116 protein-coding genes and 1 other RNA gene (2 of these 117 cut by a window edge) are annotated in these 115,343 nt (G+C 30.6%); 57 read left to right on the top strand and 60 right to left on the bottom strand.

What is annotated here, in order from left to right; all coding sequences use genetic code 11:
- The 4 genes from ACKTTC_RS20345 to ACKTTC_RS20330 form a co-directional block, all read left to right on the top strand.
- Positions 1–1,619: the end of an alpha-2-macroglobulin family protein gene (locus ACKTTC_RS20345; protein WP_408041710.1), read on the top strand. The gene continues 4,483 nt to the left of window position 1, outside the view; the window shows 1,619 of its 6,102 coding nt (coding positions 4,484–6,102); the start codon falls outside the window, past its left edge; its stop codon occupies positions 1,617–1,619.
- A 232-nt stretch (positions 1,620–1,851) separates the two neighbouring features.
- Entirely contained in the window at positions 1,852–2,628 is a 777-nt protein-coding gene (locus ACKTTC_RS20340) for a toll/interleukin-1 receptor domain-containing protein (RefSeq protein WP_408041709.1), read from the top strand.
- A gap of 886 nt (positions 2,629–3,514) precedes the next feature.
- Positions 3,515–4,120 carry a DUF6985 domain-containing protein gene (locus ACKTTC_RS20335; RefSeq protein ID WP_408041708.1) on the top strand — a complete coding sequence of 202 codons (606 nt, stop codon included), beginning with the start codon at positions 3,515–3,517 and terminating at the stop codon, positions 4,118–4,120.
- Positions 4,121–4,143: 23 nt separating this feature from the next.
- Positions 4,144–5,091 (top strand): MBL fold metallo-hydrolase, encoded by a 948-nt coding sequence (locus ACKTTC_RS20330; RefSeq protein WP_408041707.1) that lies wholly within the window; start codon positions 4,144–4,146, stop codon positions 5,089–5,091.
- Positions 5,092–5,097: 6 nt separating this feature from the next.
- Here the strand turns inward: ACKTTC_RS20330 and ACKTTC_RS20325 are convergent, their stop codons facing one another.
- Positions 5,098–5,229, bottom strand: coding sequence for a hypothetical protein (locus ACKTTC_RS20325; protein WP_408041706.1), 132 nt, complete (start codon positions 5,227–5,229; stop codon positions 5,098–5,100).
- A 253-nt stretch (positions 5,230–5,482) separates the two neighbouring features.
- A complete protein-coding gene (locus tag ACKTTC_RS20320; protein ID WP_408041705.1) occupies positions 5,483–6,331 on the bottom strand; it encodes a DoxX-like family protein in 849 nt (282 codons plus the stop codon).
- A gap of 171 nt (positions 6,332–6,502) precedes the next feature.
- Here ACKTTC_RS20320 and ACKTTC_RS20315 point away from each other — a divergent pair, with 171 nt between their 5' ends.
- Positions 6,503–8,797 carry a fibronectin type III domain-containing protein gene (locus tag ACKTTC_RS20315; protein WP_408041704.1) on the top strand — a complete coding sequence of 765 codons (2,295 nt, stop codon included), beginning with the start codon at positions 6,503–6,505 and terminating at the stop codon, positions 8,795–8,797.
- A gap of 81 nt (positions 8,798–8,878) precedes the next feature.
- Here the strand turns inward: ACKTTC_RS20315 and ACKTTC_RS20310 are convergent, their stop codons facing one another.
- The gene (locus ACKTTC_RS20310) at positions 8,879–9,574 is read right to left on the bottom strand and encodes a Crp/Fnr family transcriptional regulator (protein ID WP_408041703.1); all 696 of its coding nucleotides are present in this window, start codon (positions 9,572–9,574) and stop codon (positions 8,879–8,881) included.
- A 132-nt stretch (positions 9,575–9,706) separates the two neighbouring features.
- Between ACKTTC_RS20310 and ACKTTC_RS20305 the strand changes: the two genes are divergently transcribed.
- The 11 genes from ACKTTC_RS20305 to ACKTTC_RS20255 all read left to right on the top strand — a co-directional run bounded on the left by ACKTTC_RS20305 (position 9,707) and on the right by ACKTTC_RS20255 (position 20,993).
- Positions 9,707–12,076 carry a heavy metal translocating P-type ATPase gene (locus tag ACKTTC_RS20305; protein ID WP_408041702.1) on the top strand — a complete coding sequence of 790 codons (2,370 nt, stop codon included), beginning with the start codon at positions 9,707–9,709 and terminating at the stop codon, positions 12,074–12,076.
- 5 nt (positions 12,077–12,081) lie between these two features.
- Positions 12,082–12,747, top strand: a complete 666-nt coding sequence (gene deoC / locus ACKTTC_RS20300; protein WP_408041701.1) for a deoxyribose-phosphate aldolase — start codon at positions 12,082–12,084, stop codon at positions 12,745–12,747.
- A 2-nt stretch (positions 12,748–12,749) separates the two neighbouring features.
- A complete protein-coding gene (gene deoD, locus ACKTTC_RS20295) occupies positions 12,750–13,448 on the top strand; it encodes a purine-nucleoside phosphorylase (protein WP_408041700.1) in 699 nt (232 codons plus the stop codon).
- Between the two features lie 20 nt (positions 13,449–13,468).
- The gene (gene hemN / locus ACKTTC_RS20290; RefSeq protein WP_408041699.1) at positions 13,469–14,830 is read left to right on the top strand and encodes an oxygen-independent coproporphyrinogen III oxidase; all 1,362 of its coding nucleotides are present in this window, start codon (positions 13,469–13,471) and stop codon (positions 14,828–14,830) included.
- 81 nt (positions 14,831–14,911) lie between these two features.
- Positions 14,912–15,079, top strand: coding sequence for a cbb3-type cytochrome oxidase assembly protein CcoS (gene ccoS, locus ACKTTC_RS20285; RefSeq protein ID WP_408041698.1), 168 nt, complete (start codon positions 14,912–14,914; stop codon positions 15,077–15,079).
- Between the two features lie 18 nt (positions 15,080–15,097).
- The gene (gene ccoN, locus ACKTTC_RS20280) at positions 15,098–17,296 is read left to right on the top strand and encodes a cytochrome-c oxidase, cbb3-type subunit I (RefSeq protein ID WP_408041697.1); all 2,199 of its coding nucleotides are present in this window, start codon (positions 15,098–15,100) and stop codon (positions 17,294–17,296) included.
- 4 nt (positions 17,297–17,300) lie between these two features.
- Entirely contained in the window at positions 17,301–17,468 is a 168-nt protein-coding gene (locus ACKTTC_RS20275; RefSeq protein WP_408041696.1) for a CcoQ/FixQ family Cbb3-type cytochrome c oxidase assembly chaperone, read from the top strand.
- Positions 17,469–17,478: 10 nt separating this feature from the next.
- The gene (locus ACKTTC_RS20270) at positions 17,479–18,342 is read left to right on the top strand and encodes a cbb3-type cytochrome c oxidase N-terminal domain-containing protein (protein WP_408041695.1); all 864 of its coding nucleotides are present in this window, start codon (positions 17,479–17,481) and stop codon (positions 18,340–18,342) included.
- A 69-nt stretch (positions 18,343–18,411) separates the two neighbouring features.
- Positions 18,412–19,833 carry a cytochrome c oxidase accessory protein CcoG gene (gene ccoG / locus ACKTTC_RS20265; protein WP_408041694.1) on the top strand — a complete coding sequence of 474 codons (1,422 nt, stop codon included), beginning with the start codon at positions 18,412–18,414 and terminating at the stop codon, positions 19,831–19,833.
- Positions 19,834–19,845: 12 nt separating this feature from the next.
- Positions 19,846–20,292, top strand: coding sequence for a FixH family protein (locus ACKTTC_RS20260; RefSeq protein WP_408041693.1), 447 nt, complete (start codon positions 19,846–19,848; stop codon positions 20,290–20,292).
- Complete coding sequence (locus ACKTTC_RS20255) at positions 20,292–20,993, top strand: sulfite exporter TauE/SafE family protein (protein WP_408041692.1); 702 nt, start codon at positions 20,292–20,294, stop codon at positions 20,991–20,993. The genes ACKTTC_RS20260 and ACKTTC_RS20255 overlap by 1 nt, the downstream gene beginning before the upstream one ends.
- 268 nt (positions 20,994–21,261) lie before the next feature.
- Here the strand turns inward: ACKTTC_RS20255 and ACKTTC_RS20250 are convergent, their stop codons facing one another.
- Positions 21,262–21,387, bottom strand: coding sequence for a hypothetical protein (locus tag ACKTTC_RS20250; RefSeq protein ID WP_408041691.1), 126 nt, complete (start codon positions 21,385–21,387; stop codon positions 21,262–21,264).
- 121 nt (positions 21,388–21,508) lie between these two features.
- Here ACKTTC_RS20250 and ACKTTC_RS20245 point away from each other — a divergent pair, with 121 nt between their 5' ends.
- On the top strand, positions 21,509–22,342 hold the full coding sequence (locus ACKTTC_RS20245; RefSeq protein WP_408041690.1) for a universal stress protein: 834 nt from the start codon (positions 21,509–21,511) through the stop codon (positions 22,340–22,342).
- A 525-nt stretch (positions 22,343–22,867) separates the two neighbouring features.
- Here ACKTTC_RS20245 and ACKTTC_RS20240 read toward each other — a convergent pair.
- The 7 genes from ACKTTC_RS20240 to ACKTTC_RS20210 form a co-directional block, all read right to left on the bottom strand.
- On the bottom strand, positions 22,868–23,290 hold the full coding sequence (locus ACKTTC_RS20240; protein ID WP_408041689.1) for a CBS domain-containing protein: 423 nt from the start codon (positions 23,288–23,290) through the stop codon (positions 22,868–22,870).
- Positions 23,291–23,705: 415 nt separating this feature from the next.
- The gene (locus tag ACKTTC_RS20235) at positions 23,706–24,581 is read right to left on the bottom strand and encodes a DUF5777 family beta-barrel protein (RefSeq protein WP_408041688.1); all 876 of its coding nucleotides are present in this window, start codon (positions 24,579–24,581) and stop codon (positions 23,706–23,708) included.
- Positions 24,563–24,949: a hypothetical protein gene (locus ACKTTC_RS20230; protein ID WP_408041687.1), complete on the bottom strand. Its 387-nt coding sequence runs from the start codon at positions 24,947–24,949 to the stop codon at positions 24,563–24,565. The genes ACKTTC_RS20235 and ACKTTC_RS20230 overlap by 19 nt, the downstream gene beginning before the upstream one ends.
- Entirely contained in the window at positions 24,927–25,469 is a 543-nt protein-coding gene (locus ACKTTC_RS20225; RefSeq protein ID WP_408041686.1) for a YceI family protein, read from the bottom strand. Before ACKTTC_RS20225 ends, ACKTTC_RS20230 begins: the two co-directional genes overlap by 23 nt.
- 32 nt (positions 25,470–25,501) lie before the next feature.
- A complete protein-coding gene (locus ACKTTC_RS20220) occupies positions 25,502–25,843 on the bottom strand; it encodes a hypothetical protein (RefSeq protein ID WP_408041685.1) in 342 nt (113 codons plus the stop codon).
- A gap of 4 nt (positions 25,844–25,847) precedes the next feature.
- On the bottom strand, positions 25,848–27,002 hold the full coding sequence (locus tag ACKTTC_RS20215; protein WP_408041684.1) for a hypothetical protein: 1,155 nt from the start codon (positions 27,000–27,002) through the stop codon (positions 25,848–25,850).
- 5 nt (positions 27,003–27,007) lie between these two features.
- On the bottom strand, positions 27,008–27,388 hold the full coding sequence (locus tag ACKTTC_RS20210; RefSeq protein WP_408041683.1) for a hypothetical protein: 381 nt from the start codon (positions 27,386–27,388) through the stop codon (positions 27,008–27,010).
- A 156-nt stretch (positions 27,389–27,544) separates the two neighbouring features.
- Between ACKTTC_RS20210 and ACKTTC_RS20205 the strand changes: the two genes are divergently transcribed.
- From ACKTTC_RS20205 to ACKTTC_RS20190, 4 genes are all read left to right on the top strand, one after another.
- Complete coding sequence (locus ACKTTC_RS20205) at positions 27,545–27,835, top strand: DUF6787 family protein (RefSeq protein WP_408041682.1); 291 nt, start codon at positions 27,545–27,547, stop codon at positions 27,833–27,835.
- 22 nt (positions 27,836–27,857) lie between these two features.
- Positions 27,858–28,124: a hypothetical protein gene (locus tag ACKTTC_RS20200; protein ID WP_408041681.1), complete on the top strand. Its 267-nt coding sequence runs from the start codon at positions 27,858–27,860 to the stop codon at positions 28,122–28,124.
- Complete coding sequence (locus tag ACKTTC_RS20195; protein ID WP_408041680.1) at positions 28,117–28,356, top strand: hypothetical protein; 240 nt, start codon at positions 28,117–28,119, stop codon at positions 28,354–28,356. Before ACKTTC_RS20200 ends, ACKTTC_RS20195 begins: the two co-directional genes overlap by 8 nt.
- A 64-nt stretch (positions 28,357–28,420) precedes the next feature.
- Positions 28,421–28,816: a hypothetical protein gene (locus tag ACKTTC_RS20190; protein ID WP_408041679.1), complete on the top strand. Its 396-nt coding sequence runs from the start codon at positions 28,421–28,423 to the stop codon at positions 28,814–28,816.
- 338 nt (positions 28,817–29,154) lie between these two features.
- On the opposite strand, the gene ACKTTC_RS20185 is transcribed toward ACKTTC_RS20190, so the two are convergent.
- Positions 29,155–30,159, bottom strand: coding sequence for an NAD-dependent epimerase/dehydratase family protein (locus ACKTTC_RS20185; protein ID WP_408041678.1), 1,005 nt, complete (start codon positions 30,157–30,159; stop codon positions 29,155–29,157).
- Positions 30,160–30,232: 73 nt separating this feature from the next.
- Between ACKTTC_RS20185 and ACKTTC_RS20180 the strand changes: the two genes are divergently transcribed.
- The 11 genes from ACKTTC_RS20180 (at position 30,233) to ACKTTC_RS20130 (ending at position 37,497) form a co-directional block, all read left to right on the top strand.
- Positions 30,233–30,664, top strand: coding sequence for a winged helix-turn-helix transcriptional regulator (locus ACKTTC_RS20180; protein ID WP_408041677.1), 432 nt, complete (start codon positions 30,233–30,235; stop codon positions 30,662–30,664).
- A gap of 12 nt (positions 30,665–30,676) precedes the next feature.
- Positions 30,677–31,168, top strand: a complete 492-nt coding sequence (locus ACKTTC_RS20175) for a nuclear transport factor 2 family protein (RefSeq protein WP_408041676.1) — start codon at positions 30,677–30,679, stop codon at positions 31,166–31,168.
- A 201-nt stretch (positions 31,169–31,369) separates the two neighbouring features.
- Positions 31,370–31,810, top strand: coding sequence for an SRPBCC family protein (locus ACKTTC_RS20170; RefSeq protein WP_408041675.1), 441 nt, complete (start codon positions 31,370–31,372; stop codon positions 31,808–31,810).
- 23 nt (positions 31,811–31,833) lie between these two features.
- The gene (locus tag ACKTTC_RS20165) at positions 31,834–32,382 is read left to right on the top strand and encodes a GNAT family N-acetyltransferase (protein WP_408041674.1); all 549 of its coding nucleotides are present in this window, start codon (positions 31,834–31,836) and stop codon (positions 32,380–32,382) included.
- A gap of 50 nt (positions 32,383–32,432) precedes the next feature.
- A complete protein-coding gene (locus ACKTTC_RS20160; protein ID WP_408041673.1) occupies positions 32,433–33,008 on the top strand; it encodes a Crp/Fnr family transcriptional regulator in 576 nt (191 codons plus the stop codon).
- Positions 33,009–33,062: 54 nt separating this feature from the next.
- Positions 33,063–34,100, top strand: a complete 1,038-nt coding sequence (locus tag ACKTTC_RS20155; RefSeq protein ID WP_408041672.1) for an AAA family ATPase — start codon at positions 33,063–33,065, stop codon at positions 34,098–34,100.
- Positions 34,101–34,104: 4 nt separating this feature from the next.
- A complete protein-coding gene (locus tag ACKTTC_RS20150) occupies positions 34,105–34,824 on the top strand; it encodes a YggS family pyridoxal phosphate-dependent enzyme (RefSeq protein WP_408041671.1) in 720 nt (239 codons plus the stop codon).
- Between the two features lie 42 nt (positions 34,825–34,866).
- Positions 34,867–35,577: a hypothetical protein gene (locus tag ACKTTC_RS20145; RefSeq protein WP_408041670.1), complete on the top strand. Its 711-nt coding sequence runs from the start codon at positions 34,867–34,869 to the stop codon at positions 35,575–35,577.
- Positions 35,578–35,612: 35 nt separating this feature from the next.
- A complete protein-coding gene (locus ACKTTC_RS20140) occupies positions 35,613–36,341 on the top strand; it encodes a DNA alkylation repair protein (RefSeq protein WP_408041669.1) in 729 nt (242 codons plus the stop codon).
- Positions 36,342–36,386: 45 nt separating this feature from the next.
- A complete protein-coding gene (locus tag ACKTTC_RS20135; RefSeq protein WP_408041668.1) occupies positions 36,387–36,755 on the top strand; it encodes a rhodanese-like domain-containing protein in 369 nt (122 codons plus the stop codon).
- Between the two features lie 160 nt (positions 36,756–36,915).
- Positions 36,916–37,497 (top strand): hypothetical protein, encoded by a 582-nt coding sequence (locus ACKTTC_RS20130; protein ID WP_408041667.1) that lies wholly within the window; start codon positions 36,916–36,918, stop codon positions 37,495–37,497.
- 209 nt (positions 37,498–37,706) lie between these two features.
- Here the strand turns inward: ACKTTC_RS20130 and ACKTTC_RS20125 are convergent, their stop codons facing one another.
- The 5 genes from ACKTTC_RS20125 to ACKTTC_RS20105 form a co-directional block, all read right to left on the bottom strand.
- Positions 37,707–39,254 (bottom strand): TlpA family protein disulfide reductase, encoded by a 1,548-nt coding sequence (locus ACKTTC_RS20125; RefSeq protein ID WP_408041666.1) that lies wholly within the window; start codon positions 39,252–39,254, stop codon positions 37,707–37,709.
- 202 nt (positions 39,255–39,456) lie between these two features.
- Positions 39,457–40,482: a redoxin family protein gene (locus ACKTTC_RS20120; RefSeq protein ID WP_408041665.1), complete on the bottom strand. Its 1,026-nt coding sequence runs from the start codon at positions 40,480–40,482 to the stop codon at positions 39,457–39,459.
- A gap of 209 nt (positions 40,483–40,691) precedes the next feature.
- Entirely contained in the window at positions 40,692–41,111 is a 420-nt protein-coding gene (locus ACKTTC_RS20115) for a hypothetical protein (protein ID WP_408041664.1), read from the bottom strand.
- A 19-nt stretch (positions 41,112–41,130) separates the two neighbouring features.
- The gene (locus ACKTTC_RS20110; protein WP_408041663.1) at positions 41,131–42,207 is read right to left on the bottom strand and encodes a DUF418 domain-containing protein; all 1,077 of its coding nucleotides are present in this window, start codon (positions 42,205–42,207) and stop codon (positions 41,131–41,133) included.
- Positions 42,208–42,579: 372 nt separating this feature from the next.
- Positions 42,580–43,368 (bottom strand): hypothetical protein, encoded by a 789-nt coding sequence (locus ACKTTC_RS20105; RefSeq protein ID WP_408041662.1) that lies wholly within the window; start codon positions 43,366–43,368, stop codon positions 42,580–42,582.
- 303 nt (positions 43,369–43,671) lie between these two features.
- Between ACKTTC_RS20105 and ACKTTC_RS20100 the strand changes: the two genes are divergently transcribed.
- Entirely contained in the window at positions 43,672–45,033 is a 1,362-nt protein-coding gene (locus tag ACKTTC_RS20100; RefSeq protein ID WP_408041661.1) for a sensor histidine kinase, read from the top strand.
- 47 nt (positions 45,034–45,080) lie between these two features.
- Here ACKTTC_RS20100 and ssrA read toward each other — a convergent pair.
- Positions 45,081–45,478: a transfer-messenger RNA gene (gene ssrA, locus ACKTTC_RS20095) on the bottom strand.
- A 634-nt stretch (positions 45,479–46,112) separates the two neighbouring features.
- On the opposite strand from ssrA, the gene ACKTTC_RS20090 reads away from it, so the two are divergent.
- Genes ACKTTC_RS20090 through ACKTTC_RS20075 form a run of 4 tightly spaced genes read left to right on the top strand, consistent with a single transcriptional unit; the run spans position 46,113 to position 48,821 of the window.
- Positions 46,113–47,324 (top strand): NAD(P)-dependent oxidoreductase, encoded by a 1,212-nt coding sequence (locus ACKTTC_RS20090; RefSeq protein WP_408041660.1) that lies wholly within the window; start codon positions 46,113–46,115, stop codon positions 47,322–47,324.
- A 34-nt stretch (positions 47,325–47,358) separates the two neighbouring features.
- Entirely contained in the window at positions 47,359–47,922 is a 564-nt protein-coding gene (locus ACKTTC_RS20085; protein ID WP_408041659.1) for a hypothetical protein, read from the top strand.
- Between the two features lie 39 nt (positions 47,923–47,961).
- Entirely contained in the window at positions 47,962–48,603 is a 642-nt protein-coding gene (locus ACKTTC_RS20080; protein ID WP_408041658.1) for a DUF2459 domain-containing protein, read from the top strand.
- Positions 48,603–48,821: a DUF3820 family protein gene (locus ACKTTC_RS20075; protein ID WP_408041657.1), complete on the top strand. Its 219-nt coding sequence runs from the start codon at positions 48,603–48,605 to the stop codon at positions 48,819–48,821. The genes ACKTTC_RS20080 and ACKTTC_RS20075 overlap by 1 nt, the downstream gene beginning before the upstream one ends.
- A gap of 64 nt (positions 48,822–48,885) precedes the next feature.
- Here the strand turns inward: ACKTTC_RS20075 and ACKTTC_RS20070 are convergent, their stop codons facing one another.
- The 5 genes from ACKTTC_RS20070 to ACKTTC_RS20050 all read right to left on the bottom strand — a co-directional run bounded on the left by ACKTTC_RS20070 (position 48,886) and on the right by ACKTTC_RS20050 (position 53,232).
- Positions 48,886–49,791 carry a transporter gene (locus ACKTTC_RS20070; RefSeq protein WP_408041656.1) on the bottom strand — a complete coding sequence of 302 codons (906 nt, stop codon included), beginning with the start codon at positions 49,789–49,791 and terminating at the stop codon, positions 48,886–48,888.
- A gap of 181 nt (positions 49,792–49,972) precedes the next feature.
- On the bottom strand, positions 49,973–50,623 hold the full coding sequence (locus tag ACKTTC_RS20065; RefSeq protein WP_408041655.1) for a DUF1361 domain-containing protein: 651 nt from the start codon (positions 50,621–50,623) through the stop codon (positions 49,973–49,975).
- Between the two features lie 144 nt (positions 50,624–50,767).
- Positions 50,768–52,180, bottom strand: a complete 1,413-nt coding sequence (gene creD / locus ACKTTC_RS20060) for a cell envelope integrity protein CreD (protein ID WP_408041654.1) — start codon at positions 52,178–52,180, stop codon at positions 50,768–50,770.
- A 137-nt stretch (positions 52,181–52,317) separates the two neighbouring features.
- Positions 52,318–52,614, bottom strand: coding sequence for a winged helix-turn-helix domain-containing protein (locus ACKTTC_RS20055; protein WP_408041653.1), 297 nt, complete (start codon positions 52,612–52,614; stop codon positions 52,318–52,320).
- 9 nt (positions 52,615–52,623) lie between these two features.
- Positions 52,624–53,232, bottom strand: coding sequence for a hypothetical protein (locus ACKTTC_RS20050; RefSeq protein WP_408041652.1), 609 nt, complete (start codon positions 53,230–53,232; stop codon positions 52,624–52,626).
- Between the two features lie 156 nt (positions 53,233–53,388).
- Here ACKTTC_RS20050 and ACKTTC_RS20045 point away from each other — a divergent pair, with 156 nt between their 5' ends.
- Together ACKTTC_RS20045 and ACKTTC_RS20040 are read left to right on the top strand one after the other, a co-directional pair.
- On the top strand, positions 53,389–54,234 hold the full coding sequence (locus ACKTTC_RS20045) for a TolB-like translocation protein (RefSeq protein WP_408041651.1): 846 nt from the start codon (positions 53,389–53,391) through the stop codon (positions 54,232–54,234).
- Between the two features lie 10 nt (positions 54,235–54,244).
- Positions 54,245–54,607, top strand: coding sequence for a DUF1801 domain-containing protein (locus tag ACKTTC_RS20040; RefSeq protein ID WP_408041650.1), 363 nt, complete (start codon positions 54,245–54,247; stop codon positions 54,605–54,607).
- Positions 54,608–54,615: 8 nt separating this feature from the next.
- Here the strand turns inward: ACKTTC_RS20040 and ACKTTC_RS20035 are convergent, their stop codons facing one another.
- The 3 genes from ACKTTC_RS20035 to ACKTTC_RS20025 all read right to left on the bottom strand — a co-directional run bounded on the left by ACKTTC_RS20035 (position 54,616) and on the right by ACKTTC_RS20025 (position 57,340).
- Positions 54,616–55,566 carry a transglutaminase domain-containing protein gene (locus ACKTTC_RS20035; protein ID WP_408041649.1) on the bottom strand — a complete coding sequence of 317 codons (951 nt, stop codon included), beginning with the start codon at positions 55,564–55,566 and terminating at the stop codon, positions 54,616–54,618.
- Positions 55,567–55,600: 34 nt separating this feature from the next.
- Positions 55,601–56,551, bottom strand: coding sequence for a transglutaminase domain-containing protein (locus tag ACKTTC_RS20030; protein WP_408041648.1), 951 nt, complete (start codon positions 56,549–56,551; stop codon positions 55,601–55,603).
- Positions 56,552–56,752: 201 nt separating this feature from the next.
- On the bottom strand, positions 56,753–57,340 hold the full coding sequence (locus ACKTTC_RS20025; RefSeq protein WP_408041647.1) for a hypothetical protein: 588 nt from the start codon (positions 57,338–57,340) through the stop codon (positions 56,753–56,755).
- Between the two features lie 112 nt (positions 57,341–57,452).
- Between ACKTTC_RS20025 and ACKTTC_RS20020 the strand changes: the two genes are divergently transcribed.
- A complete protein-coding gene (locus ACKTTC_RS20020; RefSeq protein WP_408041646.1) occupies positions 57,453–58,331 on the top strand; it encodes a DUF4846 domain-containing protein in 879 nt (292 codons plus the stop codon).
- 4 nt (positions 58,332–58,335) lie between these two features.
- On the opposite strand, the gene ACKTTC_RS20015 is transcribed toward ACKTTC_RS20020, so the two are convergent.
- Both ACKTTC_RS20015 and kdsA read right to left on the bottom strand, forming a co-directional pair.
- Positions 58,336–58,905 (bottom strand): hypothetical protein, encoded by a 570-nt coding sequence (locus tag ACKTTC_RS20015; protein ID WP_408041645.1) that lies wholly within the window; start codon positions 58,903–58,905, stop codon positions 58,336–58,338.
- On the bottom strand, positions 58,906–59,724 hold the full coding sequence (gene kdsA / locus ACKTTC_RS20010) for a 3-deoxy-8-phosphooctulonate synthase (RefSeq protein ID WP_408041644.1): 819 nt from the start codon (positions 59,722–59,724) through the stop codon (positions 58,906–58,908). It lies immediately after the preceding gene.
- A 65-nt stretch (positions 59,725–59,789) separates the two neighbouring features.
- On the opposite strand from kdsA, the gene ACKTTC_RS20005 reads away from it, so the two are divergent.
- The 3 genes from ACKTTC_RS20005 (at position 59,790) to ACKTTC_RS19995 (ending at position 63,124) form a co-directional block, all read left to right on the top strand.
- Complete coding sequence (locus ACKTTC_RS20005) at positions 59,790–60,767, top strand: M20/M25/M40 family metallo-hydrolase (RefSeq protein WP_408041643.1); 978 nt, start codon at positions 59,790–59,792, stop codon at positions 60,765–60,767.
- 255 nt (positions 60,768–61,022) lie between these two features.
- A complete protein-coding gene (locus ACKTTC_RS20000; RefSeq protein ID WP_408041642.1) occupies positions 61,023–62,510 on the top strand; it encodes a S8 family peptidase in 1,488 nt (495 codons plus the stop codon).
- A 221-nt stretch (positions 62,511–62,731) separates the two neighbouring features.
- Positions 62,732–63,124: a hypothetical protein gene (locus ACKTTC_RS19995; protein ID WP_408041641.1), complete on the top strand. Its 393-nt coding sequence runs from the start codon at positions 62,732–62,734 to the stop codon at positions 63,122–63,124.
- 61 nt (positions 63,125–63,185) lie between these two features.
- On the opposite strand, the gene ACKTTC_RS19990 is transcribed toward ACKTTC_RS19995, so the two are convergent.
- The 11 genes from ACKTTC_RS19990 to ACKTTC_RS19940 form a co-directional block, all read right to left on the bottom strand.
- On the bottom strand, positions 63,186–64,019 hold the full coding sequence (locus tag ACKTTC_RS19990) for a M57 family metalloprotease (protein ID WP_408041640.1): 834 nt from the start codon (positions 64,017–64,019) through the stop codon (positions 63,186–63,188).
- Positions 64,020–64,551: 532 nt separating this feature from the next.
- On the bottom strand, positions 64,552–65,382 hold the full coding sequence (locus ACKTTC_RS19985; RefSeq protein WP_408041639.1) for a M57 family metalloprotease: 831 nt from the start codon (positions 65,380–65,382) through the stop codon (positions 64,552–64,554).
- A gap of 1,094 nt (positions 65,383–66,476) precedes the next feature.
- Positions 66,477–66,749: a hypothetical protein gene (locus tag ACKTTC_RS19980; protein ID WP_408041638.1), complete on the bottom strand. Its 273-nt coding sequence runs from the start codon at positions 66,747–66,749 to the stop codon at positions 66,477–66,479.
- Positions 66,750–66,755: 6 nt separating this feature from the next.
- Positions 66,756–67,031: an ATP-dependent Clp protease adaptor ClpS gene (locus tag ACKTTC_RS19975; protein WP_408041637.1), complete on the bottom strand. Its 276-nt coding sequence runs from the start codon at positions 67,029–67,031 to the stop codon at positions 66,756–66,758.
- 6 nt (positions 67,032–67,037) lie between these two features.
- Entirely contained in the window at positions 67,038–67,871 is an 834-nt protein-coding gene (gene prmA, locus ACKTTC_RS19970; RefSeq protein WP_408041636.1) for a 50S ribosomal protein L11 methyltransferase, read from the bottom strand.
- The gene (gene tpiA / locus ACKTTC_RS19965) at positions 67,872–68,630 is read right to left on the bottom strand and encodes a triose-phosphate isomerase (protein WP_408041635.1); all 759 of its coding nucleotides are present in this window, start codon (positions 68,628–68,630) and stop codon (positions 67,872–67,874) included. It abuts the gene before it with no gap.
- A 3-nt stretch (positions 68,631–68,633) separates the two neighbouring features.
- On the bottom strand, positions 68,634–69,152 hold the full coding sequence (locus ACKTTC_RS19960; protein ID WP_408041634.1) for a TlpA family protein disulfide reductase: 519 nt from the start codon (positions 69,150–69,152) through the stop codon (positions 68,634–68,636).
- Positions 69,153–69,168: 16 nt separating this feature from the next.
- Positions 69,169–69,654, bottom strand: a complete 486-nt coding sequence (locus tag ACKTTC_RS19955; RefSeq protein ID WP_408041633.1) for a TlpA family protein disulfide reductase — start codon at positions 69,652–69,654, stop codon at positions 69,169–69,171.
- A 34-nt stretch (positions 69,655–69,688) separates the two neighbouring features.
- Positions 69,689–70,174: a TlpA family protein disulfide reductase gene (locus ACKTTC_RS19950; RefSeq protein ID WP_408041632.1), complete on the bottom strand. Its 486-nt coding sequence runs from the start codon at positions 70,172–70,174 to the stop codon at positions 69,689–69,691.
- The gene (locus ACKTTC_RS19945; protein ID WP_408041631.1) at positions 70,175–70,651 is read right to left on the bottom strand and encodes a TlpA family protein disulfide reductase; all 477 of its coding nucleotides are present in this window, start codon (positions 70,649–70,651) and stop codon (positions 70,175–70,177) included. It lies immediately after the preceding gene.
- Positions 70,648–71,727, bottom strand: coding sequence for an ABC transporter permease (locus ACKTTC_RS19940; RefSeq protein ID WP_408041630.1), 1,080 nt, complete (start codon positions 71,725–71,727; stop codon positions 70,648–70,650). The genes ACKTTC_RS19945 and ACKTTC_RS19940 overlap by 4 nt, the downstream gene beginning before the upstream one ends.
- Before the next feature lie 61 nt (positions 71,728–71,788).
- On the opposite strand from ACKTTC_RS19940, the gene ACKTTC_RS19935 reads away from it, so the two are divergent.
- Positions 71,789–72,388, top strand: a complete 600-nt coding sequence (locus ACKTTC_RS19935; protein ID WP_408041629.1) for a hypothetical protein — start codon at positions 71,789–71,791, stop codon at positions 72,386–72,388.
- 1 nt (position 72,389) lies between these two features.
- Complete coding sequence (gene pyrF, locus ACKTTC_RS19930) at positions 72,390–73,202, top strand: orotidine-5'-phosphate decarboxylase (RefSeq protein ID WP_408041628.1); 813 nt, start codon at positions 72,390–72,392, stop codon at positions 73,200–73,202.
- A 232-nt stretch (positions 73,203–73,434) separates the two neighbouring features.
- Here pyrF and ACKTTC_RS19925 read toward each other — a convergent pair whose 3' ends face one another.
- Both ACKTTC_RS19925 and ACKTTC_RS19920 read right to left on the bottom strand, forming a co-directional pair.
- Positions 73,435–74,928 (bottom strand): RagB/SusD family nutrient uptake outer membrane protein, encoded by a 1,494-nt coding sequence (locus tag ACKTTC_RS19925; protein WP_408041627.1) that lies wholly within the window; start codon positions 74,926–74,928, stop codon positions 73,435–73,437.
- 10 nt (positions 74,929–74,938) lie between these two features.
- Complete coding sequence (locus ACKTTC_RS19920) at positions 74,939–78,148, bottom strand: SusC/RagA family TonB-linked outer membrane protein (protein WP_408041626.1); 3,210 nt, start codon at positions 78,146–78,148, stop codon at positions 74,939–74,941.
- Between the two features lie 248 nt (positions 78,149–78,396).
- Here ACKTTC_RS19920 and ACKTTC_RS19915 point away from each other — a divergent pair, with 248 nt between their 5' ends.
- From ACKTTC_RS19915 to ACKTTC_RS19905, 3 genes are all read left to right on the top strand, one after another.
- The gene (locus tag ACKTTC_RS19915) at positions 78,397–79,164 is read left to right on the top strand and encodes a LytR/AlgR family response regulator transcription factor (RefSeq protein WP_408041625.1); all 768 of its coding nucleotides are present in this window, start codon (positions 78,397–78,399) and stop codon (positions 79,162–79,164) included.
- A gap of 528 nt (positions 79,165–79,692) precedes the next feature.
- Positions 79,693–80,460, top strand: coding sequence for a LytR/AlgR family response regulator transcription factor (locus tag ACKTTC_RS19910; protein ID WP_408041624.1), 768 nt, complete (start codon positions 79,693–79,695; stop codon positions 80,458–80,460).
- A gap of 53 nt (positions 80,461–80,513) precedes the next feature.
- On the top strand, positions 80,514–81,308 hold the full coding sequence (locus ACKTTC_RS19905) for an ABC transporter substrate-binding protein (RefSeq protein ID WP_408041623.1): 795 nt from the start codon (positions 80,514–80,516) through the stop codon (positions 81,306–81,308).
- Here the strand turns inward: ACKTTC_RS19905 and ACKTTC_RS19900 are convergent.
- The 10 genes from ACKTTC_RS19900 to hutH form a co-directional block, all read right to left on the bottom strand.
- The gene (locus ACKTTC_RS19900) at positions 81,288–81,473 is read right to left on the bottom strand and encodes a Lacal_2735 family protein (RefSeq protein ID WP_408041622.1); all 186 of its coding nucleotides are present in this window, start codon (positions 81,471–81,473) and stop codon (positions 81,288–81,290) included. The genes ACKTTC_RS19905 and ACKTTC_RS19900 overlap by 21 nt on opposite strands.
- Positions 81,474–81,636: 163 nt before the next feature.
- Entirely contained in the window at positions 81,637–83,301 is a 1,665-nt protein-coding gene (locus tag ACKTTC_RS19895; protein WP_408041621.1) for a RagB/SusD family nutrient uptake outer membrane protein, read from the bottom strand.
- An 11-nt stretch (positions 83,302–83,312) separates the two neighbouring features.
- Positions 83,313–86,435: a SusC/RagA family TonB-linked outer membrane protein gene (locus tag ACKTTC_RS19890; protein WP_408041620.1), complete on the bottom strand. Its 3,123-nt coding sequence runs from the start codon at positions 86,433–86,435 to the stop codon at positions 83,313–83,315.
- 747 nt (positions 86,436–87,182) lie between these two features.
- Positions 87,183–87,890: a DUF4197 domain-containing protein gene (locus ACKTTC_RS19885; protein ID WP_408041619.1), complete on the bottom strand. Its 708-nt coding sequence runs from the start codon at positions 87,888–87,890 to the stop codon at positions 87,183–87,185.
- Positions 87,891–88,001: 111 nt separating this feature from the next.
- Positions 88,002–88,172 carry a DUF5522 domain-containing protein gene (locus ACKTTC_RS19880; protein WP_408041725.1) on the bottom strand — a complete coding sequence of 57 codons (171 nt, stop codon included), beginning with the start codon at positions 88,170–88,172 and terminating at the stop codon, positions 88,002–88,004.
- A gap of 111 nt (positions 88,173–88,283) precedes the next feature.
- The gene (locus tag ACKTTC_RS19875; RefSeq protein ID WP_408041618.1) at positions 88,284–91,940 is read right to left on the bottom strand and encodes a M1 family aminopeptidase; all 3,657 of its coding nucleotides are present in this window, start codon (positions 91,938–91,940) and stop codon (positions 88,284–88,286) included.
- Between the two features lie 32 nt (positions 91,941–91,972).
- Entirely contained in the window at positions 91,973–92,860 is an 888-nt protein-coding gene (locus ACKTTC_RS19870) for an ABC transporter ATP-binding protein (protein WP_408041617.1), read from the bottom strand.
- 162 nt (positions 92,861–93,022) lie between these two features.
- Entirely contained in the window at positions 93,023–93,574 is a 552-nt protein-coding gene (locus ACKTTC_RS19865) for a DUF4136 domain-containing protein (protein WP_408041616.1), read from the bottom strand.
- 13 nt (positions 93,575–93,587) lie between these two features.
- Complete coding sequence (locus ACKTTC_RS19860; RefSeq protein WP_408041724.1) at positions 93,588–95,582, bottom strand: urocanate hydratase; 1,995 nt, start codon at positions 95,580–95,582, stop codon at positions 93,588–93,590.
- An 11-nt stretch (positions 95,583–95,593) separates the two neighbouring features.
- On the bottom strand, positions 95,594–97,084 hold the full coding sequence (gene hutH / locus ACKTTC_RS19855; protein WP_408041615.1) for a histidine ammonia-lyase: 1,491 nt from the start codon (positions 97,082–97,084) through the stop codon (positions 95,594–95,596).
- Positions 97,085–97,161: 77 nt separating this feature from the next.
- On the opposite strand from hutH, the gene ACKTTC_RS19850 reads away from it, so the two are divergent.
- The 3 genes from ACKTTC_RS19850 (at position 97,162) to ACKTTC_RS19840 (ending at position 99,505) form a co-directional block, all read left to right on the top strand.
- The gene (locus tag ACKTTC_RS19850; protein WP_408041614.1) at positions 97,162–98,040 is read left to right on the top strand and encodes a LysR family transcriptional regulator; all 879 of its coding nucleotides are present in this window, start codon (positions 97,162–97,164) and stop codon (positions 98,038–98,040) included.
- Between the two features lie 35 nt (positions 98,041–98,075).
- Positions 98,076–98,546 carry an SRPBCC family protein gene (locus ACKTTC_RS19845; RefSeq protein ID WP_408041613.1) on the top strand — a complete coding sequence of 157 codons (471 nt, stop codon included), beginning with the start codon at positions 98,076–98,078 and terminating at the stop codon, positions 98,544–98,546.
- Between the two features lie 74 nt (positions 98,547–98,620).
- Positions 98,621–99,505: a DUF2911 domain-containing protein gene (locus ACKTTC_RS19840; protein ID WP_408041612.1), complete on the top strand. Its 885-nt coding sequence runs from the start codon at positions 98,621–98,623 to the stop codon at positions 99,503–99,505.
- 428 nt (positions 99,506–99,933) lie between these two features.
- Here the strand turns inward: ACKTTC_RS19840 and ACKTTC_RS19835 are convergent, their stop codons facing one another.
- From ACKTTC_RS19835 to ACKTTC_RS19815, 5 genes are all read right to left on the bottom strand, one after another.
- On the bottom strand, positions 99,934–100,548 hold the full coding sequence (locus ACKTTC_RS19835; protein WP_408041611.1) for a DUF6134 family protein: 615 nt from the start codon (positions 100,546–100,548) through the stop codon (positions 99,934–99,936).
- Between the two features lie 2 nt (positions 100,549–100,550).
- Complete coding sequence (locus tag ACKTTC_RS19830; RefSeq protein WP_408041610.1) at positions 100,551–103,058, bottom strand: DUF5686 and carboxypeptidase-like regulatory domain-containing protein; 2,508 nt, start codon at positions 103,056–103,058, stop codon at positions 100,551–100,553.
- Between the two features lie 12 nt (positions 103,059–103,070).
- Positions 103,071–103,919, bottom strand: coding sequence for a sterol desaturase family protein (locus tag ACKTTC_RS19825; RefSeq protein ID WP_408041609.1), 849 nt, complete (start codon positions 103,917–103,919; stop codon positions 103,071–103,073).
- A gap of 116 nt (positions 103,920–104,035) precedes the next feature.
- Entirely contained in the window at positions 104,036–104,416 is a 381-nt protein-coding gene (locus ACKTTC_RS19820; RefSeq protein ID WP_408041608.1) for a hypothetical protein, read from the bottom strand.
- A 114-nt stretch (positions 104,417–104,530) separates the two neighbouring features.
- A complete protein-coding gene (locus tag ACKTTC_RS19815) occupies positions 104,531–105,634 on the bottom strand; it encodes a helix-turn-helix domain-containing protein (protein WP_408041607.1) in 1,104 nt (367 codons plus the stop codon).
- A 232-nt stretch (positions 105,635–105,866) separates the two neighbouring features.
- Here ACKTTC_RS19815 and ACKTTC_RS19810 point away from each other — a divergent pair, with 232 nt between their 5' ends.
- The 6 genes from ACKTTC_RS19810 (at position 105,867) to ACKTTC_RS19785 (ending at position 113,149) form a co-directional block, all read left to right on the top strand.
- Positions 105,867–109,307, top strand: a complete 3,441-nt coding sequence (locus tag ACKTTC_RS19810; RefSeq protein WP_408041606.1) for a methylmalonyl-CoA mutase family protein — start codon at positions 105,867–105,869, stop codon at positions 109,305–109,307.
- Positions 109,308–109,566: 259 nt separating this feature from the next.
- Positions 109,567–110,622, top strand: a complete 1,056-nt coding sequence (locus tag ACKTTC_RS19805; RefSeq protein ID WP_408041605.1) for a hypothetical protein — start codon at positions 109,567–109,569, stop codon at positions 110,620–110,622.
- 195 nt (positions 110,623–110,817) lie between these two features.
- Positions 110,818–111,018, top strand: coding sequence for a hypothetical protein (locus ACKTTC_RS19800; protein ID WP_408041604.1), 201 nt, complete (start codon positions 110,818–110,820; stop codon positions 111,016–111,018).
- Between the two features lie 173 nt (positions 111,019–111,191).
- A complete protein-coding gene (locus ACKTTC_RS19795) occupies positions 111,192–111,815 on the top strand; it encodes a TonB-dependent receptor (RefSeq protein ID WP_408041603.1) in 624 nt (207 codons plus the stop codon).
- A gap of 77 nt (positions 111,816–111,892) precedes the next feature.
- On the top strand, positions 111,893–112,378 hold the full coding sequence (locus tag ACKTTC_RS19790) for a nuclear transport factor 2 family protein (protein ID WP_408041602.1): 486 nt from the start codon (positions 111,893–111,895) through the stop codon (positions 112,376–112,378).
- 90 nt (positions 112,379–112,468) lie between these two features.
- Positions 112,469–113,149, top strand: coding sequence for a DUF547 domain-containing protein (locus ACKTTC_RS19785; RefSeq protein ID WP_408041601.1), 681 nt, complete (start codon positions 112,469–112,471; stop codon positions 113,147–113,149).
- On the opposite strand, the gene ACKTTC_RS19780 is transcribed toward ACKTTC_RS19785, so the two are convergent.
- The 4 genes in view from ACKTTC_RS19780 to ACKTTC_RS19765 are tightly spaced (at most 32 nt apart) and all read right to left on the bottom strand, a layout consistent with a single transcriptional unit that may run on beyond the window.
- Entirely contained in the window at positions 113,142–113,849 is a 708-nt protein-coding gene (locus tag ACKTTC_RS19780; RefSeq protein WP_408041600.1) for a YqjF family protein, read from the bottom strand. The genes ACKTTC_RS19785 and ACKTTC_RS19780 overlap by 8 nt on opposite strands.
- Before the next feature lie 6 nt (positions 113,850–113,855).
- On the bottom strand, positions 113,856–114,329 hold the full coding sequence (locus ACKTTC_RS19775) for an SRPBCC family protein (protein WP_408041599.1): 474 nt from the start codon (positions 114,327–114,329) through the stop codon (positions 113,856–113,858).
- Between the two features lie 3 nt (positions 114,330–114,332).
- On the bottom strand, positions 114,333–115,226 hold the full coding sequence (locus tag ACKTTC_RS19770) for a TIGR01777 family oxidoreductase (protein ID WP_408041598.1): 894 nt from the start codon (positions 115,224–115,226) through the stop codon (positions 114,333–114,335).
- Between the two features lie 32 nt (positions 115,227–115,258).
- Positions 115,259–115,343 carry the end of a thiol-disulfide oxidoreductase DCC family protein gene (locus ACKTTC_RS19765; protein ID WP_408041597.1) on the bottom strand. The gene runs 737 nt beyond the window's last position, so the window shows 85 of its 822 coding nt (coding positions 738–822); its start codon lies beyond the right edge, outside the window; it ends in the stop codon at positions 115,259–115,261.

Here is a 115,343-nt window from a genome sequence, read left to right as displayed (position 1 = left end):
ATATTGCGAACTCTAATCCAAGAATTCAAGAAGTATTTAATCAATGGAAAACGAGTAAAGCTTTATTAAGTAACTTAGAAAAAAACCAGGAACTAAAATCTTTAATCATTCAAGAAACACCTTGGTTACGATATGCACAGTCTGAAACTGAACAAAAGAAACGTATTGCTTTGTTATTCGATTTAAACACCATGAATAATGAGCTACAGCGATCGTTTACAAAGCTACAAGACATGCAAATGGACAATGGTGGTTTCCCTTGGTTTAAAGGTGCATATCGTCCTAGTAATAACATTACAAATTATATTGCAACTGGTTTTGGACACTTACAAAAACTAGGAATTCAAAAATTAGATCCTAAAATGCAGCAAATGCTTCGTAAAGCAGTTGTCTTTTTAGATGGAGAAATTGCAAATAGCTATCAAAAATTATTAGATGAAGCAGATAAGCTAAAACAGCAAAAAGGAGCAAAAGCTGCCAACGATTTCTTAGCAAAACAACACCTAGGTTATTTCCAGCTAGAGTATTTATACATGCGTAGTTTTTATGATAACATTCCTGTTTCTGCCAAAACCCAAAAGGCTATTAACTATTATAAAGAACAATCTGTTACCTATTGGACTAAATTTAATGTATTAGGGAAAGGTTATATTGCGCTTACACAATTTAGAAATGGAAATAGTACTGTTGCAAACAAAATCCTAAATTCTCTACAAGAAAGTAGTATTAACTCAGAAGAGTTAGGAATGTATTGGAAAGCGAATAAAGCTGGATGGTATTGGCATCAAGCCCCAATAGAAACACAAGCTTTATTAATTGAAGCTTTTGCTGAAATTAAAAATGATACAAAGATTGTAGACGATTTAAAAATTTGGTTACTAAAAAACAAGCAAGTAAGTCAATGGAAAACAACCAAAGCTACTTCAGAAGCAGTATATGCATTACTATTACAAGGAAGCGAATGGTTAGCTTCTAACGAATTAGTTACTGTTACCATTGGAGGGGAAACATTAGATCCTTTACAAATAACGGAAGCCAAACTAGAAGCAGGAACGGGTTATTTTAAAACATCTTGGAAAGGAGAAGAAATCAATCCTAAAAAAGCAAAAGTAACCTTAACAAAAAAAGATAAAGGTATAGCATGGGGAGGTTTATACTGGCAGTATTTTGAAGATTTAGATAAAATTACTTCGGCAAAAACACCACTACAACTTTCTAAAAAACTATTTAAAAAAGTGAATTCAGATACTGGAAAACAATTAATTCCTGTTACTGATACTACTTTAGAAGTTGGTGATTTGGTAACTGTTCGTATCGAATTGCGTGCAGATAGAACTATGGAATTTATTCATATGAAAGATATGCGCGCCGCTGCTTTTGAACCTATTGATGTGCTTTCATCATACAAATGGCAAGACGGATTAGGATACTACCAAAGTACTAAAGATGCTGCGACTAACTTTTTCTTTAGTCGTTTACCAAAAGGAATCTATGTTTTTGAATACGATGTTCGTGTAAATAACAAAGGAGACTTTAGTAATGGAATTACAACAATTCAAAGCATGTACGCTCCAGAATTTAGTAGTCATTCTATAGGTGTACGAGTAGAAGTTAAATAAACATAAAATTCTTATTCTCGTTTATAATTTGTTGTTTCTGTAATTGGCAAATACAATCTCTGAAAATAAAACTATTCGATTATAAATGGAAATATAAAATTACATTGATCATTTTTTAAACCATTTATAAAAATATAACCTTAAGTTAAATGAAATTTTTTCATATAAAAATAAACATCTTATAAATCAAAGATTTTCTTTATATTCAAAAGTTGTAAAAAACTATGACCCAATGAATACTAATAAACCAGAAATATTTGTTAGTCATATTTCAAGTGAGAAAAAATATGCTATTTCAATTAAAGAATGGATAGATGAAACTTTATTAGGAGCAATAGATATATTCGTAAGTTCAGATAAAGGAGAAAGTATTCCATTAGGTAGTGAATGGTTAAAAAAAACAAAAAAATCTTTACAAAATTCGAGTATCATTCTAGTCATTATTTCCAATAGGAGCTTAAATACAAAATGGTTGTATTTTGAATCTGGAGCTGGTTATGTAAGAGATATCCCTGTTATTCCAATTTGTATTGGCGAGTTAAAAAAAAATGAATTACCACCGCCGTTAAACTCTCTAGAAGGAATTGAATTTCCTAATAAAGACGATGAGAAAAAGTTAATAGAAATCATCGCAGAAAGTGCAGGTTTAAAAAGCCCTAAAAAAATATATAGCAGTTTAGTCCTCCCTAAAGGAAAAATTTCAAAATTAAACAAAGAAGAAATACTAAACCCTAAAATTAATATAAATAACTTTAAAGACAATTTTAATCAATCTAAGGCATTAATAAAAATTGTATCTTTTTTTAATACAAAAAGAAAACAAACCAAGTTTACTATAACACAGATAGAAAAAACAATAAACACTAAGAATGAAAGAAATAGACGCTTTATAGTAATTATCCTAAATAATTTACTAACACAAGAATTACTAGAAAAAGTAAGAATAGAAGGTAAAACATATTGGATGTTAACAGAAAAAGGGAAATTATATTTTCAAAAAATACAATAAAAAAAGACTTATGCTATTCGACCTTAATAACGCCTGGAAGGAGACGGTTTAGCACAAGTCTTCGAGATTGAACTTGATTCAAGCTTATCAACAAATTAACTCGTTAGGATGAAATAAATTCAACCTGACATGCAGACTCTTAATCCTGATCAAATTAATTTCTTCAAGACTGGACGCATTGAAATTCTGATCGACTTTTTTTGAATTTTCCATAAATTAAAATGTTTAAAAATGAATCTTATCTCGAAGACTTACGCATTCGACATATAGCGACCTTCGCTATACCCTCACAATATACTGATAATAAAACAAATAACCAACAAAAACTTTTTTTTTATGTAATTAATTACCAACGTTTATTTTAAATAATTTTCATAGTCTATAGCTCTTATTATTTTTATACCTTAATCTATCATACCAAACAAATAATCTGGTTACTAAAATGACTACTATTCAAAAATTAGTACGTATACAACTATTTGTTATTCTCTTATTTGCTATAAATAAGTTTGCTAGACCTACAATTTTAGAAAGTAATTCTCCTGAATTCATTAAAATTGTAACACTTTCCTTACCTAATTTTTTGAGGGAATTGTTGGTGTTATAACACTCACATTTATTGGTTTATGGCTACAACATAGGTCTAAGAATAAAATAAAAAGAAACATTGTATATATCTTAGCAACTATAACTGCTAGTATTTATGTAATAACACAAGAATTCAAGATTCATAACTTAGGAGGAAATAATGTATTTGATATGTATGATGTTATTTTTTCTGTTATTGGTTTATGTGTAGGATATTTGATTGTTGTATATGTGCAACCAGAAATCAATATATAAATAATTGTAATTTAGCCGACAACAATTCAAAAATTGCATTCGATTGAAAACAAATACAGTTAATAGTAATATTATTGGTATTCTCAGGCAAAATGATGATTTTAATGACTGGTGGGAAAGTAATTTAATAATAATACCTTTTTTTAATAATCAAGAAATAAAGATCACTTTTATGGATTTTGTACCTGAAAATGATCCTGAATTTATAAAAGATGCTGATACTGCGCTTCAATTATTCTTAACTAAATCTGAAAGTGATAAGTTCGATATTTCAAAACTCGTCTATAAAAATTGTATGGATTTTTTAAATGCTGTAGTATATGACGAAGATGATCAAGCACTCTGGGATATTAAAAACCCAAATGATATATGGAACTTTGTTCAACCTACACATATATTTGTAACTAGAAGAGATTATGAAGACCAAAGTATTTATATAAATATTAATTGTGAATGTGATTGGGAGCAAGAACATGGTTTGCAATTAGTTTTTAAACAAGGAAAACATATCACACGAGTTAGTTCAATTGATGGCCATTTAACTAATGCTGATGCATATGGAATTCCAGATGAAGAAGATTACTTACTAAAACAATTCGAAAGAATAGAAAGATACAAACGACCTAAATGGTGGCAATTTTGGAAATAAAAAACACTTAGAAAAAGAAAATAATGTTTATACCTATACTAAAAAGTAAACCCAACGAAGATATTTCTATACTTATAAAAGCGAACAATCATGCTTTTAATTATATATGTGAATGTGGTGATGCTTCAGATTTGACAGTAAAAGATTGTCAGCAAACCAATGCGATTTTTATCAGTCATGCACATATTGACCATATTATTAATTTCGATTTTATCTTACGACATCAAATTGGCATTCAAAGGAGAGTTATTATTTGTGGTCCAAAAGGAATTACTCAAAAAATACAATCGAAAATTCTAGGCTATGAGTGGAATTTAATTGCTTCTGATGCCATTACCTATGAAATTCGAGAAATTCATGAAAATGGAAACATTACTCGATCTGAAATTCAGCCACTAACATGGGAAATAAAACCATTAGAAAATAATAGCTCCCCAATAGTTTACAGTAATGAAATTTTCGATGTTTATTATACTATACTAGATCATAAAACAGCTTCTATAGCCTATTTATTTAAAGAAAAAGATAGTATTAAAATTGATCTTTCAAACTCTAATCATACACCAGGAAGTTGGATTAGAGAGTTGAAAGAAGCTTATGAACATAAAAAATCTGAACGTATCATTCAAATTAAAGACACACAATACAAAGCATCAGAGCTCTTTAATTTACTTTCTATAAAACAAGGAGATAGTGTAGGTATCATTATGGATCATAAAGCAAATGAAGAAAATCATGAAAAAATAAAAACACTTTTTTCAAAGTGTAACAACGTGTTTATTGAAAGTTTTTATAAGGAAGAAGATAAAGAATTAGCAGATTTGAATTATCATAGTTATTCGAAGGCATCTGGAGAAATAATGAAAACCTGTAAAGTACCAAACGCTATTCCTGTACATTTCTCAAGAAAATATAACACCGAGGAAATTGAGCGATTAACTACTGAGTTTTTTGAGAGTTACAACAACTAATACTTTTTAATTACTAGACTGATATTTAATCAATTGTAAAAACTCCTCATCAGTTAAACTACCTTGGTCGTTTAAATTGGAAATAGAATCAGACAATTCTGAGGAAAGTTCCTGGTTTTCAAATATTTTGAATTTCAATTTTTTCAACAATAACATATGCGTTACCATAACTAAAGGGGCTTAAAACATTTACACACCTTAAAATTAATTGAATTCATAGATAATAACTGCTCATTATAGATGAATGAGCCTAAAATGTCGTTAACTATACTTTTAGGCATGTTAAAGTATCATATTTACTTTCATTTTAACATTCCATAAAGGTATAATTCATTTCAACTCCTAGAAAACGCCCGAAAAATAACCAATTAAGATAGTTCAGTATCAAAAATTAATTTGAAAAGATTACTTCTTTATAATTTTTCATTTTTAATAACACTACCAACGGAACCAAACCATGTGGCAATCTATAAATTACTTCATATAAATATTGATGCAATGATTGTAATGGAAAATCAATATAAAAGTTAGCAAAAATACGTGCTAAAGCCGTTAATAGCCCCCAAATAATAGCATATATCAACGCATAGCGATCTGCTCTTGGAACAAACAATAAAATAGCCAGTATAAAATCTAGAATACCTGCAATGTATAAGAAGGTTATTGCAAACGATTCTGTACAACCTAAAATTCCAATAACCATATCTACAAACTTTCCCGGTACTGGATATGCTCCAAAAGCATACAAACCATGAGAGAAAAAAGTTATTGCAATTAATATTTTTAATACCAATACTAATCTTTGTTTACTAAAATTCTCTCGTAAACTATACAGAAAAACAAAAGGTGTCCCAAACTGAATACTATGCTCAAAAAACTGTGCAACATGATAAAACTTTTCTTTTGTTAGCAGAAAAGCTAGAAAAATTAGGCTAACTCCTCCCAAATAAATTGGTGTTTTCAATAACCATTTATTCTTTTCATTTATAAATAAAGTAATTATTGCTGCTAACAGATATAACACTCCATTTCCTATGATAACTCCTTGAATAAATGCATCCGTTTTAGGACTTGTTACATAAGATGTCCAAGAAGTATGAAACCAACCTTCTACAATTGGCTGTAATAATGCTTCATCCCAAAAGAAAGAACGATAAGGAGCATCCCAAAATAAATGCTGCCAAGCACGACCAATAAATATTAAAAACACAGTAATTCTAAGGAGGTTTATTTTTTTCATAGCTACAAAAAAATAGATCAAAAGTTAACTTACAGACTCCTAATTGTTATGTTTTTTTAAACGAATTGTTACGTGATTTAATTTTCAATTAACATTCTACACACCTGATTATCCAGCTTATAACTTTTTTACTTTCGTTACAAATACTAATCAACCAACCCCTTTTTAATCATGAAAAAAATTTATTTTTTATTATTGGGATTCGTTATTAATTTTAACGTAAATGCCAATACAGACAAGTATCGTTTAACACTTAGAGGAAATCCTTCAACTTCTATTGTTATTGGATGGAACCAAATTTCTGGTAGTAATCCTCGTGTATACTACGGAACAACAGATTATGGAACAAATTATACTAATTATCCAAACTCTGCGGCACCAAGTAGAACCTCTTCTTACAAAGGGATGAACAATAATTTTGTACGATTAACAGGTTTACAACCTAATACTTCTTATTATTTTGTTATTAGAGATAACCAAGGAACTAGTCGTCGTTTATGGTTTAAAACTGCTCCTTCAGATAATAGCAGATTATCATTTATTGCAGGAGGAGACTCTCGTAATAATAGAACTCCTCGAAGAAATGCCAATTTATTAGTATCTAAACTTAAACCACACGCTGTTTTATTTGGTGGAGATATGACCAATAGAGATACTAATAGCGAATGGCAAACTTGGTTTGATGATTGGCAATTAACAATTGATTCAGATGGTAGAATGTTTCCGATTATTGCTGCTAGAGGAAATCATGAAGGCAGTAACAACAGTATTTATAATCTTTTTGACACACCTTCTTCTAGCGTATACTATGCTATTACATTTGGTAATAATCTAGTAAGAGCCTATACATTAAATACAGAAATCTCTATTTCAGGAAATCAAACTACTTGGTTGCAAAACGATTTAAGCGCTAATGCTAATGTAATTTGGAAAACAGCTCAATATCACAGACCAATAAGACCTCATGCTCGTTTTAAAAGAGAAAACAACACACAATATAACAGTTGGGCTAACTTATTCTATAACAACAATGTAAAATTAGTTGTTGAATGTGATTCGCATATGGTTAAAACTACTTGGCCAGTAAAACCATCTACAGCTTCAGGAAGTGATGAAGGTTATGTAAGAGATGACGCAAACGGAACTGTGTATATTGGTGAAGGTTGCTGGGGAGCTCCAATTAGAAATAACGATGATGATAAAGACTGGACGCGTAACTCTGGTGCTTTTAATCAATTTAAATGGATTTTTATTGATGAAGATAAAATTGAAGCAAGAACCGTTCGTGTAGATAATGCAACTAATGTAGGATCTGTATCAAACACAAATGTGTTCCTAATTCCTTCTAATTTAGATATCTGGAATCCATCTAATGGTAGTATTGTTACCATTAATAAAAATACATCTGGTGGAGGCGATAATGGTGGTGGAAATTCAGGAAGCAATACTATTGAAGTTGCTATTGCGAACGGAAGTAACGATGTAGAAGAAAGAGAAAATGGAACTATTTATGCAAATAGTAGCGACTTAGAAATGGTATACGATAGTTATAACAGTAATGGTTTTCAAAAAATTGGTTTACGTTTTACAGGAGTAAATTTACCTAAAGATGCTACTATTACTAACGCTTATATTCAATTTACTGCTGATGAAAGCAACAGTGCTAATACAGCACTTGAAATTAGTTTACACAACAGTAGTAACTCTGCTGCATTTTCTAATAGTAATAATGTTTCTAGCAGACCTACTTTTTCATCTAAAGTTACATGGAACCCAAGTGCTTGGTCTTCCAATCAAAATGGTAGTGGTCAGCGTACTCCAGACTTAAAAAACATGGTACAAGATTTAGCTAATAAAAATGGATGGATTTCTGGAAATAGTGCGAGTTTTATTATCAAAGGAAAAGGTACTAGCTTAACGAATACTTCTGCAAAACGTGTAGCAGATTCATATGAAGGTGGAGCAAACAAAGCTCCTAAATTAATTATTACTTATACTACTGACAGCGATAATGGAGATGGTTCATCAGATATTTGCGATGGCGTTGCTCCTTGGCAAAGTGGAGTAAGTTATTCAGTAGGAAGCAAAGTGACTTATAATGGAAACCTTTTTCAAAGAACATCAAGTGGATGGGATTTCTTAGGAGTTTGCGGAACAACAGCCAACAGATTATCTAATCATTCAAAAACAGCTTATCCACCATTAATCACTGAGAGTAATTTTGATGTGTATCCGAATCCATTTATAAATCAGATAAATATTACAATTCAAAACGACTATTTTAATAAACCATTGTTTTTGCAACTTTTTGATACAAATGGTAAGCAAGTATATAAAGAAACGTTTCGTGTAAATGGTCCTAGTGGAAAAATAATTTCTCCAAATATAAATGCTTCGGGCATCTATATTTTATCTGTAAAACAAGGAGATCGATTGATAAAAACTCAAAGAATTATTAAGAAATAAACAAAGAATATATGTTGATTTTAAACCGCTTATTTTTCATTAGTAAGCGGTTTTTTTATTAAGATAGACTCGTTAAAAGACTTAACTTTTCAAAACGCCATCAGAAATATATTTTAGCTCATTTTTATCAAGTACAAAAATGGCTTTATTTTTTAGTTGAATCAGTCCTTTCTTTTTAAAACCAGATAATAAACGAATAGTAGTTTCTGTAGCAGTACCTATAATATTGGCGATATCTTCTCTAGTTAAATGAAGATTTAAAGCTCCATCTTCATCTGTACCAAATTCTTCAGATAAGTATAATAATGCATGTGCTAATCGTTGTTTAACCGTTTTTTGTGCCATTTCTACAATGGTGTTATTATTTGCTTTTAAGGTTAATGCCATATTCCTCAAAAAAGACATGCTAAACTCATGATTTTGTTGTAAATCTCTTACAATCTCATTCTTTGGTATAAAACAAACTTGCATTTTATTTACAGCAGTAGCTTTTAAATTCGCTACTTCATTACTAATTAAACTTCGCTCTCCTAATAAATCTCCTCTCTTCATTAAATTAATAATTTGTTCTCTACCGTTCTCACTCATTTTAGAAACTTTACATACTCCAGATTTAATACAAAAAACACCATTAATATGCTCTCCTTCGTTAAATAAAATTTCTCCTTTTTGAATTGTTTTTGAGGTTTTACAATTAGAAATACGAACCAATTCTTCCTTTGTTAATGCTTTTAAAGCATTTAACTCTCTTATTATGCATTGCTCACATTTACTCATAATAAATTCTTCTTAATACCAATACTATAAAGTTATAAAAAGTCTTTCAGTAAGTCAAAAAAGAAAAGCTGACAAAAGTCATAGTTTATCTTTTTTTTACTCATCAACTTTGCAATAGGCAAACGAGTAAATATGGGAACACAATGTTATCACTGTGGAAATCTGTGTGATGAAGAACACATTACACTTCACGATAAAGCATTTTGTTGTAATGGCTGTAAAACAGTGTACGAGATTTTCTCAGACAATGATTTAATCTGTTATTACAACCTACAAAATAGTCCAGGGGCAATTCCGCAGGAAATTGAGGGGAAGTATGATTACCTGGAAAATTCAGCTATTGCTGAAAAGCTCTTGGACTTTAATGATAATAACATTCAAATTGTAACTTTATATATTCCTCATATACATTGTAGCTCTTGTATTTGGGTGTTAGAAAACCTTCATAAATTGCGAAAAGATATTAGTCTTTCACAAGTAAACTTTCCTAAAAAAACAGTACGTATTACATTCAATAGCGAACAAATTTCTTTAAAAGAAGTTGTAGTATTATTAAGTACAATTGGATACGAACCATACATCTCTTTAGAAGATTATGAAGTTGACACAAAACAAGTAGACAGAAGCCTTATTTATAAGTTAGGATTAGCAGGGTTTGCTTTTGGAAACATCATGCTTCTCTCCTTCCCTGAATATTTTGAAGTTAATGAATTCTGGCTCGAAAAATACAAACATACTTTTCGTTGGTTAATGTTTGCTTTTTCTATTCCAGTAGTATTATATGCTTCTCAAGATTACTTTATTTCTGCATATAAAGGAATTCGATCTAGAATTTTAAATATTGATGTACCTATAGCTATAGGTGTTTTAGTTCTTTTTATCAGAAGTTCTGTAGAAATCATTTTAGATATTGGTAGTGGTTTCTTCGATAGTTTAACAGGGTTGGTTTTCTTTTTATTACTAGGAAAATTCTTTCAGCAAAAAACATACAATTACTTATCATTTGAACGCGATTATAAATCCTATTTTCCTATAGCAGTAACCAAAATTCTAGCTGATAAAACAGAAGAAAATATTCAAATTTATGATGTTAAAAAAGGAGATCGATTATTAATTCGAAATCAAGAATTAATTCCTGTCGATGGAATTTTAATTAATGGCAATGCACAAATAGATTATAGTTTTGTAACTGGTGAAGCAATACCTGTTTCAAAAACATCTGGTGATAAACTTTTTGCTGGAGGGAAACAACTTACTGGTGCTATAGAAATGGAAGTTTTAAAATCGGTTGAACAAAGCTATTTAACCCAACTATGGAGTAATGATGTTTTTGCTAAAGACAAACATTCAACGTTTAAAACATTAACAGATAGTATTAGCAAGCATTTTACGATCATTATTCTACTAATAGCAATTATTTCAACTACTCTTTGGCTATTTATAGATCCTACGAAAGCCTTGAATGTTGCTACTGCAGTATTAATTATTGCTTGTCCTTGTGCTATTGCATTAGCAGCTCCTTTTACCATGGGAAACATGCTACGCATTTTTGGAAAGAAAAAATTATATCTAAAAAACGCTACTGTTGTAGAGCAATTGGCGCAAATAAACACAATCGTATTTGACAAAACTGGAACTATTACAACTCATAAAAATAATCCTGTTACCTATCAAGGTACTCCTTTAACAATAGATGAAAAAACAGTACTAAAAAGTGCTTTACGAGTTTCTAACCATCCGTTAAGTCGAACTATTTATAATACTATTGAAGTAAATGCTATTTTACCTACTGAAAATGTAACAGAACGTATTGGAAAAGGTGTTGAAGCAACTGTAAACAAACATCAAATTAAAATTGGTGCTGCGTCTTTTGTAAAACATACCTCAGAACCTTCATCATTAGACACTTCAGTTCATATTAGTTTAGACAATAATTACAAAGGAAAATTCACTTTAAAAAACACCTATAGAACGAATGTAAAAGAGGTTTTTGAAGCATTTTCTTCATATGATTTAGCTGTGGTTTCTGGGGATAATGAAGGAGAAAAAAAATATTTACAACAACAACTTCCTAAAGATACTACCCTACTTTTCAATCATAAACCTGCAGAAAAACTAAACTACATTTCTAATTTACAAGAAAAAGGAAAAAAAGTAGCTATGATTGGAGATGGATTAAATGATGCTGGAGCTTTAGCACAAAGTGACGTTGGAATTGCAATTTCTGAAAATATTAATGTATTCTCTCCTGCTTGTGATGGTATTCTAGATGCTACTCAATTTCAGAAGTTATACCGTTTTGTAAAAGCCTCTAAACAAGCAGTACAAATTATTAAATACTGCTTTATTATATCTCTATTTTATAATATTATCGGATTGTATTTCGCAGTAACAGGGCAACTTTCACCTGTCGTTGCGGCTATTCTAATGCCGTTAAGCTCTATTAGTATAGTAGTATTTACAACAGTAAGTACTAATTTTATCGGAAGAAAACTAAACTAAAAAACATGAAACTTAATCAATATATAGATCACACATTATTAAAAGCTACAGCTACAGAAAAAGACATCATCCAATTGTGTAGCGAAGCTAAAACATACAATTTCTATGCAGTATGTGTAAATGGTTCGTATGTACCTTTAGCTAAAAAAGAATTAGAAAATAGTTCTGTTGCCATCGCTGCAGTTATTGGATTTCCTTTAGGTGCTATGAATACCCAAGCAAAAGTTTTTGAAGCTAAGCAAGCAATTGCAGATGGAGCTACTGAAATTGATATGGTTATTAATGTTGGTAATTTATTAGATGGTAAATATGATGTTGTTGAAAATGAAATTCGTTTGATTAAAAAAGCAATTGGTAACAATGTATTAAAAGTAATCTTTGAGAATTGTTATTTAACTCCTGAGCAAATTAAAACAGTAAGTCAATTGGCTGTCAATGCAGGAGCAGATTATATCAAAACATCTACAGGTTTTGGAACAGGAGGAGCTACTTTTGATGATGTGGCACTTATGAAACAAGTAGGAAAAGATCAAGTTAAGATTAAAGCTGCTGGTGGCATAAGAGATGTTGAAACAGCTCAAAAATATATAGCAATGGGGGTTGAACGATTAGGTACTTCTTCTGGAGTTGCATTAGTTACTACAGGAACTGCTAATTCAAATTCATATTAAAAATGAGTCTACACATTGAAACCAAAAAAGGAGCCATTGCCGAAACTGTATTACTTCCAGGAGATCCTATGCGAGCAAAATGGATTGCAGAAACCTTTTTAGAAAATCCAGTTTGTTATAACAATGTTCGCGGTATGTTAGGATATACAGGAACGTATAACGGTAAAAAAATTTCAGTACAAGGTACTGGTATGGGAATTCCCTCTACCTTAATTTATGCTACAGAATTAATTACTGAATATAATGTCAAGAATTTAATCCGAGTAGGCTCAGCTGGTTCTTATAGGGAAGATGTGAAAATACGAGATATTGTTATTGCTATGGCTGCTTCTACAAATTCTGGATTAAACAAAATCCGTTTTAATGGTGCTGACTATGCACCTACAGCTAGCTTCGAGTTATTTCAAAAAGCAATACACACGGCAAACAAAAAAGATATTCCTGTAAAAGCTGGAAATATTTTTAGCTCTGATGAATTTTACGCTGATGATTTTGACAGTTTTAAAAAATGGGCCGAATATGGTGTGTTATGTGTAGAAATGGAAACTGCCGGTTTATACACTGTAGCAGCAAAGCACAATGTAAACGCACTAACCATTCTTACTATTTCTGATAGTTTAGTAACCAAAGAAAAAACCTCTGCAAACGAGCGCGAACAAACATTTAAAGAAATGATTGAAATCGCTTTAGATATTGCTTAAACAGATAACATTTATAAATTATGAAATCACTTATTCAAAAATATAACATTCCTGGACCAAGATATACGAGTTATCCAACTGTCCCATATTGGGATGCTAATACATTCTCTAAAGAAAAGTGGATTCATAGTTTTAAAAAGTCTTTTCAAGAAAGCAATGAAAAAGAAGGTATTAGCTTATACATTCACTTACCATTTTGTGAAAGTTTATGTACGTTCTGCGCTTGTCATAAGCACATTACGAAACGACATGAAGTAGAAACGCCTTACATAGAAACACTTATTAAAGAATGGAACTTGTATGTAGACTTAATGACTGAAATCCCTGTGATTAAGGAAATTCATTTAGGCGGTGGAACTCCTACTTTTTTCACTGCTGAAAATCTACAATATCTCATCAATGCTATTTTCAACAACGCGACTAAACATCCTGATTTTGAATTTAGTTTTGAAGGACACCCTAATAACACAACCAAAAAACAATTACAAACCTTATTCGATTTAGGTTTTACTAGAGTTAGCTTTGGTATTCAAGACTATAATGCAAAAGTTCAAAAAGCAATTCATAGAGAACAGTCTTTTGAAAATGTAGCCAATGTTACGAATTGGGCTCGTGAGATTGGATATACTTCTATTAGTCATGATTTAATTTTTGGGTTGCCTTTTCAAACTCAAGAGAGCATTACCAATACCATTCGTAAAACTAAAGAACTCCTTCCCGACCGTATTTCTTTTTACAGCTATGCACACGTGCCGTGGGTAAAAGGAGTTGGACAACGTGGATTTAAAGAAGAAGATTTACCTAAAAATGAAGAAAAAAGAGTTTTATATGAACTAGGTAAACAACTACTTTCTGAAATAGGTTATGTAGAAATTGGTATGGATCATTTTGCATTGCCATCAGATAGCTTATACAAAGCAACTGAAACTCAAACATTGCATAGAAATTTTATGGGATACACTTCCAATAAAACGCAACTAATGATTGGGTTAGGAATGTCTGCCATTAGCGATTCTTGGTACGGTTTTGCTCAAAATGTAAAAACTGTAAAAGAATATCAAACTCTTGTAAATAATGGTGAAATACCAGTATTTAGAGGACACATTTTAACAGAAGAGGATTTAGTTATTCGACAACATGTACTCAACATTATGTGTCACTTTAAAACTTCTTGGAAACAAGAAAAAAATACTTTTAAAGAACTCGATCATTCCTTAGAATTATTGAAAGAAATTGAGATCGACAATTTACTTACTATTAACAATTCAGAACTACACGTAAAAAAGGATGCACGTCCTTTTGTTAGAAATATTTGTATGGCTTTTGACGTTCGACTACAACGTAAAAAACCACAGACAAAATTGTTCTCCATGACTATTTAAATTAATAGGAAACTATGACAAATGTCATAGTTTAAGAAAGCACCTACAACTACCTTTGAAGTATAATTATCGGGCAACATTATGGGCGTAATATATGTACTATTAACAGTTAGTGTATTGGTAGCAATTATCTTCTTTATAGCTTTTATTATTTCGGTGAAAAAAGGGCAATACGACGATACGTATACGCCTTCTGTTAGAATGTTGTTTGATGATGAATTAGTGACTAACAAAACAAACGAAAAATAGATTTTAATTCAATTGATTATGGAAATGCAACAATTTTATTACGATAACAAAATCGTGAAAAAATTTATCTACGCAACACTGTTGTGGGGAATTGTAGGGTTCTCTGTAGGATTACTCTTAGCATTCATGTTTTTATTCCCAAACATTACCGACGGTATTTCGTGGCTAAGCTTTGGTCGATTAAGACCTTTACACACCAATGCAGTAATCTTTGCCTTTGTAGGTAACGCTATTTATGCAGGAGTGTATTACTCATTACAACGGTTATTAAAAACAAGAATGGCCAGTGATTTACTGAGTAATATTAATTTCTGGGGATGGCAATTAATTATTATAGCAGCTGCTATAACATTACCTCTAGGGTACACAACTTCTAAAGAATACGCAGAGTTAGAATGGCCTATAGATATTGCCATTGCAATTGTTTGGGTAGTATTTGGTGTAAATATGATTTGGACGATTTTAAAACGTCGTCAACGACATTTATATGTAGCGATATGGTTCTACCTTGCAACTTTCGTTACTGTAGCTGTATTACACATTTTTAACAGTTTAGAATTACCTGTTAGTGGTTTAAAAAGTTACTCAGTTTATGCTGGTGTTCAAGATGCATTAGTACAGTGGTGGTACGGACATAATGCCGTTGCATTTTTCTTAACCACTCCTTTCTTAGGACTTATGTATTATTTTGTTCCAAAAGCTGCTAATAGACCTGTATATTCTTACAAGCTATCTATCATTCACTTTTGGTCCTTAATTTTCATTTATATCTGGGCTGGTCCTCACCACTTATTGTATTCAGCTTTACCTAACTGGGCACAGAATTTAGGAGTTGTATTCTCTATAATGCTTATTGCTCCGTCTTGGGGAGGTATGATTAATGGATTATTAACCTTACGTGGTGCTTGGGATAAAGTACGTCAAGATCCTGTACTTAAGTTTATGGTAGTTGCTATTACTGGTTATGGTATGGCTACGTTTGAAGGACCAATGTTATCGCTTAAAAATGTAAATGCTATTGCGCACTTTACAGACTGGATTATTGCACACGTACACGTAGGTGCATTAGCATGGAATGGTTTTATGACCTTTGGTATGATCTACTGGTTAGTTCCTAAATTATTTAAAACAAAGTTATACTCTAGAGGAATGGCTAATTTCCATTTCTGGATTGGTACATTAGGAATAGTTATGTATGCATTACCTATGTATGTAGCAGGATTTGTTCAAGCTTTTATGTGGAAACAATTCAACCCAGATGGTACTTTAACCTACGGAAACTTCTTAGAAACTGTACAAGAAATAGTTCCGATGTATTGGATGCGTGCTATTGGAGGTAGTTTATTCATTTTAGGAGCTGTTGTCATGATATTTAATATCTACAAAACTGTTCGTAAAGGAAGTGAAGTTACAGACGATTTAGCTGAAGCTCCTGCCTTAACAAAAGTATCTAAATATAGAACTAGTGGAGAAACTTGGCATACATGGTTAGAGCGTAAACCTATTAAATTAACCATCTATGCAACAATTGCAATCTTAATTGGTGGTGTGGTTCAAATCGTACCTACATTAATGGTAGAATCCAACATTCCTTATATAAAAGCAGTAAAACCATATTCTCCATTGGAGTTAGAAGGTAGAGACATTTACATTGCTAACGGATGTGTTTCTTGTCACTCACAAATGATTCGTCCTTTCAGAAGTGAAGTAGAACGTTATGGAGAGTATTCTAAAGCAGGTGAATATGTATACGACCATCCATTCTTATGGGGAAGTAAACGTACAGGTCCAGACTTACACCGTATTGGAGGAAAGTATAACGACAATTGGCATTTCAATCACATGTACGATCCACAAAGTACTTCTCCGGGATCTATTATGCCAGCTTACCAATGGATTATTCGAAACAAACTGGACAAGTCGTTAACAGAAGATAAAATGAGAGCTATGGTAACTTTAGGAGTTCCATACACAGAAGAAGATATTGCAAATGCTCAGAAAAGTATGGACGAGCAAGGTTCACAAATTCAACAGAATTTATATAACGATCCAGATTTTGCTAGAACATACGAAAGTGATAAAAAGTATGCTTTAGAAAACAATTTACCTTTTGTAGAAATGAAGGATCGAGAGATTGTAGCACTAATCGCTTATTTACAACGATTAGGAGTGGATATTAAAGTTAAAGACGTGGAAAATAAACTATCTAAAAACTAAACCAATGCTAAAATTTGTAAAAAATCATTTAGAAAGTATCACAGGAATTGAGATTTATCCAATCATCTCATTATCCATATTCTTTACCTTTTTCGTATTGCTTTTTTGGTGGGTCTTCACTGCGAAAAAAGCTTACATAAAAGAAGTTAGCAACTTACCACTAGACAATTAAATAGCCTATTATGAAAAGAACTTTTCAATCTATAATATATATCGCTTTTGTAGGCATCAGTTTTTGGGCCTTAATTAAAGCAATTACAACCTATCAGAACCCTTTTAGCTTATATGAAAATCCCTTAGTATGGATTTTAATAGTAGCATTGGCATTAGTAGTTTTAGTTAAAGAATACTTCAACCATACTGTTCAGAAGATTGCTGAAGAATTTAAAATGGAAAAAGAGGGAATTGTCCCTGAAGAAGTAGATGAATGGGCATGGGCAAAAAAACTAGTACGCCGTTTTACTAGAACTAGAGCTATAGAAGAAGAACATACCATAGAATTAGATCATAACTACGATGGTATTAAAGAACTAGATAATGTATTACCGCCTTGGTGGGTGTATCTTTTCTATGTTACTATTGTATTTGGAGTAATATACCTTATTCGTTTTCATGTTGCTGGTGGAGATACACAGGAAATGGAATATGAAAAATCGATGGCAAAAGCACGAATGGAAATAGAAAAATATAAAGCAGCTACTCCAAATGCTTTCGATGTAGAAAAGGTAGAGTTACTTACAGATGCTTCAGATGTTAACAGAGGAAAAGCTGTATTTAGATTAAACTGTGCTTCTTGTCATGCACCTGATGGTGGTGGTGGAATTGGTCCTAATTTAACAGATGAATATTGGATTTTAGGTGGCGGATTCAAAAATGTCTTTAATACAATTTATAATGGTGGTAGAGATGGTAAAGGAATGGTAGCATGGAAAAGTACCTTAAAACCTCAAGACATTCAAAAAGTAGCCAGTTATGTAATCTCTTTAGAAGGAAGCACACCCGCTAAACCTAAAAAACCGCAAGGTGAAGTTTGGGAAGAGGAATAACAATACTTCAATAGATAAAAAATAATTTCAAAGTCATAATTAGTAGATAGTTAGTTTTTTTAGTTGATCATGGAAACACCCAAAAACGAAAATTTCAGAGATAGTATCGGGACAATAGACTCGGGTGGTAATCGTGCTTGGGTGTTTCCTAAAAAACCAAGCGGGAAATGGTACCAATACAGATCGTATGTTAGTTACTTCTTACTCGCTTTTTTATTCTTGGCGCCTTTTATAAAAATCAAAGGAAATCAGTTTTTACTTTTCAATGTATTTGATAGAAAATTCAACATTTTTGGATTTCCTTTTTGGCCTCAAGATTTCCATTTAGTTGTAATCTCTATGATTATTGGAGTGGTATTTATTACACTCTTTACTGTTGTATTTGGTAGAATTTTCTGCGGTTGGATTTGCCCACAAACTATTTTTCTAGAAATGGTTTTTAGAAGAATTGAATATTGGATTGAAGGAGACAGAGGAAAACAAATACGATTAAACAAACAACCTTGGAATGCAGAAAAAATAAGAAAAAGAATTACTAAGTGGACTGCTTTCTTTATCATTTCATTTCTAATTGCTAATGTGTTTTTAGCGTATTTAATAGGAAGTGATGAACTATTACAATACATTATACAAGGGCCTTTTAAACAACTTAGTACATTTATTGCACTACTTATTTTTACTGGAGTTTTTTATTTTGTCTTTGCATGGTTTAGAGAACAAGTATGCATTATTGCTTGTCCATATGGACGTTTACAAGGTGTATTATTAGACAATCAATCTTTAGTTGTTGCATACGACTATAAACGTGGTGAAAAAGAAAAAGGACGTGCTAAATTCAATAAAAGAGAAGATAGACTAGCTTCTGGTAAAGGAGATTGTATTGATTGTAAACAATGTGTTCATGTATGTCCTACTGGAATCGATATTCGTAACGGAACACAATTGGAATGTGTAAACTGTACTGCTTGTATAGACGAATGTGATACCATTATGGAAAAAGTAGGATATCCTAAAGGATTAATTCGTTTTGCTAGTATCGAGAACATTGAAAAGAAAACTCCTTTCAAGTTTACTTTAAAAATGAAAGGATACACCGCTGTGCTTGCTATTTTAATTGGAATCTTAACAGGTATGCTTTTCTTGCGTAACGACGTAGAAGCAAAAGTTTTTCGATTACCTGGGCAATTATATCAGCATAAAGAAGATGGAATTATTAGCAATGTATATTCTTATAAAGTAATTAATAAAACCACAGAAGAAATACCTAACGTAAGTTATAAATTACTATCTCATAAAGGAAAAATTGAAACTGTTACCCATCAAAACTTTAATATTCCAAAACAAGGGTTAGCAGAAGGGTCACTTTTTATTGAATTACATCAATCTCAATTAAAAAAGGATAAAACAAAGCTCAAAATTGGAGTGTATAGCAATGGAAAACTTATAGAAACTACGAAAACCAATTTCTTAGGACCTAGAAGTTTTAGATAAAATTAAACGCATATGAAAGTTAACTGGAGTACAGGAATCGTTATTGCAATTATTGCCTTTATTGGATTTATCCTATTTATGGTAATTACAATGACTACAGATAAAAATTATAATCATGATTTGGTAACAGATCAATATTATCAGAAAGAGTTACAATATCAAAACAATATTGATGCTATTAAAAATGCCAAACAACTAAAGCATCCTATTCAAATTATACGATCTGAAAAAGGCTTGAAAATCAATTTCCCTAAAGATTTTAATCCCCAAGAAATTGAAGGTACAGTGTTCCTATACAGGCCATCCAATAAACAATTGGACTTAGAAATTCCTATTTCTTTAACCAATACCTATATGCTCGTGCCTGAGAATCACTTATTGGGTGGCCGTTGGAACATTACTGTCGCATTTAAATACAACAAAACTCCTTATTTACATCAAGAAGAACTAACCTATTAATGATTTTTACTGCGCTCATATTTGGTTTTTTAGGAAGTTTACACTGTGTTGGTATGTGTGGACCAATAGCTTTTATGCTTCCAGTAGACCGAAAAAATCAAGTAAAGCAAGTTTTTCAAATTAGCAGTTATCATTTAGGACGATTAACTACCTATAGTTTTATTGGTCTTGTATTTGGAATTTTAGGAAAAGGGTTTGAGCTTTTCGATTTTCAACAACATTTATCTATTGCTACCGGTACACTTATGATTTTATTAGTAGTTACTCCTACTATTTTTCGTAAGATAAAATTCACCAATCCTTTAAATAGATTCATCATACAAGTAAAATCGAAATTAGGTAAAGAATTAAAAACCAAAGGAACCAGTACTTTCTTTAGTATTGGTTTTTTAAATGGTTTTCTTCCTTGTGGTTTAGTATATATGGCTGTTTTAGGAGCTATTACCACACATAACGTGCTGCTAGGAAGTTTATATATGTTTTTATTTGGTTTGGGTACCATTCCTCTAATGAGCGCTGTGGTATACTTTGGTAACTTTACCAGTGGTTTATTTAGAAGAAGACTCCAACAAATTATTCCTATAGCAGTTGTTGCTATTGGTATATTGTTTATTTTAAGAGGGTTAGGTTTAGATATTCCATACATCTCTCCTACTGGTGCTGTAAGTAATTTAGTAGAACAATCTCAAGTTTGTCATTAAGAAGAAGTTGTTCGAAATGATAAAAAATCAAGAAGAAAAGATATAAGGTGTTTCCTGAGCCTTGTTGAAGGAAGAACGAAGGATCTATTACAGAGAATAAACATTTTTCTAAATGAAAAATATTTTACGTCATTGCGATTGAAGAATGAAAGAAGCAATCTATTTATTAAAAATAACAGATTACTTCATTACACTTCGTTTCGTTCGTAATGACTAAAACATTAAAAAAGCAAAAAGCTTCAACTCTAATTTGAGCTGAAGCTTTTCATTATTCTTTGCGCTTCCCTCCCATTACTAAAAGCAAAACAACTCCGATTAAAATAACGCAAACTAGAGCAAAAACAGCAATCATAACAGCTCCGTTACTCCAAGAAACTAACGGTAAATTTTTCATCTTTTCTGAGTTAATATTTATACCAATTTACTTCATATTTTCAATGTAAAGCATGATGGAAATCATAGTTTTTAATCTCTTTTCGAACTACTTTTAAGTAAGAATTCAAAACGTTATCATTATGAAAAAAATCATAGTTCCCGTAGACTTTTCATTGTATTCAGAAAATGCATTAAGAACTGCAGCCATGTTTGCTAAGCAACATGATGCTGAGCTTATAGTAGTTCATATGTTAGAACTTTCTAACGCAATTGCATCTGTTCCTAATTCATATGTTCAAGAAGAAACTGTTTATTATTTTAAAATAGCAGAGAGAAAGTTCAAAGAATTTTTAGACAGAGAATATTTATCTGATGTTAAGATAACGCCAATCATTAAACATTATAAAATTTTTGCTGAATTAAACGATCTTGCTGTGGCTGAAGAAGCCGATTTAATTATCATGGGCTCTTTGGGAGCTTCAGGATTTAAAGAAGCCTTTATTGGTTCTAACACAGAGAAAGTAGTTCGTACTTCAGAAGTTCCTGTATTGGTTGTAAAAGGAATGCCAGTGCCTTCAATGTTTAAAAATGCTGTATTCGCATGTAGTTTTTCAGACAATGATATTGTTCCTTATAAAAAAGCAAAAAGGTTACTCGCTACTTTAGGTTGTTCATTAAAACTGTTGTATGTAAATACTCCTTATGGTGAATTCTTAACCACGAAGCAACAAAAAGACAAAGTAGCTCAATTTTTAGAAAAAACTAAAACTATTGATCCAGTGCTAGAAGAAGTTGCTTTTGTAGATGACTTAAGTGTTGAAAATGGTATCCTAGAATATGCTAAAGAAAATAGTTCTGATGTAATTGTAATGGGTACGCATGGTAGAAAAGGACTTGCTCATTTCTTTAATGGAAGTATTTCTGAAGATATTGCCAATCATGCAAAAAAACCAGTTTTAACGATTAAGATGTAACTCGAAAGTATTATACATTGATTTTCTTTTTCAAAATATCATTCCTGTAAAGGTTAGTATCTATACAAGTACTTACTTAAGCAGGAATGGTACTTTATATAATCCCTTAACAATAGATTCTTCACTTTGCCTTCGAGTTTCCTCAAGCATCGTTTAGAATGACATAGCTCAATGTCATTGCGAGTGTTCCCTGAGGAAACTCGAAGGGAAAACGAAGCAATCTGTTTTTCGATTGGAAGATTCCTTCAGTCGTTTCACTTCTTCGGAATGACGTGTTTTTTTTATCATTTTCAACTATGTTAAAAATAGTATCAAAAATAGAAACAATACGTTATCGTGGGTGATCCTTGAGTTTTGTCGAAGGATGCTCCAAGGGAGCTCTTCGGAGCAACAAACTACTTACCTATTTCTATAATCTCCCAATTTTATCATCCCTAATTAAAAAAGGAAGTGCAAATGCACTTCCTTTTTAGGAGCTTAGTTATTTTTAAACTAAACTATCAAAACAACATAATGGGGGGATTTTTAATATTGTTCTAATAAATATTGAATTAAATCTGTACTGGTAACAATACCTACTAGTTTATCGTTTGTATCTGTAACTGGCAATGCATGGAACTCACGTGTTGCTAAAATTTGTGCTACTTCTTTAATCGTATCTGTTTCTTTTACACATTCTACATTTTTTGCCATTACCTGGTCTATCGTAAAAATACTATTCAGCACAACTCCTACTTCTGTTTCATACTCTTCTACATTCTCAGCATAACTTACTCGCATTAAATCTGTATGACTTAGCATTCCTATTACGTCATTTCCACTTACAACAGGAATATGTCTAATCTCATGTAATTTGAATAATTCTTCTGCACTTGTTAAATCATCTGTATTATTTAGAGTTACTAAATTTGTGCTCATTATTTTAGATACGGGAGTTCTTTGCTTCATAATTTTTGTTTTTAAATTCTATTCAAATTTCAGAAAACTACACTTTGATAACTATGATTTTTGTCATGCTATTATAAATTTTCTATGTTGACATGAATTCAACTTAAAATATTGACATATTTAAATAATACCCCTCTTGAAGAAGCGACCTCTGAATCAAAATTTTGAAAATCAAGGAAGCAGCATAGGCTAAAAGATAAAAAGCTGTTCGAACGCTAGTGAGTTCTTTTTATCTGTGGAAGGTTCCGTAGTATTTTCTCAAATTTTTATTCGAAGTCTTGATTTTTGTTTCTTTTCATCAAGGAAAAGAAAGGGAATAAATTATTATTCCAATCTTATTGAACAACTCTAAACAAAAAACCTTCTCTAGATAAGAGAAGGCTTCAACATAAAAATATGCTATGATTCTAAAGTTCTAAAAAACTCTCACCACATTAAACCCAAAAGATATTTCTCCTTTAGACCAATCCCCACGCGCTTTTGTTAAAAAAGCACTATCGTTACTTCCTCTAGCATTAGAAAACAGTAACTGAAACACATGTCCACCTGTTTCTATAGCTACACCTAATGTTAGCGGATTATTATATACTGAATTTATATGTTTACTGAAATTATATGCATACTCCATATTAATACTCATACGTTTGCTTACTTTCATCCTTCCCCCTATAGCCGCTAAAAACTGGTTATGACTTCTTCCTCCTGATAAATTAATATCTTGTAAATTCTGACGTACAAATGAAGGAGCAAATTCTAAAGACAACTTTTTAGAAATTCTTCGAGATAGTAATAATTGCATTGTATAACTCATACGATCTCCAAACTTTAAATTCGGATAATTTGCTTTTTTAATTTCTGTATTTATATCTGCGCTTCCATAAGCAACTATATTTAACGGAAATGTATTCGACTGTTTTGCAACACCCACTTTTGCAGTTCCTGAATATGTTTTCTCGAAACTATCTCTACTTAAACTCAATTGCACTCCTTTCCAAAAACTATATGCTAATTGAATTTTTGTATTTGCTTGGTCTAAACCAAAAAACTCTTCTACTCCACCTTTTATAGAACCAAATCTGTGCGCTACAATTAAATATAGATCTCCTTTCTCTGCTATTTTAGTAGATTGTAGGTTTCCTATTTGCATGGCTTTAAAAGCTGGAAAACTATATTTTGTATCAGATTTCGTTTCTTTATCTAGTTCGTCTAACAAATCGTCTTGTGCATAAAAACTCAATGTCCATAATGATAAAAAGACAATTAAAAACTTCTTTATTTTATAAGTATACATTCGTTTAATTTTAATTCTTCTAGTAAATCATCGTAGCCTATAACACGACCTTTTATTTGTATTTCTTGTTGCTTTTCTATTTGTAATAAAGCATTGGTGTTTTTCAATTGGCAATACACTTGTTCATTTAATGTAATTCCTTTCACATCTTTAGAAGTAACAATACCTTTTACCTCAACTATTTTTTGATTCCACACCCTAAAATCTTTATTGCTTTTCTCTAAAAGCTCCATAGCATTTCCTGTAAAACTTACAGCTGCTACTTCAATACTTATTGGTGGCTTATACATGTATTTGTACACACTGTATACTCCTAAAATAATAAGTAGTATGAGCACAAGTTTCTTATTCTTTTTTAACCAACTCATAAGCGATGTCTATTAAAATTTCTTTAGCTATTTTTTTACGTACAATACTTGGGATTTTAATTCCGAAATTTTCAGGTTTTACTGGAAAATGAGCATTGATTTTTATATGCTCATTAACCAATTCAACCGATGCTAAAAGCTCTATTTCTTTTTGTTTTCCTTTGATGGTCAATATTCCTTTTAACGGTAGTTCTTTTTTAGAAGCTATTTTATCCAATGAAAAATCTTCTAACCTTCCTTTAAAAGTAGCTTTCGGATACACATCACTATCCATATAATTCTCATTAAAATGTTCTTGCATTAAAGCAACTTTAAATCGAAAAGCACTTACAAAAAGTTGTGCAGCTATGTCTCCTGTACTAGCTTTTAAAATTGCTGTTGTACTATTGTTATTAGCTGCTACAGGTTCAAAGGCTGCTACTGAAGCTTTAAAATGAGTTTTTCCTGTTCTTGTAAAATATTTTTGTGCAGTTATTGATTGGCTTAATAATACAGTTATTACAAGCATCCATTTCTTCATAATTAATTGTTTTAAAAAGTTCTTTATTTTTATTAATTCTCTGGATATCCTTCAACCTTCCACTTATCAAATAATGCTCTTCTATCTGGAGTTAATAAACCGCTTTGTGGCATTGGATTTGCTGCATCGTTTAATCGTTGAATTAATGTTCCGTTTTCTGCTGAGTTTCTTACTTGCGTATATGTTTCTAAAATCAAACCATTGGCAGGATTTACAGAACTATGACAGGTTAAACAGTTATTAAAAATGATTGGCTGTATGTCTGTGTTATAACTTACTTTTCTATCTGATGGAATTTCTCCTACTAAAGGAATTTCTGCCGTAGTACAACTTGTTATTATAAGAGTAATTAGTATGTAAAATATCTTTCTCATTTCTCTAATTTTGAACATCAATATTGGTAATCGTTTCAGTTTTATTTTCCAAAGGAGCTACAGTAATTTCCTTACTTGAACTTAAAATATCTCCTTCAGAAGGCGCTCCATCATTATTTATATCTGCAACCACTGTTATATAATAAGTGCCAGGATGTAAATAGGTAAACACAAAAGAAGTTTCTTGATTTTCTAGCACTGGGAAATGTAAAAGCGTATCATATGCTGCTAAGTCAGAAGTTAAAATTCCAGTTGCATCTGTTAAAGGATCTTTAGAGAGATATACCAATAAATTTGCGTTTGAAATTGCCGTATTTCGAGTAAGGTTTACTGTTAATGTTCCTAATCTTGGATGATCTGTAATGACGTAAGGGTCGCCAGACAATGCTGCCAATTCATATATTGAACTATTGGCTTGTTGTGCTAAAAAAGTAGCCGATTTAGGACTTTGGCCTGCTTGTTCTACATACAAGTTTGCTGTATTAAATCCATTTTCAAAATCTAAGCCTTCATCTACTACGTTTTGCGGAAAACCAGTAGCATTTTTAGCAGCCTCTGCTAGTTCTAAATGCATTTTCTTTCCTTTAAATGTCATATGACGTGAAGGAAGTCTATTGCCTAAGTTACTGGTGTACGAATTAAAATAAATGCTATCATTTTTAAAACGAAGTTCCATGTACATAATATTTGTTCCTCCAATAGCATCTACCAATCGGTAATACTTCCCTTCTGTATTTCTATTTTCAACTTTATCTAATACAAAGTAGCTCGTCCTATAAATTCCATTTAGCAATCCTCCATTACGTGCCATTATGGTACGCTTACCTTTATAATTGGTTACAAAAAATGAAGTAAATAGATTTCCTAAAGTTCCTCCTTCATGAATTCCATGTATATGCGATGTAGAAATAGCTCTGTAATCCCAAGCGAACCAAGGATAATCGTCTGCAATAACTCTATTATTTCCAACCCAATGTCCTTGCATTTTTTCAAGAAAGTCGAACCCTTCTTGATTAATATCTATGGGAGTAACAGTTACTTGTATTGGATCTGGAGTTGGTGTACTAGCATTTCCACCTGTTATATCTCTAATACCATCTTCGCAACTCATTAAAAAGAGTACCATGGTTATCCCTAAATAAATCTGTATTTTTTTCATAATCCTTATTGTTTTCTTGTCCAAATTTCCGTTAATGGTTTATGGTGTACATAGTTTGTTACGAGTAAAGTGTCTCTGTGCTTTACTAGTAATTGAGTGGTGTTTCCTGTGGTTTTTGTAGCTCCAGAAATAGCATCTACATACATTCCGTTTTTATACTTCAAATTCTTTAGAAAAATATCTTTTGCTGTTCCAGTTTCATGAAGAATAGTAGTTCCATCGTTATAATAAATTACTTTTCCTACTAGCTTTTCTTTTGTATGTGTTATTGCATAGGTAGCCTTATAATACGGACTCTGTACTTGCCATATTCCAAGAATATTGGTATCTGAAATTTTCGAGCATCCAATACTTCCAAGTATTACAATCAGGAATAGGTGTTTCATTTTGTTTGTTTTTTACATGGCAAAAATGAAAAGGTTCTTGGAAGCTTTTTTTGACTTAAATCAAAATCGAAATAATTGCCCGTGTACTTTTTGACCTATATCAAAACATCTCCTTTATAACAACTATAGTTTTGCGATACTTATAACTAACAATACATGGAAAAATTAATGCACCGTTGGAATCTTACGAAGCGAACAGATCTCTTTATTATTCTCTTTGTTTTTTCAATTACCGGTTCTACTTCTATTACGGTAGGTAGACCAATTTTACAGTCACTCGGACTTACAACACAACTCAATCCACTAGTTTATTATCCTCTTCTTATTTGCGCTAGTTTTGTTTTTTATCAGCTATTTCTTTTACTATACGGCTGGCTTTTTGGTCAGTTTCAGTTTTTCTGGAATATGGAAAAGAAACTATTACGTAGGTTTGGATTGAAACTATAAGATTTCTTCGTTATTTTTAAGCATGAAGAAATCCATAAAATGGAGAACCATTATCGCCTTAATTCTTATGTACCTTGCCTTATTTTTTAATTGGGAATGGATGTGGGGAGTACTTTTTTTAATTTGGGTAGTTCCAGATTTATTTTCTGGTGTTACTTATTTTATAGAACCTATTACTAAACAAGGACATCCTGTATTGTATTGGATTATTATAACAACCTGGTTATTAATGGCAATCTATTCGCTATCAACATTATTTATTGATTACAACGCTTATTATTATGGGTAAATGGAAAACCAAGTTAGCTCTTATACTTTTAATACTCGCTGTTATTTTTGAATGGAATTGGTTTTGGGCTGTTTTTATCTTACTGGGTCTTATAAATATGATTAAAAGTAAGACGATTCATTTTGTAGAAGCCGTTTCTCAAAAAGATAGTCCTAAGTTGTATTGGACTATGATTGTTATTTGGTCTTTACTTGCTTTGTATTCTATTCTGAGCTATTTGAATGCAATTTAACACTTCAATTATTTTACAATACGCATGACATAGGGTTGTCACTACTCCACTCTATTTTTGGACCATGAAAAAAATAATTATTGGTTTAATTCTTCTAACGACAGTAACTTGTCGTACATCAGAAGATACAAAAAAACGTACAATAGAGCAAGCACACATCGTGGAAATGGTTTTATGGAAATCGAAACCTGGAATTACGACCGAAACGGCTAAAAAAGCCATTACAAAACTAAATCACTTTGTAACCAAGCAACCTGGTTTTGTTGCTAGAAAGACAGCAATAGCAGCAGATGGAAAATTTTTGGATCTTGTGTATTGGACAGACCTCGCATCTGCAAAAACAGCTTCTGAAAAGGCAATGAAAAACGAAGCTTTAATTCCTATTTTCAGTACCATAGATGAAAAAGAAATGTTATTTCAACATTTTGAAATTTTTAATCGTATTGAATCATTGAAATAAAACAGTAGCATATTTTCAATAAACATATCATTAACATTCCCTAAATGTCTCATGAACGCTTCCTAAGTAAAATAGAAGGAATAGTTAAAAGGTATTTAGGGAATGCTTGTAATTTTAAGAACTAATGTGAATTTACTTAAAGAACTCCTATCACTTAGAATACTTTTGCAAAGTACTAACGAATAAAACTTCACTTCGATTGTACTCAGCAAAGCTATTAAGAGTAACTCAATTACTTCTCGATAGAGTTACTGAGTAACATCGAAGTAACAAAAACTTAGCTAAAATTCATGCTAACTAACAAAATTCTATTACAGTATGCATTATTTAGATTAGTATTATGCATCTAATACTGTTTGTACAGCTATTGCTGTATCTAAAACCATTTTATCAAAAGCAACTGGTTTCCAGTTAAAAACTTCTTGTGTTTTACTAATATCTCCTTCGTATTTTTTTCCTGCATATGGTAACATTCCTTTCATTTCGCTATTAAAGTTTGCTAAAAGTTTTACCATAAATGTAGGTGCTATTTTTGTGCTTACCTTTTCATATCCGCTATTCTTTAAGAGTGTAGTTATGTCTTTATACGAATATGCTTTTTCAGAAGCTACAATAAAACGTTCTCCTTTTGCATGCTCGTTTTCTAAAGCTGCTACATGAATATCCGCAACATCGCGAACGTCTGACATATTAATACTTGCATGAATCATTTGTTGTAATTCTCCTGTAAGTACGCGTTTGAATAAAGTCATAGACTCTCCTGACAAATTAGAAGACAATGTTGGTCCGTATACAGGCCCTGGATGAATGGTTACTAATTCTATCCCGTTTGCAGTTGCATAGTCCCAAGCCGCTTTCTCTGCCAATGTTTTACTTTTTAAATATGCTGTAGCATTTTTAGCATGTACATCTGTCCAACTTGCTTGTGTAATGTGCTCATCTCCTTTTACAGCTCCTAACATGGCTACCATAGAAGATGTTAATACTACTCGTTTAATACCTGCTTTATGCGCTGCTTTTAATGCACGTACAGTTCCTTCTACTGCTGGTTTTATGAGTTCATTTTCATCTTTTGGAACTTTAGAGAAAAACGGAGACGCTACATGCATTATAAAATCGCAATCTGCTGCCGCCTCATCCCAACCAGTGTCTTTTAATAAATCTAGCTCACAAAATTCTAAATTTCCTTTTGGATCTACTTCTTTTGCTATTACTTCAGTGATCCTTGTTGCTTTAGACAAACTTCTTACCGATCCTTTAACGGCGTAACCACTCTTTAATAATGCTACTGCACAATGCTGTCCTATAAAACCTGATATTCCGGTTAATAATACTTTTCTCATTTTATTTTTACTTTTGTTTTGCAAGTAAAATTATATATATTACTTTTGTTTTGCAAGTAATAATTTATTTTTTATGAAAAATGGTTTTCGATGTAAGTGTCCAATCACTTCTGCATTAGATATTTTAGGAGACAAATGGTCTTTAGTTATTATAAAGCAAATGCTTTTTGAAGGCAAAACTACTTTTAAGGATTTTGTAGAAAGTACTGAAGCTATTGCTACCAACATTTTAACGTCTCGATTAAAAATGTTAGAGGAATTTGATATTATAGAAAAACACAAACTGCCTACTAATAAAAAAACGAATCTGTATTTATTAACTGATAAAGGACTTGCCCTAACACCTGTATTAATTGAAATGACATTATGGAGTAAATATCATGTGCAAGAGTTTAATCCAGACTTAAATCTAGATGAAAAACTAGATTATGTAGAAAAAAACAAAGCGCAAGCTTTTAAAAACATTATTGCGAACTATAACGAATACAAACAATCTTTCTTTTAAACCCCAATAATTATGAATACACAACAACAAACACCAACCATAGTTCTTTCAGATTTTGTACAAGAACATTGGACTCCGCAAGAGTCTGAAAATGTAGCTGTAGTAGTTGACTTTTTTCAGCATTTAATGAATGAGCATAATTTTGAATACACACTAGCAACTTATGGTGGTGGTTCGTACACCCAACATAACAGAGCCATTCCTAATGAAATGTCTGGATTAGTGGAATACGTAAAAACATTAACCAAACGGTTTCCTGAATATTCTTTTGATGTAAAACGTATTACTGCCGATGGTGATTTTGTGGTATTGCACAGTCATACTACTTTAAAGGCAAAACACAGAGGAAATGAGCGTAAAGGATTTATCATTACAGATACATTTCAGCTTAAAAATGGAAAACTTACCGCGCATTGGGACGCCATTCAGCCTATAGATTTCTTTACTCGTTTTATATTCCTATTAACTGGTGGTGCTATTGGAAATAATAATCCTACTTTTTAGCTGTTTCACCTGCTAAAATTATAAACATACATAATGAGGAGTTTACAAGCCAAAATCTAATTCTCTTTAATATATCATCTATATTTTTACACCTGATACAATTATGCATCGGGTGTTTAATTTTTAAAATACTTCTCAAAGCTTTAGTTACTCTTTATTCAAAAATTAATAACTTTAATTTCAAAATTAGAGATATTATAAATGAGGAAAGTTAAAGCGTCAATTGAAATTAAAGCAACACCTAAAAAGGTTCTTTCTGCATTTACTAGTTCTAAAATGTTGAATGGATGGTGGGGAGTAGAAAGGCATTTAATAGAATTAAAATCTGGAGGAGTGTATTCACTTGCATGGAAAATTTCAGAATCTGGTATTGGCTACGTTTCAACAGGAATAATAAGTGAATATATTGATAACAAGCGATTATATATTCAAAACTTTGTTTATTTCAATCCAGAGAAATCAATATTGGGTCCAATGTCTTTATTAATCGAAGTAAAAGAAAAAGAAAACTTAACTGAGTTATCTATATGTCAAGACGGATATCAAGAAGGTGGTGATTGGAATTGGTATTATAATGCAGTTAGCGAAGCTTGGCCAAAAGCTTTAGAACTCATAAAGGAATACATAGAAAGCAATAATTAAGACAAAATAAGCAGCTAATTTTTATGAAAATAAAGCCTAAAACAATAACACTAAAAAACGGCAAAGAAATTTTAATAAGACAATGTGAAGTTAATGATGCTGAGCATTTAAGAAATACCATTAAAACCTATATAAAAGATAGTAAGTATATTCCTAAACTTCAAGAAGAATTTAAACTGTCTATAAGTCAAGGAGAAGATTGGATTAAATCTTTTATAGATAGACCAAATTCTTTATTACTTATTGCTGAATTTGATAATAAAATTATTGGAAATATAGATTTAACTGGGAATCCCAGAAAAGTAATGGAGCATACTGCTGTAATAGGCATGGGAATGTTAGCTGAATGGAGAAACTCTGGATTAGGTACTGAATTAATGAAAGCAGCGATTTCCTGGGCAAAAAATAATCCTATATTAGAAATTCTTTGGCTACAAGTGTATACTGATAATAAATTAGGCGTAGGTTTATATCAAAAAATGGGCTTTACAGAAAACGGAATTATTAAAAACTTCTTCAAACAAGACGGAATATATTTTGATAATTTGACCATGAGTTTGGAAGTCAAATAATTTAAAATTAATTCAATCATTTAACATAAAAATATAACATTGTATACTTAATGCAAGACCTATTATCTGATATTAAAAAACACATTTCCTTAACGGCAACAGAGGAAGAAATGATACTAGCCCAAGCAAGTATACACACCTATGCTAAAAAGCAGATATTAGAGGATTATCAAACTATTTATAATACTATTTACTTTGTTACAAAAGGTTGTATTCAATTATGTGTAATGAGTGCAAATGGTACAGAACATACCTTGCAGTTTTCTATTAAAGGTTGGTGGTTAACAGACTTTGATTCATTTAATTATCAAAAAGCTTCTTCTTATCAATTAAAAGCAGTTAGCAATACAGAAGTAATTCAATTTACACGTACACAACTACAGCAACTACAATCTGAAATTCCGCAGTTAGCACATTATTTTAAAGTACTTGCAGAACGTGCTTATGCGGCTTCTTTATATCGTATTTCGTTAATGATGACACTTTCTAAGGAAGAACGTTATTTTAATTACACCAAAGACTTTGCTCGGTTTGCAGATAAAGTACCACAATATATTTTAGCTTCGTATTTAGGGCTAACTCCAGAGTATTTAAGTGAAATTCGCAATAAAAAAACCAAATCTTAAACCAGCTTAATTTTTTTCTACTACATTCCTCCTACTTTTGCCTAAAAAAAGTAGATGCAATCACACAAACTCATCACCTCCCCTGCTACAACTACTATACCTTTGAAAGAATTACATCTTTCTGCGAAAAATAAAGCGAAAATCAATCAGCTATTAGAAGAATTTACCTTCTTAGAAGCTTTGCAAAAATATCAGCTTCCTGTTGCTCATAAAATACTTTTATATGGAGCCTCAGGTTGCGGAAAAACAGCAACAGCCAATGCTATCGCCAGAGAGTTAAACAAACCTATAGTTACCTTGCATTTAGGAAATTTTGTTTCTTCTAAACTGGGAGCTACTGCAAAAAATATTACCGATGTATTTACTAGCGCTCAACTTAAAAAAGCTGTTTTATTTATAGACGAGTTTGATTTTATTGGTAAAACCAGAGATTACGACCAAAAGGATTCTGGAGAAATGAAACGTTTGGTAAATGTACTGCTACAGCTTATTGACAATTTAGCTACAGATACCCTTTTAATTTGTGCAACCAATCATATACAAGCTATAGATACAGCATTGTTAAGAAGGTTTCAATTACAATTAAAGTTTAAAGCGCCCACACAAAAACAATTGGATGCTTATTATGCGCATTTAATTGCTAAATTTCCAAAAGAACTCACTACGTTTAAACCAATCTACAATATTTCTTATGCAGAAGCTAAAGATCTGGTTTTTCTAAATCTTAAAAAGAACATTATTCTCAAAGAAAAGCAACGCAAACAGTTCTTATTTTCTTACGGTACTTTGCAATTAGAGAAAGTTCAGCTAGCAACTTATGGCAGATTGTTAGATGGTAAAGATGCTGTATTGCCTAACTATACATTACAACAATTACAAATAACAGATGTTTCTGTATTGGAAACAAGCGATCAAGAATTTCACCCTATTGCAATTAAAACCAATGCAACCGAAGATACCGTTTCAGGAAAAATATTTGAAATTACTACTGCCGAGCTTTTAAATACCGATGCGTATGAAGTGGATAATTATAAACGTGTTTTAGAAACTTTTGCTTCAGGCGAACAAGCATGGGTATATGTAAAAAAATAAACTAATGGAAAACATTATAGCCAATATAGATCGTATTCAACAGAGAATTTATAATGCTTGTGTAACATCTGGACGAAATCCAGAGACCGTTAAACTATTGTTAGCTACCAAAACGGTACATGCAGACAATATTAAACTTGCATTAAACCACGGACAAACGCTAATTGCTGAGAATAAAATTCAGGAATTAAAAGAAAAGTTTGATGCGTTGCAAGACACACCTCATCAATCGCATTTTATTGGACACTTACAAACCAATAAGGTAAAGGAGTTATTACGTTATAATGTAAGTTGTTTACAGTCTTTAGATCGGTTAAAGTTGGCAGAAAAACTACAACGTCGTTTAGCCTATGAAGACAAAACAATGGATGTGTTTTTACAGTTCAACACCTCTTATGAAGATAGTAAGTTTGGAATGGCTCCTGAAAATGCTTTAGCCTTTGCAAAAGAAATACTACAATTTGATAGAATACAGATTAAAGGATTAATGACCATAGGTTTATTTTCTGCTAATGACGAAAAGGTTCGAAAGTGTTTTCAAGTATTAAAGCGTATTCAAACAAATTTATTAGATCATGGTTTTCCTGTTCACGAACTTTCTATGGGCATGAGTGGCGATTTAGAAATTGCTATAGAAGAAGGTGCTACTATTATACGTGTAGGAACTGCTATTTTTGGTAAAAGACCGTATCCCGATAGTTATTATTGGAATGAAAATTCGTAATAGATTTTGTATGTTTATAGATATATTTAGATGTATTGCGAAATGAAACTATACAAACTCTTATTATTATTGGCTATAATTTCCTGCCAAGGAAAAGAAATAAAAAAAGACACATCAAATATTACTGAAAAAACTGAATTAACGTCAAAGAACACTCATAAAAATAGCACAACGGAAAGTCGAAAATCAATTCTTAAATATTTAAAAAATCAATGGCTTAAAGACTCTTCATCATACAAGCCTATATCTTGGGGGATTTTAGATACTGTAAATGCTTTAAAGTTCAAATATAAAATTTCACATAAGTACCAAACTTTAGGAAAATCATATTATAAAAATGTAGCAAAAGATACTCTAATTATTATCGATCATACTTTTACCCTTGATTCTAATTTTAATATAATAAGTATTCTAAATACTCAGGAATATGATAAATATTATGATTCTGAAGGAACTCCTTATCAAAGCTATGGGAATAAAGAATTACATAAAGTTGGACTTGAAAATGATTATGACATTATCCGTTTTTCTAATAATAACAATAAACTCATTATTGTTGGTGGAGATATGATGCCTTTAAAGTTACTTGGGACTACTAAAAAAGATTGGATAAAAAAGAGTATACTTGGGGTAAAAGAGAATTTGTTACAAAAAACTGATACTGTAGAATATTGTACAGATTTGATAGGAGAAGAATGTTTTCAATATATTTTTGAAAACAAAAAACTTAAAGAAATTAAAAGCCTCTTATAAAAATTAGTTTTTAAAACTAACCACAATCACCTACTATGAATTCAGTAAATGAAATACTTGAGTATTTGAAGAATCATTCTTCTGAAAAATATAAAGAGAATGTTACTAAACTAGGAATTCCTAAAGAAAATAGTTTAGGCGTTTCTATAAGAGAATTACGTAAACTAGCTAAAAAACTCAAACCTTCAAACGCTTTAGCAAAGGAACTTTGGAATACGTATTATCATGAAGCTAAATTATTAAGTGTTTTACTTATTGATGTGTATACTGTAGATCCTGAATGGGCTATTTCTCTAATGAAAGATGTTGTTTCTTGGGACTTATGTGATCATCTATGTAAAAACTTATTATACTACTTACCCGAGTATAATGACTTAATTCTTGCATGGCAAAACGATGAACGTTTGTATTATAAAAGAGCCGCTTTTTCTCTTATTGCGAATGCTGCTGTTCACGATAAAAAAATGGAACCTCTGCAATTAGATGCTTATTTAAATAGCATTCAAAAACACAAATCGGATGCAAGACCGCACGTACGAAAAGCAGTTTCTTGGGCTTTAAGAGAACTTGGTAAAAAAGATATTGAGTCTTATAAAAAAGCAGTGGTAGTTGCTAAAAAACTTGAAGAAAGTGATGATAAAAACAAACAATGGATTGGTAAAGATGCATTGCGTGAATTCAAACAGCTCATTCCTATTAAAAATAGAAAGAGATTGGTTTCTAAAAACAGTAAAATGGGAAAGTTATATGGAAATCAATCTTAGTTAAATTCAAAATAGTTTTTACTTTTGATTTAGAAAATTACAATCATGAAAAAATTACTTTCAATATTCATAATAGCAATTACATTATTTAATTGCAAAACTGAAGAAAACTCCCATATACAAACACTTTCGCTAAATGAGTTTGAAAAAGCAATTCAAATTGAGAATGTACAACTTATAGATGTACGTACTCCTGAAGAATACGCTGATGGACATATAGAAAATGCTGCTGTTATCAATTATTTTGGTGATGATTTTAAAGAAAAAGCACAGCAATTAGATAAGAACAAACCTGTGTATTTGTATTGTAAAAGTGGAAAGCGAAGTGCTAAAGCTTCTAAAGTTTTAGGAGAACTGGGATTTACTAAAATTTATGATTTACAAGGTGGTTATAATGCTTGGTCTAATAAGTAATTGATCTTTTATTTTTCTTAACTTTTTTATTCCTTTCAACAAAGATCTGGATTCTTTCAAGGTGTATTGTAACTCCCAAAAGTCATTTCAAAAAAACTCGCTATTAAATTGTACGTGGTATTATTTTTGATAAAATCTAAGCTTATAAAAAACTACTACAATGCTTAGAAAACTACTATTACTACTTGTATTAACTATAATAACTTCATGCTCTTTTAAAACTATTAATTACTCGCATGATTTCAGCACTTTTCAAAAAGGTATCGATTTTACGCAAACATCGGGAGAATGGTTGTTAAATACCATGAATTTACCTGAACAAAGAGAGGGAAGTTTAGAAAAAATCGCATACGATACATTTTCTGATTGGACAGGCAAAAAGGTTGTAAAAAAAGTGAACATGAAAGATAATACTGGTAAAAAGTATTCTTTTGCCATTCCATATCAACCTACAAAAGAAGAGTTTACTTTATTAAGTAAAACTACACCATACAAATACCTTATAAATATTCATTTAGGAAGTGATCAAAATGGTCCAAGGCTACAAGAATCTGAAATATTTATAGATCTTTATGATATAGACAATCATAAACTAATGGTTAGTGAAAGAGTTATTGGAGTGCTTGATAAAGTAAATGGTAACGATATTGGAAATAGCTTTAAAGTAGATGTAATTCCTAATATGATGTCTAAACTTTTAAGAAAAGGACTTAAAAACATTGAGAAAAACTCGAAGTTTTAGAAAATAATTTTATTACTAAAAAAATCTCTGTAAAAATTACTACAGAGATTGGTTTATTTTATCAAGATCAAAAAGCTATATATGCCTTAATTTGTTCTTTACAAGAATCACTATCTCTATGATTTATTACAAAATGAAACGCAATGAACAAAAAGACTTGAAATTCCGATTAGAATTTCAGGCATCATAAAAGATTATTAATGGTTGCTTTATTTTTCTTCTATTAGTTTTTTTAATTGTTCTTTGGCTCCTTGACCAGGTCGCTTAGCAAATCCATTCACTAACTCTCCATTTGGATTATAAATCAAATAATGAGGAATTGTTTTAATTGCTAAATCTTCGATTACTTTTGAGACATTTCCGTTTTCTATAAAATAATTTTGACTGTCTGAAATACTATCCATTTTTATAGCTTTTTTCCAGCTTTCTTTTTTGTCATTAAGACCTAAATAAATAAACTCAATGTTACCTGCTTTAATTTCCTTTTTGAGTTTATTAGATTCTGGCATTGTTTTTCGACAAGGTATGCACCAACTAGCCCAAAAATCAACGAAAAGCCATTTTCCTTTATTGTTTTCTAAAAGATTACTATAAGTCAAAGTATCGTTTGCCTGATTTGTTAAAACCAACTCATTAGATTTACTGAAATCTAGTTTATAGTCTTTTTTTAGTTTATCTAATTGATATACGTTAGTCGTATGTTTTTGAAGCTTCTTAAAATATTTTTCTTTGTCTTTTACCCTAAAGTTTTCACCAATTCCATTATAAGCATTAAATAATAAGAAGTTTTTTGCTGTTTGATTAAATCGTTTGTCTTTTAAAATTGAATCAAATCTAATTCTTGAATCGATGTAAAATCCACCAGAACTTCCATTATTCTCATTAATCAAATTTAAATCATATTGAGATATGTAATTCAAATAATCTCTAAAAAATGAGAACTTCATTAACGAATCCGTTTTGGTTAAATCGAATCCATAAACTTGCTCAATTTTTTCTTTATCACCTAATGATTTGTTTTGTGTTATCCATTTTTTAATGTTCTTCGATTTTTTATGCTTTTCCATTAGCATATTTAAAGCTTCTAATCGGTATAAATAATTAGTTTGAGAGATTACGTTGTTATTTTTTAAAGAATCTAACAGTGCTACCTCTTTTACAAAATCCTGTTTTGCTTGGTTATAATATTCGATAGATTTTTGCTCGTATTCTTTCGTATTTTCATTTAAAAATAGATTGCCAAAAATCAAAAAATGGCTCGTGTATTTATTGTTAAATAATTTTTTGAGTCGGAAACTATTATAATTTAGTTCCACATCACTTACTTCTCTATTTATAATTCTCCCTTTAGGAATATTGTGTTCGTAATTAAATACAACTGTATCGCCATTTTTAACTAAAAAAGTCTCTGCAATTGAAGTAAAAAAGTTGTTTGTAGATAGTTCAAGATAGTCTTTAAAAGTTTCTATGGTAATTGTATCTGATACATTGGCTTTTGGTTGCCAAGTTTTAACATTGTTCATATAATCTAAATATGTAAAACCATTATTCCTCCAAAAAGATTTTGGGCCTACACTATCCTTTAGTTTTTTTCCAATACTATCTTGTTTTAGTAGATGGACATATTCTTTAGGTGCATTTACAGAGATAAGAACAATCTTATTTGGTTTCGGTTTTTCTGTTATGCTATTCCCTTTTTCCCTTTTACAAGAAACCAAGATTAAAATCAGAAGTGATATGTAAAATATTTGTTTCATTTTTCAGCTTATTGCCAATGTTTTGAATAACCGTTATCAGAGTTTTTAATTATTATTTTTTTAGATTAAATATACCGAACGTATTTCTACAGGTATTATTTCGATTTTAAATTATATTTTTTTGAAAGTAAAATATAATAAGGTTAAAATTAAGACTGTGAGCTGAAAACCTCACTTATTAAACTAGTTTAAAAGTTATTACCTATTTTTCACCTATTGTTTTTTCAATTTCATCAATCGATAAGTTTACCCCCAACACAATTCCATTCTCATCTATCAAATAATTATAAGGAATCGCTTGAATACCGAGTTTATTATTTACTTGTTTGTCTATATCGATTAAATTAGTCCATTTCAGACTATCTTTTTCTATAGCTTGAAGCCAATTCTCTTTGTTATCATCAATTGAAACGCTAACAATATCAAAGTTTTCTTTACCAAGTTTGTTTTTGAGTTTTATAAGTTCGGGATGTTTTTTTCTACAAGGAATACACCAAGAAGCCCAAAAATCAACCAATATTTTTTTACCTAGAAATGATTTTATATCAACATTCTTGCCCTCGGTGTTTGGTAAAGTAAATTCCAAGAATGGTTTATTAACTCCATATTCATTAAGGTTTTCAATCCCCATTTTAAACATTTTCAAATCATCTTGACTTTGTTGCGTCGTGTCAATTTTAGAGTAAAGTTCAATAAGTTCATTTCTTGTCAAGATTGGTTCTATTAATGCAAGTTCTCCTAAAATGGTTCCGCTAATAGGATGATTTTTATTTTCTTCAATGAAAACATTTAACTTATTGTAGAGTGTATCTTTAAAATTTTCTTTGTTCTTATTAGCTTGATAAAAGTCTTTGTATTCATTTTGAATTTTAGCAGAGTAAGATCCTTTAATATCTGTTATATTTAAAAAATTTATTGTTTTTCCGTTCTGATTTTTTCTCTCGTAATCTGTTTTAATTGAAATATGACTGTTCTCAATATATAACCAAGCTGCATTTCCGTTTGATTTTAAGTTTAACCATCCTTGTATTGGTCTTTTAACACTTCCATTGAATTCAAAACTGTTGTTCGAGACTTTTACACTGTCTTTTATTGTTCCATAGTTTAAAAAAATATAGCCAGTATATTCTCCGTTTATGGTTCCAGAAAGATGAAATGATTTTTCTTTTGTGTTTTCTTTGCAACTAACAAAAGTTAGAATAATTAGAATCGTTAAAATATTTTTCATAGGTTGGTTTTAGTTTGCTTGTAATGGTCTCGACTATGGTTAATACGGAAGTTCCGAGTACAGAACTATCGAGCTAGCACTTAGCCAAAACTTTTTATTTTGATTTATCTCTTATATTTTAAGGCCAAATCAGAAGATTTAACGGATTTAGTTAAAAACTGTAATTTGGGTTAAGCACCAAACCCCGTATTAACTATAGCCATTGTTAGCTAATGTTTTTCTTTCCAGAATTGCCACCATTTCCTTTCTCTACTGGAAGAGTTATTGTCAGATGGATTAGAAAAAGGATCTTTAAGATAATTTTCATCATATCTTTCTCCTTCTTCTCCCTCAACTATTGCATTTAATTCATTAGCAATTGAAATCATTTTTTCAATTATCCAATTATCCGGATTTTTCACTGTAATCTCTCCGTCTTCCTCATAGAAAGTAAAAGGAACTTCACCTTTATCTGATTTCCATAATCCAGCATTTGGTGTTGAAACTGTTAATATTTCACCTTCATTAAGTTCGGCAGAAAATTCTTCAATTGGTTCAAAATGTGAGTCCATCTTGATATATTGAGCCCATTCTTCTTTACTTATTTTTTGACTTTCTTCTTCACGTTTTATGTTAAGTTCGTATCCCATTATTATTAATTGTCAGTTTTTAATCAGTTAACTTTCTCATTACCCATTCTAATGGTCCAGATTTTTTATGCTTTCTCCAAACTACTGCAAATAGAATACAAATTAAACTAAATCCTAATGCATAAATTACAGAAAATTCAACTGTATATTTACCCATTTTTGTAGGGTTTATTGCTTCAATAACTCCCATTCCAATAATGACGTGAGCTACGTAAAAGGTTAAAGCTAATTGTCCTGTTTTGTTTAATGCATCAATGATTTTATTGTTTTCAAAACGTTTGGCTATAATTATGCAAGCTGTAATTATGGTAAATGCAATTGAAATTCCGTTGAGCATATAAATTGGTAATGGCGGCATTGGGTTCGTGCCGATAATTTCAGCTAATTCATTTGCGGACTCTTGGTTTCCTTCTGATAGAAATACAATAGAAAAATATGACAAAACTTGTATCGAAATGAAGGTGATTGTACTAATCCAAAATATCTTTTTTATAATTTTTTCACTGTGCAAATCTTGTTTTCCAAACCAATAACCAAATAACATAAAGGCAGTCCAAGGGATTACTGGGTGAAAACCATTAAAAAATAGGTTTCGGACAAACCCTTTAATCGTCCAAAAATTTTGATAATCTAATCTTTCAAAATTCCAACCAGTTTCGTAATTCCAAAATGTCATTAATATTGGGAAAGTTACAATTAAGGCAACGGCTGAAATGATAATCATTTTCTCATTACTAGTTAAAAACAGGATTGTGATTCCCATATAAATTCCATAAAAGTGTAGAATATCTGCTGGCCAAATTGTTATGTAAGAAATACCAATTATGAATAGAAATAAAGCTCTTTTTATAATTCTATTACGAGCAATTTTCAATTTAACTTTATCGTTATTTTTGATTGCAGGGTTTGTCATTAAAGCAAATCCAACACCTGCCAAAACTACAAACGTTGCTGCTGCTTTTCCATCAAAAATACTGGCTAAAGATTTTACCCAATCCAAGCCTTTTTCGCCAAACACAACTTTGAAATTTACGATTATCATTCCGATAACCGCTAATGCTCTTGCGACATCAATTCCAATTATTCTTTTCTTCATTCTTTTTTATCTAATAAACTCAAGAAGTTCAAAAACCATAACAACCATAAAAGACTTAAATAGCTAAATTCATTACCAGCTATCATGTTGTATAGATTTGGAATTCCAATTAATCCAAAAAACCTGTCCACCAAGAATTCAAATTTATATTCTTCATTTATTGTTTTCTTACGGTTTCGGCTATGGTTAGTACGGGAATAGAAAGTCAATAGACTTTCAGTTTAGCACTAAGACGAAGCATTTTGTTTGCTTTTAATTTTTTCTTGTTCAAAAGTCAAATCAAAATGATTTGACAACCTCATAAAAATACACTAACTTTTGGATTAAATACTAAAACCCGTATTAATTATAGCCAATGTTAGCAAACGTTTTTTAAAAACCTATAAAATTTTCTCCAAAACTACTGTAAATACTCATCGGAACATAATCTACAGTAATAGATGTTATAAACTCTTTTTTATTAAAGATTAGTTTAGAGAAATATGAGCTTGAAGATTCTCCACCAAATAAATAGATATATAAGTTTTCTCCATCTTCATAAGCCTCTATAATTCTTATATTCATTCCAAATTCACAAAAATTTGGATTGTATAGGTTTCTATACTCTTCAATTTTAGTGTTTATTTCGGTGCCGTTAATTTTGATAGTCAAAGACTTTAATTCTTTTAAAGATTTAAGTTCGTTCTTGGATGTATAGTATATAGCACCGAAAGGATATTTTCCATCTATCTTATTAATAAAATCATTTTCTTTATCATATACTATTTCGTGACTCCTTTTGTCAAAATCTTGTAATTTTATTTCTATTTCACATTTATCTCCACTATCTAAAGAATCTCTTATGAGTATATAATTCTCCCAACAAATATTATTTTTTAGTTTTCTTAATAATTTTCTATCTGTTATATACTTTTTATGTTCAGGATTTTTGAGTGAATTTTTAATAATATAATCAACAAAATATTTCGGCATATTTTTATCCATATCTCTATCTAAACCTCTTTGATAAAAAATGCTTTTTTGTGACTCTTGTCTTATATGTTTAATGTGGTCAAACGAATTTGAGTTTTCTACTTTGCTTTGTTTATAATTGTTTTTTGTAATTCTGGTTCCACAAGAAATTATTGTTATTAAAATAATAAATAAACGGATGAATTTCATTTCAGAATGAGTTTAGAGTATATGTTTGCCAACACCCAAATATACATATTGCGTATATCTTTCTTTTAATTATGATAGTTATCCAAATATACAGAAAACATACAAGCAACTATATCTCAATGTTTTTATTTATACTTAGAATAATTATCATTTTAATAAAGCGAATGTTACTTAACAAAAAAGGAAAATACTACAACTTTAAAATAAAAAACTTTAGTTCTATATTATATGTATTCTTATACATTTTCAGTTTTTTTGTAAATAATATATTTGTTGTAATTATAACTCACAATCTCTAATTTCATGAAAATGGCTTTCTCTTTAATTAAGAAAAATAGTATTAAAACTATTTTATTAAAAGAGGTTTTATTTACTGTTTTTTCTTTTTTAATGGTTACAATGTCTTTATTTCATGTTTTTTTTAATGCATCTTCACAAGAATATTTAGAGCATAAGAAAACCTATAAGACAATAATACGAGAAAGAGATTCTGGTACTTTAAATTTAATAGAAGATTTTAATAATGTAATAAATCAAAAGCCATTAGATTCTGTTGTCTTTTTGTCAGAAAAATTACTTTTAGATTATAAACAACACTTTAACAACTCAAAACTTAAAATAAAAGAATATAATTCTAAAAAAAAAGAACTTGTTTTAAAACATTCCTTCAGAGGTAGATCAAGTTTTCATTTTTGGATTCACTCAATGGGCATAGTCATTTTAGGATTGTTTTTTAGTTCTAAATCATTATACAATGATATTTTAAAAGGAAAGAATTACAGTGCTTACTTTGTATCTATAACTGGTATTATAGTTTGTTTTTTTTGGATTATTCATTTAACATTTTTAACGGTTAATGATTTTAACCAGAATAGTTACATAGTATTAATTCTCGTCTGCTCTATATTATTTGGTTTTTTTGGAAAATATTCGATTAATTATATTGTTAAGATGAAACTAGAAAAAGAAAATATGTTTAATGATGCAGTAAGAACAATACAAGAATTAGAAAAAGAAGTGATATTTAAACAAGAAGAACAAAAGGTAGAGGAACGTCAACGTATATCTGAAGAATTACATGATAATGTATTAGGTAAATTATTTGGCACACGCATTGGTCTGGGATTTTTAGATGTATCAGAAAATAACAACAAGAGTAAGTTTCAAGTTTTTCTAAAAGAATTACAAGAAATAGAAAACGAAATTAGAGAAGTATCTCATAAATTAAATGCAAGTATTGATACTTCTAATGCTGGATTTATAGCAATTATAGAACAACTATTAAAAGAGAAAAGTAAAATTGGGCATTTCAAATACTTATTAGATATCGATACTAATATTAACTGGGAAAAAATAAACGAAATATATAGAGTAAACCTATATCGAATAATGCAAGAAGCTCTACAAAATATTATCAAACATGCACAAGCCCAAAATGTAGTCTTAATAATTACAAATAACAATAGCAGAATAGATATAGAGATCAAAGATGATGGAATTGGTTTTGATTCTCTAAAAGAAAGTAATGGAATTGGTATTTACAATATAAAATCAAGGATAAAAAGGTTAAAAGGTACAATACTTATTAAGTCAAAACCTAATGAAGGAACTGAATTAAACATCTCTATTCCGTATAAAATTCAGAAGTTAGAAATCACTAATTAAATAATAAAAACAACAAACCCTGTAAACACAATGCTTACAGGGTTTATTTGTGGAGACGCCGAGAATCGAACTCGGGTCCAAACAAGTAGCTTAAGAGCTTTCTACATACTTAGTTCTTATTTAATTTTCGACTAAAAGCTGATCAAGAACTACCCACTTTTAGCTTATCTTCTTAAGTTTCGAATCGCTATCGAAGCACTAGCGCTTCTATGTTTACTTTTATGATGCCCAAAAGTGAAACGCCGTAAACCAAGGCTTTTCGTGGACATTTAGCTTGCACACCTTGTGTGCCGAGGCTTCAATCTTACTGTAATTCGGATTATTAAGCAGCTAAAGCGTAATTATTTTCGCCATTTAAATAGTTGAAATAAGTTTAACGAGCATCATTTCAGTCCTCGGTATGCTTACAATTTCACTAGCCTTGCTGTCAAAACCAGTCGTCCCCAAAATGTCAAAGAATCAAAATTATAACACCAAATTATGTACCAATAACTAAAGTACAGACTTTTTGACATTTATTACCGCTTTTCTTATCGGTTAGTTTACTTCCTAAAAACGCGGGCGACAAAGATAAAAAAACAAGTGTATCCAGCATAACTTATAAAGCATATCTCGTTAATTTTTCATCTTTCATGTTCTATGATTACTCTTTTTCTAATCTTTCCTAAGATTTAAAAATAGTATACTTCGCTTCAAAAAACGATTTTGACACTTCTTTATCGTCTTTATTTTGACATTTCTTCGTTCTTACTAAAAACATAAAACACTATATGTAAAACCTTTACGGACACTCCATATTAATATACTTGTATCAAAACCTAATTTTGACACAACTTCCTTTTTAGTAATATTGAAAATCTTTCTACTTTGCATCATAGTAATAGTTTATAGAAAACCCTTAGTAATATACTTTTATATATACTCCTATCATAAGATACTTTCTTATATAGGAGTTTTTTGTTGTGAAAAGCTTATGAAATACTACTTGTACGATACAATCAAATCGAGTATTTTCGCATACTATCAAAGTAATTTTAAACAAATAAGGTCTTATTTGTTTAAATTTAATACAAATAAACATGAAATTCGGAATAATAAAAGAACGTAAGAACCCACCAGATAAACGAGTTGTTTTTTCACCTGCTAAATTAAAAGAGTTTAAAACTACTTTTCCTCAAGCAAAAATTGTAGTAGAAAGTTCAGACATTCGTGTATTTACAGATCAGCAATACGTAGACGCAGGAATTGAAGTAACAACAGATCTTTCTGATTGTGATGTTCTTTTAGGAGTAAAAGAAGTTCCTGTAGACGCCTTACTTCCGAATAAAAAATACTTCTTTTTTAGTCATACTATTAAAAAGCAACCATACAACCGTAAGTTATTACAAGCAATTCTAGAAAAAGGGGTTGAATTATACGATCATGAAACTATCATTAAAGAGAATGGTGCTCGCTTAATTGGTTTTGGTCGTTATGCAGGTTTAGTAGGTGCTTATAATGGTATTAGAGCTATTGGATTAAAAGAAGGAATATTTGAATTACCAAAAGTAGAATCACTAGCAGATTTAGATGCTGTAAAAAAAGAATTAGACAAAATAACACTTCCAAAAAACATTAAAATTTTATTATCTGGTACTGGAAAAGTGGCTTATGGTGCTAAAGAGATTTTAGATCACTTACAAATTAAACAAGTAAGCGACGCTTTGTATTTAACTTCTAAGTTTACAGAGCCTGTGTATTGTATGGTAGATGTTATGGAATATGCAAAGCGTAAAGATGGTAAAGTAGGCGATAAATTTGCTTTCTACAAAGATCCCTCTGGATATGAAAGTAACTTTATGCCGTACGCAAAAGAAACTGATTTCTTTATTGCTGGTCATTTTTATGGCGATGGTGCTCCATATTTATATACGAGAGAAGATGTAAAGTCTGATGATTTTAAAATTAAATATGTAGCAGATATTTCTTGTGATGTAGATGGACCTGTAGCAACTACATTAAGAGCTTCTACTATTGCTGATCCTATTTATGGATACGATCCAATGTCAGAATCTGAAGTATCTTATCAAAATGATGGTGCTATTGTTGTAATGGCTGTCGATAATTTACCTTGTGAATTACCAAAAGATGCTAGTGAAGGTTTTGGTGATATGTTTTTAGAAAATGTAATTCCTGCTTTTTATAATGGCGATAAAGATGGAATTTTATTAAGAGCAAAAATGACTACTGATAACGGTGAGTTAGCTAAACGTTATGCTTATTTACAAGATTATGTAGCTGGTAAAGAATAAGAATTTAAGAACAAGCTATCTAACATATTTATAGATGAACACTATCAAACCCTATATCAGCATACTTCTAGTATTAATTATTGTTGGTTGTAAAACAGCAACAACAAAAACTGATACTACTAAACCCGAAAATGAAACAACGGATACGCTAGTTAGTAAAATTGGTGAATTTATTTCAACAAAGTATTTAACCGAAGCTGACCTAAGAGTTATTACAAAAGAAGATCGAATATTTCGGTTTGCTACAATAGATTTAAATGGTGATGATAAAAAAGAGATTTTTATTTACCTTAACTCTACTTATTTCTGTGGTTCTGGTGGTTGTTCATTTTTATTGTTAGATAGTAATTTTAAACTGATTACAAAATTTACAGTAACTCAACCTCCTATTTTAGTAAGTAATGATAGCGAAAATGGTTGGAAAAAATTATATTTATACTCGAAAGGTTATAGAGAAATGATATACAATTCTGAAACAATGTCATATCCTTCTAACCCATCTGTTGAGAAAAAAGTCTCAGATGAAGATATTAATCAGTTAAAGAGTGTAATTAAGCTATTTACAAAAGAGCAAAATAATAATCATTATTATTACTAGTAATAGCTATTTCGCTTCCTAATCTATTACTAATTTTTAATGTTTATTATACAAAAACTCATAAAATATATTACTTACTTTTTATCTAGTATTTTGGTATATCTAGTTTTTGCAATACTCATTAGTTTTATTACTGTAAATAAGGAACAAGCCATTATCCATTCTAAACAAGTGTTTTTAAGCTCTAACGGAATTCATTTGAGTTTGATCATTCCGTCTCAAGAACTTTCTGAGGAGTTAAAAAAAGATTTATACATTCCATCTAATGCATCGTTTGTTCGTTTTGGCTGGGGAGATGAGAATTTCTATATGAATACACCTACTTGGAACGATTTTAAGTTGAAATATGCTTTAGGAGCTTTATTCTTAAATAACTCAACACTTCTTGAAGTAAAACCGATTCGTTACCCTAGAGATCATTGGAAAAAAGTTCCTGTAAACGATACACATTTACAAAAATTAAATGCATATGTTGCTGCTGCATTTCAAAAAAACAGCAACGATACAAAAATAGTACTGCAACAAAATATGTATCCAAACTCTCAGCTGTATAAAGCCAATGGCTCTTATTCTCCAATAAAAACATGCAATACTTGGGTAAATACTGCTTTTAAAGAAAGTGGTTTAAAAGCTAGTTATTGGACTCTTTTTGATTTTGGATTACTTAATAAATATCGTTAATGGTAGAACTTGATAAACAATTTTTAGTGGATACCGCTAATATGAAAATGCCTTTTGGGAAATATAAAAATGTGTATTTAGCGGATATTCCTGAATATTATTTGGTTTGGTATAAAAACAAAGGGTTTCCTAATGGGAAATTAGGTAGAATGATGGCTTTAGTATACGAGTTACAATTAAACGGACTTACAGATATTCTAAAAAAACTAAGGGCATAAACTTCTAAAGTTTATACCCCGTTCTTACATAAATTGCCCCTAAATATAATAATCTATGTTTCGCTTATAACAATGACATGTTATATGTTATTCCTCCTGAGTAAATGATCGAATCTCCTAAGTTTCTTCCTTCAATTACTTTACCAATTCCCGCACTTATTCCTAAGTTTGGAATGATTTCTTTATATACTGTTAATCCAATTCTAGCATAATCTACATTAGTTTCAGGAAAGTTTCCTACAAATGCTGGTGTACCAATATCTATTCCCGTTTCTGAGTTTGCATAATCTGCCCAAGCTTCTACATAAATAAACTTGCTAGCATATCCTATTTTTCCTGTAGTTACAAATGCATTTGGCACATTAAATTCTCCTCCAGGTGTTAAATTATTATCTGCATCTCCTCTAAAGTTATACCCTGCAAATAATGTTGAAAAGAAACCTATGTCTGTTTGTAAGTGTAATCCAGCACGTACATCAATTCCAAAAGCTCCACTTCCTATGGCCAAAATACCATTTGGTTCATATCCTGTAGGAATTACAGCAGTTACTCCTGTTAAAAAACGTAAATCTGCCTTTTTAAAATTAAACTCGTAAGCGTTTAACTTTAATGCTATTGAAATATCTTGAAAATCTGAAATTGACGTGTTTCCATTAATTGGATCTGGTGTATTACTTGTATTACTTGCTGAAAAGTAAGGTACTTTTACAATCGCAGATAAACGATCTGTAATACCATATTTTGCAAATAATGTATAAATATCTTGATTAATTTGTCCGTGCGCTGGTACAGCATCTTGCTTTACGTCTCCTAAATAAAATTCATCAAATTCACTTCTCGCATAAGAAGCAGTTACAGATAAATCTCCTTTCTTGATACCAAAGCCATCATACATTCCTTGCGCGTTAGAAACTAAGGGGGCACTTATTAAAATGTAAAATAAAAAAGTTAATTGATTGATTTTTTTCATCTCTAAATTGGTTTAATTCCATATCTGTCGTTAAAAAGTCTATTCATTACTCGCGATTTAAATTTTTAACTTTTTTAACAAAAATCACCTTAAATTTAACAGCGATAAAATACCTCTTAACCTGTCTCAGATAATGATAGAGAAGTTTACTAATCTAGTTACTAAAACTGATTTTACATTATTAAGATTTTTTAGATAAACGTTCTAAAGAAATATTCTTAAAAATTGCAAATAGTACCCATAATAATACGCCAAACCCCAGTGTAATATACCATGCCTCTATTTCTAGAAAACTGGCTACACTTTTTTTAAGTAATCGTATGGGAGAAGCTATGATATCCCATGAGTTAAAACGTAAAAAGCGACCTAAATAAATTCCGAAACCACACAGAAAAAAACTAAATACAATAGTATATTCTGCTATAGTATTAGACCATTTTTCTTTAACAAGTAAATAGATATCTCTACTAGAAATAATTGCTAATAATAAACCTGTGTAGGCAAAACTAAATAGCAGGAACAAATCGAACCATACCATTGGTTTATTCGGTTTAAAATGAATAAAATCGGTAATAATATAAGGAGCATTTGGTAAAAACAGTAACCAAACTAATACCCCAAATAAAAATTGAACTGTATTTTTTTTATGTAATGCTGTTTTTTTATACCACTCAGAAAGTACATAAGGTATTAACGCTAAAAATAAGTTCCATAATAAAAAACTATAGTTTAACGATTGGGTTAATTGTACTCTAAGCAAATCTAAAAACACACATAAAAGCACTAATATTAGTATTCCTTTTTGTGTTTTGGTAAAATGTCTCATGTCCATTTTTATGTTATTTTAAAGATACTGTATATCTGTTGTTTTCTTTTAAATAAAGTTTAAAAGACTGTCTAAAAAAAACACTTACTATTATACAAATCTCCTAAATAGAATTATATAAATAGATTCTTTTAAACAGTCTTGTATTTCTTATCCGTTATTCCAGTCTATTTTACGAGAAGCATACATTACCGCTGCTAGTATTACAAATAAACCAATACTACCTACCAATAATGCATAGTTTTCTAATTGAATAATTACAAAAATGAATGTATACAAAGCTGCTAAAGAAATTCCTATAAAAAGAGGGAATTTCACTGTTTTTAAAATTGATTTTGAATACAGTGTGATTAATAAGACTACTGAAACTCCTGCGATAACATACGCCTTTAAATAACTACTATGTTCGGATATAGAAATTAAGAGCGTGTAAAACATTACCAACGCTATCCCAATCATTAAATATTGAAATGTATGAATAGGAATTTTACTCATTGTTTGAATTAAAAAGAAAACTAAAAAAGTTAAGGCAATTACTAGAAAACCGTATTTAGCTGAGCGTTCACTTTTTTGATACTCATCTACAGGTATCATAAAATTCACACCAAAAGCATAGGCTTTTAAATTTGGGATTCCATCAAAAGATTGCTGAGGAAATGGCCTATTAATATCTAACACTTTCCATTTGGCATCAAATCCATTCTCTGTAATCTTGTCTGAATTTAATGGTAAAAACTCCCCTATAAAATTTGCTGTTTTCCAATTAGAAACCACGTTTACATCTGTTTCTTTTCCAACTGGAATAAATCGAATTTGTTTACTTCCATTAATGTGCATTTTCATAGAGAACGTAACTGGGTTCTCAATTGGCACATCTGCTTTTTTAATAAACTTACTCTCTAACTTATGTAAGTTTAATCTAGGATAGTGTTCTACTCCATATTCATGATCTTTTCTAATTGAGCTACTAGTATTTGTAGTTCCGTATTGAGAAGCAAAAGCGTATGTATTGTTGTTAAATTCAATTTCAACTAGTTTATTCACTCCTTTCAAGTTTGAAGTTTCAATAATTAATTTTGATTTATCCCAAAGAATATCATCTTCCTTAACCTCAACTTCACTAAAATCAGGAGTATTGAAACGCCCATTAATACGAATTTCACTACCGTATACAGCTGTTTTATATATTCCTCGTTTTTTTTGTTCTGGATTAATCGTCGTTTGAATATTTAATTGTTCAGGGAAGAAATAAGCATATTTTATATTTGTTTCAACCTCTTCTTGCTGTGTTTGTGCAGCGGTATTAAATATTTTCTTAACTGTATATGTTTTATAGGGAACTTTTAAAATAGGTCCATATAACAATACTTCTCTACCCCATTTCTGATTAATTTCATTCACTACTTCTTTTTGTCTATAGTGACGTTCTTTAATTAACGATTTCACATACGACAGTGGAATTAGTAAGATAAGAATTAGCATACCTATCATAAGCATTCTTGCTGAAATTGATGTTCGAATCCACTTTCCAAATTTTCCTGATTGTTCTTGTACTTTTTCCATTTTATATGAATTATTTATTATTATTTCTATTCTTTTTAAAACTACCTAGCTCATAGCTAACTAGGTAGTTATTCGCAATCCTCCCTTAAATAATTTTAAAAAGAACTTTGAATTTCAAAGTTTATTTATAAAAAAATTTAACCTCCTTTAATTAAGCGTTCTAATGCTTCTACATGTTTTTTAAATTCTTCTTTACCTAACTTTGTTGCATAATATTTTGTATTGGGTTTTCTTCCTATAAATTGTTTTTCTACTCTAATAAACCCAACTTTTTCTAAAGCTTTCGAATGACTTGCTAAATTGCCATCCGTAGCTCCTAACAATTCTTTAAGCCTATTAAAATCTGCATACTCATTTACTACGAGTATAGACATAATGCCTAATCGAATTCTGTGATCGAAAGCCTTATTTATATTATTAAGTAAATTTTTCAAGGTAGTAAACTACTTTTTTTCGTATTTATAATACATTAATATTCCGTACAATATGTGCATCACTCCAAACCCTAACACCCAAAACCAGAAACCGTATCCTGGATAAATAGCGCATAATAAACCAAGTATTATTTCTGTATATCCTAAGTATTTTATGTAACCTAAAGTGTATTTAGATGCATTGACCAAAGCTAACCCATAAAATAATAACATCAAAGCACCAGTTTGCCCATATCGTTGCTGACTTAAGATAGTTAATGTATAAATTCCTCCAGCTACTAAAGGCACCAATAAACTTGTTAATAATCTTTTGGTAGTTGCATCCCATATTTTTTCTCCGTTCTTTTTTGCCTTTTGAGTAGTTAAATAAATTCCAGTACCTACACTTAATACAAATACAAGAACCATATCTAACAAAATCAGATTAAATATTTTTCCATCTAAAATTAAATATCCTCTAGCACTTGTAGCTACCAACCAATAAGCATACGCTGCACCTATTAACGCATAAATACCTGCTAAAATTCCTGATAAACCACTTAACGAGATAAACCGAGAGGATTTACTCATTAAATTTTTAATCTCTGTAATGTCTTTTAAATAATCTTCTGAACTCATATTGAAAGAACTTTGAATTACAAAGTAAAAATAAAAAAACCAATCTTACAAATAACTCTTGTTTATTTTTTTGATGAGAAGTTTGTTATTTTTATCGCTATGTTAATTAACACAATAAAAAAGTTTATTCTTTTCTTAATCTGTACAGTTGTTTTTATGAGTTGTAAAAAAGATTTAGACAATCCTCTAAAAATATTTCTAACTTCAGAAATTCCCAGTAATACTCCTATCCCATTTAAACAGGATTTAGTTCCTACAGATAAGCTTATTCATAAAGGAATGTTTAGTCCTGACTTACAAGAATATTATTACACTGTTTCCGATAAGAAATTTGAAAAGTTTGATGTTTATATGATAGAGAAAAGTAACGGAAAATGGTCGGAACCTAAAAAAGCTTTTTTTAATAGTTCATATAGCGAACATGGAATGAGTTTTTCTCCAGATGGAAATACTTTGTATTTCAGCTCTACAAGACCTACTTTCATTGATGGAGTTCCAACTACATGGCATATCTGGAAATCTGAAAAAATGAACGGTAAGTGGACAAGTCCAGTTTTTGTAGATATTCCTAACTTAAAACATAAATTAGTATCACATCCTACTTGTACTAATTCTGGGACTTTATATTTTCATGCTAGTGATTTAGATTATAGCAACATGCATGTATACCGTTCTAGAAACATAAGTAATGTATTTCAAGAAGCTGAGAAGATTTCTATAAATCCTAAAACTGGTGCCTGCACTCCATTTGTTTCTCCTAATGAAAATTATTTGATTTTTGCTTCTCTTGGTAATCAATTAGATTTAATGATTAGTTTTAGTAATGAAAATGGTAAATGGTTACCGCCTAAAAAGTTAAATGATACGATTAATGATTTTGGACAAGGAAATCCATATATAACACCAGATAATAAATTTCTTTTCTATACAACTAATAAACCTCAGGAGGAAAATTGGTGTATAAAATGGGCAAATTTAGAATCCGTTCTAAAAAACAACTAAATATTGTCAAGTGAAACCTGCAGAAAATTATATTTTAAATCTAACAGAACCTTTTAAATCTATTGTACTACACTTGCAACTTATTGTAGAGCAAAACTTTCCTAATGCTGAATTGCAATTCAAATGGAAAATTCCTTTTTACTATTTGGATAATAGTCCTCTTTGCTATTTCAATCCATCTCGTAAAAAAGGATATGTAGATGTTGGTTTTTATACAACACAAATATTTGATAAATACAATGAATTTGTAATTTCTGAAGGACGTAAAAAAGTAAAATCGTTACGTTATTTTTCTGTTGAAGATATTGACAGCGATATATTGGTTTATGTGCTTACAGCAGCTCATGAAGAAAAAGGTTTTTGGAGAAAATAGATTCTCTGCTATTCTTCAACCACTCTAAAAGCCAATGCAGATTCATCATCAAAATACACTGTTAAAATACCTTTTTTTGTCGAGTTAATTGCAATATTGGTAAATGTGTCTACATGGCGTATTTTAGGCTTTTTTGCATAGGTATCTCCTTCGAATTTATAGGTAATTTTAGTAGTATCGTCTAAATCTTTAAAAGTTAAAAATATTATGTTTTTATGACTTATGAGCTTTCCTATTTTAGGAGAAATCAACTCTGCTTCCGTGCTTAAAAACGTATTCCAAAACATTGGATATTCGCTAAACCTTTTCATCGGAATCTGTTCTAAAAACTGTATCCATTTAGGATCACTTGGATAATGTGTTAAACTTAGTTTATCTATAGGAGTATCAAAATAAGTATAACTACATGCTTGTCTGTATTTCTTTTTATCATAATCTATTCCATAGGTAGCATCTATTAACACCCATCTATTATAAATTTTAACAGCATTCCACACATGATTTTTATATTTAGGCGTAATTCCAATATCTTCTGGTGCATTTCTTACATACCCTTTTATCAATTCATTTTCTAACCCTAATAAATCACATAACTTTTGAAGAGTTAATGCCATATGTTTACATACACCTCTTTTAGTTTTAATTGTTTTTTCAACCAGTTTATCATTATTCATTTTAATTCTTCTGGCTAAATCTTCTTCATTAAAATATACTATTTGTTCTGGTGCTTGTATTGTAAAACTTGAAGCATATTCATAGGTAATATTTAAAGTAATCCATGTATACAATGCTTTTACTCTGATAAAATCGCTCTTAAAATCGCGTTTTATAGCTTGTAATAATTCTTGAGACGAATTTATTGTCGGATATGCTCGTATTGTTTTTTGTATTTCTATTTCATTTTGTGAAAACGTAACTCCACAAAGGAAAATAAGCAATAAGGCTGCAATTTTTTTCATCCGTTAATTTCTAAATATTAAAATGACCCAAATTTTAATTGATTAAAAACTCGATTGCTACTTCCCTATCTATTAACAAGAAACAAACGTTTGCATTTGGTGGTGGAGATATGGTAACAGTTGTATTCTTACCTTTAGTAACCACGCTAGGTCTTTGTGCTATGCTAGAACCTAAAAAACCAATCAGTATTTCTTTATCTGCTGCATTTGTAAGTACCATTTTTATAGCTCCTTTTGCATTTCTTTTTACAATTCCAGATTTAGGGCTCACTAAATTAACATTTGATTTTAGGAAATCATGACTATAAATGGGTTGCTTATAAAAATCTTCTTTCTCTATTCTACCTACTCTCAATCTCCATATTGATTTTTCTGGTAAATGTGTTTTAAAATATTTCGTAGCTGGAATATTGTAATAATACGGATTAAAACGTCGAATCCATTTTCCATTACTTTCTGAGCCTGCTCCCCAAGTAGCGTCTATATAGATCCATTTTCCATTTAGTTTAACAGCATTCCAAGCATGATTTGGTTGTTTTCTTGGGTTCCCTATACTATTCGATGAATTACGTACGTAGCCTTCTATCACTTCATTTTCTATTCCCATCAAATCACTCACCTTTGCAAATGTTCTTGCATATCCTTCACATACAGCTCGTCTCTTGCTTAATGTTTCTGACACTGTCTTGTCTCGTATTTCTTGCAACTTTTGCTCTCGTTCTTCTGGTGTTCTATAACGAAATCTTGTTTTGGTTTGTCTATTAGGATTATAAAATTCCTCTAAATCATACCGAATATTTTTTGTCAACCAACGATACAATGCTTTTACTTGATCTTCTTTCTTTGGAAAATCTTTTTTTATTGTTGTTGCTAGTTTATCTGCTGTCAGTAATCCTGGATATCCTTCAACCTTTGATTCAATTCCTGAAAAATCTTGTGCTACAGCTATAAAAACTGTAAAAAAAATCAATATACTTAACCTCATATTCTTCTCTAATCAATAATTATACCTTAAGTTAAATTTAGCTGTAAAACTAAGTTTTTAATCTAAAAAATGTTATTAATACCTTACTGATTATAAAGTTCCTTTAACTTAGAAATAATTTCTAAAACCATCATATTTCGATAAAAAATAGCTAACTCACGAAACCTATTAATATTATTAACATCAAATAGAGTTCCCTATTTATTTAGGGAAATTATACTCTAAATTCTTTTCATGCAAAGCTTTTAAGTTTTTCGAGTTTGCTTTTGGAATAACCGTAGCTAATAAAAACAAATGTTTATTTTTCATTTCTTTTGTAGCTAACATCATTTCTAATAATACCTTTTTCCCATTTGTAAAACTATCATAAAAAACAATAGTTGCTTTAAAATTATGCTTTGTTACTTTTGTTACTTTAGCCACTATTTTATCGTAATCTATTGTAAATCTATTTTTACTATTTACTGCTTTGCACAATCCTCTATAGTATTTTTCTAATTCTTTTGTTAATTCTTGAGTTGTCATTTCTGATCTATTTACAATCTGCATTCCAAAATAATAAGTAAAGTACTCTGGGCTTTTAGCATTAAACATTCCTGGAGAAAACCGCAACTCTTCATATCCTTTCCATGGAATATCTTTCGCAAAATCTAATGGGAATACAATCTTTTCTAATCTCCATGCTTCTGGATACTTTAATATAGTTGCTTTTTCTTGTGCATTAACTTGTAATACAATCAAGTTTAGCAACATTACTAGTAAAATCTTCTTTATATTTTTTGCTTTCATTTTTTCAATTTATATAAATCACAAATGTATAGGTTAATTCAAAAAGCTTCCTCTAAATTACACTAAAATAGCTACTTTTAAAGTTACTAATGGGTAACACTTCTAAAGAACTATGAAAAAAACTGTTATTATTATTGCTGGCTTATTACTTATTTTTCTTTTGGTAAGAACCAACTCTAAAGGAAAACAACTTACCAACCATATAAAAGGAGTTATTCATAAAACTTTTTCATCTCCAGACTATATCAATAAGAATGGAGATTCAATTGTTACTCGTGTAAAAGTACCTAAAGGGTATCGAAGAGTTTTATATCCTAAACATTCATTTCAAGAATACTTAAGAAATTACCCATTAAAAAAGTACGGAGTTCCTATTATAAATTATGATGGTTCTAGATATTTTGCACAACATTGGCATGACGCTGTGTTAGAAATTCCTGTTCCAAAAAATGGATTACAGCAATGTGCAGATGCTTTAATGAGGATTAGAGCTGAATATTTGTGGAATACTAATCAAAAACAAAAAATTGGATTCCAGTTTACTTCCGGACACTATTGTTCATGGGAAAAATATGCAGCAGGCTTTAGGCCAAGGGTTAAGGGAAATACTGTTAGTTTTCATAAAACTGCTGCTCCAAATTACTCTAAAGCTAATTTTTACAAGTATTTAAATCTTATTTTCACTTATGCAGGTACAGCTTCTCTTTATGCTGAATTGCCTAAGGTTGCCATTAAAAATTTAACTATTGGTGATATGCTTGTAAAACCTGGTTTCCCAGGACATATAGAAATTATTGTAGATGTGATTACTAATGAAAAAGGAGAAAGATTATTCTTACTTGCCCAAGGAAATACTCCTGCTCAAAATATTTGTTTATTAAAGAATTTTGAAGCTACTGAAATTTCTCCATGGTATCAGTTCAAAGAAGATGAACCTGTATATACTCCTAGTTATTATTTTGACAAGCCTATTTTTGTAAGATTTAAATAATCAATTAAGTATTATTTTCTGATAAATACTGTATGCAACGTTCTCTTAATTCCCAAATTTCATTAAAGGATGCATTAATTTCCTCCTTCTCAATCCAATCTTTAAGATATTCTTGGTGGTAATTTACTTTAAAAGTTGCTACTTGATCTGGTCTAATTAATTCTTCTGAAAGCAGTGTTTTTTCTATCTTATCAAAGGATGCTCCTATAGATGTAATATCGATTCGTTCTCCATCTATTTTTAAATAACAATGTGCTTCAGGAATGTACCTCACCGCCGAATCTTTGAGCGTGTCACCAATATTAGTATTCGTTGCATTCATTCGATACATTGCTAATACTAATTTTACAGACTCTATTTCATGTTCATCTGCTATTGCTTTTAAAAAAGCATGTTTAGAGCTGCAACTTCCCTTTCCTTCCTTAAGTACTAAGGAAAGATCGTTTCTACTTTTATTTCTTCCGTAAGGTAACTTTTGAATATACAGTACAAGATCTTTCCAATTTGTAATTCCCTTACCTCTTACTTCAGTAGATAAAGGTTTCTTAGCTGTTATGAAAAAATCTAAGTTCAATTACAATGTATTTACTACTTTTCTAATAGCTACTAAATTCGATAATAGTTTTTCTAAATAATCTAAATGTAACATATTAGCTCCATCTGATTTTGCATTTGCAGGATCGAAATGTGTCTCCATAAATAGTCCGTCTACATTATTTACCACTCCTGCTCTAGCGATCGTTTCAATCATATCTGGTCGTCCACCAGTTACTCCAGAATTTTGATTTGGTTGTTGTAAAGAATGTGTCACATCTAATACCGTAGGTGCATAAGAACGCATTGTTGGAATTCCTCTAAAATCTACCAACATATCTTGATAACCAAACATTGTTCCTCTTTCTGTAATCCACACTTGGTCGTTCCCAGAATCTTTTACTTTTTTAACCGCATGTTGCATTGCTTCAGGGCTCATAAATTGTCCTTTCTTTAAGTTTACAACTTTTCCAGTTTTAGCAGCTGCTACAACTAAATCTGTTTGACGCACTAAGAATGCAGGAATTTGTAATACATCTACATATTCTGCAGCTTTGGCAGCATCTTCTATTTCATGTATATCAGTAATAGTAGGTACGTTAAAAGTATCGGAAACTTTTTTAAGAATTTTCAACGCCTTTTCATCTCCTATTCCAGTAAAACTATCAATTCTACTTCTATTCGCTTTTTTAAAACTACCTTTAAAAACAAATGGAATTTCTAATTTATCAGTAATTTCCACTACTTTTTCTGCAATTTTTAAGGCCATATCTTCACCTTCTATTGCACAAGGTCCAGCTAGTAAAAAAAAGTTATTTGAATTTGTATGTTTTATATTTGGAATATTTGATAAATTCATCGGTAAATTTTTGAACAAAACTACAAAATAATATTATCTAAGTCTAAACATTAAACCAAACATACATGAAAAGAATCTCTATATTTTTAATATTTTCTCTTTTGATTTTGTCTTGCAAACAGTATATAAATGCGCAAGAGACTAAAAGCAAAGAAAAAAAGACTGCTACAACTACTGTACAAATTAATCCTGCAACTGTAAAAAAACATTTATTCACTTTAGCTTCTGATGAAATGGAAGGTAGAGCTACTGGTACTCCAGGAATAGAAAAAGCTGCCCAATACATCGAAAATGAATTTAAGAGAATTGGTTTGTCTTATTATGGTGAATTAACTTCTTACAGACAAAACTTTAAACATAAAGATATTGAAATGTTTAATGTTATTGGTGTACTGGAAGGAAAAAGTAAAAAAGATGAATTTGTAATTGTTTCTGCACATTACGATCATTTAGGAGTTAAAAAAGAAGGAAAAGGAGATCTTATATATAATGGAGCAAATGACGACGCTTCTGGTGTTGTAGGTGTGTTAGCCCTTGCCGAATATTATGCTAAAAAAGACACTAATGAAAGAACTATTGTATTTGTATGTTTTACTGCTGAAGAGATGGGACTTATTGGTTCTAAGTATTTTGGTAAAGACATTGATGCAGATACATTTGTTGCAGGAATCAATTTAGAATTGATAGGAAAAGAACCTAAAACTGGTCCAAAAACAGCTTGGCTAACTGGCTTTGATCGTTCTAACTTTGGTAAAATCATTCAAAAAAATTTAAAAGGTACTGGTTACAAGTTATTTCCAGATCCTTACCCAGCATTTAATTTATTCTTTAGATCTGATAATGCTTCTTTGGCTAAATTAGGAGTTCCATCGCATACTTTTTCTACTACTCCTATTGATATCGATCCAGATTATCATAAAGTTACGGATGAAGCTTCAACATTAGATATTGGAATTTTAACTGAAACAATAAAAGCTGTAGCGATTGGTACTTCCTCTATTATTAATGGTAAAGACACACCAACAAGAGTAGTGATAAAATAACTTGTATTTATCACCTTTTTAAAATACACCTCTTTAAAAAACCACATCTTTAAAAATTGATGTGGTTTTTTATATACTCCTCTAAAAAAACTCACCTCCAATAGAAAACCCTATACTTTCATTACTATTTTAAGATATTTTCACTTATTTTTTATCAAAAACATAATTTAAAAAGCAAAAAACTAACTATTTCTTTATTTTTTAGACCTTTTTTTGATATATTCGTTTTCGAATTTTAAAAAACCCTTCAAACAAATGAAAAAACTAGTACTTAGCTTGGCTGTGGCTACGCTGATTATCTCATGCTCTAAAAATGACGAAATCCCACAACAAGCACTAGAACAGCAATCCGAATTATTATCAAAAGAAGCTATTAACAACAAAATCCAAGAGTCTATAGAAAAAACTGGAGATTTTGAGTGGATGAATACTGATGCCAATACTATATGGAGTGCAGTAACACATGGTAATAATTTATTAACTATTGGATACGGTAGTTCAGAAAGTGAATACCAGAAAAGTCCAAAAACCAATCTTATAAAGAATGATTTAATTCAGTTAGTAAGAAATTTAGAAAACGACGGCAAGTCTAACAAGTCACAAGACGAATTGTATGCTGATGAAATAATTAATGTAATTGATATTAAAGTTACAAAATTAAGTACTATTGAAACTTTACTTAAAGATCCTAATGTACGTTATTTAGAACCTGCAACTTATACTTTAAGTAACAATGATGAAACAAGATCTTCTGGTGGCTTCGGTTGTGGATACTCATCACAAACTATTTCATCATCAGATTACAGAACCGTAGCTCCTGGCGCAATGGTTCCTTGGAACTTTGATCTTCATAATATTCCTGCTGCTTGGAATTATAGTACAGGTAGAGGAGTTACAGTAGCTGTTATAGATACTGGTTTATCTCCAGAACAGAGATTAATGAATCAAGAATTTAATGATGGTTATTCTTCTGGAAGAACTGTTCAGAAATATGGAACATATGTAGATTCTTGGTGGGCATGGTCTAATAACTATGATGGTGTAAACGATAAATGTGGACATGGTACTAGTATGTCTTCAGTTGCTACTGCACCAAGAAACAACAATAACCTACCTGTAGGTGTAGCTTACAATGCTAACTTAGTAAGTTATAGAGCTGTTGCTAACGTTTTAATAGACGATTATCATGAAAAAAGAGGTGTTGCAGAAGCGTTAACTGCTTTAGGTAACAGAAGTGATGTTAAAGTTATTTCTATGTCTCTTGGGTCTCCTTTTAGCATTTCTAGAGTTAAAGATGCCATAAGATATGCATACAATAGAGGTAAAATGATTGTTGCAGCTGGTGGTACTTCTACTTCTTTTACAACTTGGTATGGAGTTATATTCCCTGCAAGTATGAGTGAAACAGTAGCAGTTACAGGAGTTAAAGAAGGACAATACTCTAAGTGTGATGTATGTCATACTGGATCTAAAATAGACTTTACTGTGCAAATGCAGAGAAATAATGGTACAAGCAATAAGGTTCCTGTATTAAGTTATTATAATGATGCTGCTAACTATGTTGGTGGTTCTTCTGTAGCGACAGCTACCACTGCTGGAATTGCTGCACTTGTTTGGGCTAAAAACCCTACTTGGACACGAGCACAAGTATTAGATAAAATGAAAAGAGCGGGTGAATTTTACCCTAATAAAAATTCAAGTTTTGGATACGGAAACATCGATGCTTTAAAGGCTGTTCGATAAAAATAGACCTATATGTATAATATATAAGGCTAAATAATCCTATACCATACTAACCAAATCTTAAAAGCTTCACAATAGTTTGTGAAGCTTTTTCTTTTTTATTTCTGTTTGGCATGAATTTAGTATTAAAAATTGAAAACTATTTAAATAACCTGTGCTAATAGTACATTTAACAGCTATTTTGTAACTTTCGCACGTTTTAATTAATTATCAATATCGAGATGAAAAAAATTACTTTTGCAGCTCTTTTATTTATTACAACTATGATATCTGCCCAAGATAGGGATGGTAATCTGTTTTATTCTACTGTAGAAAAAACAGATTCTATTTACAAAGCGAGTGTAGATATTTTTGAAGTTGGAAACATAGAATATATAGAAATAGAGCTTGTAGATGAGAATAAAGATGAATTAGCCTCTGCACTAGCTCAGTTAATTTCTAGAGATGGAAAATACTTTCTAAGTTTTCAGGAAAAAGAAAAACAAGTATTTCCTGAAGACATTAGTTTGACATTAAAGAATGAATACAACGATATTAAATATCCACAAATTAATATTAAGTTATTCGATAAACATTTAAGAGTCTTAGATTATTCTCAAAAAATCTTTTATTAGACACAAAACTTAAAAATCCCAAGCTTAAAACTTGGGATTTTTTATGAAGTATAATCACTATCTAATACATATATCTTAAAGCAGTAATATCATTGCTATTAAATTCACCATTCGTACTTAAATTAAAACAAGCTAACATAATAGAAGTTGGGTCGTAACCAGAAGGAGTTCCTGGAATTGGATTTGCTCCAATACTACCAACTCCTTCATTTACATTTTCACCACAACTTTGTCTAGAAAAATAATCTGTATGGCGTAGGCCTACAGCGTGCCCTATTTCATGTGTAATTACATGCTCATTTACATTCGTATTCAATGCTTCTAATCCATAAATTTGAATAAATTTAAATGGAGCTCCTTCTGCTGGAAAACCTGCAGAACCTCCACTACCACTTTGACTCGGATTATTATACACCACCATATCTTCTGATTGGTAATTTGCTCCAAAAGTTAGATTAAAATTAATAGATAAGTTTAGTCTATTATAATTATTTACAGCCCATTGTAAAGCAGTTTGAGCTTTACTAGAAAGGCCAAAACCTCCACCACCAGTATAGCCAATAATGTTAATTGTTGTGTTTTGAGCTACTAAATTGTTTGTGTGGTAATTTCTTCCTGAAAGTTCCTCTTCTAGGTTTGGTAAATTCAGAATTTGTTCTTCAGTCATATGGATATCTCCTTCTAACTGAATCATTGGTGTGGTGGTTCCGTCTGGTAATATAAAATCTACTTTTTTCACATCATTAGTGTTCATGTTTAAATCTGCTAACTTGCTTATGATTTCTTCTGATACACCATTTTGTTCTACATAAACTGGCTGTTCATTACTTTCCTCTGTTTGACATGAGAAAAAACTAGCCACAATTAAGAATAATGTAATTCGGGGGAACTTCATTGTTTTCATTTGTAAGTTTAGTTTTACGGTTTATACTATTTTAAAAGCGGAGTGATTTTTCTATAAAATCCCATTTTAGCGTTTTTTAATCTTTGTTGTAAGTAATTAAGTATAATTTTAAGATCAACCTAAAAGCCAATTTTCCCTAAATTTAAATTAGCAGTTAGAATCTTTTATATTATAAACAATAAGCTATGACGAGGATCTGACAATAAACTTTTAACTCTTAGTTTACCTAGAGTTTAACTTATCTATCTAAGAATAGATTTTTTTGTAAAGCTTTAAAAGTTATGAATTCAGATAAATGATTGTAGTTTTTATATACTACAGATAATCCCTTCATTTTTAATTATCCCGTGACTAAAAAACACTAAATATTTATTTTTCAGCACTATAAAGATGATAAAATATTATTAGTTTACCTCAGGAGAAATCCCTTTTTATAAAAAAATAAAATCCCGAGCAAAAGCTCGGGATTTTTCATGATCAACAAATAATAGTCTTCATTTGTTGTATTGTTTTGTGCTGCTTCTTAGTATAAATATCTTAAAGCAGTTACGTCATTGTTGTTAAACTCACCATCAGTACTTCCACTGAAACAAGCTAACATGATTGAAGTTGGGTCGTAACCTGATGGAGTTCCTGGAATTGGGTTTGCACCTATAGATCCAGCTCCTTCGTTTACATTTTGTCCACAGCTTTGTCTAGAGAAATAATCTGTGTGACGGAATCCAACTGAGTGACCAATTTCGTGTGTAATCACATGCTCATTTACGTTTGTATTAAATCCTTCTAACCCGTAAATTTGAACAAACTTAAATGGCGCTCCACCTGAAGGGAATCCTGCAGAACCTCCGCTACCACTTTCATTTGGATTGTTATAAACAACCATATCTTGCGGTTGGTAGTTTGTTCCATAAGTTAAATTAAAACTAATAGATAAGTTTAATCTGTTGTAATTGTTTACAGCCCATTGTAAAGCAGTTTGTGCTTTATTAGAAAGACCGAAACCTCCACCTCCTGTATAACCAATAATATTGATTACAGTATTTTGAGCCACTAAATTGTTTGTGTGATAATTTCTTCCAGATAACTCTTGTAAGTTAGGTAAGTTTAATGCTTGTTCTTCTGGCATATGGATATCACTTTCCATTTGAATCATAGGAATTGTTTTTCCATCAGGTAACAAAAAGTCTACTTTTTTAACGTTGTTAACGTTAACGTCAAAATCAGCTAACTTAGCAATTACTTCTGGTGAAACATTACTCTGAGCGGCCTCATTTACTTGCTCATTGTTTTCTGTTTGACATGCGAAAAAAGTACTAGCCCCAACTAGTAACAATGCAATTCGGGAGAATTTCATTTTTCTCATTTTTAATTTAGGTTTTAATGGTTTATAAAAAAATTTTAACGAAAATATAATATTTTATTAACAGTTTTAACAAGAATTTAATATTTCACAAAATTGAATTCAATGTTTACATTTAAACAATCTTGTCATTTTTTAAACATATAACAACCTAACAACCAAATCAATACAAACCCCTATAAAACCTAGCGAAATACTAGGAAAACTTTAAATTATAAGCATAAAAAAAGATTTTGAATGTGTGTTCAAAATCTTTTTATTTAACCAAACTTACTTATAAAATTAACTATAAAATTCTTTTTTTTTCTTTAAAAAGAGGAAACTTCTTCTAACCTCCCTCTCAACATTTACATGAAGAAGTCCTCTTTTGGGGATTACGATACTTAATTGAGGATTATAAGTATACCTTCTATTAATTATTAATTATTAATTACTATAATGAACTTATCTTTCTTAATTCTTACATTATTATGACACTCTTTTTCGAAAAAGTCACTAGCTATTATTTCATCCTTTTTAAAAAAAGAAACCCCAAACATAGTGTTTAGGGCATTCTTGTCTAACCAAACTTAGTATAAAAACTAACTACTACTCTCTTTTATATTTTTCAAAAAATAGGGCTTCTCTATACAATTGTACAAAAGAAGCCCATTTTAAGGGATTATTCTTGTATATATTGTTTTAATGAACTTTTTAAAGTTTTCTATTTTTAAGACACTACACTTTTCAAAAAGTCACTTATTTTTTTATTGAATAGTATTATAGTAGGTATTGTTTTTGAAAAACCTCGGATTTTACACCCGAGGTATTTTCGTCTAACCAAACTTAGTATAAAAACTAACTACTACTATTTTTAAAACTATGTGTAATCTCTTTAAAAGAGTTAGGCTTCTTTAAACTTTAAACTATATGTACGTAAAAGAAGCCTATTATTTTAAAGGACTATTACTATTTATATTATTACAATGAACGTTTCTTTTTAAAACAACACTTATTATTTTGTTGTTACATATAATAAGACACTGCTTTTTTTAAAAAGTCACTAATAGTCAAAAAAAAAGGTCAAAAAAAAATTTTTGACCTTTTTATTAATATAAATATTTTCGAAGTACCACTCGATGTTCTGGAATTGACTTATCGTAGTTTTCTACTAACAACTCAAGAATTTCTGGGGCTTGTTGCCCTATTTCTTTTTTAGACACAAATCTTGCAACATATAAATTGTATTGTTCTTTTTCTTTTTCAAAAATTAAAAAATGTTGAGCATTTAATTCTGTGTATGCAATTTCTTTTCCTGAAAAGGCTCCAGATTCATCTATAAAAAAATCTGAAAACTCATAATACTTAAAAACATTTTCCATCTATAGTTAAACGATTTCAGCAGAAAGTCCTAATTCTAACAACTTAGTACACCTTGGTTCCAATTCTTTGTACTCACCTGTTTTAACTGCACATTGACCTTTATAATGTACTAAGATTGTACATTGCTCTGCTTGTTCTAAAGTATGATCACAAACATTTACCAAACTATCGATTACAAAATCGAATGTGTTTACATCATCATTATAAAGAATAATTTCATGTTCTCTTGTTTCTTGTACAAGCACATCTAATTCTTCCTGGATCTTTTCTATTGTACTCATCTTTATTTATTTTAAATATTTAACCGCTACCCAATTATTACGTTCTATAACTGTATCTAGTTTTAAATTATAAGCACTTACTTCTTTATCTATTACTGGAATATCTTCTTGATAGAAGCCACTTAAAAGTAATACTCCATTATCGTTTAAAGAATTTACATAAGCTTGCATATCTTTTAATAAAATATTTCTATTTATGTTCGCTATAATAATATCATATTTTTTATTCGCTAATAATGCTACATCTCCTTCATAAGCTGTAATATGTTTACAGTTATTTCTTTCTACATTTTCTAACGAATTTATATAACACCAATTATCTATATCGATAGCATCTATGGGTTTTGCTCCTTTCATTTCTGCAAAAATTGCTAAAATTCCAGTTCCGCATCCCATATCTAGCACTTTCTTGTCTGTTACATCTAATGCTAATAAATGCTGAATCATCATATGTGTTGTTTCATGATGTCCAGTACCAAAACTCATTTTTGGTTCTATAACAATATCATAAGCTAAATTAGGATTCTCATGAAAAGGAGCTCGAATACTTACTTCATTATTTACTTGTATAGGCTCAAAATTTTTCTCCCATTCTTCATTCCAATTCACTTGAGTTATTTCCTTGTGTGAATACGTAATTTCAAACTCATCAGATGTTAATACAAAAACACCTTCTAAAATGCTTGGATTCCAATCATTCTTTTGAATGTATGCTGCGACTCCTTCTTCGTTTTCAACGAAACTTTCAAAGCCTAAGCCTCCTAATTCAGCTATTAAAATCTCTGTAGCTGGTTCTTTTGGAGTTACTTTAAAAATATATTCTATGTATATGTTATCCAATTAAATTGACTTTACGATTGCTGAAAAATCTTCTGCTTTTAAAGAAGCTCCACCTATTAATCCTCCATCTACATCTGGTTTAGAGAATATTTCTTCTGCATTATTAGGTTTTACACTTCCTCCGTATAAAATTGAAACTTCTTGTGCTAAAGCATCATTATATTCTTTTGCTAGTAAATTTCTAATAAAATAATGCATTTCTTGTGCTTGATCTGCTGTAGCTGTTTGACCTGTTCCGATGGCCCATACAGGTTCATAAGCTAAAATAATATTATTGTACGCTTCTGAACTTAATCCAAACAATGCATTTCTTAATTGCTCCTCTACTACTTTAAAATGATTTTCTGATGTTCTATCTTCTAATTGTTCTCCAAAACAAAAGATGACATCTAAACCATTGGCAATAGCTGTTTTCACTTTTAATGCTAAACTTTCATCTGTTTCATTAAAATATGCTCTTCTTTCAGAATGTCCTAAGATTACAATATCTATTCCGATATCTACTAGCATTTCTGCAGACACTTCTCCGGTAAAAGCTCCATTTTTTGCTTGATGTAAGTTTTGAGCTGAAACTTCTATTTTAGTTTCTTCTGTTTTTTTTACTGCTTGTTGTAAATTAACAAACGATGGTGCTATAATTACTCGAGTATTATCGAATTCAAATCCTTTTAATTCGTTTTTTAACTCTTTTATTAGTTTTTTAGTCTCGTTCAGGTTATTGTTCATCTTCCAATTACCTGCTACAATTTTTTTTCTCATTTTTTATTTACTTGATAATGCTTCTTTTAATTGAGGGCTCGTTGGATCTGTAATACCAGATACTAAAATTTCTCCCTTTTTATTTACAACCATATAACTAGGAATCTTAGTTATTTGTAAACTTTGTGCAAAACTACCTTTTAATGCTGAAGGTAAAAAATAATGTTCTCCTTTTATATCAAATCTTTCTATACCTCTTTTCCATTGTGCGGTATCTCTATCTATGGATAAAAACATAAAAACAGAATTAATATTCTTTTCTTTTAGTTTATTTACATGTGGAAGTCCTAATATGCATTCTTTACACCAAGATGCACATACTTCTACTAAGATGTTTTTTCCTTCATATTTTTCTAGAATTTCACTGAACTGAACTTTCTTTCCTTCCAGCGTTAAAAAAGTACCTTGCAATGCTCCTTGCGGCATTTTTTCTCCTTTTTTTGTTTGAGAACATCCAATAAAAGCGATGATGATTACTGCTATTGCAATTGATTTTATGTATGATATTTTTGTTTTTTTCATGATTGTGGCACTAAGGTTAGTTTAAAGCAGCGTCTAATTTTGGATCTTGTGGATTTGTAGCTCTCATTAAAATGATTTCTCCTTCTTCGTTTAAAACCATATAACGAGGAATTTGATCTAAATTGATAAATTCTCCAAAAGCTCCATCCCATTCAGATTTAAGGAAATAATAATCTCCATTAAAATCAAAACGCTCTATACCTCTTTTCCATCTTTTAATTGTTTTATCTAACGATAAAAATACAAAAGCTGCATCTGGATGTTTTTCCTTTAGTTTATTTACATAATGTAATCCCAAAATACAATCTTTGCACCAAGAGGCACATACTTCTAGCATTACTTTTTTTCCTTTGTATTTTTTTAATACTTCTTGGAGTGTTATGGGTTGTTCTTCAAAACTGATAAAACTTTCATTTAGAGCTGCTTGTGAAAAAGGAATAGGCTTTTCACCACTACACGCAAACATAAAAACTGTTGCGATGAGCAATACTAATTTCTTCATTATTAGGGATTTTAAAATTATTTACTAATGTACATTATTTTTTCAATGCTGCTACAATTCTTTCATCATTCGCCTTTACAGCATTAAAAACTGCTATTTTTCCTTCTTTATCTACTACTAAGTATCGTGGAATCCAAGATAAATCTAGAAAATCACCAAAAGAACCATCCCAACCTGAAGGTAATAGATAATGAACTCCTTTAACACGGTATTTTTCTATTCCAGTTTTTAACTCCACCAAATTACTATCTATCGATAAAAATAGAAACACCACATCTTGATATTCTTTTTGTAATTGTACAATGGTTGGCATTCCTTTTATACAATCTCCACACCATGTAGCCCAAACATCTATTAGTATTTTCTCTCCTTTATACTTTTCTAGAATATCTTTAAAAGGTAATTCTTTTCCTTCTAAAGAAATAAACGTGGCGTTTAAAGCTTTTTCTGAAAACTGTGTTTCAATTCTGGTTGTACAACTTACAAGGAATATAAATAGTAATAATAAATAGTTTTTCATTTATTCGAGTTTTTTAGAAACCTTAGCTGTTTTATATACTTTTATGGTTCCATTCTCATCTATTTTTAGAAACCTAGGGATACTTTTCAATTTTAAGAATTTTCCTAAAGCACCTTCTCCTTTTTTAGGAATATAATAGAACTGCCCTTTAGGTTTTATATGCTCCAAACCTCTTTTCCAATCGTAATAATTATGATCTACAGATAGAAAAATATATGCTTTATCTGGGTTTTCTTTTTGAAATTTCAACACATCATCAAAACTATCTTGACTTACTGGACAATAACTCGCAAAGATCTGTGCAAAAATTTGTTTTCCTTTATTTTTTTCTAAAACTTGTTGTAATGTAATTGAATCTCTATCGAGAGTTACTAATTTTTCATTTAATGCTGTATTATTAAACTTTTTTGGTTGAAAAACTGCGCAGCTTGATACAACTAACAATACTAAAATAAGAATACTATATTGTTTCATCATCCATTCAATTTAATTCTAGGGTCTAACCAACTGTATAAAATATCTACCAAAATATTTATAATTATAAATAACGTAGCTATTACTAAAACACTTCCCATTATAATAGGTAAATCTAAAGTATTTAATGCATTTACAATTTCTTTTCCAAGTCCATTCCAATTAAAAATATACTCTACAAATACTGCACCTGCTAGCATTGAAGCAAACCATCCTGAAATTGCTGTAACTACAGGATTCAATGAGTTTTTTAATGCATGATTTTTAATAACTTGATATGTATTCAATCCTTTTGCTCTTGCTGTTCGAATATAATCTTGGCTTAGTGTTTCTAATAAAGAGTTTCTCATTAATTGCACTACTACTGCTAAAGGGCGGATTCCTAATACTAATGCTGGAAGTATTAAATTTTTCCATTTGATATAAACTCCTTCACCGAAGTCATCTACCTCATACAAGCTTCCTGTCATATTTAAGTTCGTGTACTTATGTAATACAAATCCGAAAAACCAAGCAAATAAAATTGCAGAAAAGAACGAAGGCACACTCATTCCTAGCGTGCTGATAACTGTAATAATTCTATCGAATAATGAGTCTTTATATATAGCAGATACAACACCTAAAATAATTCCTATAAACAGTGCTGTAAAAATAGCGACTAATGCTAATACAGCTGTATTAGGTAAAGTTTCCCATATTACTTCACTTACACTTTTTCCATTCTTTTGAAACGAGTCTCTTAAATACGGATACTTTAGTACTGTTGTAGTAGTACCTATTGTAAAAAGAGGTGTATATACATACTTACCTGAGTTTAATGATGTATAATCTGTTTCATTTGTACTATGAAATGAAATTGGAGAAACATCATTTAAATAATAGCCATATTGCGTAGAAAGTGACTGATCGAACCCGTACTTTTTACGTATACTTTGTAATTGTTCGCTATCCTCTCTTTGTCCCATTAACATTCTTGCTGGATCGCCAGGCAACACATTAAAAAGAAAGAATATTACAGTTACAACTCCAAAAAGTGTTAGAATCCCGTAAAAAATTTTGCTTATTATATATTGAAACATCTAAAACAAAGATAACAGAAAGTTTAAAATATTTACTTTTGCGGAACAGATGAAAAGTTAAATGAATATTAGACTAAAATTTAGTTATTTATTTCCCTTCCTTGTTTTTTTAAATAGTTGCTCCTATTCTAAGAAACAAAAAGAAAGAGACCCTAAATCTGTAAAAAGTCTTACTGAAAAACAAATAGATACTATTAAACCAATTAATTCTGACATTAATCAAGATTGCATTTTTGATCAATCTACTCAGAATGATGGTTTTTTGAAAGATATTAACGAATTAAAAAATTACACTTGGGATTCTATAAAGAAAACAGCAACAATTAAAATTTCTGATCAAGAAATTTTAAAAATTCATAGAGGTGGTTGTGATCACTTTTCTTTAAATGCTGAATTCACTGTACCAAAATCTATTACATTCGATCATCACAAAGAATATATTTTTTCAAGAATTTTATGGGTATCTGAACTACTTTATAAATCAAGTTTTAAAGCAATTAAGGATGCTTTAAAAGACAATAAAATATCTATAACTCAAGAGTCTTCTCATTTTACTTTTATTAGCTTAACGCATGAAGAATTATATGAAAGCTTCTTTGTTACTTTTAAATCAGACAATACAGAATACAACACCTTTTCAATTTCATATTATATAAACTAGAATGACAACACAACAATTAGTAGCAGAAATTAGAAAAAAGAAATCGTTTTTATGCATTGGTTTAGATGTAGATTTAAACAAAATTCCAACGCATTTATTAACTGAAGAAGATCCTATTTTTGCTTTTAACAAAGAAATTATAGATGCCACACATCATTTATGTGTTGCATACAAACCCAATACTGCATTTTACGAAGCTTATGGTATAAAAGGTTGGAAAGCTTTAGAGAAAACAATTCAGTACATCAACACCAATCATCCAGAAATTTTCACGATCGCTGATGCTAAAAGAGGTGATATTGGTAATACCTCTACCATGTACGCTCAAGCTTTTTTCGAAGATTTAGCTTTTGATTCTGTTACTGTAGCTCCTTATATGGGAAAAGATTCTGTTGAACCTTTTTTAGCTTTTGAAGACAAACACACTATCTTACTTGCCTTAACTTCTAATCAAGGTGCTTTTGATTTTCAAACAAAACTTATAGACAATAAAGAAGTATATAAGCATGTATTAGAAACGTCTAAAACATGGAAAAATGCTCATAATTTAATGTATGTAGTTGGTGCAACTAAAGCTGAATATTTAGCTGATATTAGACGAATAACACCCAACAGTTTCTTATTAGTTCCAGGTGTAGGTGCACAGGGTGGAAATTTACAAGAGGTTTGCAAGTACGGTATGACTGATGATATTGGCTTATTAATTAACTCTTCTAGAGGAATTATTTACGCTGCAAATGACAGTAATTTTGCAAAAGCTGCTGCTAGTAAAGCAAAAGAATTACAACAGCAAATGGAAACTATTTTAAAATAAAAAAGTCAAGGTTAACAACTCCTTGACTTATATTGATTGATTAATTCAAACAACTATACATAAAAACTTTACGTTAGCCGTTACACAAATGTAAATATTACTGTTTTTCACTAATGTACATTTGATATGAACATCTTATATTTTGAATTAAACAGACTGAATTCTAAGTTTAAAAACCATAGAATTCAGTCTTATTTTTTTATTCCAATTTTATTTAATTAATTCTTGAAAATTAATTGATAAATGGATTGTTTTGAATTTCAGATTGTGGAATTTCAAATACTAATCTATCATCGTTATATGGAATTGATTCTCCAGCTAAATAAATATGATTTGCTCCCCTTACTAAAGTCGCTTTGTTACGCTTTAATGCTAAGAAACTTTTACCTTCTCCCCAGAATTCAATTCTAGTTTGTAAATAAATTTCATTTAAAAGATCTTGTCCAGATAAAGTATCTACATATGCATAATCAGCAGGGTTATCAAATCGATGAGCTAATACTTCTTTTAATCTAGTTCTAGCTGCTCCTTCTAATCCTTCTCTTGCAGATAATTCTGCAGATAACATATACATTTCATCAATTCTCATGTAAATGTAATCTGAATCAATATTTCTTTGTCCTCTAAATATTCTTTTTGCATCATAGAACTTATTTATTGGAGATAAATAAGTACTTGTTGAAGCTGCATTTGTACCAAACTGAGTTTTTCTAACGTCTTCATCTTTTATAGAACCAAATAATCCTGAATCAATTTGTTTTAAATCTCCAAAAGACTGGTAACTAAATGTAAAGTAATCCATTTGTCCCCACCAAGAAATTAGGTCTAATCCATTATCAGTTGTGATATCTACTCCCCACATCCAACTTGGATTTTCATTTACATTATTAAATCCTCCAGTTGCTTTTTCTTTTGTTGTTAATGGAAATGCTCCTCCGTTAATAACTTCTTCTGCTAGTTCTCTAGCTCTTGTGTTATCAGCAGATGAACCTCTTGCAGCATATACATATGCTAAAAGACCTTTAGCTACATCTTTATTAACTTGATAAAGATCTGTTCTGCTATAGCTATCTAATAAGACAATCGCATCTTCTAAATCTTTAATCATTAACTGATACACTTCTTCTGTAGTGCTTTGAGCTGCAGCTCCAGAATTAGCTTCTGTATAGATTGGTAAAACTTTTGAGCTTGCAGAATACTCAGGAATATAGAACTGAGTTAAATAGAAATAAGCATAAGCTCTTATGGCCTTCGCTTGTCCCATTGAAGTTCTGTTAGCATCTGTAATAACAGCATCATTCCCTCCTAATGACTTGATAACTAAATTACTTGCATTTATTACTCTATAGTAATATCTCCAAGCCATGTAATTCGGCTTTGTAAATGTAAAGTCATTTGTAGCTACTAACTGCGCTAAACTACTATATCTGTTATAAATATTCTGAGCTAACGCCATATCTCCAGAAAGTATATCAGACATAATATCGTATCCTTTCTGACCAAAATCTTCGTGACTAGTAGTTCCTCCTGTTCCAGTTTGGAACATCATTTCATAAACTCCTCTTAAAGTTCCTTCTAAAACACCAGAATATGTTTCTCCTGTTGTACTTACATCTTCTACAGAAACAGTTTCTGTTGGGCTTGTCTCAAGGAATTCGTCACTACAACTAAAAAAAGTTGTAGTAATACCTATTAACAATAGTGGTTTTATATATTTTTTCATCATTTTAATTTCTTTAAAATTTAGCTCTTACTCCAAAAGTAATAGTAGATAATGGCTGGTAACGGTATACATCAGAAGCTCCTGTTTCAGAAGTTGTTGGATTAAATCCGTCACGCTTAGCTAATAAGAATAAATTATCTCCCGAAATCCATAGGTTTAATCCTTTAATACCTGACTTTTCAATAAAAGTTGATGGTACTGTATATCCTAATCTTACATTACTTAATGATAAATAATCTGTAGATGTTACAAAACGAGATGATATAGAATTCACTCTTAAATTTCTATCACTAATTAATCTTGGTACATCGGTTACATCTCCTGGTTGTTTCCAGCTGTTTCTTATATCTGTATGCCAGTTACTTGAACCAATTTGGTCATTACTCATTAAACCTGCATATACACCATCATAAGCATAACCTCCTAAACTATATCCGAATAAAGTACTTAATGTAAAGTCGTAGAATTTAGCGTTAATTCTGAAAGCTCCTCTTATTGTAGGAATAATAGACTTATCAATATACTTTTGAGTAGCGTTACTATAATTGTTAGTTGTAGTTCTTGTTACTTCATTATTTGGAAATTGATTTTGGTATTCTGATAAACTTTGAATTCCTTCTCCGCTATCTACCACTCCATTATTATTTGCATCGTGGTAGTACTGATACCATAAAGGATCTCCTGTTTGTGTATCTACTCCAGCCCATTCTCTCATATAAAAATCATAAATACTATGACCTTTTGAACGACCATAAGATCCTGCGATATCTAAGAATTTTCTTTCTCCAGTTGATGGGTCTAATGGCATTTCTGTTAACTCGTTAGTATACATTTCTCCATTAATTCCAAAATCTAACTTAAAGTTATCTTTCTTGATTAAGTGAGCATTTATGTCAAATTCAAGTCCAGAGTTTCTTAATTTTCCATCATTTACATCTAAAATTGCATTTCCTGTTGATGGTGCTAATCTTGTTTCAAAAATCAGATCTTCTGTATTTTTGATGTAGTAATCTACAGACGCATCAATTGTATTATTAAATAATGTAAACTCTAATCCTGTTTGGAACATTTTAGAAGTTTCCCACGTTAACTCTGGATTTTGAATTGCATTTGGTCTTAAAGAGATTTCTCCTCCTAAGTTACCAATTGTATATGTATCTTGTCCTGAGAAAATACTTACACCTGCTTGATCTCCTAAAATACCATAACTAGCTTTTAATTTTAAGAAATTAACAAAATCAACACCAGACATAAAGTTTTCTTCAGAAATTACCCATGAAGCACCTACAGAACCGAAAGTTCCCCATTTATTCTTAAAGAATCTTGAAGAACCATCACGTCTTACAGATCCAGAGAAATAATATTTACCTTTATAGTTATAAGATAATTGTCCGAAATAACTCTCTAATGCAGTCTTTGTACTATATCCTGTAGCAGGAGATGAATTTACTACATAGTTATTAGGGTCTGTTAATCCATTTACTAAATTAACTACTTTGTTTTTACTAATAGTACTTGTTTGGAATTCTCTTTGGTTAGTTTCGTGTGCTACTAAAGCAGAAATTGTATGATCACCAAAACTTGTATTATATCTAAAGATATTTAAGAAGTTTTGTGTTAAAGCATCTGAATTTCTTTTAAATAAGCTACCATTTTGCGCTACAGCAAAACCATAGAATGGATTTTGAACATTGTTATAAACTCTACTATAATATTGAGCACCATACTGACTTTCAAACTCTAAACCTTCTAATAAAGAAACTTTAAATGAGAAGTTACCGTTTAACGAGTGACGATCTGCTCCAATAAAATTATATACTGCATTACCGATAGCATTTGTATTACCACCAAAACCTCTTGATCCGTAATCATATTGTAATCCACCGTATTTTGGATCTTCAACAACATCTCCATTTGCATCTCTTAAGAATAATGGATAAATCGAAGGAATATTATCTACAAACCAGAAAACACTTCCTGAATCCTCTGATTGTCCATTCTGGATAGTTTTTCCTAATGTATATCCAATATTTGCTTTTGCTGTTAACCATTCTGCTGGTTTGTGAGTAATGTTTAACCTAGAAGCATATCTTTTATATCCTGAATTCACAGAATACCCTTGATCATCTAAATAACCAAAAGAGCTAAAGTATCTAGTATCTTCATTTCCTCCACTCATTTTAACATTTGCTTCTGTTCTTATTGAAGGTTGGAAAGCAAAATCTCCCCAGTTTTCTGGAGTATATCTTCTAGATAATCCTGGTCTTACTTTTCCTGTTGTAGGATCTATAATTTGAGAAACATCATTCGTATTAAAGTAGTTATATGAACTAGGAATACCTCTACTTGAAAATAAGTTTAGATTAGCATAAGCTACTGCATCAGTTGCTGGATTTATATCTAATCCTCGGTTTGCTATTGCCTCCCAAGATAACTCTATATACTCATCCGGAGACCTAACTACATCATATCTAGGCAATAACTGAAAATTAACACCAGTTTTTAAATCAACCTCAACAGATTTAGTTCCAGTTTTTCCTGCCTTTGTTGTAATCATAATTACCCCGTTAGCACCTCTAGAACCATAAATTGCTGTAGCAGCTGCATCTTTTAATACAGTTGTAGTTGCAATATCCGCTGGGTTAATAGAGTTTATTGAACCAGAGAAAGGAACTCCATCTACTACGTATAAAGGTGCTCTGTTACCATTTACAGAACCAAATCCACGAATACGAATAGTTGCTACTGTTCCTGGTTGTCCAGAAGTATTAATTACATTTACTCCGGCAACCTCTCCTGCTAACGCTTGAGAAACATTAGAAATACTTTTAGCTTCAATATTTTCTGCCTTTACTACTTTTGCCGTACCTGTAAAAGATTGTTTAGTTGTAGTGTTATATCCTACTACTACAATTTCATCTAATATTTGTCCACTTTTTAAAGCGACGTCGATTTTGTTAGCTGCTCCTACTACTATTTCTTGTGTTTCTAAACCTACAAAGCTAAACACTAGGGTATCTCCGGTTTTTACTTTGATTGAGTATTTACCGTTGAAATCTGTTTCAACCCCTTTCATAGTATTTTTAACAATTACTGTAGCTCCAGGTAACGGACCTACATCATCAGATACAATTCCTTCTACTATCTTCTCTTGTGCATTCACTTTAAGTATGATGCCTAAAAAGAATAGCAAATACATTGCATTTTTAAAACATACGTTCATAAACTATTTAATTTAATTGATTTGAGGCCCTAAATATATTGGCATCAAATTTTCATTAACACAGTTTTGATGCAGAACACCTCGATTTTGATGCAAACAACTTGTTTTTTGAACCTAAGAAAACAGGTGTTAAAATCAAGTTATATCCATGTTAAACATACTAGCTATATAACAGAAAACCTCAATAAGTTTCTTACTTTAGCCCACAGAATCCATTCGATTAATCCCTTAAAGAACTATGAAAAATTATGACTATTAAAACAATCATAATAGATGATCATAAAAGTGATATAGATAAAGTTAAAACTTTACTGAAAAATTACGATTCGGTTGAAATTATTGGATATTTTGAAGACGGGAATGAAGCCATAGATTACATCAATTACCTGAAACCTGATGTCGTTTTTTTAAATACTCAAGTAAAAAATCTTAGCGGTTTTGAAATTATTGAAAAAGTATCTTTAGATATTAAGCCTTTATTTGTGTTTATTTCTTCTAATAATGAATATGCAGCAAAAGCGTTTGATTATCTAATTTTTGATTTTATTTTAAAACCATATAATGACGATCGTCTTCATCAAACTGTTTCTAAAATTATTGCTCATAAAAAGCAAGAATACCTATTAAGTGTACAAAGAAATTTAGAAAATATCATATCTGTTATAAAACAAGAGACCGTTGAGACTAAAAAAATAACGATTAAATCAGGAAATAAAATCTCTTTTTTAAATGTTAATGACATTAAGTATGTATCGGCTTCAGGATATTACGTTGAAATTTTTACTGTTCATAAAAAACACCTACTAAGAGAATCATTATCTAGCTTATTTAAAAGGTTAAATTCATCTAAGTTTATCCGCATTCATAGATCTACTATCGTTAATTCTGATTTTATAGAGGAAATTATTACTTCTAATTACGGAGAAAATGATGTAAAAATCATTGATGTAAAACCTACTTTTAGAGTTAGCAAAAGCTTTAAAAAAGAATTTCACGAGTTTGTTGGCGTAAAATAGCAGAATACTTTAAAATACTATTTTAAAGTAGAAGTCCCCCACTTCAAAAACACAAGCTACTAAACAACAACCACATAAGCACATAACTCCTAACACATCTAGAATCAATAAATCATTACTGTGCATTATGTTTTCTTCTCAAAAAGACTTTTCTCCCCTCACACCCTCAAAAGCCATTGCTTTTTTCTACAGAAATAATTAAAAATAAAAGTAGGGTATAATTTAAGACGACTGTTATATATAAACAAAATTATTAATAACAATCCCCAAACTATGAAACGAAATACAACAATTATTCTCTTTTGAGAAAAGGCCACATAATTACTTAATTCTTTATAATCATATTATCATGAATAGTATGGAGTAGGAATTCCCATGCCTTGTTAAATCTAGTAAAAGAATAAAAGTAATCTATGAGAAATTAGTCCCGCGTTAGTTAAGAGAGAACCAAATAGAACAAATAGTAAACTTGATCTTTAGATATTGTTTTTCTATAAAAAGTTTACATCTCTAAACCAATATCAAACTATGAATATTAGAACTATAATTATTGAACATAAGGAGATCGCACAAAATGCCATTAAGTTAGCACTTCAACAATATACTTCGATTGAGGTAGTCAGAACCTTTTCTGATGGTTTTGAAGCTATAGATTATATAAACAACTGTAAACCAGACGTCGTTTTTCTCAACACAAAAGTAAAACATCTTACAGGTTTCGAAATTATAGAAAAAACCTCCTTAGATATTAAACCTCTATTTGTCTTTATTTCATCATATAATGAGTATGCCGCTAAGGCTTTTGATTATTTAGTATTTGATTTTATTCTAAAACCATATAGTAGTAATCGTTTTCATAAAACAGTTAAAAACATTATTTCCTATAAGAAAAAAGAAATTCTTTTAAACACACAAAAAAACTTAGAGAATATATTATCTGTTATCAAACAAGACAGTGTAGACTCAAAAAAAATAACCATAAAATCAGGGAATAAAATTTCTTTTTTAAATGTTAATGAAATTAAGTACGTAGCAGCTTCGGGATATTATGTTGAAATTTTCACGGAACATAAAAAACATTTATTAAGAGAATCTTTGTCTAGCTTATTTAAAAGACTTAATTCACCTAAGTTTATTCGTATTCACAGATCTACTATCGTTAATTCTGATTTTATAGAAGAAATCATCACTTCCAATTACGGTGAAAACGATGTAAAAATTATTGATGTAAAACCTACTTTTAGAGTAAGTAAAAGTTTTAAGAAAGAATTTCATGAATTTGTAGGTGTTAAGTAATGAGTATCTTTTGAAATATTATTAATTTCACTTTCTATTTTTATTTTTTTCAATTGGAAATTAAAGACCAACTACATAGAACACTTTCTATTTCAACAACACCTAAAAGAATTATTTCTTTAGTCCCTAGTCAAACTGAGTTATTATTTGACTTAGGATTAGAAGACAGTATTGTAGGATTAACAAAGTTTTGTGTTCATCCCTACCATTTAAAACAAACTAAAAAAATTGTTGGAGGCACTAAAAATATTAAAATCGAAAAAATTAAGGAGTTAAATCCTGATATTATTTTGTGTAATAAGGAAGAAAACACAAAAGAAATTGTGGCTTTATGTGAAGAAGTAGCTCCTGTTCATGTTTCTGATATATTTACTATTTCTGATGCTTTAGAACTAATACACCAATATGGTATTTTATTCTCTTGTAGAACAGATGCTCAGAAAATTATTCAAAAAATACAATTTAAGTTAAATGACTTTCAAGAATATGTAAAAGATATTCAACCACAGAAAGTAGCTTATTTTATTTGGAGAAATCCATGGATGGTTGCTGGTAACAATACGTTCATAAATCATCTTTTATCCTTAAATAAGTTTGTTAATATTTATGAAAATAAAGAACGATACCCTGAAGTTGAATTGAAAAAAATACGTTTGGAAGGTGATCCTGATTTAGTTTTTTTATCTTCTGAACCTTATCCTTTTAAAGAAGAACATGCTTTTGAAATTGGAAGATGTACCCATCATGCAAAAACCGTATATGTAGATGGCGAAATGTTTTCCTGGTATGGCAGCAGGCTCATGAAGGCTTTTGATTATTTTAAGAAATTACACCAAAGAATTATCTAAATATTTTACTCTGTTGATTTTCTCTAAAATCTTCATGGCTTTGTATGATGCCATATCACTCTTTGCTTCATCTACATACTTATAATCTTTAGAGCGTTCCATTAATTTAGTATAACGCTCTTCCAGATGTTTTTTATACTGAGAAAGTTGGTTTAGACGTGACATTGTGTTGATTTTCAGACTAAAGTTACTAAATAAAAAACTGAAATTCAAATATTTAACACTACTCATATGCAACATCAATATATAACTAACTAAAAAAACGAGAAACCTTATGAAATAAGATTTCCCGTTATAAATAAAGAGTGTTCTTTATTTTTAAAAATGATTAATTCTGATCACTAGGAGTGATATTAGGGTTGGCATTAATTTCCGCTTGTGGAATTTTAAAAATCCAATCATCGTTTACAGAAGGTCTATCAACTTGATATGCGTTTTGATACAATACTTGAGAAGCTCCTGATCCGCCATTTGCAGCATGATCGATACCTTCATCCCAACGTATTTTATCTGTATACCCAAAACCTTCTCCCCAAAGCTCTACTCGTCTTTGGAATTTAATATGATCCATTAAACTTTGTTGCGTATTATAAACAGTTACATCATAAGCACTATCTCTTTCCTCACCTAAGGGTCTTAAAGCTGCTTGTGCTCCAGGAATATCATTCATCATAGCTCTTGCCTCAGCTTCAATTAAGTACATTTCTGATGAACGCATATAAATTACATCATCTGGATCGATAGAACCTGGATTTTTGTTCTTTAATTTAAAATGCATGTACGGATGCTGATTAAATCTATTTGTAATACCGTACGTTGCATTTATTTCCGCTCTTCTTTCATTATACCCATCTAAATTATTCGCATAGTTAGGATCTCTTGGCAATCCTGTAGTAGCATCAAGTCCACCTTGATTGTTAGCCGCCGAGAAGTTTGTATTAGGAGCGTCGATTATAAATACGTCTTTTCTATAATCTGTACTAGGAATTGCATCGACAACTCTTCGGTCTGCGATTTTAGGATTGTTTCTAATTTGACTTCCATTAAATGTATTACTCGCTAAATAAAAATATGAACGGAAAAATGTTGTTTCAGTTTCAATAACATTACTACCCCAAATTACTTCAGAAAGCTCGTTAGTATTAAATCCTGACTTCCAATCTTCTTCATTCATTAAAGGATAACCTTGTCTTGCTAAAACAGCCTCTGAAGCTGCTGTCGCCCAATCCCCTTTAGATAATGCCCAACGTGCCTTTAAACCATGTGCTACATTAATATTCAATTGAGACTTCACTGCTGGGCCTCCAGAAGGTCTGCTAGTTCCGTTTTCAAAAGCACTAATTGCTGCATCTAAATCTGATTCTATTTGATCATAAATTGCTTGAACTGTAGATCTAGGCTCACTTGTAAAAGGTAATTCAGAAGAGAAAAGTAAAGGCACTCCTTGATCTGTAGTAGGATTTCCTATTAAGTACCCTTTCCCATAGTGTTGTACTAAAGATAGATAAGCATATGCTCTATACGTATAAGCTTGTCCTAAAATATTGTTCAACCTTGGTGTTTCTACAAAGTTTCCATTTGCAATTCCATTGATTAATAAATTAGCATGTAAAATAATATTATATCTGTGATACCATAGGATCTCACATGTAAGAGAAGTAGGCAATGTATGTGAATTCCACTGCATTTCAGTTCTCCATCCTAAATTATTTGCATTTGCTGAGTGAATTAAATACCCAGCTAAATTATCTCCTAACGGTACCCAATAATGATTATTAGCTCTTGCTGTATTACCTCCAGGAAATATGGTTTGAGACTGAGAATACAACCCTCTATGCATACCTTCGATTATTAACTGCATATTATCTTCATTAGCTAAAGCATCAGCAGCAGAGATAGCATCTGTAGGAGTTCTGTCTAAAAAATCGTCTTCGCAAGAAGTAAATGAGACGATACTAATTGCTATAAAAAAATATTTTAATCTATTTAACATCGTTTTTGTTTTTAAAATGAAACACTTAATCCTAAAGAAAGTATTCTTGGTGGAGAAAAATCATTAGCAGAAGGAGTACCCGCTAAATTATACTGAGGATCCAATCCTTTTCTAGCACTTTTCACAAATATATTTTCCCCTGAAAGGTTTAATCTCATATTGTCTACTTTAAGCGCTTTTGTTACTCTTTCATTAAACGTGTATCCAAAGTTAACATTCTTTAATGCCCAAAATGACGCATCTGTTAAGAATCTATCCGAATCTGGCACCACTAAATTTGGATTTCCATTTTCTAACCTTGGTACATCTGTAATATCTCCAGGTTGTTTCCAAGCATTTAAAATATCTGGGTGAAATGACCTACCATAAGTTCCACTATGCATTAATGACTCATATGCATTATCGTATATTTTACCTCCAATTCCATAAGTTACTAAGAAATCGAATGTAAAGTCTTTATAAGTTATTCTATTAGACACAGATCCTAAAAGGTCTGGAATTGAAGAATCTCCTGTATAAGCTCTCTCTGTATCTCTCCAATCGTTAGTAGTTTGTTGGTTACCATTTGCATCTAAAACAGGAACACTTTCTCTATTAGCATCTTGTTCGTATAAATAGAATAATTGATCTCCAGTAGCTGGATCTACTCCTGCAGTTCTGTATAAGAAAAAGTCATATCTAGATCTTCCTATTGCCCATCTTTTTGTACCCACAATGAAAGGATCTGGTAAATTTGTTATTTCATTTTTGAACGTTGATGCTTGTAATGTTACATCCCACTGAAAATCTTCTTTATTAAATAAATGTGCTGTTAACCCTAATTCAAATCCTGAGTTAAACATATCTCCTCTATTAACAGGCACTTCATTTAATCCATTACTTGGTGCTATTGGTAATAAATATAATAACTCTGTTCCATTCTTTTTATAGTACTCAATAGAACCATCTAAGAAATTATCAAACAATGCAAACTCTAATGCAACATCAAAATTCTCTGTTGTTTCCCATAATAAGTTAGAGTTTCCAATATTTGTAAATAAAATTGCTGGATCTGCTGCATTAGATGTAATTGAGAATCTTGCCTGTGATAAGAAATCATCTAATAAATCGTCATTTCCAACTTCCCCGTAAGATGCTCTTAACTTTAATTTATTGATAAACGATACGTTTTCCATAAATTTTTCTCTATCAATTCTCCAAGATCCTCCTATAGAATAAAAATTACCCCATCTTTTGTCTTTATCAAATACCGAAGTTCCATCACGTCTAGCAGAAGCACTTAAATAGTATTTGTTATCAAAATTATAGTTTGCTCTAAGAAAATAACCTTCAATTGCTTTTGAAGTAGTTGCTCCATCTAAACTTACTACATTAGAAAAGTTATCAAATTCAAAGATTCCATTTGCAGCTTGAACTGTAGCCAATCCTTCAATATTAGAAATTGATCTTTCGTAACTTTCATGACCAGCTGTTACATCTAAATTATGATCTCCAAAACTTCTATTAAAAGTTAAGATTTGATTGAAGTTTATAATTTCTCTTCTACCACGATCTTCACTTAATCTTCCATCTGGTTGTGCATCTCCAATAATTGCATTTTCATATTCTCTTTCAAATAATTCATTGATATCTCTACCATATGTTACTTTTAAATTAAGACCATCAATGATTTCATAGTCAGCAAAAAATCTTAATCCATAAGTATTATCCTTATCGCTTTCATTGTTTAATAACAACTCTTGTAATGCATGTCTTCCTTGATTTACAGGTCTAGAACCTATATTAAATTGAGGAAAACCTTCTCCAGAATCAAACACTGGATTTCCAAACGCGTCTCTTACAATATTTCCTTGTAAGTCATTTACAAATACTGGGTAAACAGATCCTAATCCTAAGGCAAAGCTAAATGGATTTACAATACTTCCTGTTCCTGCTGAACTTGGACCTCTAGCTTCTGTAATAGCAATATTTGCACTACCTCCTATTTTTAAACTTTCATTAACATCAAAATCTGCATTTAATCTTGCTGTTAAACGATCGAAACCAGAAGTTACAACATAACTATCTTCCTCTAAATATGAAGCCGAGAAGAACACACTATGATCTTTACTTCCCGCTGAAATATTTACATTATAATTTTGTCTGATTCCTATTTGCTGTAATTCATCAAACCAATCTAAACTTTTATAAATTACCTGTGCATTAGGATTTAATTTACCATCTGTTCCTACTATTTGATCATTAGCAACATTAAACGGATTGTACCCTAATTGGTTGTATATATTTGCACTTGCAAATACAGGATCTCCTCCTCCTGCACTAGAGTTTTTAAGAGCTTCCCACATTACTTCATAGTATTGTCCTGGCGTTAGTTGCTCATAATTAGCAATACCATTTGTAACGATACCAGTTTGCGTAGAGAAATTCACTTTTACTCCACCTTTAGTTCCTTTTTTAGTTGTAATAATTACCACTCCGTTTGCAGCTCTAGAACCATAAAGTGATGTAGAAGCAGCGTCTTTTAAAATTGTAAAAGACTCAATATCTTCTTGGTTGATTGTATTTAATGCTCCTTCGTACTGAACACCATCTACTATAAAAAGTGGATCTGTATCTCCATTCAGAGTTCCAACCCCACGAATTACAATATTAGGAGATGCTCCTGGACCAGCTGCAGAAGTGAATTGTACTCCTGTTGCTCTACCTTCAATAGCTGCAATAGGCGAAGTAACATTTCTTGTTTTTAAGTCTTCAACTCCTATTACACTTGCAGAACCTGTAAAAGCATCTTTTGTAGTAGTTCCATAAGCAACTACAACAACTTCATCTAAAAGGTCATTATTCTCCTCCATAACTACGTTAATTGTTGAAGAATTCCCTACCGTTTTTTTGACTTCCTTATAGCCTAAAAACGTAAATACTAACACATCACCTTTTTTAGCAGCAATTGTGTATTTTCCATCAAAATCTGACTCAGTACCTTTAGAAGTTCCATCGATGACGATACTTACTCCAGGCAAAGAGCCATTCGCATCTGTAACAGTACCAGAAACCGATACTGACTGTGAGTAACCTATTGAAATTAGTCCTAAACAGAAAAATAACAACAAGGTTTTCTTGTAAATTTGTTTCATAGAATGATTTAGGTTTAATATTTATTAAAGTTTGAATTAATTTTCACAACAAGAACATGTAAATAATAGAAAAGGCTTCTAAGCACACATAAAAATCTCTTCTTATGCACACTCACTTTTCTTTTACTGTAAGTTCTAGACTGATTAGGAAACAAAAATTAGGCTCACTAATTTCTATTATAGCACTTCCTAATATTTTTATATTTAAATGAAGTTATACTTGATTCTTCTTTTTTCTTTTAAATCTAGTTTTTTTAAAAAATAAAATTCGTCTTGGTTTCATAATGGGTTTGGTTTATTGGGTTGATTTTTACTTAATCTTTTTAAAGAATTTTAGCACAGCATAATATTCATCTTTTCATATTATATTAACTTAAAATGATAATTACATCCTTTTTTTTTCTTAATTTACTCGTAATACAACTATAGTATTCTTAAAAAAATAGAGATCATTTTACAGCAATTTAAAAGTAACTCTTAACAGAACACTATGAAAAAATTAACCCTTTTTTAACTTTTTATTAACAAATTCACTTTCTTCTTTAACAACTCTAACAATCTTACTAAACATCTTGCAATCACCTGTTATAGATAAAGTTGAACAACCATACTCTTCTTTTAGCATCAAATAAAACGAGTTCTATTTAAGTTATGTACTTAAATAGAACTCGTCTATATTTTTTTACATTTTATATGAATTTTACAACCTTATTTAAGAAGATTATAGCTTCATAAGAAAAATTTCAACTACTTATTATCTTGTAACGCAAAAACACGTCTTAATAAATCGGTATTTCGTAACCCAATTTTATGTCTAATTCCTTTTTCTTCTACAGCTATCATTGTAAATACTCCATCTAATGCTTGCGTAGTTACATAATCCGTTAAATTAGGATTTACTTTCTTTACAAAAGGAATGTTATTATATTTTGTAATAATATTTGTCCAAATTTTATCAGCTCCTACTTTTCCTAATGATTTTTGTATAACTGGGTTAAATTTAGCGTACAGTGCTTTATTAGTTTTTACTTCTAAATAACTAGTAGCAGCTCTATCATTTCCTAATAGAATATTTTTAGCATCGGCAAACGTGATATCTTTAACGGCACTAACAAAGATTGGTGTAGCTGTTTTTACCGCATCTTCTGCAGCTCGATTTAAAGACTTTATTCCTTCATCTGCTAATTTTCCTAAACCAATTTTCCTTAAACCATCGTCTACAACTTGCAATTCTTTAGGTAGTAAAATTTTAACTAGCTCATTTCTATAAAAACCATCTTTTGCTGTCAATTTAGATACTTGGTTTTTAATTCCGTTATCTAATGCTTGTTTTAACCCTGATCCTATTTGGTTTTGTGTTAACGCTCCTTGTTGTGGTAATTGACTTGCTATTTTTTGTAATTCTGCACAACCAACAAATTGTAATGCTAAAAAGAGGACTATAATTTTCTTCATTTTATATAATGTATTTATGTATTCTTTTGAAACTTAAATTTTAAATAAGTCACACTAATATTAGTGCATTTCTTTTTCCAAACAATTCAAAATTTATACTCCTTTCTCTTCTTATTTACTTTTTATAAAACTATCTGTTTTTTTGTCATAACCATACGGACAATGTTTACATCCGCTTTTACAACAATACCCTCTTCTCAAATGGTATGCTTCTTTAAAAACTCGGTACCCTTGCTCATTCACATAATATTCATCTGGGGTAGGTTTCAATATTTTTCTCATCATTTTACAAATATAATTTTAAAAAACTGACTACAGCTTCTTTGTGTTAAGAACATAAAAAAAGACCATTTATTTAAAAATGGTCTTTTAACTACACTGAAAAATTAATTATTATAATTTTCGTCGGTTGTCTTCCGATTTTGTATCAATTAATTTGTTGTATGGATCTACACCAACCTCTACAGGTTTTTGATCTACAATAATTGATATTTTATTATTTATTTGAGTAATCTTATGTTTCTTTAAATATAACTCTACTTCTTTCTTTTTACCATCTACCTCTTCTTCTCCAAAAATCCCTATGTCTATATAATCTTCTAAAGGAACAGATAAAACTGGCTTCTTCATTTCAGGAGTTTTATACGTAATTGTATCTCCTGCTTGCTCTCCATAATAACGTTTTCCTTTATCGTCATTTCTATACTTACTCACATTAAATTCAATATCTACTTGATATTTGCCATTATCTAATTCTTTAGAACTTACATCTACAACTCTATTTCTGTATAAAGTAATGGTTTCGAACATATCTTTAATTACATATTGTAAGCTATCTGGTGTTGCTTTTTTGATGTAATCTACCATTTCTATTGAGGTTGTGTAAGGAGCATCTTGGAATTTCACTTTGGCTACATACTCTTTTAAAGCGTTGTTCAATGTATCTTCTCCTATATAATCACTCAACGCATAAAACACTAACGATCCTTTTTGATAACGAATATACCCTTGTCCATCGTTATACATTAATGGTTTTTCTCGCTTACGCTCAAAAGTACGCTGTGTTAAATAATCATCTAACGCTTTCTTTAAGAATTTACGCATTTGGTCTTTCCCATACTCGTGTTCAAGTACTTTTAAAGACACATACTCAGACAAACTTTCTGACAGCATAGTTGCTCCCAATACATCTGCCCCAATAACTTGATGTGCCCACCATTGATGTGCTAATTCGTGTACTGTAATTGCAAACGGATAATCTACTCCTCCTTCATCAGAATCGTCTACATCTGCAATAAACCCTACACCTTCAGAAAATGGAATTGTATTTGGGAATGATTGTGCAAAGCTCCCTCCAGTTCTTGGGAATTCAATAATTCTAACTTGTTTATGTTGATAAGGACTAAAGTATTTAGAGTTATAATCTAAAGAGGCTTTAATTCCTTTCATCATTCTATCTAAATTATACTCATGTCCTTTATGATAGTATATTTCTAAATTAACATCATTCCACTTATCTTTTTTAATTTCATACTTAGCAGAATTGAATGCATAGAAATTTAAAATTTTACTATCCATTTTATACTTGAAGTATCTACGTCCATCTTTCACCCATTCCTTTTGCAAGTATCCTGGTGCGATGGCAATTTGATCTTCCGACGTAGAAACTGTCGCTTCAAAATCAATCCAATCTGAATCTTTTGAAATATATGTATCTCCTAATGCAGTAGAATCTGAAGGATGTGGACGTAATTCATTTTTAGGTAAATCATATTTCTTTCTTGTTTGATCGTCTGTTAATTCACCTTGTGACGAATATCCTAAAGACGGAAATAATTGGAAATTATTGATAAATGTACCGTTTTCAATTACTGGTGAATGACTTCTTAAAAATGTATTCTCTTTATTATGCACCTTGAAGGTTAATTCTAAACTATCTCCAGGTTGTAATGTTTTTTGTAATTGATAAATATCAAAATTCTGAACACTATCTTCTAATACTAAAGTAGCTTCTTTATCAAATTTAAAAGTACTTGGGTATGCATTATGGTTTAAGAAAATACTATCAATTGATTCTTCAGTCTTATTAATCATTTTATACGTACCAGAAGCATTGAAGTCTCTAGTTTTCGGAAAAATGTTAACATCAACATTTACTGCTACAATTCTTGGCTGTGCTTTTCCTTCGTATTTCTTGTACTTTTTTTCCCATTCTACTCTTTGTTCTTCACCTTCTTTAGCAGAACGACGTTCATTTAAAATATTATTTTCATAATAGATTCTTCCTCCTATTCCAAAGAAAATAATGGCTAAAACAGATAAAACTCCTATTGTTTTTACATTTAATCGTTTTTTAGCTATTTGTAAACGCTCTTTAAATGAGAAGGTAATTCCTCGCATCCAAAATAAGCCTGCAAGTATTAATAAAATTATTCCTCCAATGAACCAATATCCTTTATAAGCAAAATATCTATTAAAAGAAGCACCATATCCATTCATATCTGAATAATTATATCCTGGACCTTGGTTGTATTTAAAAATCGATTGCTCTATTCCAACACTAGACAACAATGGTAATCCTATTAAAATAACTAGTAGTACAAACAATCCTAAATACTGATTTTTAATTAGTGTTTGTATTAACATTGCTAAAAATGCCCATATGATAAAATGGATAAATAGTAATCCGTATACTTCATAAAAATAATGTCCTAACTCAAAATTATAATATCCTTTATAAGTTTGAAATAATACTCCTGCTACGACAATTACAAATAGTAATATCAATTGCATTTTTAATAATGCTATGAATTTAGATACTAATAATGTCCAGTTTTTAACTGGAGTAACATCTATTAAATGGTTCGTTTTAGCTATTTCCCCTCTTCTAATTAACATTCCTGCATATAAAAATGTAAGAAGGTTTATGAAAAAAGTAAATACAGAACCTGGTAGTAATAACATTTGCCATGTTGTAGGATAGGTCTTTGTTCCAAACAGCTCTCCTGCGGTAATAGCAAAGACTAATAGTGAAATTAACCCAACTATTAAAATAGCTATGAATGGTAAACTTTTTACGATGTATTTAAAATCTACATTCGAAAGTTTCCAAGTGGTTTTTACTTCATTCCAAAAAGAGAAATCATATGATACTTTTGGAATATTTACACGCGTAATTCCTCCGAAGTTTTGTTTTATTATACGTTCTCCTTTTGTTTTCTTAAAAGAGAAAGACATTGCATTTTGACTAAAAGAAAACAGCTTATAAACTCCTGCAAGTATTAAACTAGCTATCCCTAGCCATAATAATCTGTTATAAATTACAACTCCTTTAAATGGAGGTACTAATTCATTTTGTTCTGCTACTGTCCAATATCTTGTATAATAATTAGCTGCTTGTGCTCCAAAAGGATCGAATAAAGCAGACCAAAAACGATTGTCTGGATTTGCTAAAAAGCTTTCTGCAACTGATTGTACAAACATTAATAATACCACTGTTATAAAACCTACAGCAATATTTCTTGTAAAGGTTACCACTGCAAAAACAATAGCTCCAAATAACAATACATTAGGAATAATGTATATAAAATAAGCACGTATATACGATGAAAGGTTAAAAGGGCCTACTATTTCTTGATTTGTACCTGGTAATACAAATCCTAAAGAAATTCCTAATCCAGCAATTATAATTATTGATAATACAATTAAAAATGAGCTTAAAAACTTTGCTGATAAATAACTGATTTTAGTAAATGGATATGAATATAAAATAGAATGCATATTACTCTTATAATCTCTATATACAGAAACTCCTATAATAGAAGGAAATAAGAAAAATAAGAAGATTGCCATTGAGTTAAACAATCCATTTATTGCAGATGGAGAGTTTACTATTTTCGAAGAACCTGTTGATACTGTTAAGCCATCAAAAATACCTGCTGAACTTGCAGATAAAAATACAGCCACTAAAAAGAAGATTACTGCATAAATATACACAGCTGGTCTTTTTATCCAGTAATTTAATTCGTGTTTAAATATTGTAGAAAACATATATTTTAATTTTTAATAATTAATAAAAAACATTAAGCTGTTACTGGTTGATCTTGCTTTAATGCTATAAAATATACATCGTCTAACTGTGGTGTAGTTGTAACAAACTCTTCAGAAGGCTTTTCCTCTGCGTATACACGAACATTTAATGTATTGTCTTGATTATAATTTGAAGATAACACATTGTATGTTGCTTCTATTTCTTCCAAGTCATCTCTTTCGATAACTCTAGTCCAAATTTTACCTTCAATTTCTTTTGTCGCTTCTACTGGCGTTGTATGTTGTAAAATACGTCCACCATTTAAAATTGCCATTTCATTACACAGTTCTTTTACGTCTTCTACAATGTGTGTAGAGAAAATTACTGTTGAATTGGTTCCTACTTCACGTAATACATTTAAGAATCTATGGCGTTCTGCTGGATCTAATCCTGCTGTAGGTTCATCTACAATAATTAATTTTGGATTGTTTAATAATAATTGTGCAATCCCAAATCGTTGCTTCATACCTCCAGAATATCCCGCAACATATTTTTTTCTTACTTCATAAAGGTTGGTAATTTCTAAAACTTCTTTGATAATTTTTTGTCTGTCTGCTTTATTTCCAATCCCCTTAAGAGTTGCAAAATAATCTAATAAGTCTTCTGCCGACATTTTTGGATACACTCCAAAAGATTGTGGTAAATACCCAAGTACTTTTCGAAATTCCATTGGATTTTCTAAAATGTTCACTCCATCAAAAGTAATGCTTCCTGCATCTGGACTTTGTAATGTAGCTATAGTTCTCATTAAAGAAGATTTTCCTGCTCCGTTAGGACCTAGGAGTCCAAACATCCCTGTTCCTATTTCAATACTTAAATTATCAGTTGCTTTTACACCGTTCTTATAGGTCTTTGTTAAATTCTGAATAACTAATCTCATTGTACTTGGCTTTTTACTTTATTGTTTTTGAATTAGATGAATTAGAAACCAATTTGTTACAAAAAATTTATTCTTTTTGTTAAAAACTGAAAAATTATTACAGATTAAGCATAAAAAAAGCCTTGAAATTTTCAAGGCTTTTAATTTTAACTAATTATTAATTTATTTTCTTTGGGCTCCAGGAGGATATTTAGAAAGTATATCAGTTACAAACTTTTTAATTCTTTCTTCTCTTTTTTTTGTACTTCTCATAGAAAGCGCTCCAGAACCTATTCCTTGCCACACTAATTCTTTTTTATTAGCATCTATAATATCTATAAACAAGGTTCCTTCTGTGTACTGGTTTACATTTAACCTTCCGGCTCCTCCCCACATCCATGGGTTCCATCCCCAGCCATAACCCCAGCCCCAACCAAATGCGGCATTGTTATCGTTTATATTGATACGTTCTCTTGATTTTGTAAATAAACTTACCAAAACATCAGGATTAGACGATTTTTGCATTCCTTTTGCTAACAGGTTTGCTTCAATAGCTCTCATGATCCTTTTCTTATCTAAATCTGAGATGGGTGCTTTATCTATTCCTGGTTTATAAAAAGCAAATGTTTTGTAATTATTAAAATCTGCTTTAGTATCATAATCTGTAGCTACTCGTACCGAGCTACATGAGGTAATAAATAAGACTAATAGTGGTAACAATTTTACATACTTCATGGTAAATAGGATTTTATGCGTTATCAAACAAAGCATCATCTACTATGTTTGGTAGCGTAACTTTTAAGTTTTTCTCTACCTGCATAGCGCGTTTAATAGCAAAAACGGCTTCTGAATTCCTAGCCCAACTACGTCTTGCAATTCCGTTATTTACATCCCAAAAAAGCATTGATTTTAAACGCTTTGATGCTCCTTTAGATCCATCAAGAAGCATGCCAAACCCTCCGTTCATAACTTCTCCCCAACCTACACCTCCACCATTGTGGATAGAAACCCAAGTAGCTCCTCTAAAACTATCTCCAATTACATTGTGAATAGCCATGTCTGCAGTAAAACGAGAACCATCATAAATATTAGAAGTTTCGCGGTATGGAGAATCTGTTCCTGAAACATCATGATGATCTCTTCCTAGTACTACAGGGCCTATTTTTCCTTTCTTAATTGCCTTATTAAAAGCTTTCGCTATTTTAATTCTTCCTTCAGCATCTGCATATAATATTCTTGCTTGAGATCCTACAACTAATTTATTTTCTTGTGCTCCTTTAATCCACTGGATATTATCTGCCATTTGCTGTTGAATTTCTTCTGGCGAGTTTTCCATGATTTCTTGTAATACTTCACAAGCTATTTGATCTGTTTTTTCTAAATCTTTTGGATCTCCTGAAGTACACACCCAACGGAAAGGTCCGAATCCATAATCGAAACACATTGGTCCCATAATGTCTTGTACATAACTTGGGTATTTAAACTCTCTTCCAATCGTTGGATTTTCTGCCATTACATCTGCTCCTGCTCTACTTGCTTCTAATAAAAAAGCATTTCCATAATCGAAAAAGTAGGTTCCTTTTGCCGTATGTTTATTTACAGCAGCTGCATGTCTTCTTAATGATTCCTGAACTTTTGTTTTAAATAGCTCTGGATTTTCAGCCATCATTTCATTTGCTTCTTCAAAAGAAACTCCTACAGGATAATATCCTCCTGCCCAAGGATTGTGTAATGAGGTTTGATCTGATCCTAAATCGATATGAATTCCAGCTTCATCAAACTTTTCCCAAACTTCAACTACATTTCCATGATATGCTATAGAAACAACTTCTTTTGCTTCTTTAGCTTTGCTAACTCTAGCAACAAGTGCATCTAAATCTGAAACTACCTCGTCTACCCATCCTTGAGAGTGACGCGTATGTACTGCTTTTTCATTCACTTCTGCACATACTGTAATACATCCAGAAATATTCCCTGCTTTTGGTTGCGCTCCACTCATTCCTCCTAATCCGGCAGTAACAAATATATTTCCTTTAGGCGATTTTCCTATTTTTCTAAATCCATTTAAAACAGTAATTGTGGTTCCGTGTACAATTCCTTGTGGTCCAATATACATATAACTTCCAGCAGTCATTTGTCCGTACTGTGTAACTCCTAATGCATTGAATTTTTCCCAATCGTCTGGTTGCGAATAATTCGGAATCATCATTCCATTAGTTACCACAACTCTTGGTGCATTTTTATTAGATGGGAATAGTCCCATTGGATGACCAGAATACATTACCAAGGTTTGCTCGTCATTCATTTCAGATAAATACTGCATCGTTAATAAGTATTGTGCCCAGTTTTGAAAAACCGCTCCATTTCCTCCATATGTTATTAATTCATGTGGATGCTGCGCTACTGCATAGTCTAAGTTATTTTGAATCATTAACATGATAGACCTTGCTTGCAACGATTTTCCTGGATATTCATTTATATCACGTGCATACATTTTATAATCTGGGCGAAAACGATACATATAAATTCTCCCATATTTTTCTAATTCCTCTGTAAATTCAGGTAGTAATTCTGCGTGATGTTTTTTATCGAAATAACGCAATGCATTTTGCAATGCTAATTTCTTTTCTTCTTCTGTTAAAATTTCTTTACGCTTAGGTGCATGGTTTATAGTTACATCATACTCCTTTTTTGGTGGTAATACTGTTGGAATTCCTTGTTGAATTTGTTCTTTGAATGTCATCATGTATATTTTTATGCAACTATAATTTGTTGTTGTTTAACCATTGTTATTAACGCATTAATATCGTCTTTTAAAATACGATCTTCTTCTAATTTAGCTACTTTTGATCTCACTATTTTAAAATTCTCTTCAATTATTACAGAGAATGTATTTGGTCTTCTAAACTCCATAGCTTGTGCCGCATACATTAACTCAATAGCAAATATTTTTTCTAAGTTTTCTAAAATTTGATTGAATTTTCTTCCTGAAATACTCCCCATAGATACATGATCCTCTTGACCTAAAGAAGTAGGAACACTATCTGCTGATGGTGGGAAGCATAAAGATTTATTTTCTGTAACCAAAGCTGCAGTAGTATATTGTGGAATCATAAACCCTGAATTTAAACCTCCTGCTGTAGTTAATAATCTTGGTAAACCATACTTTCCTTCTAATAATAAATAACACCTTCTATCTGCTATATTTCCTAATTCAGCGGCAGCAATTGATGCATAATCTAATGCCATAGCTAATGGTTGTCCATGAAAGTTTCCTCCAGAAATGGCTTCAGTCTCACTCAATACAATAGGATTGTCTGTTACCGAATTCATTTCTATTGTTGTTAATTCTTTTAAATGATCGTAAGCATTTCTAGAAGCTCCGTGTACTTGTGGCATACATCGAATAGAATAAGGATCTTGTACACGATCGCATTCAAAATGATTTTCTACATTCTGAGAATCTTTAAGTAACATTCGCATACGTTCTGCTACTTTTAAATTCCCTGGGAATGGACGTATATTGTGTAATGCTTCTTTAAACGGTGATGCACTTCCTTGGAATCCTTCTAAACTCATTGCTCCTGTAACATCCGCTAAGTCTAATAAGTATTCCATTTTTGCCAATCCTACAATAGCATGTGCTAAAATAAATTGTGTTCCGTTAATTAACCCTAATCCTTCTTTAGCCTGTAATTGTAAAGGCTTCAAATTAAGGTTATGTAATACTTCTTTTGCTGTTACTATAGTATCTTCTATCCAAAATTCACCTTCTCCTAATAAAGGTAAAAATAAGTGTGATAAAGGCGCTAAATCTCCCGAAGCACCAACTGATCCTTGCTTTGGAACTACTGGTAATAAATCGTGCTCTATAAAATATAAAATACGCTCAATCATCTCTAAACGTACACCTGAATATCCTTGACATAAAGAGTGTACTTTACAAATCATCATGATTTTAGACAAGAATTTATCTATGGGTTCCCCAACTCCAACTGCATGTGTTATCAATAAGTTTTCTTGAAGCTTGCTAGTTTCTTCAGGTGTAATTTGCACATCACATAAAGGACCAAAACCTGTATTTATTCCATACACTGCAGCATCTGAATTCGCCATCTTCTCTACTTTCTTTCTGCATTCATTTACTTTATCCGCTGCTGCTGGAGTAATTACAGCTTCTAAGTTTCCTTTAGCTATTGCAATTACCTTATTTACTGTTAATGTATCTATACCGTATTTAAACATCTTATTTATTTTCTTTTCACAAAGTTATCGTTACTTTTGATAACCAACAAGATCATTTAAATCAATATTTAATACCTATGGATTATCAAATAGAATTACGCCATTTCAAATATTTTTTAGCTGTAGCTGAAGATTTACACTTTAGAAAAGCAGCTGAACGTCTATTTATTTCTCAACCTGGTTTGAGTAGACAGATTAAACAAATGGAGGATGATTTAGGGATTCAATTATTTGTTAGACATAATAGAAAAGTTGAATTAACTGCTGCTGGAATTTACTTAAAACAAGAGATTACTCAGGTATTAAAAGGAATTGACTATGCTATAGATTATGCAAAATTAATTCAACAAGGAAAGTTAGGAAAATTAAAATTTGGTTATGTTGGTTCTGCTATGCAAAAAATTATTCCAGATGTATTACTTCAGTTTAAAAAAGAACATCCTAACGTACAATTTGGGTTTCAGGAAATGAGTAATCAACAACAAATTGAAAGTTTACTTTCTCAAGATATTGATATAGGTTTTGTACGATTGGATAGTGTTCCTAGAGGTTTGACATTGCAACCTATTTTAAAAGAAACCTTTTGTTTGGTTCTACCTAAAAATCATCCGATTGACACTCATAACTTTAAAAACCTACAACAGTTTAAAGATGAATCGTTTATTCTCTTCGATCCTTCTTATAGCGCTTCTTATTACGAAAAAGTATTGCAGATTTTTGTAGATAGTGATTTTGCTCCAATTGTATCACACAATACTATTCATGCTGCTTCCATTTATAAATTGGTTGAGCATAATTTTGGATTGTCTATTGTGCCCAAATCTTTACAATCTGGATACAACATGAATGTAAAGTTTATTGAACTCACCAATATAAAACAGCGTACAACTTTATCTGCTGTTTGGAATAATAATAACAGGAATCCTTTAGTACAATTCTTATTGGATAAGATTTAGTAAATTTCGCTAAACGATCGTTAAAATTAAAATAGATGAAATCCTTGGCTAAAAAATTAGTACTACTACTTACAATTGTAAGTTGTAATAGCATAAATAATTCCAAAGAATCAAAAATGGTTTTAAATTCTATTGAGATACACGCAACTCCAGCAAAAATATGGGACATAATTACCAATAAAAGTTATACCAAAGAATTAGGGAATGTGTTTGACAAAAATGCCTTCATTGAATCTGATTGGGAACTAGGTTCTAAAGTTCATTTTAAATATGAACCGAATAAAACGGTAAGTACAGGAATTATTGGAAAATTAGTAAAAAACAAGATGATTCAAATTGATTATGATTTCTCAGGGTTTAAATACGTAGAAAAATACACTATTGAGACTAAAAATTCAACTTCTAAGTTGTCTATTTATGCTGGTCCATACACTTCCGATTTTGAAGCACAAAAAACTGTTTGGTTAAATTGGCTGCTTAAAGTAAAGGAATTGAGCGAAAAGTAACGGTTATAAAAACTGTTATATTTGAATTATATCTGACATTAATTAGTTTATAAAAATCAACAACTAACATAACTATGAAAGCAGCATTTTCATTCTTGATTATCTTCGGGTTTTACTTTTCTGTACAATCGCAAATTGATCCTGTTAAAAGTGATTTAGGAAGATTCAATAGACCTACAACAAGCCAAAGAGCTGAAGTTTCTCAAAAAATAGGACTTGACTTTATAAAAATTAATTACGGTAGGCCCAATGTAAAAAAAAGGAAAATTTTCGGTGGGCTTTTACAATATGGGAAAATATGGAGACTTGGCGCTGATTATCAAACTGTAATTGATTTTCAAAACGAATATGTTATAAAAGGCGATACTATTCCAAAGGGTCAATACGCACTATACGCTATTCCAAGCCAAAAAAACTGGACTATCTTTTTAAATAAAGACACGAATGGTTGGGGGCAATACACTTATAAACCCGAAAATAATGTTTATGAGTTTAACTTTCCAGTTGAAAAAGCTCCAGAATTTACCGAAACTTTTACAATTGGTTTTTTAAACACTTCATTAAATAAAGGAGAATTATATATTCAATGGGAAAATTCAAGAGTTAGAATCCCAATAACGATCAGTAACAAACATCGAAAAGAGATTGAAAAGAATTATGTGAATGCTTTAGGGTTAAACGAAAGAGCAATTGGATATAAATATTATTTAGCTAGTGAATATTTATTTTTAGAAGATAAAAACTATGAAAAGGCTTTAACTTATATCCAAAAAGCCATAGATACAGGAAATACTGCTTTTTACACTCACTTTCTTAAAGGTGAAATATTGTTAGCTATGGGAGATAAAAAAGGAGCTGTAGCAGCTGCAATTCAGGCTAAGAAAAATCTTTGGAAAGGATTCTCAAATCCTGAATGGGAAAACAAAATAGAAAATGCAATAAACAACTGGGGGAAGTAAATAGTTCATCTCAAAAGTAATGATTATCGTTTCTAAGTATATTGTTCCTAAAGGCTATGTTGACATTACGCTATTCCCTTTTATTTTTTTGAAATCTCAAAAATTTAAAAATGATAGTGTTCTACTTAATCATGAACGTATTCATCTAAAGCAACAACTAGAATTATTTATAGTTTTCTTCTATATTTTCTATGGAATAGAATGGTTTATTAAGTTTATAAAGTATCGAAATATTTATTCCGCATATAAAAATATTAGTTTTGAAAGAGAAGCTTACACGCACGAAAAAGATATGGACTATTTGAAGAAAAGATCTTTTTGGATGTTCATTTCTTATTTATAGTTCTTTCTTCTCGTAAAATAAAAAAGGTGGAAGCCTCCCTCCCACCTTAGAATCCCCAAATAACTACTATCTGTATAGATATGATCTACTTTTTAGCAGTTAAACTTTCAGTATCTCTCAAAATCATTTTAAAGTTAAACAGTGTTTTTCTTACAATACATTGCTCCAATACGCCTACTTCATTATAAATGTAAGAATCTTTATGCCTGCTTTCTGGGCTTATCAAATCAAATGTGTTTGCATTTACTTGCTTTATTTCTTTGTAATAACCTCCTACCTCTTCAAATACTTTATCACCGTTTTTTGGTTTGTAATAGGTTAACATAATAGTACTTAATTTTACAGGAGCGTCATGTACTGTTGTTTTTCCATCGGTATCTATAATATAGTTTCCGTTTTTACTATTTATAACTGACTTCTCTTTTATTTTACCGTTCTTTTTAACTTCATAAAAACTATAATTCAATATGTCATTTTTATAAATAGTTTTCATCTTAGTTAAAATTGTCTTTTTCCCAAAGAAAGAAACTTCTGATTTAGAATTAGAGGTATATGTAACCTCATCTCCTTCAACAGTTCTTTGTGCTATTACAGTTCCTATTTTTTTTCCAAAAACAAGCACATCATATTCATATGTTTGTCCTATTAATTTTGCACAACAAAAAAGTATTGCACAAATTATTATTGATTGTTTTCTCATAATTAAAATGATGTTTTAAATCCTACTCTTACTCCAAAACTTGGACTTACAGGACCATTTACATTCTTAAAGTCGCTTCTCCAAATAAAATCTACTCGTAATGGTCTTAAGTTTCCATAACCAATATTCTCAAATCCAAATCCATATTCGAAATATGGTTTTCTATTAGGTGCTACGTATTGTATTGTTGATCTATTTATTTCTTTATTACGTTCAGAAATACTTCCATATACAGCTCTAAATGTTAATAAACTTCTTAATCCAAATTTTTTTATTAATGGAATTCTATTCATGATAAGTCCATTAAAATGTTGTTCAAAATGTCCTTCAATAGAACGATCTGTTACATAATCGTAATAATCTAAAAGTGCAAAAGTATTTGGTGTTAAGAAATATGTTTGATTTGAAGGTGCTGCTGTAATAACTGATAATAGCACTCTTCCAAATGTTTTCGACATGATTAGTGTTGGATCAAAAACTCCAAATTTTCCAACTTGAATTGGATGATTATACAATACCGATAGTTTACTATAATCTACATTTCCTCCAAAAACACCTCTATAAGCCTTTTTGTAATTTACCAATAGCTTAGGGTGTAATTTTGGACCAATAATTCTATCGACTCCAAAACCTTTTAGCTCTCTACCTGGTTGATAACTTACATATACATCTGAATACACATCTTTAGTTACGCTTTCTATCCTATTCTTTTTTCTATTAAAAAAGTCTAGTGAGAATCTTTCTGGTGCCGCAGATACTATTCGTTCATGTCCTAACTTAACTCCTACATTTAAATTTTTAGCTACCTCTACATCAAACCGGAACATTGTTTTTTTAACTCGTGAAAGGAAAAAGTTTTGTCCTCTTACAAATACCGCTTTGGGTCCTTTATCTGGTTGGGGAATCAAATTTCTTTCGTTAAACCTAGTAAAGCCCATTTGTTCTACATCATTCATATATGCAGCCCCAACAGTAACTCTAGGTTTTGTAGACACTAAATATCTAGCTTCTAATCCGTATTTAAACTTTTTGTCTTTTATTCCGTAGGCTCCATATCCTTGTAGTTTAAAACGATCGTTTATTGTTTTAAATGTTCTAAAACCTAATCTTAATCGAAGTCCTTCAACATCATTTCTAGCTGTTGTAGTAAAAATATTTCCTAATTGTAATCCAGAAATAGGTGTAAAGTATCCATCTGAAATCGTATAAATTACCCCTGTGATTCTTTTGATTTTACTACTTTTCTTAACCTTTTTTACTAAGTTAAACACCTTCTTTTCTGATGCTCCTTGCTTTACGTTCCAATAAGCATCGTCTTTTTTGAATTGATTCCCTGAAGTTTGCACTAATCCATTCTCATAAAAAGACGCTGGTCTTGCTATATCAAATACATACTTGGTAAACTTTTCCTTTTTTGTTAAATAGATACTTTTTTCCTTATTGTCTTTTGTTAAAAAAGTAAACTCTCCTTTATATTCGTTTGTTTTAGGTAAATAAATAGAATCGTTCTTTAAAAGAAATGTTTTACGGATTGCTAAGTCTCTTACAAAGTTCAGATTTACTTCTTTTAATATTTTCATATCAATAGCTGTTAAAGCAAAGCTTTTGTCTGCTATTTTAAAATATCCTTCAAAAACTAAATCTCCTTTTTGTCTTGGGAAGAAATGTATTGTATATTCTTTTTTATCATCTGTAACAGTACTGTCTGACAATACATAATCGTAACTTCCAAATCCTTTTTCTGCAATTGGACTTACAAATGTTTTGTCTAAAATTTGAATATCTTCATTGTATACATTTATATTGTTAAATACAGTTACTGCTCTGTTTACATATTTTCCTAATTGATGAATCCCTACTTTTCGTTCACCTTCAATGTCTACTCTTTTCTTGTGTAAGATATTATTCCCATATACCTTCTCTACTTTTTCAATAAGTTCAATTGGTAGATAATATGTATCATTATCATAGTTTTTGGTTAGATTGTCTTCTTGTTCTTTGTATTTATTTTTCAATACTTTTTTCACAAAAAGGCTATCCATATTTCCAAATCCTAATTCTTTAGAAGTATACCTGTCATATTGATAGTTTTCTACTTGCAATAATCCATTTTTCTTTTTCCTCTTCCATACTTCTTTTAATATTCTATAAGCAGGATTATCTTTCTTTTTAAGCCTCTTTTTAGGTTTCGTTACAATAACAACTTCCTCTAATGTGGCACTTTCTTCTTTTAAAACCACATTAATCGGCACGTTCTTTCCACTCAACTTTACAAGCTTATTTTCAAAACCTAAAAGATCTATAATTAACTCAGAAAAACTATGATTACTTTGCAAATAAAATTCTCCTTCGTCATTTGTTGTGGTACCTACATTAGATCCTTTAAAATAAACATTTACAAAAGGCAATGGTTCTCCTAATTCATCTTTTACTTTACCACTTACTTTAGTTTGTCCATAAAAATGAACTCCGTAGCATAAAAAAATGACTACGCTCCAATATTTCTTCATCTTCTCTCTGCTTTATTTAACCGTTTTTAAACTTTGCTTGCTATATATTGGATTAGTTGAATGAGTTCTTTCATTATCGAAAGGACGGGTAATTAAATCTTTAAAATCTTTGTTTTCAGATTCGTTCATATTCGTATCGATACCATGAACAATATCTGTTTGTTTCATGTGGGTGAACGTATTGAACAAACGATCCCATATGGTTAAAATATCTCCATAATTACTATCGGTATAAGGCAATACGTAATGATGATGAATATGATGTGTATTTGGTGTTACTACAATCCAAGAAACAATTTTGTTAACTTTTTCAGGAAGTTTAACTTTAGAGTGTGACGTTAAGTTTATAAAACTTTGAATAAATTGCTTCAATAACAAGAATTCTACTGGAACTCCTAAGATAAATACCACTAAAACTAGATAACTTACTCTTACAGTAGTTTCTCCAGGATGTTCTCTTACAGTTGTAGAAATATCAACATCCATATCGCTATGATGTACTTGATGAAACCTCCATAAAAAAGGAACTCTGTGCATAAATACATGATACCAATAATCAAAGAAGTCAATAGCTATAAATGCGATGATAAAGTGTAATACCGTGTGTTTTTCAATAGGCAATAAATTTATCAAACCCCAACCAGTATTCTCTGTCCAATTTGCTACCATAAAAACAATAGTAGAAATTCCAATTTGTACTGGTAATACAAAGAATATAAACTTTGCATTTAATAAAGAGTGTTTTGCTTTTTCTATTGGACGTTCAGCGTGAAAGCTTACTTCTAAGGCCCAAAATGTAATTATAATAACTGCATATGCTACTAATTGTAGCACCAAAGGGTTCTCAAAAAATGATAACATAAAGTTTTAATGATTTAAAATGAATACCTGTTTGAAAAGTGGGGTTAGTTGTAGGTATCAAATAGCCTTAAATTACTTAGTAAATTTGTAATTCAACGCATATAACGATTACTCGTTTATTTTTCTTTACTATAATGTAACGTAATATAGCCACCTGGAGCTTCAGGCTCTTCTATTTGTATTTGCATTGTTGTTACATTAAAGCTCTTAACTTTTAATTTTGCAGTTTCTTTATTGATTGTTATTTCAATTTCTTTGCCTTTAACTTTGAAAGTTCCCTGTACTTTCTCTCCTAAAAATCCAGTAAATTTATTTGGTTTTTCATATACTTGGTAAGCTTCTGAAATTCCAAAAACTTCTTGTGGAGTTGCTTTTTCTCCTGCAGCTTCAACTACTTTTAATTTCCATTTTCCAAAAATATCTTTTGAAATTTCTTGGCTAAATAAAGCCACGTTTCCTACTAAAATTAATACGATAGTGATAATAATCCTTTGCATATTCCTTTACTTTTTTTGCTTAAACATTTACATATGCCTTTTTTACCTCCCTCTTCTTAATTATGGCAAAAAACGACTCAGCAAAGAAATAGAGTGCTTTAATGAAATCCCAATTTAAGTAGTCCTAGAACATGAATTTGGACCTTTTAATTGTCTTTTAAACTCACTTGGCGTAATTCCTTCAACCTGCTTAAACACCTTGTAAAACGTTGATTTTGAAGAAAAACCAGCTTCTTTAGCTAGTCCTAAAATAGAATAATGTAGAATTTTGTCCGAATTAAGTAATTTCTTGAATTCCTTTACTCGGAATTCATTTATAAACATCTGAAAGTTCTTTTTCGAGCATGAATTAATCAGTTCAGACAGTTCTCTTTCTTTAATTGATAATGATTTTGAAAGTAACTTTAATGTTAAATCTGGATTGATAAAATATTTTTCTTTTACAATTTCATCACAACAACATTTATATCTAGATAATTGTTCATCAGTAATACAATTTTCAGCTTTATCTGCCACATCAACAACTGCAACAGCATTGGAAACTTCATTTATATACCCTATTTGTTGGAATCCATTATAACCCACCCAATACACAATAAAAAATGTAAGTGAACTTAAAATCAAATCTGAAACGGTTACCCAAGCTTCACTATCAGAAATTACATATATAATTCCTCCAAAAAACAGATATAGATGGATAAAAACAGCAGCTACCATAATTACTTTAACCCATGAAATATTTTTATCCTCAGTATAAGAATAGTAATTTTTAAGTCTCGCCTTAAATCTATTTAAAACCTTAAATGAGAAAAACAACAATGTACCGTTTAGTAGTACATAAGTTAAACCTTGAATAATTTCATCTGCATCAGAATCTGTAAAATCAATAAAATTGAATAAAATACCTGGTAGATATAATAACAACCAAGCATAAGATATTCTTTTTCTAGCTATTGTTAAAACATATAGAAAAATAGAAGGTATAATAAACAAATCTGTTTCTATTCCTATATTAATTGTTTCTGATAATGTGCCTAATTTTTCATCATCGAAAAAATCTTCTAAAAAACCTATAGATAAACTTAAAATGAAAAGCGCTAAATAAATATTCCCTTTCTGATCTCTAATTTTTAATGTAAAAAAAAGGATTCCAATTGTTATGCCCGAAAAAGCAGATAACAAATCTAAAAATAATGCTAAAGCGTCTATAGTTTCCAACAAAAGTTATATTTAAATTTACTATCAGACCTACTGCTGATAATTTTGTTACAGAAACGAAGTATATTAAATTTTTATTACTTCAATATTGAAAAAACTTCGCTTCAAAACATTAAACTCGTATTTAAGTGCGAAAAATACAACTTCTTTAACTATTTATAATCTTCAACAATTCGTTCTATTTTTTAAGAAATCCGTAAATTGCACCTAAATAAAACAACTGAATTTACGAATGGAACAAATAGCACCTTATAAACCCAAACATAAAGTAAGAATAGTGACTGCTGCTTCTCTTTTTGATGGGCATGATGCAGCGATTAATATTATGCGTCGAATTATTCAATCTACTGGTGTAGAAGTAATTCATTTAGGTCATGATAGAAGTGTAGAAGAAGTAGTAAACTGTGCTATTCAAGAAGATGCAAATGCAATTGCAATGACTTCATACCAAGGAGGTCATAACGAATATTTTAAATATATGTACGACTTGCTTAAAGAAAAAGGAGCAAGTCACATCAAAATTTTTGGTGGTGGTGGTGGAGTAATTCTTCCAGAAGAAATTAAAGAACTAATGGATTATGGAATTACTCGTATTTACTCTCCCGACGACGGAAGAGAAATGGGACTACAAGGAATGATTAATGATTTAGTGCAGCGATCTGATTTTGCTATTGGTGATGTATTAAATGGAGAAGTTGATCATTTATCAAATAAAGAAACAGGAAGTATTGCTAGAATTATTTCTTCTGCAGAAAACTTTCCTGAAGTTTCTAAAAAAACGATGGATACCATCCATAAAAAAAATGAAAAGTCAACAACACCTGTTTTAGGAATTACTGGTACTGGTGGTGCAGGTAAATCTAGTTTAGTAGATGAATTGGTACGAAGATTCTTAATTGATTTTCCAGAAAAAACGATTGGTTTAATTTCTGTAGATCCATCGAAAAGAAAAACTGGAGGGGCCTTATTAGGAGATCGTATTCGTATGAATGCTATTAATAATTCTAGAGTTTATATGCGTTCATTAGCTACACGTCAATCTAACTTAGCATTATCTAAATATGTAAATGAAGCTGTAGAAGTTTTAAAAGCTGCTGAATTTGATTTAATTATTTTAGAAACTTCTGGTATTGGACAATCGGATACCGAAATTATAGAGCACTCTGATACTTCATTATATGTAATGACGCCTGAATTTGGAGCAGCTACTCAGTTAGAAAAAATTGACATGCTTGATTTTGCTGATTTAGTAGCCATTAACAAATTTGATAAAAGAGGTGCTTTAGATGCCTTACGAGATGTAAAGAAGCAATACATGCGTAATAATAATTTATGGGATATTCCTATGGATGAAATGCCTGTATTTGGTACGATTGCTTCACAATTTAACGATCCTGGAATGAATTCGCTATACAAAGCGATTATGGATAAAATTGTGGAGAAAACTGGCGCTGATTTACAATCTACTTTTGAGATTACAAAAGAAATGTCTGAAAAGATATTTGTAATTCCGCCTGCTAGAACACGTTATTTATCTGAAATTGCAGAAAACAATAGAGCTTATGATAAGAAAGTAGATGCACAAGAAAAAGTAGCTCAGAAATTATATGGTATTTATCAAACAATTTTATCTGTAATTCCAAACGAAGTAAAAGAGTCTTTTCTTACTAAAAATGGAATTGATCAAGACGAGATTTTAAAACAAATACAAGAAGAAGAGCAACCATTTGCTAAATTATTATTTGATCAATTTGACAAAGTAAAGTTAAATTTAGACCCTCATAACTGGGAGATTATTTTAAACTGGGCAACAAAAGTTAAAAAATATAAAGACCCTATCTATACATTTAAAGTAAGAGATAAGGAGATTAAGATTGAAACACATACCAAATCTTTATCTCATTCTGATATTCCTAAAGTTGCTTTACCAAAATATAAAGCTTGGGGAGATTTGTTACGTTGGAATTTACAAGAAAATGTTCCTGGAGAATTCCCTTATGCATCTGGATTATATCCATTCAAAAGAACTGGAGAAGACCCTACAAGGATGTTTGCTGGAGAAGGTGGACCAGAGCGTACTAACAGACGTTTCCACTATGTAAGTTTAGGAATGCCAGCAAAACGTTTATCTACTGCTTTTGATTCGGTTACATTATATGGTAATGACCCTGGACACAGACCTGATATTTATGGTAAAATTGGAAATGCTGGAGTTTCTATTTGCTGTTTAGACGATGCTAAGAAATTATATTCTGGTTTCGATTTAAGTCATGCCATGACTTCTGTTTCTATGACTATTAATGGTCCAGCTCCTATGCTATTAGGATTCTTTATGAATGCCGCTATCGATCAAAACTGTGAGAAATATATAAAAGAACACGGTTTAGAAGCACAGGTAGAAGCGAAACTAAAAGAGTTATATGATGATAAAGGATTAGATCGTCCTAAATATAATGGTGACTTACCTGAAGGAAATGATGGATTAGGTTTATTATTATTAGGAGTTACTGGTGATCAAATTTTACCTGCTGACATATATGCTGAAATTAAAGCCAATACGTTAGCGCAAGTTAGAGGTACAGTTCAAGCAGATATTTTAAAAGAAGATCAGGCGCAAAACACTTGTATTTTCTCTACAGAATTTGCATTGCGTTTAATGGGAGATGTTCAGGAATACTTTATTGAGAAAAATGTTAGAAATTTTTATTCAGTTTCTATTTCAGGATATCATATTGCAGAAGCTGGTGCTAACCCAATTACACAATTAGCGTTAACCTTAGCGAACGGATTTACCTATGTAGAATATTATTTATCTAGAGGAATGGATATTAATAAGTTTGGTCCAAACTTATCGTTCTTCTTCTCAAATGGTATCGACCCTGAATATGCAGTAATTGGTCGTGTAGCTCGTAAAATTTGGGCAAAAGCATTAAAATATAAATACGGAGCTAATCCTCGTGCGCAAATGTTGAAATATCATATTCAAACTTCTGGACGTTCTTTACACGCACAGGAAATTGATTTTAACGATATTAGAACGACGTTACAAGCCTTATATGCTATCTATGACAACTGTAACTCATTACACACGAATGCGTACGATGAAGCTATTACAACACCAACTGAAGAAAGTGTTCGTAGAGCCATGGCAATTCAGTTAATTATTAATAAAGAATTAGGGTTAGCTAAGAACGAAAATCCAATTCAAGGTTCTTTTATTATTGAAGAGTTAACTGATTTAGTTGAAGAAGCTGTATTAACAGAATTTGATAGAATTACTGAGCGTGGTGGCGTATTAGGAGCCATGGAAACAATGTATCAGCGTTCTAAAATTCAAGAAGAAAGTTTGTATTACGAAACGTTAAAACATACTGGTGAATTCCCTATTATTGGAGTAAATACCTTTTTAAGCTCGAAAGGTTCACCTACTGTTACACCGCAAGAAGTAATTCGTGCAACAGAAGAGGAAAAACAATTCCAAATTAAAACTAAAGAAAACTTAAACAAAGCTAATAAAGAAAAAGTAGCATCAGAAATTTCAAAAATTCAAAATGCTGCTGTTCAAAACGAAAATATTTTTGAACGTTTAATGGAAGCGACTAAAGTTTGTTCTTTAGGTCAAATTACTTCCGCTTTATTTGAAGTTGGTGGACAGTATAGAAGAAATATGTAATTTATATTTATACAACCTTATAAAAAACCTCATTACAAACATTGTAATGGGGTTTTCTGTTTTTATACGATTTATACTTTTTGCTGTTAGAGTATTTTTTCTATTCAGTTATCTATTAATAACTAACAAACTTCCATTTTTCTTATATTTGATGTTCCATTATTCAATTATTATGCCCCCAATACATAAAAAAATAACACTCTTTATTTGCTTAATATGCATCTTTAAGACTTATAGTCAATTAGATGCAAATTCTGTTATGGGATTACCCACTGCTACTACCAATGTAGAAATGAATAGTATTACCGGAGCTAGTAATGGCGCAATTCTTTATAATGCTGAAGAGAACAGAATATTTATGTTTAATGGTACTGCATGGGAAGGAATAAGTGGTGCTGGCTGGTTATTAAATGGAAATTCTGATGCCACAAGCACTTCATTTTTAGGCACAACTACTACCCAAGATCTAATTTTTAGAACCAACAATACAGAAAATTTAAGAATTCGACAAAGCAATGGGTTTATAGGTTTAAATCAACCACTACCAACTAGTCCTTTGCATATTGTAAGAGACCTTGCAGATGGTATTGGTATTATTCGTGTAGAAGGAACAGAACCTGATATTAATTTTAATGATACAGATGGAGGTTTTAATACGTTTACGTTTGAAAATAACGGACAGCCTCGCTTTGCATTCGGAAGAAGAAATACTGATCATTTTTATATTACTAGAAATTTTGGCGGAGCATGGTTTGATCAAACTTTTAATATTAGAAGAGACAATGGGTTTGTAGGAGTTAATACAGATTCTCCTGGTGCTTATGTAGATATTAATAGTACAACAAATGTTCCTTTACGCTTAAGACCTAATACTACGACTCCAACTGGAACAAATTCAGGCGAATTTTTTGTTGCCAACGATGGTTTATTATATGCTTATGATCCTACTAGAACTAAATGGTTAAGTGTAGATCGTTTTAATGTTTTTTGGGGAAGAAATAGTGCTAATACAACCAACGAATATTTACGTCAAATTAATGGTGCTCAATCTAATAATACTGGATGGCGTATGATACGAGATGGTACTATTACAGCTATTTCTGTACAAGGAAATGCCAATCAAACTTATACTGTACAAATTAGAAAAAATGATGCTACTGCGGTTGTTACTTCTATTACTGTAAATAATAGCCAAGGAGCTCATAGTACTACTATTAATGTTGATTTTGATGAAGGTGATTTTTTGCAATGTTTCTTAAATGGTACAAGTATAGATTACCCTCAAGTTATGTTAGAAATTTCTTGGCGACAATAAAGGTATTCGTTAACTATAATTACAGTTATTTTTCAAGCCTTATACGTTAAAAAATTAAGAAATTCAGAAAATTACACCTTATTACATCCATATCACACTCTATTTTTGTTAAATACTGTTAAAAAACAAAAAAACTCATAACTCATTGTAACAAAAACATTTATTACTCTTCTTATATGCAAAAGCAAATAAATAATGAGCAGTAAATATTTTATCTTTAGTTTAATCTTCGCAACAGGCTTAGGAGCCTCTTTAGGAGTAAATTTCGGAACTTTAACTGGTAATCTTCCAGTAGGCTTAATTTTAGGTATTCTTACTGGTTTAGCATTTGGTTTTGGAGTTGGTTATGGACTAAAAGCTTATGTAAAAAAGTACAAGCTAGAAAACAATATATAACAAACACACAACTAACCTTAGCAACTAAACTTATTATCCTGAGTAATTTACTCAGGATTTTTCATTTCAAACAAAAGACTTTAACACACTATTTAACAGTTAATTACCCTTGAAATATCAGTTTTTATTGTTTTATATCGTATATTAGTGAACTAATTTTAAATCCCAATCGTATGAAGAAGAGTTACATTTTAATGTTAATTGTAAGTTTATTTTTCTCTTCATTTACTACGCAAATTCATGCGCAATCAGAGAAAAAAATTACCATTGTAGTTAAAGACACTAAAAATAAACCAGTTTCTGGTGCCGTTATTTTATTTGATAATGTAAGGCAAAAGAGATGGACGAATGCCAAAGGCGTCTTCAAAACAAAGTTTACAGAAGCACCGAAAGAAATTAGTGCATTCTCTCAAAGAATAGGAATTAGCAAAGTGAAATACAACGGTAGTGATAAAGTAGAAATTACCTTAAAAAGTAATAATGATTTTAAAATTTCTGGCACACCTATACAAAAGAATATTAAAGCTATCCAGTACAGAGATTTTTATGATTATTTAAGAGGCCAAGTTCCTGGTGTGAATGTTAGTATGAATAATATTATTAATATTAGGGGCTATAATAGTGTTAATGGAAGTACAACTCCCCTATTTGTTCTTAATAATAATGCAATAGATCAAGAGCTATTAGAAAACATTGTTCCTACTACTATAAAATCTGTAGTGGTACTAAAGGGGCCAGATGCTTCGAAATATGGTTCTAGAGGAGGAAATGGTGTTATTGAAATTTATACATACTAACAATAAAAAAATATTACTAAAAAGCCTTGTTATAAAAATACAAGGCTTTTTTATTTATGATTAACTTATCTAAAGAAATGAAAAAAAGTGCCTTTTTATTTGTAACTTATATTGCGATTGCATTTTATTTTTTCAGTTGTTCTAGTACCAATAATGACTCTATTTCCTTAGATGAAAAATCTAAAGCAGCTTTACTCACTTCTATAAATAAATTCAACACTGCTTTTCAAAAAGGTGATGTAACTACATTAGCTAATATGATTACTTCAGATTATATTCACACAAATAGTAGTTCAAAAGCTATTAGAAAGGAAAATTGGTTAAATTATTTGCATAAAAGAGCAGCACAAATTCAATCTGGTGATATTCAAGTTTTATCTTATAAAATGGATGAAATAAAAACTATTTTCCATGGTAATAGCGCCATTGTTACAGGTAAAGTAACAGTAATAACAAAGAAAGATAATACACTAACAGAAAATAGTTACAGAGTAACAAATATTTGGATTTACGAATCAGGAAATTGGAAAAGAGCAGCTTTTCATGATGGAAAAATAAAATAGCGATTCCTCTTAGTTATCACTTGATTTATGTAAGGCTATCTTCTTTTTAAAGACTTTATGCATTCATTCATGTAATAGTTTTAAATCACGATGCATACATTTGGGGAACTTTCAGAAAAATTATTGTTAGCTGTAAAAAAACAGGAGGATACTACACACCTTTTATCAGAAATGGAACATATTCCATTCAAAAGACTGCAAGAGTTTTTGCATACGGATTCTCAAAAAAAAGCTTTTTGGATTAATTGTTACAATGCATATTTCTTAATTCTTAGAGTTGAAAAAAAAATTTCAAAATCTGATATCTATAGTAAAAAGTTAATCAATATTGCGGGAGTTCTATTTAGTTTAGATGACATTGAACATGGAATTTTAAGAAAGTATCGTTATAAATTTTCTCGTGGTTTTTTAGGAAACTTATTTGCTTCTAGACGAATTAAACAACTAGCGGTTAACGCCATAGATTATCGTATTCATTTTGCTTTGAATTGTGGTGCAGAAAGCTGTCCTCCAATTGCTTTTTACAATGCTGAAGAACTAGATACTCAATTAAACATAGCAACACAAGCTTTTTTAATGGATAACACCATATTTAACGAGCAACAAAAAACAGTAGCAGTAACTCGTTTATTTCATTGGTATTTAGGTGACTTTGGAAGTTTTAAAGGCATCCGTAAAATTTATAAATCTCAGTTAGGTAAAGATATTTCAGATTATAAAATCGTGTTTCAAACCTATTCTTGGAAAGAACATTTATTTAACTTCAAATAATCGTTTTATTTTCTACTGAAATTTCTGAACCTTCTAATAAAAATACTGATGTAGGTTTTTGTTTATTTAAAAAGGCAAAATTATTTCCATAAGTTGCATTAAAATCAACATTTATCGTTGATTCTTTTACAGGGTAATAGTTCCACTTAGGGTGTTGTACTTCATACATTGTTGTTTTCGTTTCACTATTTTTAGAAAATCCCCAATAGTGTTCTGCAATAAATTCAACTTCAGAATGTTGCTCCATAGCAATTTGTTGGTTTTCTGCAATTACTTTTATATGGTTCCAAATACCATTCTTTTTCCATTGATATGCTATTGCTAAATCATCCTGTACTTTTTGCCATTCGTGTTTCATTTTTAAAGTTTCATACTTCTCTTTATAAAATGTATTCGCTACAAAAGTTATTGCTGCTTTTGGTACAATTTCTTTAATAAAAACTACGCCTCGTTTTTCTTTTCCATCTTCTAATCGTTTTACATAGAATCTAAGGTTTACCTCTTCAAAATTCACATGGAATGGCACTTTAATTCCTAAAAGTTTTGTGTTTACAAACATAAATCCGATCAAACTTACATAACACTTTCCTTCAAAAGAATCTAATATAGTTCCCTGAGGTACATAGGGAGCTAATACTTTTGGATCTATGGTATAATTTACCATAATTAACTTTCTCCATTCTGCAGTTAAAAAACTCATGATTTTCTATTTTAAAACATATTTCCATTCATCACTCTCTGCAAATTGCTTAATTGTTTTGTTTCTGATTTTTAGGAAACCTGTCATATATTTTTTCAAAAATAAACGATCTATCAATTTTCCTATAATTCCTAATGGAGAAACATATTCCATAACATCTACTAAAACTGTTTGTCCATTCTCATCAAAGAAAAAGTGTTCATGTTTAAAACTTTTAAACGCACCAGACACCATTTCATCTGCAAAATATTCTGAAGTTCTGCAACCTATTACTTTAGAAGTAAAATTCTGATAAAACCCCAAATGTTTTGCTCGCCAAGTAACGGTTTCCCCTGTTGTTATTAATCCTTTAGTTTTTCCAGCAATTGCTTTTTCATTAGTTTTTGCAGTTGATATTTTATGTAACTCAATACTTCTAGATAAATCAAAAACTAATTTTCTAGCTGCTTTTATTTTGGTAAATAAGATAATTGTTGGCATACTTTATAATTTAAATTCTGAAAATGTATTTGTTTGAAACTTAAATCCTTTTTGCAATAGTTTTTCTGGATATACATTTCTACTTTTCAATAACAATTCTGTTTCTGTGCTTATCAATTTTGCTCCTGCTTTTAACATCCAAATTGATGATGGTATACCAAAAGGTATTTTCAATTTGCGTCTTAATTGTTTCTGAAACTCTTTGTTTTTAATGGGATTAGGCACACATACATTATAAATACCACTTTCTTTTGTAAGTAAAAACTCAATACTTCTTACATAATCCTCTTCTGTAATCCAACTAACAAATTGATTTCCTTTTCCTTGTTTTCCTCCTAATCCTAATTGCGTCATTCGTTTCATTATTGGGAAAGCTCCTCCGTTTTTCCCTAAAACAATAGCAGTTCTAGTTATAATCTTTTTGGTTTTAGGAAGTTCATATGAATTAAAAATTTCTTCCCATTTCTTACAGACATCCATGGAGAAATCTATTCCTATTTCTCCATTGGTTTCTGTCATTAATTCTTTTTCAGAGTGTTTGTAAATCGTTGCTGAAGAAGACTGGATAAATACGTTAGGTGGCGATTGTAAGTTTTGGACAACTTCGCATAGTAACGAAGTGCTTTGTAACCTGCTATTATAAATTTCCTCTCTATTCTTATGATTATAAATACAGTTTACAGATTTACCAGTTAGGTTGATTAATACATCTGTATTTTCAAGTAATGCTGTCCAATACCCTTTAGAAATCCCATCCCATTGTAAATAGTGTACGTTTTTATAGTTTAACCGTTGATCTCTTGTCAAAATATAAATTTGATTTTCTTTTTCCTTTTTAAAATGATTGGTGAGCAATTTCCCCAAATATCCAGTTCCTCCAGCGATAACGATTTTCATGTTTTATGTTTTCAATTACAACTAATTTTTAACTATTTATATAATATTAAAAGCAATACTAATGCTCTATAAGCAACCCATGTCCATGATAAGTAACTGGGTAATTCTAATAATTTT

Source organism: Tenacibaculum amylolyticum (assembly GCF_964511145.1).
GTDB classification, from domain to species: domain Bacteria; phylum Bacteroidota; class Bacteroidia; order Flavobacteriales; family Flavobacteriaceae; genus Polaribacter; species Polaribacter amylolyticum.
Note: the sequence above shows the minus strand (reverse complement) of the source record. Positions and strands in the feature narration are given on the sequence as shown.

Excerpts from the sequence above, each read along its gene's own strand:
- ACKTTC_RS19825 (WP_408041609.1), bottom strand. The coding sequence starts at position 103,919 with ATGTTATCATTTTTTGAGAACCCTTTGGTGCTACAATTAGTAGCATAT.
- ACKTTC_RS19920 (WP_408041626.1), bottom strand. The coding sequence starts at position 78,148 with ATGAACGTATGTTTTAAAAATGCAATGTATTTGCTATTCTTTTTAGGC.
- ACKTTC_RS20155 (WP_408041672.1), top strand. The coding sequence starts at position 33,063 with ATGCAATCACACAAACTCATCACCTCCCCTGCTACAACTACTATACCT.
- ACKTTC_RS20310 (WP_408041703.1), bottom strand. The coding sequence starts at position 9,574 with ATGAGTAAATGTGAGCAATGCATAATAAGAGAGTTAAATGCTTTAAAA.
- ACKTTC_RS20085 (WP_408041659.1), top strand. The coding sequence starts at position 47,359 with ATGAACACTATCAAACCCTATATCAGCATACTTCTAGTATTAATTATT.
- ACKTTC_RS19800 (WP_408041604.1), top strand. The coding sequence starts at position 110,818 with ATGAGCAGTAAATATTTTATCTTTAGTTTAATCTTCGCAACAGGCTTA.
- ACKTTC_RS20185 (WP_408041678.1), bottom strand. The coding sequence starts at position 30,159 with ATGAGAAAAGTATTATTAACCGGAATATCAGGTTTTATAGGACAGCAT.
- hutH (WP_408041615.1), bottom strand. The coding sequence starts at position 97,084 with ATGTTTAAATACGGTATAGATACATTAACAGTAAATAAGGTAATTGCA.
- ACKTTC_RS20210 (WP_408041683.1), bottom strand. The coding sequence starts at position 27,388 with ATGAAACACCTATTCCTGATTGTAATACTTGGAAGTATTGGATGCTCG.
- ACKTTC_RS19925 (WP_408041627.1), bottom strand. The coding sequence starts at position 74,928 with ATGATGAAAAAATATATAAAACCACTATTGTTAATAGGTATTACTACA.
- ACKTTC_RS20000 (WP_408041642.1), top strand. The coding sequence starts at position 61,023 with ATGAAAAAACTAGTACTTAGCTTGGCTGTGGCTACGCTGATTATCTCA.
- ACKTTC_RS19795 (WP_408041603.1), top strand. The coding sequence starts at position 111,192 with ATGAAGAAGAGTTACATTTTAATGTTAATTGTAAGTTTATTTTTCTCT.
- ACKTTC_RS20235 (WP_408041688.1), bottom strand. The coding sequence starts at position 24,581 with ATGTATACTTATAAAATAAAGAAGTTTTTAATTGTCTTTTTATCATTA.
- ACKTTC_RS20105 (WP_408041662.1), bottom strand. The coding sequence starts at position 43,368 with ATGAAATTCATCCGTTTATTTATTATTTTAATAACAATAATTTCTTGT.
- ACKTTC_RS19980 (WP_408041638.1), bottom strand. The coding sequence starts at position 66,749 with ATGGAAAATGTTTTTAAGTATTATGAGTTTTCAGATTTTTTTATAGAT.
- ACKTTC_RS19975 (WP_408041637.1), bottom strand. The coding sequence starts at position 67,031 with ATGAGTACAATAGAAAAGATCCAGGAAGAATTAGATGTGCTTGTACAA.
- ACKTTC_RS19910 (WP_408041624.1), top strand. The coding sequence starts at position 79,693 with ATGAATATTAGAACTATAATTATTGAACATAAGGAGATCGCACAAAAT.
- ACKTTC_RS20340 (WP_408041709.1), top strand. The coding sequence starts at position 1,852 with ATGAATACTAATAAACCAGAAATATTTGTTAGTCATATTTCAAGTGAG.
- ACKTTC_RS20140 (WP_408041669.1), top strand. The coding sequence starts at position 35,613 with ATGAATTCAGTAAATGAAATACTTGAGTATTTGAAGAATCATTCTTCT.
- ACKTTC_RS20250 (WP_408041691.1), bottom strand. The coding sequence starts at position 21,387 with ATGAAAAATTTACCGTTAGTTTCTTGGAGTAACGGAGCTGTTATGATT.
- ACKTTC_RS20150 (WP_408041671.1), top strand. The coding sequence starts at position 34,105 with ATGGAAAACATTATAGCCAATATAGATCGTATTCAACAGAGAATTTAT.
- ACKTTC_RS20110 (WP_408041663.1), bottom strand. The coding sequence starts at position 42,207 with ATGAAGAAAAGAATAATTGGAATTGATGTCGCAAGAGCATTAGCGGTT.
- ACKTTC_RS20315 (WP_408041704.1), top strand. The coding sequence starts at position 6,503 with ATGAAAAAAATTTATTTTTTATTATTGGGATTCGTTATTAATTTTAAC.
- deoD (WP_408041700.1), top strand. The coding sequence starts at position 12,750 with ATGAGTCTACACATTGAAACCAAAAAAGGAGCCATTGCCGAAACTGTA.
- ACKTTC_RS19840 (WP_408041612.1), top strand. The coding sequence starts at position 98,621 with ATGAAAGCAGCATTTTCATTCTTGATTATCTTCGGGTTTTACTTTTCT.
- ACKTTC_RS20270 (WP_408041695.1), top strand. The coding sequence starts at position 17,479 with ATGAAAAGAACTTTTCAATCTATAATATATATCGCTTTTGTAGGCATC.
- ccoG (WP_408041694.1), top strand. The coding sequence starts at position 18,412 with ATGGAAACACCCAAAAACGAAAATTTCAGAGATAGTATCGGGACAATA.
- ACKTTC_RS20165 (WP_408041674.1), top strand. The coding sequence starts at position 31,834 with ATGAAAATAAAGCCTAAAACAATAACACTAAAAAACGGCAAAGAAATT.
- pyrF (WP_408041628.1), top strand. The coding sequence starts at position 72,390 with ATGACAACACAACAATTAGTAGCAGAAATTAGAAAAAAGAAATCGTTT.
- ACKTTC_RS20025 (WP_408041647.1), bottom strand. The coding sequence starts at position 57,340 with ATGAAAGCAAAAAATATAAAGAAGATTTTACTAGTAATGTTGCTAAAC.
- ACKTTC_RS20330 (WP_408041707.1), top strand. The coding sequence starts at position 4,144 with ATGTTTATACCTATACTAAAAAGTAAACCCAACGAAGATATTTCTATA.
- ACKTTC_RS19780 (WP_408041600.1), bottom strand. The coding sequence starts at position 113,849 with ATGAGTTTTTTAACTGCAGAATGGAGAAAGTTAATTATGGTAAATTAT.
- ACKTTC_RS19940 (WP_408041630.1), bottom strand. The coding sequence starts at position 71,727 with ATGTTTCAATATATAATAAGCAAAATTTTTTACGGGATTCTAACACTT.
- ACKTTC_RS19870 (WP_408041617.1), bottom strand. The coding sequence starts at position 92,860 with ATGAGATTAGTTATTCAGAATTTAACAAAGACCTATAAGAACGGTGTA.
- ACKTTC_RS20255 (WP_408041692.1), top strand. The coding sequence starts at position 20,292 with ATGATTTTTACTGCGCTCATATTTGGTTTTTTAGGAAGTTTACACTGT.
- ACKTTC_RS20195 (WP_408041680.1), top strand. The coding sequence starts at position 28,117 with ATGGGTAAATGGAAAACCAAGTTAGCTCTTATACTTTTAATACTCGCT.
- ccoS (WP_408041698.1), top strand. The coding sequence starts at position 14,912 with ATGGGCGTAATATATGTACTATTAACAGTTAGTGTATTGGTAGCAATT.
- ACKTTC_RS19810 (WP_408041606.1), top strand. The coding sequence starts at position 105,867 with ATGGAACAAATAGCACCTTATAAACCCAAACATAAAGTAAGAATAGTG.
- ACKTTC_RS20205 (WP_408041682.1), top strand. The coding sequence starts at position 27,545 with ATGGAAAAATTAATGCACCGTTGGAATCTTACGAAGCGAACAGATCTC.
- ACKTTC_RS19845 (WP_408041613.1), top strand. The coding sequence starts at position 98,076 with ATGAAATCCTTGGCTAAAAAATTAGTACTACTACTTACAATTGTAAGT.
- ACKTTC_RS20030 (WP_408041648.1), bottom strand. The coding sequence starts at position 56,551 with ATGAGGTTAAGTATATTGATTTTTTTTACAGTTTTTATAGCTGTAGCA.
- ACKTTC_RS19770 (WP_408041598.1), bottom strand. The coding sequence starts at position 115,226 with ATGAAAATCGTTATCGCTGGAGGAACTGGATATTTGGGGAAATTGCTC.
- ACKTTC_RS19860 (WP_408041724.1), bottom strand. The coding sequence starts at position 95,582 with ATGACATTCAAAGAACAAATTCAACAAGGAATTCCAACAGTATTACCA.
- ACKTTC_RS19820 (WP_408041608.1), bottom strand. The coding sequence starts at position 104,416 with ATGCAAAGGATTATTATCACTATCGTATTAATTTTAGTAGGAAACGTG.
- ACKTTC_RS19785 (WP_408041601.1), top strand. The coding sequence starts at position 112,469 with ATGCATACATTTGGGGAACTTTCAGAAAAATTATTGTTAGCTGTAAAA.
- ACKTTC_RS19955 (WP_408041633.1), bottom strand. The coding sequence starts at position 69,654 with ATGAAGAAATTAGTATTGCTCATCGCAACAGTTTTTATGTTTGCGTGT.
- ACKTTC_RS20245 (WP_408041690.1), top strand. The coding sequence starts at position 21,509 with ATGAAAAAAATCATAGTTCCCGTAGACTTTTCATTGTATTCAGAAAAT.
- ACKTTC_RS20275 (WP_408041696.1), top strand. The coding sequence starts at position 17,301 with ATGCTAAAATTTGTAAAAAATCATTTAGAAAGTATCACAGGAATTGAG.
- ACKTTC_RS19890 (WP_408041620.1), bottom strand. The coding sequence starts at position 86,435 with ATGAAACAAATTTACAAGAAAACCTTGTTGTTATTTTTCTGTTTAGGA.
- ACKTTC_RS20190 (WP_408041679.1), top strand. The coding sequence starts at position 28,421 with ATGAAAAAAATAATTATTGGTTTAATTCTTCTAACGACAGTAACTTGT.
- ACKTTC_RS19895 (WP_408041621.1), bottom strand. The coding sequence starts at position 83,301 with ATGTTAAATAGATTAAAATATTTTTTTATAGCAATTAGTATCGTCTCA.
- ACKTTC_RS20115 (WP_408041664.1), bottom strand. The coding sequence starts at position 41,111 with ATGGGATACGAACTTAACATAAAACGTGAAGAAGAAAGTCAAAAAATA.
- ACKTTC_RS20065 (WP_408041655.1), bottom strand. The coding sequence starts at position 50,623 with ATGGACATGAGACATTTTACCAAAACACAAAAAGGAATACTAATATTA.
- ACKTTC_RS20135 (WP_408041668.1), top strand. The coding sequence starts at position 36,387 with ATGAAAAAATTACTTTCAATATTCATAATAGCAATTACATTATTTAAT.
- ACKTTC_RS19945 (WP_408041631.1), bottom strand. The coding sequence starts at position 70,651 with ATGATGAAACAATATAGTATTCTTATTTTAGTATTGTTAGTTGTATCA.
- ACKTTC_RS20225 (WP_408041686.1), bottom strand. The coding sequence starts at position 25,469 with ATGAAGAAATGGATGCTTGTAATAACTGTATTATTAAGCCAATCAATA.
- ACKTTC_RS19790 (WP_408041602.1), top strand. The coding sequence starts at position 111,893 with ATGAAAAAAAGTGCCTTTTTATTTGTAACTTATATTGCGATTGCATTT.
- ACKTTC_RS20215 (WP_408041684.1), bottom strand. The coding sequence starts at position 27,002 with ATGAAAAAAATACAGATTTATTTAGGGATAACCATGGTACTCTTTTTA.
- ACKTTC_RS19875 (WP_408041618.1), bottom strand. The coding sequence starts at position 91,940 with ATGTTTTCTACAATATTTAAACACGAATTAAATTACTGGATAAAAAGA.
- ACKTTC_RS19900 (WP_408041622.1), bottom strand. The coding sequence starts at position 81,473 with ATGTCACGTCTAAACCAACTTTCTCAGTATAAAAAACATCTGGAAGAG.
- ACKTTC_RS20145 (WP_408041670.1), top strand. The coding sequence starts at position 34,867 with ATGAAACTATACAAACTCTTATTATTATTGGCTATAATTTCCTGCCAA.
- ACKTTC_RS20120 (WP_408041665.1), bottom strand. The coding sequence starts at position 40,482 with ATGAAAAATATTTTAACGATTCTAATTATTCTAACTTTTGTTAGTTGC.
- ACKTTC_RS19880 (WP_408041725.1), bottom strand. The coding sequence starts at position 88,172 with ATGAGAAAAATATTGAAACCTACCCCAGATGAATATTATGTGAATGAG.
- ACKTTC_RS20240 (WP_408041689.1), bottom strand. The coding sequence starts at position 23,290 with ATGAAGCAAAGAACTCCCGTATCTAAAATAATGAGCACAAATTTAGTA.
- creD (WP_408041654.1), bottom strand. The coding sequence starts at position 52,180 with ATGGAAAAAGTACAAGAACAATCAGGAAAATTTGGAAAGTGGATTCGA.
- ACKTTC_RS20125 (WP_408041666.1), bottom strand. The coding sequence starts at position 39,254 with ATGAAACAAATATTTTACATATCACTTCTGATTTTAATCTTGGTTTCT.
- ACKTTC_RS20200 (WP_408041681.1), top strand. The coding sequence starts at position 27,858 with ATGAAGAAATCCATAAAATGGAGAACCATTATCGCCTTAATTCTTATG.
- ACKTTC_RS20180 (WP_408041677.1), top strand. The coding sequence starts at position 30,233 with ATGAAAAATGGTTTTCGATGTAAGTGTCCAATCACTTCTGCATTAGAT.
- ACKTTC_RS20020 (WP_408041646.1), top strand. The coding sequence starts at position 57,453 with ATGAAAAAAACTGTTATTATTATTGCTGGCTTATTACTTATTTTTCTT.
- ACKTTC_RS19950 (WP_408041632.1), bottom strand. The coding sequence starts at position 70,174 with ATGAAAAACTATTTATTATTACTATTTATATTCCTTGTAAGTTGTACA.
- ACKTTC_RS20305 (WP_408041702.1), top strand. The coding sequence starts at position 9,707 with ATGGGAACACAATGTTATCACTGTGGAAATCTGTGTGATGAAGAACAC.
- ACKTTC_RS19835 (WP_408041611.1), bottom strand. The coding sequence starts at position 100,548 with ATGAGAAAACAATCAATAATAATTTGTGCAATACTTTTTTGTTGTGCA.
- ACKTTC_RS20160 (WP_408041673.1), top strand. The coding sequence starts at position 32,433 with ATGCAAGACCTATTATCTGATATTAAAAAACACATTTCCTTAACGGCA.
- ACKTTC_RS20080 (WP_408041658.1), top strand. The coding sequence starts at position 47,962 with ATGTTTATTATACAAAAACTCATAAAATATATTACTTACTTTTTATCT.
- hemN (WP_408041699.1), top strand. The coding sequence starts at position 13,469 with ATGAAATCACTTATTCAAAAATATAACATTCCTGGACCAAGATATACG.
- ACKTTC_RS20230 (WP_408041687.1), bottom strand. The coding sequence starts at position 24,949 with ATGAGTTGGTTAAAAAAGAATAAGAAACTTGTGCTCATACTACTTATT.
- ACKTTC_RS20175 (WP_408041676.1), top strand. The coding sequence starts at position 30,677 with ATGAATACACAACAACAAACACCAACCATAGTTCTTTCAGATTTTGTA.
- ACKTTC_RS20045 (WP_408041651.1), top strand. The coding sequence starts at position 53,389 with ATGAGTTGTAAAAAAGATTTAGACAATCCTCTAAAAATATTTCTAACT.
- kdsA (WP_408041644.1), bottom strand. The coding sequence starts at position 59,724 with ATGAATTTATCAAATATTCCAAATATAAAACATACAAATTCAAATAAC.
- ACKTTC_RS20090 (WP_408041660.1), top strand. The coding sequence starts at position 46,113 with ATGAAATTCGGAATAATAAAAGAACGTAAGAACCCACCAGATAAACGA.
- ACKTTC_RS19850 (WP_408041614.1), top strand. The coding sequence starts at position 97,162 with ATGGATTATCAAATAGAATTACGCCATTTCAAATATTTTTTAGCTGTA.
- ACKTTC_RS19935 (WP_408041629.1), top strand. The coding sequence starts at position 71,789 with ATGAATATTAGACTAAAATTTAGTTATTTATTTCCCTTCCTTGTTTTT.
- ACKTTC_RS20170 (WP_408041675.1), top strand. The coding sequence starts at position 31,370 with ATGAGGAAAGTTAAAGCGTCAATTGAAATTAAAGCAACACCTAAAAAG.
- deoC (WP_408041701.1), top strand. The coding sequence starts at position 12,082 with ATGAAACTTAATCAATATATAGATCACACATTATTAAAAGCTACAGCT.
- ACKTTC_RS20130 (WP_408041667.1), top strand. The coding sequence starts at position 36,916 with ATGCTTAGAAAACTACTATTACTACTTGTATTAACTATAATAACTTCA.
- ACKTTC_RS20035 (WP_408041649.1), bottom strand. The coding sequence starts at position 55,566 with ATGAAAAAAATTGCAGCCTTATTGCTTATTTTCCTTTGTGGAGTTACG.
- ccoN (WP_408041697.1), top strand. The coding sequence starts at position 15,098 with ATGGAAATGCAACAATTTTATTACGATAACAAAATCGTGAAAAAATTT.
- ACKTTC_RS19865 (WP_408041616.1), bottom strand. The coding sequence starts at position 93,574 with ATGAAGTATGTAAAATTGTTACCACTATTAGTCTTATTTATTACCTCA.
- ACKTTC_RS19775 (WP_408041599.1), bottom strand. The coding sequence starts at position 114,329 with ATGCCAACAATTATCTTATTTACCAAAATAAAAGCAGCTAGAAAATTA.
- ACKTTC_RS20050 (WP_408041652.1), bottom strand. The coding sequence starts at position 53,232 with ATGAGTTCAGAAGATTATTTAAAAGACATTACAGAGATTAAAAATTTA.
- ACKTTC_RS20320 (WP_408041705.1), bottom strand. The coding sequence starts at position 6,331 with ATGAAAAAAATAAACCTCCTTAGAATTACTGTGTTTTTAATATTTATT.
- ACKTTC_RS19805 (WP_408041605.1), top strand. The coding sequence starts at position 109,567 with ATGGGATTACCCACTGCTACTACCAATGTAGAAATGAATAGTATTACC.
- ACKTTC_RS19960 (WP_408041634.1), bottom strand. The coding sequence starts at position 69,152 with ATGAAAAAAACAAAAATATCATACATAAAATCAATTGCAATAGCAGTA.
- ACKTTC_RS19830 (WP_408041610.1), bottom strand. The coding sequence starts at position 103,058 with ATGAAGAAATATTGGAGCGTAGTCATTTTTTTATGCTACGGAGTTCAT.
- ACKTTC_RS19985 (WP_408041639.1), bottom strand. The coding sequence starts at position 65,382 with ATGAAATTCTCCCGAATTGCATTGTTACTAGTTGGGGCTAGTACTTTT.
- ACKTTC_RS20070 (WP_408041656.1), bottom strand. The coding sequence starts at position 49,791 with ATGAAAAAAATCAATCAATTAACTTTTTTATTTTACATTTTAATAAGT.
- ACKTTC_RS20220 (WP_408041685.1), bottom strand. The coding sequence starts at position 25,843 with ATGAGAAAGATATTTTACATACTAATTACTCTTATAATAACAAGTTGT.
- ACKTTC_RS20005 (WP_408041643.1), top strand. The coding sequence starts at position 59,790 with ATGAAAAGAATCTCTATATTTTTAATATTTTCTCTTTTGATTTTGTCT.
- tpiA (WP_408041635.1), bottom strand. The coding sequence starts at position 68,630 with ATGAGAAAAAAAATTGTAGCAGGTAATTGGAAGATGAACAATAACCTG.
- ACKTTC_RS20100 (WP_408041661.1), top strand. The coding sequence starts at position 43,672 with ATGAAAATGGCTTTCTCTTTAATTAAGAAAAATAGTATTAAAACTATT.
- ACKTTC_RS20260 (WP_408041693.1), top strand. The coding sequence starts at position 19,846 with ATGAAAGTTAACTGGAGTACAGGAATCGTTATTGCAATTATTGCCTTT.
- ACKTTC_RS19995 (WP_408041641.1), top strand. The coding sequence starts at position 62,732 with ATGAAAAAAATTACTTTTGCAGCTCTTTTATTTATTACAACTATGATA.
- ACKTTC_RS19990 (WP_408041640.1), bottom strand. The coding sequence starts at position 64,019 with ATGAAGTTCCCCCGAATTACATTATTCTTAATTGTGGCTAGTTTTTTC.
- ACKTTC_RS19885 (WP_408041619.1), bottom strand. The coding sequence starts at position 87,890 with ATGAAGAAAATTATAGTCCTCTTTTTAGCATTACAATTTGTTGGTTGT.
- ACKTTC_RS19915 (WP_408041625.1), top strand. The coding sequence starts at position 78,397 with ATGACTATTAAAACAATCATAATAGATGATCATAAAAGTGATATAGAT.
- ACKTTC_RS20075 (WP_408041657.1), top strand. The coding sequence starts at position 48,603 with ATGGTAGAACTTGATAAACAATTTTTAGTGGATACCGCTAATATGAAA.